The organism is Paenibacillus sp. BAC0078, assembly GCF_054483875.1.
In genome coordinates this window covers 173015-285334 of record NZ_JBTLRW010000003.1, presented here as the reverse complement: position 1 = coordinate 285334, position 112320 = coordinate 173015, and the positions used below count along the sequence as shown (strand labels likewise).

Sequence of the window (112320 nt, the reverse complement as noted above, 5' to 3'; positions counted from 1 at the left end):
TCATTATTGGGGAGAGCAGAACTTGTGCCGGGCTAATGAAATTGTGATCGAAATCGACAAGCATGTCGGCAGCCGCTTCAAGGAAGAATATGCCGAAGAAATGACGGATAGCAACCACCATGACATTGCCGGAACTTCCTCTGCCACTTGTTGCCTGACGTTCAAGCCTAACGCTTAGGAGGATACCATGGACAAGCACAATGATGAATCCAAGCTGGACCGCTCAGAGCGGAAAAAGATCGTTCTGCGTCCGCGCCGGACGGACTATCCCCGCCGTGACCGGACGCTGAACGAAGAGTACGCTGCCGAAGTTACCCCGCTGCCCGCACATGTGCAAAGAACGCATATCAAGGATGCGGAAGACACGCAAGATGAGACCCAAAGTGACAGTCGTACCCTCGGTTATACAGGCCTTGGCTTTGGGGTGGTCTCCTTATTTATTTGGTCGGTCATCTTAGGGCCAATTGCCGCAATACTCGGATATTTCGCTTATGCCAGAGGGCAAAAAACCTCCGGAGCGTGGGCGATCGGGCTTGGCATTGTATCTACACTCAGCTATTTTGTTATGATTCCTTTTGCGCGGTAGCAGCATTTGCAGCCGGAAATATGAAGCAGACACAGGCTTACAGACCTAACTATACGGGTCTGAAGTCTGTTTTTGCGTGTCAGTATATAGCATTTCCCGCGAAAAAATTGTAAAATAAAGGCGCATTTCAAATTTGAAATTGAGATTCTTAACATACAAGACAAACCGGAAAGAAGGAGTGCGCAGCATGGAGATTAATACCGCTGCTGGAAGCGGACTCGGGCAGTTGAAATGGGTTGATTTAAGGACTTCGTCAAACGTCAGGAAGGGTGCTTCGACCACCAGCAAGGAAGTGTCGGGAACATCCGCTTCAGAATTTGCCGCCATGCTGCAGCAGCTTGCTCTGCAGAATGCCAGTGGAAGCAGCGGCAGCGCACTTACCTCAATGGACAACTCTTCACTGAGCGGTCTGCTATGGCAGCAGCTTGGGGGAATGCAGAATGACTACAGTTCAATTTCCGGGGAAATAACGGGAACCAAGCCTACCGATTATGAAGATTTGATTCAAACGGCAAGCGCGAAATACGGAGTTCCGGTTGACCTGATCAAAGCTGTAATCGATACGGAGTCCTCCTTTAATCCGAATGTTGTCTCCTCGGCCGGGGCCAAGGGCTTGATGCAGTTAATGGATGGAACGGCGAACGGATTGGGCGTTTCTAATCCCTTCGATCCGGCGCAGAACATTGATGGCGGTGTGCGTTATCTGTCCTATCAATTACAGCGGTATGGCGGGCAGGAGAAAATGGCGCTGGCGGCTTATAATGCCGGTCCGGGGCGGGTGAACAAGCTTGGAGTAAACAATGACATGGAGCTGATGGCCAATTTGTCGCAGCTTCCGCTTGAAACTCAATCCTATATCGCCAAAATAGAACGCGCCCGCGCGCAATACGCGGTATAATAAAAGGATCAAACGGGTTAACCTTAAACCACCGGGGTGGGAGAGGGCCGTTTGATCCTTTTTCAAATGATAAGGATGGAATTGTTTCACTTCATCACAAGTGGAAATGTAAAGGAGACCGCCGATATATGCTTTACTGGGATTATGCCGCCGCAGCGCCGCCTTACGATGAGGTGGTGCAGACCGTGGAACAAATCATGAGGCTGCATTATGCCAACCCCTCTTCTCTTCACCGTGCAGGCGTAGAAGCGGAGAGGCTGATCAGACGCGCACGGGAAGTATGCGCCGCTGCGCTTGGAGTGCAGTCACAGGAAATTCTGTTTACTTCGGGAGCTACCGAGAGCAACAATCTGGCGATTAAAGGGGCGGCTTTGGAGCTTCAGTCGAGGGGAAGGCATATCATAACTACCGAATTGGAGCATCCCTCAGTGTATGAGAGCTGTCTGCAGCTGCAAAAGCTGGGCTGGGAGATTACCTTTGTCCCACCGGAGAGCAGCGGTGTTGTTGATCCTGCGCGTATTGCCGCCGCCGTCCGCCAGGATACTGTGCTTGTCAGCGTCATGCATGTCAATAATGAAATCGGCACCGTGCAGCCATTGGAAGAGATTGGGCAGCGGATTAAAGCTGTTAACCGCAGGACGCTGTTTCACGTCGATGGTGTGCAGGGCTACGGTAAGCTGGAAACGCGGCTGAAGGAATGGCAGGCCGATCTATACAGCCTGTCGCCGCACAAAATCCGTGGGCCGCGCGGTACGGGAATACTATATGTCAGGGAAGGCGTTACGCTGTTTCCGCTGATAACCGGAGGTTCCCATGAAAATGGCCTGCGCGCCGGAACGGAGAATGTGCCGGCGATTGTCGGTTCGGCCAAAGCTGTGCGGATGAGCGGTGAACAGCGGCTCGCGCTGAACGAACGCCTGATTCCACTGCGGAACAGGCTCCTGTGTTTTATATCCGGGATACCTGAGCTGATTCTGAACAGCAGAGAGGACGGAGCGCCGCATATCGTTCATTTCTCCTATCCGGGGATGAAGGGAGAGGTTCTGGCCCGCAAGCTGGAGGAGCTGGGAATGACCGTGTCGACCCGTTCGGCCTGTTCCTCGCGCCTTGCCGAACCAAGCCGGATTCTGCTGTCGATGGGCAGAGATGTCTCGGCAGCGCTCGGCGGCATCCGCATCAGCCTGGGGGACCGTCACACGGAGGCCGATGTTGTCCAGCTTGAACAGGCGCTGCTGACTGCTGTACAGTCATTGAAGAAAGCTCAAGGAGGCATGAAGTAACAGATGAGAGAGATAGATACACAAGCAAAAGCTGACGGACGCAGTATTGAATATGCGGACATGCTTTTGCTGCGCTTTGGAGAATTTACTTTAAAAGGGAAAAATCGCTCCCGCTTTGAAAAAACCGTGTTCCGCCATGTGAAGGAGATGGTCAAGCCTTATCCCAAGGCAAATCTGAGCAAGGAATTCGGCCGGATCTATGTAGAGCTGAACGGTGAACCGGCGGAAGAACTGATAACGGCGCTGAAAAACGTGTTCGGCATTGCTTCAATAAGTCCGGTCAAGGTTGCGCGGTCTGAATTCGAAGACATTCTGACGGTCAGCCGCACCTTTCTGGAGATTATCGCTCCGGCTGCAGGGACCAGCTTTAAGGTCAATGCCCGCCGGGTGTGGAAGGGATTTCCGTATGGCTCGCTTGAAATGAACAAGCTGATTTCTACTCCGCTTCTTCAGGGTTATCCCGGTTTGCTCGTGGATGTGAGGTCCCCGCAGCTCGAAATGAAGATTGAGATCCGCGAAGAACATACGTATATTTTCTGCGAAAATATTGCCGGTGTCGGCGGTTTCCCGCTGGGCACTAACGGCAAAGCGATGCTGCTGCTGTCCGGCGGGATTGACAGTCCTGTTGCCGGCTGGTCTTCTATGCGCCGGGGGCTGGAAGTAGAATGTGTTCACTTCTACAGCTATCCTTATACCAGCGAGCTGGCAAGGCAGAAGGTCGTGGATCTGACGCGGGTACTGTCGCGTTATGCAGGGGTCATTAAGCTGCATCTTGTCCCGTTTACGGAGGTGCAGACCTCTTTTACCGGCATCGGTCAGGATAATCTGATTATTACGCTGATGCGGCGGGCTATGCTGAGGATTGCCACAAGACTGGCGGAGCAGGAAGGCGCGCTGGCACTCGTTACAGGAGAAAGCCTCGGGCAAGTGGCCAGCCAGACGCTTTCCAGCATGAATGTCATTGGCCGTGCCACAGCACTCCCGCTGCTGCGTCCGCTGATTATGATGGATAAGAGTGAAATCGTGGAGCTGTCCCAAACGATCGGCACTTACGAGCTGTCGATTCTGCCTTATGAGGATTGCTGTACACTGTTTGTCCCGAAATCTCCAACGACGAACCCGAATCTGCGAATCGTGGATAAAATCGAAGCCACACTTCCAGGTTACTCTGCGCTGCTGGATGCGGCGGTCGCCGGGACCGAAACGGTCACCATTACGCCTTACGGAAATGAGAAGCCCAGCGATGTAGTCACTTCCGAAGCCGGACTGCAGGAAGAGTGGTTTTAGTCAAAATAGTGGCTGTGCGCAGCTTTTCTGTCACTACGGACCCGCTTCCAATGGCCAGCCGCAAGAATTCCAGCAATAATCAGAATGATGAAAAGAATGTGCAGCAGCGGATGCTCCCGTACAAAAGGCTCAATTCGCTGTTCTCCTGCAATCATGCTGGAGGCTGTAAATCCAAGCACACCTGCACCGATATAAATAATCCAGGAATATCTGTTAATCAGCTTAATAAAAAGCGTGCTGCCCCAGATGACAATCGGCACGCTGATCAGTAGGCCCAGTACAACAAGGACAATATTGTGATTGGCTGCCCCGGCAATGGCGATAACATTATCAAGGCCCATAGCTGCATCGGCGACAATGATTGTCCGGACTGCGGACCACAGTGTCCCTCCAGCTTTTATATCAGGACCGTTACTCTCTCCCGCCAGCAGCTTGTAGGCGATCAGAATAAGCAGCAATCCGCCAAAAAGCAGCAGCCAGGGAACCTTAAGCAGCCATACGACCAGAATGGTAGCGATAATCCGCAGCACGACGGCTCCGCCCGTACCCAGCAAAATTGCTTTTTTCTGTGTACCGCCCTGTAAATTCCGGGCAGCGAGGCCAATGACAATTGCATTATCGCCGGCCAGGATCAGATCCAGAAAGACGATGTTCAGCAGCGACAATATGAAATCCAGAACGGATGTGCTCAAGTGGGGGTCACTCCTAAAGTTTTGTATGCTAAAGGTGTGGAGACAAGGCGGCTGTGTCTGCATAGTTTTGTATACGCTGGAAAAGCGCTGGACATTCGTCCCCGCGGAAAAAAGCCCGCAGAGTAAGCATAGCTTGTCGCCCTTGGACATACATGTAATTACATGTACTTCGGGGAGGCTAAAAACAATGGATTCCTTATTGCTGCTTGGTGAAATATTGATGATCAATCTTGTGCTGAGCGGGGATAACGCAATGGTGATTGCGATGGCCAGCAAGAATCTGCCGGAGAACCACCGCAAGCTGGCGGTATGGTGGGGAGCCGCGGGAGCTGTTGCGCTGCGCTGCCTGCTGACTTTTGCTGCGGTGCTGCTGCTCAAAATTCCCTATATTGAAGCAGGCGGGGGAATGCTGCTGCTATGGATTGCGTTCAAGCTGCTGCTGGAGAAAGAGGAAGATGTCAGGGTGGAGGAAAGCTCCACCGTCTGGAGGTCGATCCGTACCATTCTGCTTGCCGACTTCATTATGAGCCTGGACAATGTGCTGGCGATTGCAGGAGTAGCCAAAGGGGATCTTGCGCTGATTGTGATCGGTATCGCCTTAAGCATTCCGATTGTGGTCTGGGGAAGCGGGATTATCGTAGGCTGGCTGCACCGTTTTCCGGTACTGATCTACATCGGGGCATTTATCCTCGCGCATACCGCTGGCGAATTGCTGCTGCAGGATGCCAAGTTCGGTCCGGTGATTTCCTTTTTGCTGCCATCGCTTCATTCCACATTACCGCTCTTACTTGGCATCGCAGTTGTGGTATCCGGTGCAATTAAGCGCAGACCCGTATCGTTAAAGTAGAAATCTGGCAATACTAGAGGCTGAGACAGAGCTGAATAAGCTTTGGCGCGGCCTCTTTGGCATTTCTGCCAAAAGCATGAAGAATGCTGGTGATGGTGTTTTATTCTTTTTTCAGATAAAATATAAATGGAATCCTGTCATAAAAGATGAGAACTTTGAAGGGATGGGTGAAAAATGTCTTCCAAAAACGACATGAAACTGGGTGTGTTTATCGCCGCCGCCGGCATCGTAATTCTATTCGGAAAGCTGGGGGTGTTCGGATTCCTCGGGCGTGCCCTGTGGCCACTCGTGATTCTGATACCAGGCCTGTTCCTGCATGTGCTTTTCTTCAGCCGCCGTGCTTCGGCATCTGTGCTGCTGCCCGCTGGAATTCTGACCGTTTACGGCTTGCTGCTGGGATTATGCAATGCGTGGGGCTGGGGGCTGATGAGACATCTGTGGCCGCTGCTGCTGCTGGGCATTGCTGTCGGACTGTATGAGTATTCGCTCTATTCTCCGGGCAGAAACGGCGGACTTACGACTACAGCCGTCATTCTTGGACTGTTAAGCATTATACTGCTGGTCTTTAGTCTTCTGGGTACCGGAGCGCTCTACCTAATTGGTGCGGTTCTAGTCGCAGCAGGCGCTTGGCTGATGTTCGGCCGGGGCAAACCGGGAGGCCGCAAGAAGTGGAATGGAGGCTGGTAAGCGTTTTTTTCATAAAAAGACTTGCTTTTCATAGTGCTTTCACTATAATATTAAGGATATGTTGAAGCGTCGGCTTTCTGCCTGGCGCTTCTTTTGTGAGACTGCTGCGACACGCTATAAATTTGAACATTTTTAATTTGATAAATGAGAGGATTTGGATACAAATCATGCATTCAAGAAAAGATATCCGCAACATTGCGATCATTGCCCACGTTGACCATGGCAAAACAACACTCGTCGATCAGCTTCTGCAGCAATCAGGTATTTTCAGCGCTCACGAGCATCTTCAAGAACGCGCTATGGACTCGAATGACCTGGAGCGGGAACGCGGAATAACTATCCTAGCCAAAAATACAGCTATTACCTATAAAGAGTTCCTGATCAACATCGTAGATACACCGGGACACGCCGACTTCGGCGGTGAAGTAGAACGTATCATGAAGATGGTTGACGGCGTACTGCTCGTTGTCGATGCTTATGAAGGCTGCATGCCGCAGACAAAATTCGTTCTGCGCAAAGCGCTGGAGCAGCACCTGACACCAATCGTAGTCGTGAACAAGATTGACCGCCCGGCTGCACGTCCGAAGGAAGTTATTGATGAAGTGCTGGACCTGTTCATTGAGCTTGAAGCCAGCGATGATCAATTGGAATTCCCGGTTGTCTATGCTTCCGCACTTAACGGTACATCCAGCATGGACCCTGAGAAGCAAGACGACAACATGCTTGCACTGTATGAGACCATTACCGAACACATTCCGGCTCCAACTGAAAAAGTGGATGAGCCGCTGCAATTCCTTGTAACCTTGATGGACTACAACGAATATCTGGGCCGTATTGCTATCGGACGCGTAAACCGCGGCGTTATCAAGCAAGGCCAATCCGTTACAGTCATCATGCGCGACGGCAAGAGCAAAACTGCGCGCATTGAGAAGCTGTTCGGCTTCCAGGGCCTCAAACGTGTGGAAACCGAAGAAGCGGGTGCAGGCGACATCGTGGCCATCGCCGGCATCAAGGATATCAACATCGGTGAGACAATTGCCGACCCGGCTAACCCTGAAGCGCTGCCTGTACTGAAGATTGACGAACCGACCATGCAAATGACGTTCCTTGTGAACAATAGTCCGTTTGCCGGTAAAGAAGGAAAATGGGTGACTTCCCGCAAGCTGCGTGAGCGCCTCTTCAAAGAGCTGGAAACAGATGTAAGTTTGCGTGTGCTTGAAACCGACAGCCCTGATGCTTTTATCGTGTCCGGACGCGGTGAGCTGCACCTCGGGATTCTGATTGAGAATATGCGTCGTGAAGGCTACGAGATGCAGGTATCCAAGCCTGAGGTTATCGTGAAGGAAATCGACGGTGTCAGAATGGAGCCGCTTGAGCGTCTGATGATTGATATTCCGGAAGAAAGCATGGGCGCCGTAATGGAGAGCCTGGGAACACGCAAAGCGGAAATGGTCAACATGATCAATCACGGTACCGGACAGGTTCGTCTGGAATTCCTGATTCCTGCACGCGGGCTGATTGGTTACAACACGTACTTCTTGACGCTGACACGCGGCTATGGGGTAATGAACCATGCATTCGACAGCTACGCTCCACTGATCGGCGGCCAGGTTGGTGGACGCCATCAAGGCGTGCTTGTATCCAGTGAGACCGGAAACACTACTCTTTACGGCATGATGGGCGTAGAGGACCGTGGTATTCTGTTCCTAGAGCCTGGGACTGAAATCTACGAAGGGATGATCGTAGGCGAGCATACCCGCGACAACGACATCATCGTCAACATTTGCAAGGAAAAAGCTCTGACCAACGTCCGCTCCGCTACAAAGGATGAAACGGTGAAGATGAAGACACCTCGCCTGTTCTCTTTGGAAGGCGCGCTTGAGTACCTGAACGATGATGAATATTGCGAGATTACTCCTAAATCTGTCCGTTTGCGTAAAAAGATCCTGAATAAGGGCGAACGCGAACGTGTAGAAAAGCAGCGCAAAGCGGCGCAAGCCAGCCAAGCCTAAGCTGTTTATCCTTCTTCTTGAAGCCGCCGGCCAGTCCGGCGGCTTTTGTGCGCTTTTCAAGAGGTCCTTAAAATTCTAAGGATTATTAGCGGAAAAACCTGCGGCGGATGATATAATGTAAGCGAACTTATTCCCGGGAGGAGTGACGAGCTGTGCAGAGCTGGTTCGCTGAGCATCCTATTGTCGCTTACATTGTTATTTTTATCTTGCTGACCTATGTGTACAACCGTGTTTTCCGCGTTAATCAGAAGCTCACCATCGGCAAGGAAATCGTGCTGTATATTATGATGGCGCTGGGTTCGGGCATGCTGCTCATTTTTCAGCACGACAAGCTGCCGATCATCCAGTGTCTGCTTGTGGCTGTAGGGCTGATGCTGCTTGTGCGGGTCCGTTATATGGTGGAAGCGCGGCAGAAGCGAAAGGCGGCGGCAGCAGCTAAAAGACAGTAAACGCAACTTTTAGCACGAACTTCCGTCTAATTTAATACGTAGCAATATAATTCCAGTAGATATGAAAAGGACTTTATTACATTATGAGTACAAGTAAGGGCAGTTTGCCTCCAAGATCCAGCGGGAACCAAAGAAACGGCAGACCGCAGCCAAGCAGCGCGGCCAGACCCGCGCAGAACAAGAAGAAAGTTAAGAAACGTGGAACTTTTGCCAGAACAGGAAGGACGCTGCTTGTGATCCTTCTGATAGTTATACTTGCAGTGCTTGGTTACGCAGGTTATTTGTATTGGAAGTTTGATAAAGGCAGCTTTGGTATCGACCGGCCGGTTCCGGCGGGACATTCGGCTGCAGAGAGACCGATCACGATGCTGCTGCTGGGAACAGACAACCGGCCGAAGCATCCTTCGAATCTGACGGATGTCATTATGGTCGCAGCGCTTAACCCGAGTACCCAGTCCGCTACAGTGGTCTCGCTTCCCCGGGATACCTATGTGGAGCTTAGCGGTTATAAGAAGACTAAGATTAACGAGTTCTACGCTCGGTTCAAGGGCAAGGAGAAGAAGTCGGGTATACTTGCCGAGGATGAAATGAAGACAATGATGGGCAAATATCTCGGAGTCGACATTGATTATGCTACCGTGCTTGATTTCCAAGGCTTCCGTGATGTAGTCGATGAGCTAGGTGGAGTGGACGTCAATATTAGTGAGAATATGTGTTATACGGATAGTGTGGATGGCACGGATATCAACCTGAAAAAGGGTCCGGCACAACTGAACGGCGACGATGCACTTGATTATGTTCGTTACCGCAAGTCCAACTGCAGCCCGAAGACGAAGGCTTCGGATGACTTTGACCGCAATAAACGCCAGAACGAGGTGCTGAATTCATTAGTCGGACAAATGCAGTCATTGGGCGGGGTACTCAAGATTGGCAAAGTGCTTGATGCTGTGGACGACAACATGAAGACCGATATCGAGAATGAGCAGATTAAGAGCATGATATCCACCTATTGGAAAATATCCAAGGCGAATATTGAATTTAAACCGGTGACCGGAACTTGGCGCAGTCCATATGTATATATTAACAATGAAGAGCTTGACGCGGCAAAGAAAAGCCTGCAGAACCGGATTGCCGGGGCTGCATCTCAAAATTGAATGCAAGTTCGGGCATGTGCTATAATATAATTAATTGAACGCACACAAGCATCATAGGGGGCCTGAATTTATGTCCGAAGCCGTTGCTCAGCTCAATGAAAGCCTGCTATCTATGCTGCAGACAGAGACTTTTGTTCTTCTAAGCACTGTTGATGCGGAAACTGGTGGACCTACATCCACCGCTATTTCCTGGCTCTATGCAGTGAGCCCGTCCATTGTGCGTCTGGCGGTGGACCATCGCTCTAGGCTTGTGAACAACATGAAGGTTAATCCGCTAGTGACGATCACGGTTTTTGGCGAGGGTACCGTACATGCCATTAACGGCCGCGCTGTCGTGAGGCAGGACCCGCTGTCTGATGTCCCGTTTAAGATGTGCTGTTTTGATATTGAAATTGAAGCGGTCCGCAATGCGCTGTTCTATGGCGCACAGCTGGAATCTGCCCCAAAATATGCGAAGGTATACGATGCACGTGCGGCTGACAAGCTGGACGGACAAGTGTTTGCCGCCATGCAAAAAGCCCAGTGATATTCTCACTAGGCTTTTTTTTGAAATTTACTTCCCTTGCGGTCTGACGTCCTTAGGGAGCTGTGGTATGATCCGGCCGATAATATCGGCCATCTCGGCGGCGAATCCGGAAACCGGGCGTCCCTTGCTGATATGACGGCCCATCTCGGCAAGCCTGCTGTTAAGGTCCATGTCAGCGGTGACGAGTGCCCTTACACCTCTCGGGTCCTTCCGGATAGCTTGAGCTACGGAATATTTAATGGTTCCGACACGCGAGCGGGTCAGTGATCCATCAACATCTATGCCGACTACAGCCATGTTGTTCATTACGACACAGTGGGCGCCGTTTACGCCCGGTACTCTTTTGGCCAGCTGTTCAAAATGATTCTTCAGTGCAATATCGCTCTCACCTGAAGTGTTGTAAGCTTGACCAGGCATCGCTGTGGGGTTCAGTGTAGCTGCCCCTGCAGTCGTTAGTGGCCGTACCCCGCGGTTCCCCTGGTTACTTAGAGCTTTCGCCGATTGTTTATCCTGAGGAGAGGGTGATGTTCCTTTATTAGCGATACCGCAGCTTGTCAGCAGCAGCAGTACCAGCAACAGACACATTGATTTTCTCATATGTGCTTACTCCTTTCAGCCAAAGATCAGTTTTTTACTATATCTTGCCCCCGCTGAAAAGAGTTATGTATGACCAATCAAACCAGGCGCTGTGGAGGGGATAACATGAAAAAGATATTTGTACTAGACACCAACGTGCTACTGCACGATCCCAATTCGATCTTTGCTTTCAAGGAGCATGAGGTTGTCATTCCCGCTGTAGTGCTGGAAGAAATCGACTCCAAGAAGCGTAATGCCGATGAAATCGGCCGCAACGCCCGCACCGTGTCGCGCTTATTAGACGGACTCCGTGAACTGGGCCACCTGCATAGCGGTGTGGAGCTGGAGCATGGAGGTACGCTGAAGGTGGAGCTTAATCACCGCAGCTTCGTCAAGGTACAGGAAATGTTCGGCGAAGTGTCCAACGACAACCGGATATTGGCTGTGGCGCTCAATTATCTCCATGAGGAGAATGAAAAGGCTGAACCCAGACCTGTGGTACTCGTAAGTAAAGATGTGCTTGTCCGAATCAAGGCGGATGTGCTTGGCATTACACCGGAGGATTATTTGTCCGACCGTACTGGTGACCTGAACGAGCTGTACTCCGGCTGCCAGTCACTGATGGTCCATCCTTCGCTGATCGACGAATATTATAGCCACCGTTCCTTGTCAGTCAAACAATTAGCCTTATCGTACTCGCTGTATCCGAATGAATTCATTATTCTGAAGGATGAGATCGGCACCGGCAAGTCGGCCCTGCTCAGAGTGAACAGCGATGCCTCCCGTCTGGAGCCGCTCTATCTCGGGAATGATGCAGTGTGGGGAATCAGTGCCCGCAATGCCCAGCAGCGGATGGCGCTCGAATTGCTGCTGAATGATGACATTCCGCTGGTGACCATCACCGGCAAGGCGGGAACAGGGAAAACGCTGCTGGCCCTGGCTGCGGGACTGTTCAAGGTAGAAGATGAGCATAAATATAAAAAGCTGCTGATCGCCCGCCCGGTGGTGCCGATGGGCAAGGATATCGGGTATTTGCCTGGTGAGAAGGACGAGAAGCTTCGTCCGTGGATGCAGCCGATTTATGATAATCTGGAGTTCCTGTTCGATACCAAGAAGGCTGGAGACATTGATAAAATACTCATGGGCCTGGGCAGCATTCAGGTCGAGGCGCTCACCTATATTCGCGGGCGTTCCATTCCATCGCAATTCATCATCATTGATGAGGCGCAGAATCTTTCCCGCCATGAGGTGAAGACTATCGTCTCCAGAGCCGGTGAAGGCAGCAAAGTTATTCTGATGGGCGATCCGGAGCAGATTGACCATCCTTATCTCGACGCTGCGAGCAACGGGCTTAGCTATATCGTTGAGAAGTTCAAGCAGCAGGGCATCAGCGGACACATTACTCTGGAAAAGGGCGAGCGTTCGCATCTGGCCCAACTGGCCGCTGACCTGCTGTAGCTGCAGGCTTTGCTTTACCAGTTCCGCCCACTGTGTGCTAGAGTAAAGGCTGGTGTGATTGCACTATGTGCAATAGAATAAGGGGAAATGGCTTCCAAAACGCATTCTGCTGTATTTCATGCAACTGATTTTAAGGAAATCCACCGTTATGGGCAGAATTCGATAAATCTATTGTACAGAGTACAATAGAACGTGAAATGGGACAGAATATTGCAAATGTGAATGTACGAAGTACAACAGAATTGTTAACGACCATATACCAGCTAATAAGGTATATATGGTTTGTAGGCAATCTGATTTACAGCAAACAGCCGGGAGATCATTCCCGGCTGTTTGCTTTTGCCGCCCCCAAGGAACGGCGAGGGTAAGGAATGTGCATAAAGAGAGCAGTTAGCGGAGAGAACGGAATTATTCTGGAGAAGCGGAAGAATAATCCGCACGCGCAGCGTCCTGGCTCTCGAGCAAGGTTTTTGCCGCCCCGAGGAACGGCGAGGGGAAGAATGTGCATAAAGAGAGCGGTTAGCGGAGAGAGCGGAATTGTTCTGGAGAAGCGGCAGCGTTCGCCTTTGTCCCCGGATTTCCACCGCTATAATCAATTACAATAAATCCGGGGACAACAGCGATCGGAAGAATAATCCGCACGCGCAGCGTCCTGGCTCTCAAACAAATTTTTTACCCATCGCCATTCACACCTATATAATAGAAAGAGAACGTTTTCACTACCAGCAGACAACCGGAGATGCATCTGTTAAAATGGGGGAGACGAGTCAAGGCGGGAGGAGAAGGAACGTGCTGAGAAGGAGAAACTACTGGCTGCTGTTTGCTATTTTATTGCTGTCGCTGACAAGCCTATCCCCCAGCATGGAGCTGGATACCCGCGACGATTCCCATCCGCTAAGGCAGCCGCTGAATCAATCGGAGCGGCCTGCTTCCGGCGATAAGGACAGTGTCAAAAAGCTGAGTATCCGGGTGTCTCTGAGCAATGAGGAATTTAAGGAGCTGGAACGGATCAGCAATAACTACAGCCTGTCCACGGGAGTTCAGGTCATTCTGAGCAATGTGGACAGCGGGGATGCCGATGAGAAGCTGAAGCAGGATCTGACGATTGGGGATAGCCCGGATATTGTGATGATCGACGGCCGCAGCATCACTGATCTGGCGACCCGGGGATATTTGCTGCCGGTAGATATTTATCAGAGTCTTCCCGGCAGTACGCCGCTAACTACGTTAATTCCTCAGATGCAATGGAACGGATATGACTGGGGAGTTCCGCTTGATATTGATCCTTATGTGCTGGTGTACTCACCTCAGCGGCTCAGCGAGCTGGGCTTGACAGAGGTTCCAAGAAGTATGGAGCAGTGGAATGAGTTATTGAAGCGCATCCTTGAGCAGCAGGGCAAGGAACGTTATCTGCTGGCAATGGATAGCAGCAATCCTTACGGTTATTCCGCAGTACTGGAGAGTATGGGGGGCAACCTGCTTAACATTAATTCGGCTCTGCTGGAATGGACACAAAATGCAAGCAGCTATTTTTATCTGACAAGCCGCTATAATACAAGCATCTGGGATATGCTTCAGGATGGAAAGGTTGCGGTTGCGGCACTACCGCTTTCGGAGTGGCAGCAGCACGGGAATTCTTCCCTGGCTGCTGAAGCGCCGGTGGCCGCCGGCAGTAAAATAGGGTATCAAGCGCTGTACAGCCGCTTTTTCGCTCTTCCGGCGCAATCTGCCGATCCTGAGGCTGCCGTGAAATGGCTTGCTTATGTAACCTCAAGCACGGCACAGCTGGATTGGCTGGAGAATACAGGGCGGTTGCCCGCCCTTGATGAGCTTTACCGCTCCGGTCTGCCCGAGCGAACGCAGCTTCCTTTTGACGCCAAATTGCTGCTTACTGAGGAAACTGCCATAAGCAAGGAGACAGCGGGAGGCTGGTCGGAGCTTACGGCGGCAGTTACCTTACTGCTTACAGGGAAAGTTAATGCTGCCGGATATGCCGCAGCTTTAGCTCAGGCTTCAAAATGAGAGCGCAAGCTTCACATGCAGCACACCCGCTGCGCTGCTCACATCGGTGGCACGCAGGAAAGAGATGATTTTCTCCGGATAAAAGCCTAGGTCGAAATCTTCCTCAAGCGCCTTACGGGTAGTGTCCGGCAGCGCCAGTCCATTAAATACAACTTCATCGACATGGAACATCAGAGCGTTGACCGGATCATTTTGAATCGTATAATGGCCGGTCAGCGTCAATGACAACCCCCCGCTTTTTCCTGTTGCGGTAATCTCATTATCATTGAAATGGAACGCAAAGTCCTTGAACAATGAATTCTGCTCCACCAGGAACTCATTCAGATCCTCTTCCTTTAGCGCCAGATTGTAAGTCATTCCTTTACGCGTCAGCATCCCGTCATGACTCTGAACGAACTGCGGCAAATTCTTCATGGCCGACGACAAAGCTTTGAAATACGTTCTAACCTCATGGATGCCGATATTTTCCCAATACTTCGTAAATTCCTCTAGTAAAGCACTCATTCGTTCGGGATCACTGCTGCCCTGAATGCCGCCTTCGATCTCCGCGTTAAGCGCTGTGACCCGTGCCTTCTGTTCCTCCAGAGCCGTTTTGAGCTCCGCCAGCTCCTGTGAACTGCGCTGAGCCGCAGCTAATGTTGCTTTCAGCTTCTTATATTCCTTCTCATATTGAGACAGAATGTCACGGTCCCGCCCGATCACAATTTCATAATAATCATATAAGGCCAACAGTCTGCCAATACTTTTAGCGGAGAGAACAGCCGTCAGCAATCCGTCCCTGTCGCCCATATAATAAGAACGCACAATGGCGCCGGCACGCTCCCGTTGATCGGCTATTGCTGTTTTTTGGGATGCTGCCTGTTTCTCAAGCGAAGACACCTTTGCTTCAAGCGTCTGCTGCTCAGCGCTTATACGGGTTATCTCCTGTTCAATTTCAGCCGAGGATAACGTCTGCTCCATCAGCTTGCGTGTCTCCTCATTATCAGGCATAGCTGGGGGAGCGGCGTTAAGCTCCGTAACGGGATCAGCAGAGAGAAAGTCAGGGGGCGTCAGAGGCAGTATTGTGAAGCATACAAGGAAGATCAGAACGGCAGAAAATCGGCATCTATTATTGCGGAAAAGCACCACACCACCACCTTAGAAGGAATAGACAGGTATGTACTAATAATATGTTTACCTTTGTTAAAATATCATACCTGCATTCCTTGGGGAAGACCTGCAAAAACGCAAAACAAAAAAACGGAGGCCTTCCTTAATGTAAGGAACAGCATCCGTCTCAAATATAAATGGCTTTAAAGCGGCAGCCCCATCTCAAAAATCGTCCAGTAGCTGAAGCCGGTAAAGGTCAGAAGCATATATCCCCAGAAGAGCAGGACGTAAGTCTTTTCGGTAAATTTCATATACCCCAGAATGACGAAAAAAGCGGTTTGCAAAAAGAAGAGCAGGGCCATCTCCGTCAGATCCCCGGCAAAAGCCATCAGTCCGATCACAAGCGTAAAAAAACCCAGCACACGAAACATGCGGTCCAAGAGAACATCCCCCTTCCAGTATGGTTCCGGCAATACCTTCTTTGACATTAATTATACCTTCCGGAGCTAACCCTGTAAACGAATTCATCGAAAAAAAAGCTGAAATTATTGGGAAAATATGATTTTTATTATTGACATGCAAGCTTGGAATACAAAAAGAGAAATTATAGCACTCAGCAAGTATGAGGTTCCGTCAAAATGGAAATACAATTTAGTATCAAATAGATTCTATGAACTCTAATAGAGGCATAGAAATGGAGTAAGCAGCTTTTATCCTATTCACTATCCGGCGGAGCTGCCGGTTATGAAGATGGTTATTTCATGATGTTGTTAGGAGGGTTTGGCTTTATGACAGCCGTTAGACAGGATGCTTGGAGCGCGGAAGATGATTTGATACTAGCAGAAATAACACTGCGTCATATCCGGGAGGGCAGCACACAGCTCGCAGCTTTTGAAGAGGTGGGTGAAAAAATCGGCAGGACCTCGGCAGCATGCGGATTTCGCTGGAACAGCTGCGTTCGCAAAAGCTACGAAGATGCAATCGGCATCGCCAAAGGCCAGCGCCAGAAGCGGAGCTATCTGAAAAAGCAGCCGGCCAGCAGAGGTGCGCAGGTAGCCGGCTTGATTCTCGGAGACATTGAAGAGGAATACGGGCGCAGCGAGGGGCTAGGCGAAAATTCATTGTCTATTGATGCGGTGATCCGCTTCTTAAGACAATGGAAAGGAAGTTTTCAGGAAGCTGGCCGTCAGCTCAAGATGCTCGAAAGGGATTTGCGCGAGAAAGAGGATGAGCTGACCGAGCTTCGGGCGGAGAATGAAAGATTATCCAAAGAGGTTAACCTTGCCCAGAGTGACTACCGTGTTGTGAACGACGATTACAAGGCTTTAATTCAGATTATGGACCGTGCCCGGAGGCTCGCTTTTCTCAATGAAGAGGATGAAGAAATGAAGACGAGGTTCAAAATGGACGCGAACGGCAATCTGGAACGAATCGAATAGATTCACATGTTTTGTGAAACCCGCATGCAGTGGCTCCTGCCCCGTTTGCGGGTTTTTTGCATACATACTCAATGCTCATCTTTGCGATGCTATTTTGCTTTTGCCGGAAGGAGGATATAATTAGAAAAATTGCTGTGAAACGGCAGGTGCAGGAATGAAGATAGACATAATCGGCGCGGGCTCACTGGGTCTGCTGCTGGCGGGAAAACTGATTGATGCTGGAACGGAAGTCAGGCTATGGTGCCGGAGTGAAGAACAGAGCAGAGAACTTACCGAAGAAGGCTTAACTGTTAGCTACGAAGACGGGAGAAAAGCCATTCGGCTTAAGGGCACCCGCTTTCAGGCAGCACCCATAAGCAAATTCGCTGAAACCGTACTTCGTGAGCCTGGCGACTGGGTGGCGATAACGGTTAAACAGAACGTTTTTCATCGGGTTTTGCCGGAGATTCTTGTTCCTCTAAGGAACAGCAAGCTTAATGCGGTTTGCTTTCAAAATGGCAACGGCCATTTGGAGCTGCTTCAGGGGCTGCTGCCTGAGGCTTCAATCTGGGCGGCGGTAACCACCGAGGCTGCAAAAAGGAAAACATTAACAGAGGTTATCCATGCAGGTAAAGGGGAAATATGTATAGGGAAACGAACAGCCCCCAGACAGGATTCGCATAAAAATGCTCAAAATGAGAAGAATACCGCTGCAATTAGTTTGATTGAGGCCCTTACAGCAGCAGGATTCTACGCGTTGATGTCGAAAGAAGTGGATACCATGATTTACCGGAAGCTGCTGATCAATGCTGTGATCAATCCGCTGACGGCGATTTGGCGTATTCGGAACGGTGAGCTGCCGGCTTCTGAAGAGCGTATTCAGTTAATGAAAGAGCTGTATACAGAAGCTATTCGCGTATATGATGCCTGCGGCATTGCTTATGATGCCGATGCATGGGAGGGCATTCTTGAAGTTTGCCGGGCAACCTCGGGCAATATCTCGTCAATGCTTGCCGATGTGCTTGCTGCAAGAGCAACGGAAATTCGCTGGATTAACGGCAGCATTGTAGCGATGGCAGAGAGCGCTGGAATCACGGTCCCTTTACACCGCTGGATTTGCCGGTTGGTAGAAGGCATGAATGTGAAGGAGAGGTGAGGCTGTTTGGAATTTCTGTGGAATTCTTTCACGCTGTTAAGCGTTATTCCGGTTATTCCTTTTTTGATCGTATATTTCATAGGGATAGGCCTCAAACAAGAAAAGAAGAAGACATTTTTATTGGCTATGGACGTGACAACCTTGTTTTTATTTCTATCCGTATCGGCCTTATTCAATAACATTTTCAAATCGGGGTTTGGGTTTTATCTTATACTACTTATTGTATTAATATGCGCTGGACTGATTGGAGGCGCCCAAAATCGCTTAAAGGGAAAAGTGGATGGCAAGCGTCTGCTTCGGGCAGTCTGGAGACTTTCCTTCTTGTTCATGGGCATTGGATATGTTCTGTTCATGGCCGTTGGCCTTATTAAGTACATATCACAAGCGATGTAATGTTCCGTTGCTCCGGTAAAGCGTCAATGTCACAAAATTTTTAAGTTTTAAAAAAAAAGGGTTTTCAGAAAATATTGCTGTAGATTTTTTTGACCACTGGTTGTATAATCATAAACCATATACCACATTCTATTTAGGGGGAACTGCTAGATGAAGAAGAGTAAAAGTCTATTGCTCATGATTGCATTAGTTCTCGTTATCGGCACAGTGCTTGCTGGCTGCGGCGGAAACAACAATGCAAACAAAGGCAACGAAGCCGCAGCAACTAATGCGGGCAATGCAGGCACGAACACTGGCAATGCTGCAACTGGCGACGAGAAATTGGCCGCTGACCAATCGCTTAAAGTTAACCTGAGTGCAGAACCACCTACATTCGACCCTGCACAAGCTCAAGACAGCCAAGCAAACACTGTCCTGAAAACTATGTATGAAGGCTTGACTCGTACGAATGATGAAACTGGCCAAGCTGAACCGGGTATTGCTGAGAAGTGGGATATTTCCGCTGACGGTCTGGTATATACGTTCCACCTGCGTGATGCCAAGTGGAGCAACGGCGATCCAGTAGAAGCTGCTGACTTCGTTCGTGCATGGCAACGCGTGCTTGATCCTGCAACAGATCCTGCAGCACCTTATGCTTATCAATTGTACTACCTCAAGAATGGTGAAGAATACAACACTAAGAAAGTTACAGATTTCAGTCAAGTAGGCGTAAAAGCTGTTGATGCAAAAACTCTCGAAGTTACGCTGAAATCGCCAACACCTTACTTCCTGGGACTGCTTTCCTTCTATACCTACTACCCTGTACACAAATCCGTTGAGGGTAATGCTAAATGGGCAACAAGCAAAGACACTATGATTACAGACGGACCATACACATTGACTGAATGGACTACGGGTCAAGCCATCCAAGTAACTAAAAACGACAAGTACTGGGATGCAGCTTCCATTAAATTGAGCAAAATCGACTTCTCCCTTGTTAACAGCGGTGCAACTGAATTGCTGAGCTACAAGAACGGTGAATTGGATCGCGCAGGCGCTCCGAATGGTGAAATTCCTTCCGAGCAGCTTCCTATTGTTAAAAAAGAGCTTCCTAATGAGTTCGTTTCTAAAGGTATTGCTGCAACTTATTTCTATGAATTCAACACAACTGAAAAACCTTTCAGCAATGTTAAGATCCGTAAAGCACTTGCAATGGCAATTAACCGCCAAGCCCTGATCGATAACGTTACCTTGGGCGGACAGCTTCCTGCCTTTGGCTTCGTGCCACCAGGTATTGCTGGTGCTGACGGTGAATATCGTAATTCTGTTAAAGACAGCGGCTACTTCACAGAAGATGTTGCACAAGCAAAAACATTGCTTGCCGAAGGTCTGAAAGAAGAAGGTCTGACTGCTCTTCCTCCAGTAGAACTGTCTTACAACACAAGTGAAAACCACAAGAAAGTCGCTCTTGCGATTGCTGATATGTGGAAAAACAACCTTGGTATTACTGTAAACACTGTGAACCAAGAGTGGGCTGTATTTATCGACAACCGTCAAAACCAGAACTTCCAAGTTGCACGTGCCGGCTGGACAGCGGACTACAATGATCCAATGACCTTCCTGGATATGTTTGTAACAGGTGGAGGTAACAATGATGCTGGTTACGCCAACCCTGCGTATGACAAGCTGATCACTGATGCGAAAGCAAGCTCTGATCTGGCTAAACGCCAAGAAGACTTTGCAGCAGCAGAAAAAATGCTGGTTCAAGACGATATGGTTATTATGCCGATCTACTACTACACTAACAACTCCCTGACTAAAGAGTACCTCAAAGGTGTAACTCTTGACTTCAGTGGTGCAGTTGACTATACTCGCGCTTACCTGCTTGAGCACTAAGATACAATCTCCAGCAGCTAAATTGAATAGTTAGCCATCTGAAGTTAGCACTACACTTCGGGATATATATGTGGAATTCCATATATATCCCTTTTTTTTGCATTTCCGGCTTTTTGTTAATGATTGTTCTGGTTTACAAAAATAGAAAATGGACAAAAGCCCGATTTTTTCATAAAATCAAATTATGTGTCTAAAAAAATGTCGAAGGAGGTGTTGATGGGGATGGTTCGTTATATTGCTAATAAGTTTTTCTACATGCTCGTATCGCTGTTTGTGCTAATATCAGCGACTTTTTTTCTGATGAAAGCTATTCCGGGGGACCCGTTTACTTCTGAAAAGAAAGTTCCGCCGGAAATTAAAGCGCGTTTATATGAGCAATATGGTTTGGACAAGCCGCTCTATCATCAGTATTTTAAGTATTTGGGTGAAGTTGCCCAGGGTGATTTGGGTGTGTCGATGAAACGTCTGAATCAGGATGTAACACATTTGATTGGACAGACCTTTTCAGCGTCCTTGAAGCTGGGAGTTGTCGCAATTATTGTGTCGGTTATTGTCGGGGTCATTCTCGGCATGCTGGCGGCACTATACCACCGCAAATTTATTGATAGCGCTGCAATGGTGCTGGCGGTGCTGGGGATTGCGGTTCCGAGCTTTGTTGTCGCGTCTTTGCTCCAATATGTATTTGCCTACAAATTCAGCATATTTCCGGTCTCGGGCTTTAAGGGGCCAATGTATTATTTCCTTCCGGTAGCGGCGCTCTCGGCCCAGCCGATAGCCTTTATAGCCCGTTTGACCCGTTCCAGCATGCTGGAGGTTTTGCATGCCGATTACATTAAGACGGCTAAGGCTAAAGGCCTAAGCTGGTTCGCAATTTTGAGCCGCCATGTTCTCCGTAACGGGATTCTGCCGGTTGTAACTTACATGGGACCAATGACCGCTAACATTGTAACCGGTTCTGTAGTTATTGAGCAGATTTTTGGTATCGGCGGTATCGGTAAGCAGTTTGTGGAAGCCATCGGTGTCCGTGATTATACTGTGATTATGGGGATTACTATTTTCTACGGTATTCTACTCATGGTGGCCCGCTTCATTACTGACATTGCATACGTATTTGTGGATCCGCGGATCAAACTAACTGGAGGAAAGGAGGGCTAAAGATTGGCAACTGACAAAAACATGGTATCGCTGGATGCGGACCTGAAACCGGAAGATTTCCAGAAAATCGGTATTGATGAGAAGCAGGCGGAGGTTATTCAACGTGAAAGTCTTTCAGCCTGGAAGGATTCCTGGCAGCGGCTGCGTCAAAATAAAATGGCCATGACGGCATTGATTATTCTTGGCTTGATCGTTCTGGCTTCGCTGATTGGTCCATTGTTTTCGAAATTTAATTACTACTCTAACGATTTGCTCAGCACCAATAAGCCTCCTTCATCTGAACATTGGTTTGGTACCGATGATCTGGGCCGTGATATCTTTGTCCGTACATGGTATGGAGCACGTATCTCACTGATCGTTGGTTTGGCAGCAGCGGCAATCGACTTGTTCATTGGCGTTATCTATGGCGGTATTATGGGCTTCTTTGGCGGCCGTGTAGATAATATCATGAATAAAATTTCTGAAATTTTGTATTCCATTCCTTATCTGCTGGTTGTTATTTTGCTGCTGGTAGTAATGGAACCAAGTTTAGGAACGATCATATTGGCGCTGACCATTACAGGCTGGATTACCATGTCCTGGATTGTGCGCGGTGAAATTATGCAGCTTAAGAACCGTGAGTTCGTTCTGGCCTCGCGTTCAATGGGTGCTGGCTCAGGCAGACTGCTGTTCCGTCATCTGCTGCCAAATGCGGTGGGTCCAATTATCGTAACGATTACGCTATCTGTTCCAAACGCCATTTTTGCCGAAGCATTCTTAAGCTTCTTGGGTCTTGGGGTACAAGCTCCTATCGCTTCCCTGGGCTCGATGATTAATGATTCACTGACTGGCTGGCTTTATTATCCGTGGCGCTTCCTGTTCCCGGCTATTTTGATAAGCTTGACCATGCTTTCCTTTAACATTTTTGGTGACGGTCTTCGCGATGCACTGGATCCTAAACTGAAAAAATAGCATAGGAGGTGAATATTGATGGAACCCATTCTGCAAGTCAAGGATCTGCATGTTTCTTTTTTTGTAAAAGGCGGAGAAGTACAGGCTGTTCGCGGTATGAATTTCGAAGTAGGCAAAGGTGAGACGGTCGCAATCGTCGGTGAATCCGGCAGCGGCAAAAGTGTTACGGCACAATCTATTATGCGGCTTATTCCTACGCCTCCTTCCAAAGTGAAACAGGGCGAGATTATTTTTCAAGGACAGAATCTGCTGAACAAAAGCATGAAGCAAATGGAAAGTATTCGCGGCAAAGATATTGGCATGATATTTCAAGACCCGATGACTTCTTTGAACCCAACGATCAAGGTGGGCAAACAGATAACCGAAGTTTTGATCAAACATCAGAATATGTCAGCGGCCGAAGCGAAAAAGCAAGGTATCGAGATGTTGAAATTGGTCGGTATCAAAAATGCTGAAGCTCGCTTTAACCAATATCCCCACGAATTCTCCGGCGGGATGCGCCAACGTGTAATGATCGCTATTGCACTTGCCTGCCGCCCGGCTCTGCTCATTGCAGATGAGCCGACAACAGCGCTTGACGTAACGATTCAGGCGCAAATCATGGAAGTAATGAAAGAGATGCAGCACAAGCTGGGGACCTCCATCATTCTGATCACACATGATCTCGGAGTCGTTGCCGGGATGTGTGACCGGGTCATCGTCATGTATGCTGGTGAAGTGGTGGAAACAGGTACAAGATGGGAAATCTTCAGAAATCCGCAGCATCCGTACACTAAGGGCTTGCTGCGGTCGATGCCGCGTCTGGACCAAAAGAAGGGTGAGCCGCTGATTCCAATCATCGGAACTCCCCCGGATCTGATCAAACCGCCGGTCGGCTGTCCGTTCACAGCGCGTTGCAGCGAAGCGATGCATGTCTGCGAACAAATCGATCCCGGTGCAACAGAATTCAGTGAGACGCATATGGCGCGCTGCTGGAATCTGCATTCGATGGCCAAGGAGGTGCAGTACGTTTGAGTAAGAACCTGATTGAAGTAGAAGGTCTTAAGAAGTATTTTAATGTAGGCAAGGGGAAAGTTCTTAAGGCTGTTGATAATATTAATTTCACAATTCGCGAAGGCGAAACCCTGGGGATGGTAGGGGAATCCGGTTGTGGTAAGACTACTGCCGGCCGGACAGTCCTTCGTCTTTACGAACCGACTGCCGGAAGCGTGAAATACAATGGTACGGACATCTACAAATTGTCTTCGGGCAAAATGAAGGCTATGCGCCGTGATATGCAAATGATATTCCAGGACCCTTATGCATCGCTTAATCCGCGGTTCACGGTTTCGGATATTATCGGCGAAGCGCTGGACATTCATGGAATGGCCGGAAGCCGTGCAGAACGTAAAAAACGGATTGAAGAGCTGCTGGATATGGTTGGACTTAACCATGACCATGCAACCCGTTATCCGCATGAATTCTCCGGCGGACAACGCCAGCGTATCGGGATCGCCCGCGCGCTTGCAGTCAATCCCAAGTTCATCGTTTGCGATGAACCGATCTCAGCACTGGACGTATCTATCCAGGCACAGGTAGTCAACCTGCTTAAGGAGCTGCAGGACCGGCTCGGACTTACTTATCTTTTTATTGCGCATGACTTGTCCATGGTTAAGCATATCAGTGACCGCGTAGCGGTTATGTACCTGGGCAAAATGGTTGAGCTGGCGGAAAGCGAAGAGCTGTATGCCAACCCGATCCACCCTTACACCAAATCGCTGCTGTCGGCTATTCCAGTTCCCGATCCGGAAGTTGAAGTCAACAAGAAGCGTATTCATCTGCATGATGAGTTGGGTTCTCCAATCTTTGCTGCAGGCGAAAAAACCAATGACAGTGATTTTGAATTGGTTGAAGTGTCCAAGGGACATTTTGTTTCGAGAAATTATGCCTAAAGCGAGCCTTTCGGTGTAATAGCAAAATACAATTTAGCGCAATAAATACTATCGTAGGCGGGAGCATTCAGCTCTCGCCTATTATGCGTCAGCAGATGAATGTACAATGAATTTTATTGGGGACTGTTTGCGAAAGGTACAACATCTTTGACGCCGCCCCTAACTTTGGATACAATCATAAAGAGTTTATTGGCTCAAGTGATTACATACAGCAGTTATTGTAGAACAGGAGGCAGTTGTTCATGAATGTAGTACCGGAACCTCTCCCGGGCGGATCAGCGCTTGCCCGCGACTATATACATCATTATGAAAAGGTAGGACATTTGTACGGTGGAGATTTCCGTAATGAAGAGAGCAGAGCGGCACGCGCGGAATGGCTGGACAGCAGTGAAGGTCTGAGGGCCGACCGTGCCAAGCTTGCAGCATGCCTTCGGAAATACAATCTGCAGCACAATCCTGATGCCGCAGTGATGGATTCCCTGGCGCTGCTGGAGCAGCAGGGGACTTTGGTTGTGACCGGCGGGCAGCAGAGCGGCCTGTTCACGGGTCCGCTTTTTGTCATATACAAAGCAATTACAACGATTCAGGCGGCGAAAGAGGCAGCGGCGGAGCTGGGTCGGCCAGTGGTCCCGCTGTTTTGGATTGCCGGTGAGGATCATGACTGGGATGAGGTTAATCACACATACGTATTGAACCGAGCCGGAGAAATTACGAGGCTGAAGCTGGATAAAATGGAAGGCCCCCGCTCCTCCGTCAGCGACATAAAGGTGGATGAAGCCAGTTGGGTTCAAGTCACCGAGCAACTGGACGGACTGCTGCAGGAGAGTGAATTCAAACCGCAGATTATGGAGTTTATCCGCGAATCCTCGGGTAACGCCGGCAGCATGAGTGATGCTTTTGCCAAGCTGATGGGCTCGCTGTTCGGCAGATTTGGACTCATTCTGCTGGATTCTGCAGATCCTGAGCTGCGCAAGCTGGAAGCTCCGCTGTTTGCATCGTTGATTGCAAATAATGATAAGCTGGAGGCCGCTTATCAAACGGCAGCCGCAAATATCACTGGCGACGGTTATGAGCTGCAGGCTGCAGTGGTCCCTGGCGGTGCCAATCTTTTCTATATTCATGAGGGTATACGCCTGCTGCTCCATAAGGAAGCCGGTCGCTTTACCGACCGCAAGGGCACGATTTCCTTTTCCAAGGAAGAATTGCTGGGGCTGCTGGAGAGCCACCCCGAGCGGTTTAGCAATAATGTGCTGACGCGTCCGCTTATGCAGGATTATCTGCTTCCGGTTCTGGCGACTGTGCTGGGACAGGGGGAGATGGCCTATTGGGCGATTCCGCATTTGGCGTTTGAGGTGATGGGTGAACGGATGCCGCTGATTATACCGCGCATGTCGTTTACGGTCGTGGAAGGCACATTGCACAAGCATATGGACAAGTACCAGCTTTCTTTTGGCGATGTCCGTGAAGGATTGGATCAGAGAAGACAAGAATGGCTTGCCGCCCAGGATGAGCTGGAGCTGGGACGCCGGTTCGAAGAGACTAAAGCAGCTTTCTCCGCAATGTATAAGCCGCTGATTGAACAGCTTGGAACGATTCAAGCGGGACTGCTTAAGCTGGGCAGCAATAATAAAGATAAAATCCTGGATCAGATAACCTTTCTTCAAGCTAAAGCCCAGGATGCGATGGAGAAGCAGAATGAAGCTGCGCTCCGCCAGTGGGAGCGGATTGAGCTGTCGCTGATGCCGCTGGGTAAACTGCAGGAAAGAGTGTACAATATCATGTATTATCTAAATCGTTACGGTCCCGCCTGGTTGGATGAGCTGATGAATATCCCCGCAGATTACAGCGGAACACACCGTATCATTTATATGTAATAAAACTTAAGCTTATGCTTTCGAAGCGAGTTTTGCTGCATAGTAAATTCAAAGAAGCGGATATTCCGCAAAACTTTTAGGAGGTATCATTATGAGTTCATTATCGAAGGAAAACAGTATTGTTGCAGATATGTCGCTGGCTCCGGAAGGGCATCTGAAAATCGACTGGGTTCGCCAGCATATGCCGGTGCTGAACCGTATCCGTGAGCAGTTTGAGGCAGAGCAGCCTTTCAAAGGCTTGAAGGTATCCATTACGCTTCATCTGGAAGCAAAGACAGCTTATCTGGCGAAGGTTGTGCAGGCGGGCGGCGCAGAAGTCACGATTACAGGCTCCAATCCGCTGTCTACGCAGGATGATGTTTGTGCGGCGCTGGTGGAGGACGGCATTACAGTGTTTGCCAAATACAACCCTACACCTGAAGAATTCAAAGCGCTCAATATCAAGGCACTGGAAAGCAAACCGGACCTGATTATTGATGACGGCGGCGATTTCGCCACGCTGCTGCATTCCGAACGGCCTGATCTGATGGAGAATATCCGCGGCGGTGCAGAAGAAACGACTACAGGCATTATCCGGCTAAAAGCACTGCAGAAGCAGGGCATTCTCAAGTTCCCGATGGTAGCCGTTAATGATGCCTACTGCAAGTATCTGTTTGACAACCGCTATGGTACAGGCCAATCGGCGTGGGACGGCATCGTCCGCACGACTAACCTTATTGTGGCTGGCAAGACAGTGGTCGTAGTTGGTTACGGCTGGTGCGGCAAAGGGGTGGCTATGCGGGCAAAAGGGCTTGGAGCCAATGTCATTGTCACTGAGGTGGATGCGATCAAGGCAGTGGAAGCCCATATGGACGGGTTCCATGTGATGCCGATGCTGGAAGCAGCGAAGCTAGGTGATTTCTTCGTTACAGTGACAGGCAACCGTTACGTGATCCGCGGTGAGCATTACGATGTGATGAAGGATGGAGCGATTCTGTGCAACGCCGGCCATTTCGACGTTGAAGTGAATAAGCCTGAATTGTCCGAACGGGCGGTATCCCAGCGCACTGTGCGCAAGAACATCGAGGAGTACAAGCTGAAGGACGGACGCAAGCTGTATCTGCTGGCAGAAGGACGTCTTGTAAACCTGGGTGCGGCTGACGGCCATCCGGCAGAGATCATGGACACAACCTTTGCGCTGCAGGCGCTCTCCCTGAAATACGTGAATGACAATTACAAAAACATCGGAGTAAAGGTTGAAAATGTTCCTTATGAGCTGGATGAGCAGGTAGCGCGCTATAAGCTGGAGAGTCTCGGGATTGCTATTGACAGCCTGACTCCAGAGCAGGTTCAATATTTGGACAGCTGGAATCTGAACGCATAATCTATAGAACTGAAGCAAGGTGTCCGGCCATGTGAATGGTTCGGGCACCTTGCTTTTTTGCGGCTTGACATTTATGAAAAATTACTTTGCTCTAAAAAAAGGTTTTTGATTTTTCATGGCGAATCTATTATGCTTAGGTGGTGTAAAGTGGGGTAAAGTGGGGAATTGGGAGCTAGAGGTGGGGACAAATCATGTTTATGGGTGAGTACCAGCATAGCATTGATGACAAGGGACGTATCATTATCCCTGCCAAGTTCCGGGAAATGCTCGGAGCCTCCTTCGTAGCGACCCGTGGCCTCGACACCTGCTTATTTGTTTATCCCATGGAAGAATGGGGAATCATGGAACAAAAGCTTAAAAGCCTTTCACTGATGAAATCGGATGCCCGTGCCTTCAGCCGCTTTTTTTTCTCGGGAGCGACCGAATGTGTATGGGACAAGCAAGGCAGGGTGAATCTGCCGGGGAATTTGCGGCAATATGCCAAGCTGGACAAGGACTGTGTAATTCTGGGCGTTTCGAACCGGGTGGAGATCTGGAACAAGGAGCTATGGGAGCAGTACTTCGAACAGTCAGAGGAAACGTTCAATGAGATTGCCGAGAAACTGGTGGATTTCAATTTCGATCTATAACAACACAATATCAATTCGAATACTGCCCTGGAGGGATGCAGCTTGTTTCACCACATCACGGTGCTTAAGGAAGAAGCGACAGAAGGGCTGCACATCAAGAAGGATGGCATATATGTCGACTGCACGCTTGGAGGAGCCGGACACAGTTCGCTGATTGCCTCTAAGCTTAGCGGCCAAGGCCGGTTGATCTGTCTGGATCAGGATGACTGGGCCCTGGACAATGCAAAAGAGAGACTCGCTGAATACGGCGACAAGGTGGTTCTGGTTAAGACAAACTTCCGGGAGCTTGAGCAGGTGCTGAAGGAAATCCCTTTTGTTCCGCAAAAGGACGGCGTTCCCCAAGTGGATGGAGTCCTGTACGATCTGGGCGTATCCTCGCCTCAGTTCGATGAGGGCGAACGGGGATTCAGCTATAACCACGATGCTCCGCTCGATATGCGGATGGACCAGTCCGCGAAGCTGACCGCAGCAGAAATTGTGAATACCTGGCCGGAGCAGGAGATTGCCCGTGTGCTTTTCCAATATGGAGAAGAGAAATTCTCCCGGCGGATTGCCCGCAAAATTGTTGAGCGCAGAGAAGTGCACCCCGTGGAGAGCACAGGGGAATTGGCAGAGCTGATCAAGGAAGGCATTCCGGCTGCAGCGCGCAGAACGGGAGGACATCCGGCTAAACGGAGCTTCCAAGGGCTGCGCATTGCGGTTAACGACGAGCTTGGCGCTTTTGAGGAAGGGCTGCATGCGGCAGTACGCTGCCTGGCACCCGGAGGAAGAGTGTCGGTTATTACTTTTCACTCGCTGGAGGACCGGATTTGCAAACAGATTTTCAGCAGCTATTTAAGCAAATGCACCTGCCCGCCTGACTTTCCGTTTTGCGTTTGCGGTGCAGAAGGCACCTTAAAGCTGATTAACCGCAAGCCGCTAGTGCCTTCCGAAGAAGAGCTGGAGCTTAACCCGCGCGCCCGTTCAGCGAAGCTGCGCATCGCAGAAAAATTGTAAATAACGATAAAGGAGAGTCAGAGATGGCCTATACCCGCGGCAATTTAGCAGTTCAACCCAAAAGAAAAGAAGAGGCGGACAGGCTTTACCGCGAGAAGACGAAAGTAGTTACCAGACGCATGGTGCTTCCGCTGAAGGAGAAGCTGCTCTATATGCTGACACTTGGCGTATTTGTGCTGGTGGCTGCCACCCTGATTTGGCGTTACGTGCATATTTACGATTTGAACCTGCAGGCGCAGAAGCTGGACAGTAATATTGCCAAGACGAAGAAGCAGATCGCTACCTATCAGATGGAGAAGCAGAATCTCGAACAGACAGTAGCTGAACGTGCTAGTGAAATGGGATTTAAAACACCTGATGAAGGCTCGACCATTCATGTTCCACTGAGCAATACAGCCACAGGCGGAGGCAATTAGTCGGCGATTGGCAGCAATCGTAATAATAATGTTTGTGAGGTTTGCGTATGGTGAAAAGAATAAAACTTCGCACGCTGTTTATAGGAGGGTGTATTACCCTCTTTTTTCTTGTTTTAATTGCCCGGGTATTCTGGATTCAGATTCTGCATGGCGAGTACTATCAGGGAGAAGCGGCCAAGCAGTGGGCACATACATCAATCATTAAGGCTGTACGCGGTGAAATCGAGGACCGTAACGGAAATGTTCTGGCTAGTGATGTGCCTGCGTATACCGTTGTTGTTGACCCTGAAGTTATTGCTGAGCGGGGGATCGGTGAAGAGGTCATCGAGGGACTGAATAAGCTGCTGGGCAAGCCCGTGGACGAGCTGAAGAAATTGATAGAGGCTAAGGATGATAAAGGCAAATACCTCAAGAACCGTGAGATCCGCAATGAGGGCTGGAAGATAAGCAAAGAACTCGCGGATAAGGTAGATGCTTTCAACAAGGAGCTTGCGAAAGAGCATAAGATTCAGGAAACCGGTGTGGGACTTGTCACAGAACAGAAGCGTTATTATCCTAAGGATACACTTGCAGCGCATATTTTGGGCTATACCGACAGAGACGGCAAAGCGATTATGGGGCTGGAGAAGTATTTTGATAAGCAGCTCAAAGGGACGGACGGCGAGCTTCTCTATCAGAGCGATGGCAAAGGGATCAAGCTTCCGGATTCCAACGATACGTACCAGCCTGTGGTCAATGGAAACAATTTCAAGCTGACGATTGACAGTACAATTCAATATTATATTGAGAGGGCAATGAAAACAGCTTATGACAAATACAAGCCCAAAAGCATGAGTGTCATTGCCGCCGATCCGAATACGATGGAAATTCTCGGCATGGCGAATATGCCTACCTTCAACCCGAATGAATACTGGGATACAAAGGATGCGGGAGGGTTTTACAACCATGCGATCAAGTCCAGGTATGAACCGGGGTCAACCTTCAAGATTGTGACACTGGCGGGAGCAGTGCAGGAGAAGCTCTTTAATCCTGATGCTACCTTCCAGTCCGGCCAAATTTACATCAAGGGGTACAAGAAGCCGCTTCACGATATCAATAGAGTAGGCTGGGGGAAGATTTCGTTCCTTGAAGGTGTGAAGCGCTCCAGTAACGTAGCCTTCGTTAAGCTTGGCTATGAGATGCTTGGTCAGGATAGACTGAAACAGTACATCAACGAGTTTGGCTTCAATGAGAAAACTGGAATCGACCTGCCGGGTGAAACCATCGGTATCGTCAACCCTGATCCGAACATTGCTTCGGAAAATGCCACGCTCGCCTATGGTCACGGCAAGGTGCTCGTTACTCCGATTCAGCAGCTTACGGCGGTGTCGGCCATTGCCAACGGCGGCAAGCTGATGGTTCCACATGTGGTCAAGGAAATTACCGACCCGAACACCGGCAAGACAACGGTTACCCAGCCCGAGGTGGTACGCCAGGTAATCTCGAAGGAGAGCGCCCGGGAAACGGGTGGCTATCTGGAGCAGGTTGTTGCCGATCAGGTCAAGGGGACCGGACGCCATGCTTACATTGAAGGCTACCGTGTGGCAGGCAAGACTGGTACGGCGATCAAGGTCCAAGGCAAGGATTATGACCGGAACAAGGTGCTTGCTTCTTTTATCGGCTATGCTCCGGTCAATGATCCGAAGATTGCAGTTATTGTAATCATTGACGAGCCGCAAGACGGAGAAGGCGGCGGTGCTGCCGCTGCACCAATTTTTAAAGAGATTGTGTCGCAGGCTCTGCCTTATATGGGAGTACCCAAAGTGGTTCCAGATTCTAAAGACAGCAGTGACAAAACAGTCAAAAGCACGGTGTCCGAGCAGCGCTCTGCACCTGATCTGACCGGTAAAACGATGCAGGCGGCCAGACAACTGCTGATAGATCAAGGCTATGATTTCGAGGCGGTCGGCGAGGGAACAACGGTTGTCAGCCAATACCCTGAGAAGGGGACCCTGCTGGCATCAGGGCAGCGTATCTATCTGCTGGGCCAGCAGGGCGATAAACCCGTTATTCCTGATTTGCGCGGGCAGTCCCTGCGTGATGCGCTGGAAATTCTCAGTCTGCTTAAGGTAGGCATTGCCATTGAGGGTGAAGGTTATGTGTCCCAGCAAACACAAGGCATCAAGAATGGAAAAACCTTGGTAACCCTGGCGCTTAAACCGCTCAATGAATATGGCGAGAACATTCCTGTCCCACCAGCTGCGGAAGACACTAATAAAGACACGAAGGCAGAATAGCGTATAAGCTCAGGCTTGTTCTAACCCCTGTTTGTCCCGAATAGTCATGAAGATAAGAGCTCATGTCTATGAAGCGAAAGCGGGGGGAGAACGGAATGAAGGTTTCGAAGGTCGTAACTCGGCGGAGAATGCTGTGGACGCTGCTGGGACTTGCCGTATTGTTCGGCTCTCTGGCCGTGCGTCTTGCCTATGTGCAGTTATCCCAAGGCGAGAAGCTGAGCGCCAAGGCGGAAAATCTGTGGCGCCGTAATATTCCTTATACCGCCAAACGCGGTGAAATCTTGGACCGGGAAGGGACGGCACTGGCCTACAATATCAGCTCCCCTACCGTTTACGCGGTTCCCGTGCAGGTGAAGGAGAAGCAAAAGACAGCACAGACGCTGGCTCCGCTGCTCGGTATGAGCGAGACGAAGCTGGTGGCTTTGCTGTCTAAAAGTGAGTCATCGGTGAAGCTGCAGCCCGGCGGCCGCAAAATTACGATGGAGCTGGCCGCGAGCATCCGTGATTTGCAGCTGCCGGGCATCGTTGTGGCTGAGGATAACAAACGGTTTTATCCCTATGGCGATTTGGCGGCACATATCCTTGGCTTCACAGGCATAGATAATCAGGGAATTACCGGGGTGGAGAATATTTACGACAAGCTGCTGCAAGGCAGCGCGGGCAATATCTCCTATTTGTCCGATGCCGGGGGCAGGCTGATGCCCGGGTCATCCGAGAAATATTCGGCTCCTAAGGACGGTCTCAATCTGCAACTGACGATAGATAAGCAGATTCAGTCGATTATGGAACGCGAGCTGGATCAGGCGATGGTGAAATATCAGGCCCAGGGCAGCTGGGCGATTGCAATGAATCCGAAGAACGGCGAAATCCTGGCCATGGCAAGCAGACCGGGGTATGAGCCTGGAGCCTACAAGGAATATGACGCTCAGGTCTATAACCGTAACCTGCCGATCTGGATGACCTATGAACCGGGTTCCACGTTCAAAATCATAACCTTGGCTGCTGCGCTGCAGGAGGGCAAGGTAGACTTGCAGAATGACCACTTTTATGATCCCGGTTATATTGAGGTTGCCGGGGCTAAGCTGCGCTGCTGGAAAAAAGGCGGCCACGGCAGCCAGAGCTTTCTTCAGGTGGTAGAGAACTCCTGCAACCCCGGCTTTGTCGCACTTGGACAGCGTTTGGGCAAGGATACCTTGTTTAAATACATCCGTGATTTCGGTTTCGGCGCCAAAACCGGCATTGATCTGAACGGCGAAGCAAGCGGAATCTTGTTCAAGCCGGCGCAGGTGGGACCGGTAGAGCTGGCGACCACAGCCTTCGGTCAAGGGGTGTCGGTCACGCCGATTCAGCAGATTGCTGCTGTATCGGCAGCCATTAACGGCGGCAAGCTCTATACGCCGCATGTCGCCAAGGCATGGATTAATCCCGATACCGGCAAGATCGTATCGGAGCCACAGCCGGAAATGGTGCGGCAGGTCATCTCGGAAGAAACCTCGAAGAAGGTGCGCGCTGCCCTTGAGAGCGTAGTTGCCAAAGGAACCGGCCGGCCGGCATTTATTGACGGCTACCGTGTGGGAGGCAAGACAGGGACGGCACAAAAAGTAATTAACGGCCGCTATTCAGCTACCGAGCATATCGTATCTTTTATAGGTTTTGCGCCTGCTGATGATCCACAAATTGTCGTATACACGGCAGTGGATAATCCTATGGGGATTCAGTTCGGGGGGGTAGTGGCAGCTCCAATCGTACAAAATATTCTGGAAGACTCCCTGCATTATTTGAAGGTCCCTGAGCGCAAGGATCAGCTTCCCAAAACCTATAAATATGGCGAAACTCCAATTGTGACGGTTCCCGACCTTACGGGGGCAACGGTCCAGGATATTTACGAGGATCTGAACATGAACTTTACGCTCGCCCGTTCAGGAACTGGCAATACAGTAATCAATCAGGCGCCAAAAGCGGGTGCCAGAGTCGAGCAGGGCTCGACGATCAGGATCTATATGGGTGCTGACAGTGAAAAATAAGGTATAAGGCTGTGTTTCTTATCCGAAAATGCAGAGTGAGGGATTGCTATGAAAGTTAATGAATTATCATCTTGTCTTGCAGCTTCGCGTCTCTATGGGGATGGAGAGACGGAAATTACCAATATTCAGGTGGATTCGCGCCGTGTTGAGCCGGGTAACTTATTCATCTGTCTGCCGGGTTTTACCGTGGATGGACATGAATTTGCGCCGCAGGCCGCCGCGAATGGCGCCTCCGCCATTGTCTGTGAGCGGAAGCTTGAGATTGATCTGCCACAGATTGTGGTGGATGACAGCCGGTTTGCGATGTCGGTGTTGTCGGGCGCTTTTTTTGGCTCGCCGAGCAGCAGATTGCGAATGATTGGAATTACCGGCACGAATGGCAAAACGACGACCACTTATCTCATTGAGCGGATTATGCAGGATCATAATGTGAAGACAGGGCTGATCGGGACGATTCAGATGCGCTATGACGGTCAGAGCTATCCGATGTCAGGCACGACGCAGGAATCGCTTGAGCTGCAGCGCACACTTAGTGATATGGTCTCGAAGGGAGTGCAGTGCTGTGTGATGGAGGTCTCCTCCCACGCGCTCCGGCAAGGACGGGTAAAGGGAACGGACTACCGTATAGCGATATTTACGAATTTGACCCAGGATCATTTGGATTATCATCATACAATGGAGGAGTACCGTGCGGCTAAAGGGCTGTTCTTTTCCCGGCTCGGCAATGTGATTTCGCCATGGAAGGAAGAACGCAAATATGCCGTATTGAATGCGGATGACGAGGCAAGCGCCTATTTTGCCGCACAGACTGCGGCGGAGGTCATTACATACGGCATCGACAGCGGCGCCAATGTCCGGGCCTCGCAAATTTCCATCACCTCCAAAGGAACTTTTTTCCATGTGGATACGTTTAAGGGAGAGGCTGACATTTCTCTGCGTATGGTCGGAAAGTTCAATGTGTACAATGCGCTTGCCGCGATCACGGCTGCTCTGCTGGAGGATGTGCCGCTTGCGGATATCAAGGCCAGCCTGGAGTCGGTTGCCGGCGTACCCGGACGTGTGGAATCCGTGGATGAAGGCCAGGATTTCGCGGTTATCGTAGACTATGCCCACACACCGGACGGATTGGAGAATGTGCTGAAGGCGGTTTGTGAATTTGCGGCAGGCAAGGTGCTTACAGTCTTTGGCTGCGGCGGAGACAGAGACACTACCAAACGTCCTCTAATGGGAAAAATTGCTGCGAAGTACAGCGATCATGTATTTGTAACCTCTGACAATCCCCGGACCGAAGATCCGCTGCTCATTCTGCGGGATATCGAAGCCGGGCTGCAGGCGGATGGGGTGGCGCAGGACCGCTATGAAATGATTGTGGACCGGCGGGAAGCTATCACAAAAGCTATTGAAATGGCAAGCCCCAGCGATGTAGTATTGATTGCGGGGAAAGGTCATGAGACCTATCAGCTGATTGGCGGAGTGGTTCATGATTTCGATGACCGCGTCATCGCCAAAGAAGTTATAAGGGGCCGAAGCTATTGATTATAAGAACGCTGCGAAACATCGCTGACATGTGCGGAGGAGAGCTGATCTCTGCTGTGGATATGGATACGGAGATTGCGGGGGTCGTTACCGACTCCCGCAAAATCACGCCTGCCTGCCTGTTCGTTCCGCTGATCGGGGAACATTTCGACGGGCACGATTATGGTGCCGCGTCTTTGGCGGCAGGAGCCGCCGCCACCTTGTGGCAGCGGGATAAAGAGGGAGCGCCTGAAGGCGGCGGAGTCATCCTGGTAGATGACACACTGACCGCGCTGCAGAGGCTGGCTTCAGCCTATTTAAGCCAGATTGCGCCACAGGTTGTTGCCGTCACAGGCAGCAACGGCAAGACAACAACCAAGGACATAATTACAGCCCTGCTAGAGGGACAGTATAGAGTCCACAAAACACAGGGCAATTTCAATAATCACATCGGCTTGCCGCTTACAATTCTCTCGATGAGCGAGGAAACCCAGATTGCCGTTCTGGAGATGGGGATGAGCTCGCGGGGGGAGATAGCTCTTCTTGCTTCGTTGGCTCCGCCTGATGTGGCTGTAATTACCAATGTAGGTGAATCACATCTGCTGCAGCTCGGCTCCCGCAAGGAGATTGCCAGAGCGAAGCTGGAAATCGCCGAAGGCCTGAAGCCCGGAGGCCTGCTCATTTATAACGGCGACGAGCCGCTGCTTGCCGAAGTCATTGCAGAGCCTGCGTTCCGCGCTCCAGCAGAAATGAAGTCCTTCCGCTTCGGGTTGTCTCCTGACAACGATGATTATCCGACGGGAATGATGTCGCATACGGGAGGAATGACCTTTACATCCAGCCTTCATCCGAAGCGCGCCTTCTCTCTGCCGCTTCCGGGACAGCATAATGTCGTCAACGCTTTGGCTGCGCTCGCGGTTGCACGTCATTACAGCGTAACAGAGGACAATATCAAGGACGGATTAAGCAAGCTTAAACTGACCGGTATGCGGATTGAAGTGATGCAGGCGGCATCCGGCCTTATTTTGCTGAATGATGCTTATAATGCCAGTCCCACCTCCATGAGAGCAGCAATTGATGTGCTTCAGTCTATGAAATGCGGCGGAAGCCGAATCGCTGTGCTGGGGGACATGCTGGAACTTGGGCCGGATGAAGTGCGTTTCCATGCGGAAATCGGCGGCTATTTGAACCCTGCAGAAACGGATCTGGTGTTTACCTATGGGCCGTTGTCTGCACATATCGCCGAAGCAGCTTTAGAGCGATTCGGACCGGAGCGGGTGTTTGCTTTTTCAGATAAAGGGGAGCTTACTTCTGCCTTGATTGGCAAATGCGGCCCCAAGGATGTTGTATTGTTCAAAGCTTCCAGGGGAATGCGTCTGGAGGAAGTGCTGCACAGCTTAAATGAGCATTCTCGGGCAGATCTAAACTAATGGAGGGGGTGTACCCATGGATTATCAACTACTTTTGCTGACTATTGCCGTATCCTTTATCCTTGCGGTCATTGCCGCTCCGCTCTTCATTCCGCTGCTGCGGAGGATGAAATTCGGACAGCAGGTTCGTGATGACGGACCTCAATCTCACTTGAAAAAAGCCGGAACCCCTACGATGGGCGGAATTATCATCATGGTGGCGTTCACTTTGTCTTTTCTGAAATTTTCTGTAGTGGACTCAGATTTTTATGTTCTCTTGGTAGCTACGCTTGGTTACGGGCTGATCGGCTTCCTGGATGACTATATCAAAATCGTATTCAAACGCTCCCTGGGACTGACGCCGCGGCAGAAGCTGCTGGGCCAGTTGCTGGTCGGGGCAGTAATGTGCGGCCTGCTGATCTCCGCCGGTCACAACACCGGCATAAGCATCCCGGGAACCGGGCTGAGCTTTGACTGGGGCGGCTGGTTTTATTATCCGTTTATTATCGTCATGATGATGGCTGTAACAAATGCGGTTAATTTTACCGATGGAGTAGATGGGCTGCTGTCAGGTGTCAGCGCGATTGCACTGGCTGCTTTTGCTGTGGTGGCTATGCAGGCTACCTCTATTGCGGCTGGAGTCTGCGCGGCTGCGATGATCGGGGCGGTGCTTGGTTTTCTGGTCTTTAATGCTCATCCGGCCAAGGTGTTCATGGGTGATTTCGGCTCCTTCGGCATCGGCGGCGCGATCGGGGCTATTGCCATCGTGACCAAAAGCGAGCTGCTGTTTATCGTGATCGGCGGGGTATTTGTCATTGAAATGCTGTCTGTTGTTTTGCAGGTGACCTCTTTCAAGACACGCGGCAAACGCATATTCAGAATGAGCCCGATCCATCATCATTTTGAGCTTGGCGGCTGGTCGGAATGGCGGGTTGTCGTCTCCTTCTGGGCGGTGAGCCTGGTCCTGGCGGCTGTTGGACTATATATCAGCAAGGGGTTGTAAAGAATGAAACATCCAGATGAGTACCGTGGTGAAGAGGTGGTGGTCCTGGGGCTTGCCAAAAGCGGCGTCCAGGTGGCCAAGGTGCTGCATGAGCGCGGCGCAAACGTAAAGGTCAATGATAAAAAGGAAAGAGATCAAAGTCCCGAAGCTTCCGAACTGGAGTCTTTGGGAATTTCTGTTATATGCGGCGGGCATCCCGAGGGGCTGATTCATGAGGGGGTCAGCCTTATGGTCAAAAATCCCGGCATTCCCTATTCGGCAGCACCTGTAGTGCGGGCGCTGGAGCTGGGCATCGAAGTTGTGACCGAGGTAGAAGTGGCGTACCGTCTCTGCGCGGCACCGATGATCGGGATTACCGGCTCCAACGGAAAGACGACGACGACGACCTGGGTAGGCCGCATGCTGGAGGCTGCCGGAATGAACCCTATTGTTGCCGGCAACATTGGCACACCGCTCTGTCAGGCCGCACAGGAGGCCCACGAGGACAATTGGATGGTCGTTGAGCTCAGCAGCTTCCAGCTTAAGGGGACGGAGACGTTCCGCCCCAAGGTGGGCTGTCTGCTGAACGTGGCCGAAACCCATCTGGATTATCATGGCGGAATGGAGGATTATGTAGCCTCCAAAGCCAAGCTGTTCGCCAATCAGGAGCCGAGCGATACGGCGGTGCTGAACTGGGATGATCCGGTCTGCCGGGAGCTGGTGCCTTATATTAAGGCCGGGATTCTGCCTTTCTCGATGACCGAGGAGCTGGTTCAGGGGATATTTGTCCGTCCGGCCTTTGTGCCGGGTACCGATGATGACCTGAAGCGGGTTATCATTTACCGTGATTACACAGAGAGTGAGACGGAAATAGCCACAGTCGATTCCATCGGCCTGCCGGGACGTTTCAATGTGGAGAATGCGCTGGCTGCCTGCGGCATTGCTATCGCCGCCGGGGCTGACCCGGCAGTGCTGGGCGGAGTGCTGGCTTCCTTCCGGGGGGTGGAGCACCGGCTTGAATATGTGGCTGATCATTCAGGAGCCGCCTATTATAACAATTCCAAGGCTACCAATTCCAAAGCAACGGCCATGGCGCTGACCTCCTTCCGGGCACCGGTTGTGCTGATTGCCGGAGGCTTAGACCGTGGCTCCGACTATATGGAGCTTGTGCCTGTCCTTGGCGGCGTCAAAGCGCTGGTGGCTCTGGGTCAAACGAAGGACAAGCTTGTTAAAGTCGCGCAGTTGGCAGGAGTAAAGCGGATTATCTCCGTCGATACTGGGGAGAGCGCCGCCGCCGTGCTGCAGGAGGCTGTGCGGGAGGCTTCCGCCTTGGCGGAAGCGGGAGATATTGTTCTTCTCTCTCCTGCATGTGCCAGCTGGGATATGTTTACATCCTATGAGGAGCGCGGGCGTATTTTTAAAGAGGCGGTGCATAACCTTTAAGTAGGGGGGTGGATAAGCCCCTACTACGGATGCAAGAGGTGTGCTCCTGATGAATAAATCCCGTCATGCGCCCGATATCTGGATACTGGTGGCTATACTCTCCCTGCTGGCCATCGGTATGGTGATGGTATACAGCGCCGGGTCCGTTTTGGGCTTCCGCAATTATGGAGATTCGTTTTATTTTGTCAAAAGGCAACTATTGTTCGCAGGGCTCGGGCTGGGAGCCATGTTCGTCACCGCGAACACCGACTATCTGGTGCTGAAGAAATTCGCCAGACCGGCCCTGATCGTCTGCTTCATACTGCTCGTTCTGGTGCTGATTCCAGGAATCGGCGTTGTACGCGGCGGAGCGCGAAGCTGGCTGGGGATCAGCTCTTTCGGAATTCAGCCCTCCGAGTTCATGAAGATGGGAATGATTCTTTTTCTGGCTAACTGGCTTGGAAAAGACGATTATGACATCTCCACCTTCACACGCGGGCTGCTTCCTCCGCTGGCGCTGATCGGCTCCGCATTTGCGCTGATTATGCTCCAGCCGGATCTCGGCACAGGCACCGTAATGTTTGGTGCTGCCTTGATGATGGTTTTTACAGCGGGGGCACGGATGAAGCATTTGCTTTCTCTGGGCGCGCTGGGAGTCGTTGGCTTCGCCGGCTTGGTCGCTGCAGCGCCTTACCGGCTTAAGCGGATTACGGCATTCCTCGATCCCTGGTCTGATCCGCTGGGGGCGGGCTATCAGATTATCCAGTCGCTATATGCGATTGGTCCCGGCGGGCTTGGCGGGCTGGGGCTTGGCATGAGCCGGCAAAAGTACAGCTACGTGCCTGAGCCGCAGACCGATTTTATTTTTTCCATCTTGGCAGAGGAGCTGGGGTTCATCGGCGGGCTGATTGTGCTGGTCCTGTTTCTGATTCTGATCTGGCGCGGCATGAAGGTGGCGATGAGCCTGCCTGACCGTTTTGGCAGCTACTTGGCGGTCGGGATTGTCTGTATGGTGGCTGTTCAGGTTATCATCAACATCGGCGTTGTCATCGGTCTCATGCCGGTCACCGGCATTACGCTTCCGCTGATCAGCTACGGGGGCTCATCGCTGACACTGATGCTCACCGCACTTGGAATATTGCTTAATTTATCCCGTTATGCGAGGTGAAAGACGACATGCGTATCGTATTAAGCGGCGGCGGTACAGGCGGACATATCTATCCCGCCGTAGCCGTCGCCAGGCAGCTTGAAGCTGAAGAGGAAGACTCGTCCTTTTTGTATATTGGAGGGAAGCGGGGACTGGAGAGCAAGCTGGTACCCCAAGAGAATCTCCCGTTCAAATCAATAGATATTACCGGCTTCCGCCGCAAGATTTCAATGGACAATGTGAAGACCGTGATGCGTTTTCTGAAGGGGGTTAAAGCCTCTAAGGAGATGCTCCGGGAGTTTAAGCCGGATGTCGTGATTGGCACCGGAGGATACGTATGCGGCCCTGTAGTGTATGCGGCCTCCAAGCTGGGCATTCCCACGCTCATTCATGAGCAGAATGCAATTCCGGGGCTGACGAACCGTTTTCTCAGCCGTTATGCCGACACGGTTGCCGTAAGCTTCGAAGGAACGGAATCGGCTTTTCCCGGAGGGAAAAATGTGATCTATACCGGGAATCCCCGGGCGACCACTGTAACCACCGCCAATCCGCAGCGCGGCTTCGCTTCCCTGGGCATTCCTGAGGGCAGTACGGTTGTGCTTATGGTTGGCGGCAGCGGCGGAGCAAGAGCGATTAACCAAGCAATGATCGAAATGGCCCCGCTTGTAGGTAAGGGGAATGGTGTCCACTATGTGTATGTAACCGGTGAGTCCTATTTCGAAGAAACCCGCAAGGCTCTGCGCCAGAAGCTGGGCGGCGTGCCGAACTGGCTGCACCTTCTCCCGTATGTTCACAATATGCCCGAGGTGCTGGCTTGTACCTCCCTTATCGTGAACCGGGCAGGCGCTTCTTTTCTGGCTGAGATTACAGCGCTGGGAATTCCCTCTGTCCTCATTCCGTCCCCTAATGTGACGAACAATCACCAGGAGGCGAATGCCAGACAACTGGAGCGGGAAGGCGCGGCCGCAGTGCTGCTTGAGAAGGACTTGACCGGCCAGTCTCTTATGGAGGCGGTTCAGAAGATTATCAGTGCGGAGTCTGTACGCTCTCAAATGTCGGAAGCCTCCCGGCGTCTTGGCAAAAGAGACGCCGCTGCGCTGGTAGTCAGCGAGCTGCGCAGACTGGCGGCCCAGAAGAAGCGGTCTTAACCACTTCTTCTGGCGCGGCTGTGGCCAGATATGAATATTTTTGCACATGGCTGCTGAAGGCTGTAGCTGGTTGCCCGGCCTTCATTGTCACACACCTGAGACTACGAACATAGGATAATCCTATAATCGTGACAATCACCCAGAGCACTTTCGGACTGTGAAATGCGGGGCGGGAAAGCTCTCACAGACATTTCGCTAATCCCCGTATGGAAAGTGCCCGGTGGTGGGTGAGCGGTAATCTCGGAGGTGATACATTGGACAAATTGGTGATTGAGGGTGGAAATCCCCTGTCAGGCACCATACGTATCCATGGAGCAAAAAATGCGGCACTGCCGATTCTGGCGGCTAGCCTGCTGGCCGAAGGAGTTCACTCACTGCATAATGTGCCGGAGCTGCTGGACATCGAAACCATGCTGAATATTCTGGAACGGCTGGGGTGCAGGGGAGTGCATGCTGAAGGGACAGTAACGTTAGATACTTCGGCTGCCTTTACCTCCCATGTTCCTGAGGATTTGATGCGGCAGATGAGATCCTCCATTTTTCTGATGGGACCGTTGTTGTCCAGGTTTGGAGAGGTGACGATTTACCAGCCTGGAGGCTGTGCAATCGGGGAACGCAAAATTGACCTGCATTTGCAGGGGCTGAGGCTGCTTGGCGCGGAAATCGAGGAATCGGGCGGGCAGATTTCCTGCCGGGCCGCAAGGCTGATCGGCAACGACATTCATCTCGATTATCCCAGCGTAGGAGCAACGGAGAATATCATGATGGCCGCTGTCATGGCGGAAGGCACGACTACGATATCCGGAGCGGCCAGAGAACCGGAAATCCAGGATTTGCAAAACTATCTGAACCAAATGGGGGCTCAGATCATCGGTGCGGGTACCGATACCATTACGATTCAAGGCGTCAAGAAGCTCTCCCCCTGTACGTACGAGGTCATTCCCGACCGGATTGTTGCCGGAACAGTAATGATCGCCGCTGCAGCTACACGGGGAAGTGTGACTTTGACCCATACCAATGCCGGGCATTTATCCTCGCTCATTCATGTGCTCAGGCGGGCTGGTGTTCAAATCACAGTTTGCAATGATATAATTAATATTAGCTGCATGGGGCGTCCCCGTGCGGTGGAGAGGATTGTAACCTCTCCCTACCCGTCTTTTCCCACTGATCTGCAATCTCAGATTATGGTTCTGCTGTCGCTGGCCGATGGATTCAGCGTTATCAAAGAAACGGTATTTGAGGGCCGCTTCAAGCATGTGGAGGAGATGGCACGGATGGGTGCCGATATCTCCATAGACCTTAACCGTGCGTTTATCCGCGGGGTGCAAAGGCTGTACGGTGCCACGGTGGAAGCTACCGACCTGCGGGCGGGGGCTGCCCTGGTGATCGCCGGTCTCGCGGCTCAAGGCACTACGGTTGTTGAGCAGGCACATCATATTGACCGCGGATATGACGGCATTGAGAAGCTGTTCCAGAAGCTTGGCGCACACATCACTCGCAAAATACCTGTGCCGGGTCCGTTAGATTTGGCCAACTAAAGCTCCCTGTCTCCTTCGGCTTGTTGTGAGGGAAGGAGACAGGGCCTTATTACGGAGATATGAGAATGCCTAAAACCCGTTTACCTCTTCTTAAAGAGGACAAGCCACCCAAGAAAGTGAGCCGCAAAATCACAATCATCCTGCTGCTGCTGTTCATTGCGCTGCTGGCCGTGATATTTTTTCGCTCGTCCGTCAGCCGCATTACTGAAATCCATTTCCAAGGGGGCAAATATACCACCCGGGAGGAGCTGCTGTCTCAGAGCGGCCTTACGATTGGAGGACAGTTTTTTGCCGTTTCCAAGACTTCTGTGAAGGACTCTCTGAAGAAGCTTAAGACGATACAGGATGTAAGCGTGCAGAAGAAATTTCCCGGAGTTGTGACCATAAGCATTGATGAGTATCCTGCGGTCGCTTACGAATTGGACCAGGGAGGTACGCTTAAGGCGATTTTATCCAGTGGAGCTGCTGTATCCGTAAATGAGACCGGAATTGCCGTGGAGAAGCCTATCTTGACCAATTGGAAAGATTCCGACCCGTACAAGGCCAAGCTGTGCCAGGCGCTCGCCGATATTCCCAATGAGCTTACGAGTGACATCTCTGAAATTGTGCCGTCGCCGACGTTGTCTTTTCCAGACCGGATTAAGCTGTACACACGTTCGCATTTTGAAGTCATAACAGCAATATCCCTGCTTAAGGATAAGGTGGAATATTTGAATAAGGTCATAGAGACGGAAGAGCCCGGGCTGATCAAGATGCTTGAAGCGGATTCGTATGTTCCTTTTCAAGCCGCACCGGCTGCTAATGAAGAGAATGCGGACACACTAGAGTAAATAGTCCCTACTATTAGGACCAAAAAAATGCTACAATCGGATTTACGGGCAATAAGCACTATCCCTCTTTTTTCTCCGGATTTTTTGAAGTGAAGGTATAAATTTGGATATCATTTCTTTATTATATATATTTTTCTTGCTAAAAACGCTTATTTTACAGATTCTAGTAAGCATCTATGTATATGCGGAATGCTTGTCATATTATTCCACTCAAAAAATTTGTAGAAAAAAGAGGGAAAGGATTAGGTATGTTGAATATGTACAGAGACGTTTCCCGGGACCGGGAACAAGGGATTTTATTACATTTTTATTTTGATTATAACAGGAGGTGCCATAGAGCTTGAGCAACAATGACATCATTGTTAGTTTGGACATCGGTACATCCAAAGTTCGGGCAATTATTGGGGAAGTTACCAATGGAACCTTTAATATTATTGGCGTTGGATCTGCCGATTCGGAAGGAATCCGCAAAGGTGCGATCGTAGATATCGACCAGACCGTACAATCTATCAAGAGTGCTGTGGATCATGCGGAGCAAATGGTCGGGATTCAAATATCCGAGGTCTATGTCGGCATATCCGGTAATCATATCGGCCTGCAGTCCAGTCATGGTGTTGTAGCCGTCCAGAATGAGGACCGTGAGATCGGCGAGGATGATATCGACCGCGTAATTAAGGCTGCGGAAGTCATTGCACTGCCTCCTGAACGTGAAGTGATCGATGTTGTCGCCAAACAATATATCGTCGACGGTCTTCAAGGCATCCAGGATCCTCGCGGAATGATAGGTGTTCGTCTTGAGGTTGAAGCGACGATCATTACCGGAGCCAAAACGCCAATACATAATCTACTTCGCTGTGTAGAGAAATCAGGGCTGAAAGTTAAAGATCTTGTGCTGATGTCTCTTGGAGCCGGTGGATTGGCGCTTTCCAAAGATGAGAAATCCATGGGCGCTGTGCTGGTGGATATCGGTGCAGGTTCAACGACGATAGCCGTATATGAAGAGGGTTCCCTTAGTGCAACCTCCACGATCCCGATCGGAGGAGAATTTGTTACCAATGATATTGCATACGGACTTCGTACACTTACTGATCAGGCGGAGAAGGTAAAGCTGAAATATGGCTGCGCCTGGATAGACGACGCCGCTTCTGACGTAGTGTTCAAGGTTCTGCGTATCGGCAGCAATGTAGAAAAGGAATTCAATCAGGAAGATTTGGCAGCGATTATTGAGCCGCGGGTACAGGAGATTTTTCACCTGATCCGTCAGGAAGTGAAGCGGCTTGGCTACACTGAGCTTCCCGGAGGTTATATCCTTACGGGCGGCACGGTATCCATGCCAGGCGTCCTGAAGGCGGCTCAGACCGAACTGGCTGCCTCTGTGCGCATTGCTGTGCCGGATTATATCGGTGTCCGGGATCCCGGATTTACCGGTGGTGTTGGCATTCTGCACAATGTCGTCCGCAGGTTCCGCGGGCGGAGCAATGGCGGCGGAAGCGGCAACAAGAAGACGGTCAACCGAAACAAGCAGAACGCCGTACCAAGCCAGGATACTGCGAAGAAGCCCGGTTTGGTAGAACGTCTAAAGAATATGTTCAGCGAGTTCATATAAGTGTAAGTCCAGATATACTTGGACCGGCCATCCAAGCACTATTCTAGGGGGAGATGGAACAATATGTTGGAATTTGATTTTGAAATGGAGAGCTTGGCTCAAATAAAAGTCATCGGCGTGGGCGGCGGCGGAAGCAATGCTGTTAACCGGATGATTGAAAATGGCGTTCAGGGTGTTGAATTCATCACAGTTAATACAGATGCCCAAGCGCTGCATCTGGCCAAATCGGAGCATAAGCTGCAAATCGGGGACAAGCTGACCCGGGGACTAGGCGCTGGTGCCAATCCTGAGGTGGGCAAGAAAGCGGCCGAAGAATCCCGTGATCTGATTTCCAATACGCTCAAGGGCGCAGATATGGTATTTGTGACTGCGGGCATGGGTGGCGGTACGGGTACAGGCGCTGCGCCTGTTATTGCTGAAATCGCCAGAGAATGCGGGGCGCTGACCGTTGGAGTTGTCACCCGCCCGTTTACCTTTGAAGGAAGAAAACGCTCTAGCCAGGCAGATCTTGGCATTGAAGCATTGAAAGAGAAGGTAGATACCTTAATTGTTATTCCCAATGACCGCCTGCTTGAAATTGTTGATAAGAAGACACCGATGCTGGAAGCCTTCCGCGAAGCGGACAACGTGCTCCGGCAAGCAGTGCAAGGGATCTCTGATCTTATTGCCGTTCCGGGCCTGATCAACCTTGACTTTGCCGATGTGAAGACGATTATGACAGAACGCGGTTCGGCACTGATGGGCATCGGAGTTGCCACCGGTGAGAACCGTGCTTCGGAAGCGGCACGCAAAGCCATTATGAGCCCACTGCTCGAAACTTCTATTGAAGGTGCGCGCGGCATAATCATGAACATTACTGGCGGCTCGAACCTCTCCTTGTATGAAGTCAACGAAGCTGCTGAAATTGTGAACTTCGCTTCTGATCCTGAAGTCAACATGATTTTCGGGGCTATGATTGAGGAGAGTATGAAGGATGAAATTAAAGTTACGGTGATCGCCACCGGCTTTGAGCATAAGACATCCCCTATTGCGCCTAACAGACGTCCGGCGGCGAGCAGTGAGCCTGCAGCAGCGGACAAGAATGCCAATTTGCGTCCTTTCGGCAATCAGACCACCTCTGATCAGCTAGATATTCCGACATTCCTGCGCAACCGGACACGCGGCAACAACGATTAGCCCTAATTTTATACGAACTTACGGAAGCACCGTATCTGCCATAGCGAACAGCTATGCGGGTACGGTGTTTTTTTGATTTACAGGCTGTTATAATACGGATAACGGGAGTGAATATGATGGAATTGCTGGACCCCCGGGTGGATTTTGTGTTTAAAAGAATATTTGCAAGCGAGAATAACAAAGACGTGCTGCTCGCCTTTTTGAACCGAGTGTTTATGGATGCCGGGGATTCGCCGCTGGAAGAAGTGGTGCTGCTCAATCCCTATACGGATAAGGATGATCCTCTGGATAAGCAATCTATTTTTGACATATGGGCTAAGACAGTAGATGGAAAGCTGATTAATATTGAAATGCAGCTCTTCAACAAATATGATATGGAAAAGCGGACCTTGTATTACTGGAGCAAGCGGTATTCAGGCCAACTGCAGACCGGCGGCAGATACTCTGAACTCAAAAAATGTGTGACGATTAATATTTTGAATTATAAGGTGCTGCCGAATGAACACACCCACAGCGTTTTTCATCTGCGTGAGGATGGCAGCGGAGCACCGCTCAACGACGACATAGAGATTCATTTTCTGGAACTGCCCAAGCTGACTCAGTCTGCTGTCCCCGGTGAAGGCGGTCTGATCAACTGGCTGCTTTTTTTGAAAGGGAACGATAATTCGAATTGGGAGGTGCTCAGGATGAACGAACCGGCTTTGAGAAAGGCGATGGAAACGCTGGAGTTTTTGAGTCAGGATTCGGAAGCCCGGCGTAAATATGAAGACCGCCAGAAGTTCCTGCATGACGAAGCATCGCAACGGGACGGTGCGCAAAGAGAAGGTTTTGCTAAAGGATTGCAAGAAGGGATTAAGGAAGGGATTAAAGAAGGGATTAAAGAAGGGATTAAAGAAGGTAAAAAGGAAGGTTTAGAATTAGGGAAAGTGGAAGGCTTAAGAGAAGGAAAATTGGAAGTTGCAAGGAACCTGCTGGCTATGGGGCTGGACCGCTCAGCTATACAGACAGCAACAGGGCTGACGGATGAGGAAATGAAATCCATCTATTAAAAATCAATAGGCTTGTTCGAAGCCAGTCTCTTGGGAGGCTGGCTTTTTTGTGTACAGCATGTACAACCTTCGCGTCATAACTCGACAAAAAAAACTCAGGAATACCCCCCAAGTTTAGACAGACTTTGGATGCGGGTCTTTCTATACTAATCATATCGTCCAAAAAGAGAGCCTGATCTTCGGTCTTTCGCATACTATCCGTTTGCAGGCAGGTGAGTGCAATGGTTGTTTATATTGACTTGATTTTCGCTGCCAATCTGCTGATCGACGGAATTCTTTTATGGCTGACGGGCTGGCTGGTCAAGCTTAAAGTCTCTTGGTGGCGGCTCTCTCTCTCCGCGCTGGTTGGCGCACTTTATGTGGTGATGATGTTTGTGCCGGAGCTTTCCTTCCTGTACACCTTCCTCATCAAGTTTGGATTGTCGGTGGTGATGCTGTGGATTGCTTTTGGATTCAGGAGTCTGCAAAGCTACCTTCGGGTGTTGGGGGCTTTTTATATTATTAATTTTGCAGCAGCGGGCGGGATTGTCGGGATTCACTATTTGCTGCAGAGCTCCGGCGAAATCTGGAACGGTATTCTGTTCACCTCTTCGGGAGGCCAAGCTTACCGTCTGAAAATCGGCTTCTGGTTCGTGCTTGCGGTCCTGCCGCTGGTGCTGCTCTGCTTCAAGCTCGTCCAGTCCTCAAGGAACAGGAGAGAGCGGCTTGAGACGTACATCGGCGAAGTGTGCGTTGAGATTGACGGGGTGAGTGTGACCTGCCCCGGCCTGCTGGACACCGGCAATCGTCTGAACGATCCTCTGACCCGGATACCGGTGATGGTGATGGAGGCGTCACTTTGGGAGGGGCATCTGCCGGCCTCATGGAAAGGGAAAATGACTCAAATGAGCGCCGATAAGCTTCTGCTGGAAACGGACGGGCAGTCTTTTGCCTGGCAGGACAGAATGCGGCTTGTACCCTATAGGGGGGTTAACCGCGGGGCAGCATTTATGCTGGCGCTGAAGCCTGATCTGGTGACGATAAAGCTGGGTGAAGAGAGTTTTTATATTCAGAGGGTTCTTATCGGGCTGGATGGCGGGACACTGTCGGGAGAAGGAGCGTACCGGGCGATCATCCATCCTGACCTGACTCAAAAAGAGTCCGCTGCAGAGGCGGCGGTGCCTTCCTGAGCATCGCTTATGCCGCAAGCTGCTTCTGAAATGGGAATATGGGATCGAGCAACTAACTCAGGGTAACTGTGCACTTCTTGGAGGAGGAACAATAATGGTCAAATGGAAGATTGCGCTGCAACTGCAATATTACCGCATGCTGTTTCTGCTGGGGCTGAAGAGCCAGGAAATCTATTATATCGGCGGCAGTGAGGCGTTGCCACCCCCGCTGACGCGGGAAGAAGAAGAGTACCTGCTGCAGCGGCTATCGAGCGGCGATGCGGCAGTCCGGGCCATGCTGATTGAACGCAACCTGCGGCTGGTGGTCTATATCGCCCGTAAATTCGAGAATACCGGCATCAACATTGAAGATCTGGTTTCGATCGGGGCGATTGGTCTAATCAAGGCGGTTAATACCTTTGACCCGGAGAAAAAAATCAAGCTGGCGACCTACGCCTCGCGCTGCATCGAAAATGAGATTTTGATGTACCTGCGGCGCAACAGCAAAACCCGGAGCGAGGTCTCCTTTGATGAGCCGCTGAACATTGATTGGGACGGCAATGAGCTGCTGCTCTCGGATGTCCTGGGGACGGAGAATGACACCATCTACCGGAACATTGAAGAGCAGGTAGACCGCAAGCTGCTGCAGAAGGCGCTGGAGAAGCTCAGCGAGCGGGAACGGCTGATTATGGAGCTGCGTTTTGGGCTGCGCGGGGGCGAAGAAAAGACGCAAAAGGACGTAGCCGATCTGCTCGGCATCTCCCAATCCTACATCTCGCGTCTGGAGAAAAGAATTATCAAGCGGCTCCGCAAAGAGTTCAACAAGATGGTGTAAGCTTATGAAGCTAAGGAATAAAATGCCCGGCCGGGGAGATAATGTACAGTAATGTTTCTCCTTGGGAGGTAAATCATCATGACCCGAAACAAAGTCGAGATTTGCGGTGTGGACACCGCCAAGCTGCCCGTTCTGACCAACGTGGAAATGCGGGAACTGTTCACTTCGCTGCAGCAGCAGGGCGAGCGATCCGCCAGAGAGAAATTGGTAAACGGTAACCTTAGACTCGTTCTTAGCGTTATTCAAAGGTTCAATAATCGGGGAGAGTTCGTTGACGATCTGTTCCAGGTAGGCTGCATTGGTCTGATGAAAGCCATTGATAACTTTGATCTATCGCAAAATGTGAAATTCTCTACCTACGCAGTGCCGATGATCATCGGTGAAATCCGCAGATACCTGCGTGACAACAACCCGATCCGGGTGTCGCGTTCACTGCGCGATATTGCCTACAAAGCGCTTCAGGTACGTGACAGCCTGACGAATCAGAATTCACGGGAGCCGACGATATTTGAAATTTCCGAAGCGCTCGGTGTTCCCAAAGAAGATGTAGTATTTGCGCTCGATGCTATCCAGGACCCGGTTTCCCTGTTCGAGCCGATTTACCACGACGGTGGCGATCCGATTTATGTGATGGACCAGATCAGCGATGACAAAAACAAGGATGTGTCGTGGATCGAGGAAATTGCATTGCGTGAAGCTATGCAGAGGCTGGGCCAGCGGGAGAAACGGATTTTGTCGATGAGGTTTTTTGAAGGGAAAACCCAAATGGAGGTAGCGGATGAAATCGGCATTTCCCAGGCCCAGGTGTCACGGCTTGAGAAATCGGCTATCCAGCAAATGCAGAAGCATGTTAAGTCTTAAATAAACCTAGCGGAAAGTAACAGGGGTATTCCGGGAGCGGCGTTGCTGCACGGGATGCCCCTTTGTGCGGGGGGATCCAATCCAGATTGGCATGTTGCCAAGCCCCGGGAACATATATTGGACTATACGTCTGATTGTACAGGGGTGGCGAGGTGAACGAGGATTCCTTGGGAAGCGGCAAAAAAATGAAAATCTCCGATTTTCAGACGAAGGATGTGATCAATATTGTCGACGGGAAGCGGCTCGGGCAAGTCAGTGATCTGGAGCTGGATCTTCGCCGCGGCGTCATTGATGCAATCATTGTCCCGGGTTTCACGCGCTTCATGGGGCTGTTCGGAGGCGGTACCGATCTGATTATTCCGTGGCGGAATATTGTGAAGATCGGCGCCGATGTCGTTCTTGTGAGGATCGAAGAGCCGAGGATGTCTCAAGGGCAGGAAGAACGGGAAACGATGTATCTGGAGCGGGGAGACCGCAGTGAACGGCGCACTTATTGAGGGGTGCGTCTTTTTTCTGGATTGTGGGGATGTATTAAATCATGGAGTCGTGGCGCAAAGGGAAGGAATCTTGTGGTACACTTAGGCGGAGGTGAAGATATGGAACCGTTTATGCAAAAGGGCGGAACGCCCGCGCTGCTTCATCTGGAGCCTTGGCGTACGAAGCATTCAGCAATCACGGCTGGGTTCACAGGCAGGCAGGGCGGTATAGGCAAGGCGCCTTATGACAGCTTTAATTGTGCCCTTCATGTTGGGGATCAGCCGGAGGCTGTACTCGGGAACCGTTCATTGCTTGCCGAGAGCCTTGGCTTTACGTTGCAGGACTGGACCTGCGGAGAGCAAACACATGGAAAAGATATAGCAGTGGTTAAAGCGGAAGACCGCGGCCGCGGCAGCCTGGACAGAGCATCTGCTTTTCAAGCTACGGATGGTCTGCTTACGAGTGTGCCGGGAGTGCTGCTGACCTCCTTTTATGCCGACTGTGTCCCTCTATATTTCTACGATCCGCATCAGCAGGTGGTTGGCTTGGCTCATGCAGGCTGGAAGGGAACCGTGGCGGAGATTGCTGCTGCGATGGTGTCCAGAATGGAATCGGTGTACGGCAGCCGCCCTCAGGATATTCTTGCGGGTATCGGTCCCTCCATTGGCGACTGCTGCTACGAGGTGGATGATTATGTGATGAATCACGTCCGCCGCCTTGAGGTGGAACTGGCAGGGATTGCTTACGGGGCTGGACAGAGCTTATACAGAAATTCGGAAGCAGACGCAGGCAAAAGCATGCTGAACTTGAAAGAAATGAATCGACGCATTATGATTAAAGCAGGAATATTGCCGACTCATATCGAATGTACATCATGGTGTACAAGCTGTAATCACGATTTGTTCTTTTCTTACCGGAAGGATAACGGAGTTACAGGGAGAATGACGAGCTGGATCGGAATAAAGGAGAGTTGAAACTTGGCGACACTACAGGAAAGAATAGCCGGGGTAGAGGAACGTGTAGCACGGGCCTGTGCGGCAAGCGGCAGGGATGTGGCGGACGTCAAGGTTATCGCAGTGACAAAATATGTGTCTCTGGAAACAGTATCCGCTGTGCTGGACGCCGGTCTTGAGGATATTGCGGAAAGCCGCTGGCAGGATGCCGAACACAAATGGAACGCCCTGGGGCATAAGGGAACCTGGCATTTCATCGGACATTTGCAGACCAATAAGGTTAAGGATGTTATCGGTAAATTTCAATATATACACTCGCTTGACCGCTTGTCTCTGGCCCGGGAATTGCATAAAAAGGCTGAGGCTTTGGGACTTACCGTAAACGTTTTTCTCCAGGTGAATATTTCAGGGGAAGATACAAAGTTTGGATTGCCGCCTGAAGCGGTACCGGGGTTTCTGCGTGAAATCTCAGGCCTAGACCGCATTAAGGTGGTTGGACTTATGACGATGGCGCCTTATGAAGCTGAACCAGAGGAGACCCGCCCGGTATTCCGGGGGCTCCGTGAGCTGCGCGATGAGCTCAATCTGCTAGCTTTGACACCTGAGCCTATACAAGAGCTGTCGATGGGAATGTCGAATGATTTTGAAGTGGCGATACAGGAAGGAGCCACCCAGGTGCGCCTGGGTACGGTATTAGTAGGTCATGAGGAGGGAGCCTGATGGGCGTGATGAACCGGTTTATGAGTTTTTTGGGCTTGCAGGAGGAAGAGGAAATTGTAGAGCGGGAACAAATTTCCCGCGATGAAGAAGAATACGAGCCCGCCCCTGTAGAAACCCGCAAAAATCAGCGGGCTAACGTCGTCAGTATCCATTCGCAAAAAAATGTGAAGGTCGTGCTGTATGAGCCCCGTTCATACGAGGAGGCACAGGAAATTGCCGATCATCTGAGATCCCACCGTACGGTGGTCATCAACCTGCAGCGGGTGCGTAATGATCAGGCGATGCGCATTATTGATTTTCTCAGCGGAACTGTTTATGCCCTGGGCGGAGGAATCTCCAAAATTGGGGGCAATATATTTATGTGCACACCGGATACGGTTGAAATCCAAGGTTCCATTACGGAAATTCTGAGTGACGATCAAGACTATAACAGAATGAGGTGAATGGGCTTTGTCCCAAATAAATCTAATTATTGAACTTCTATACAACATCTACTTTGTTATGATTATTCTGTACGTTCTTATGTCTTGGTTGCCGAATGTTCGTGACAGCTTTATCGGAGAATTGCTGGGCAAGCTGGTGGAACCCTACCTGACTCCGTTTCGGCGGTTCATTCCGTCACTGTTCGGAACGATTGATGTCTCTCCAATCATTGCGCTGTTCGTGCTTGAGTTCGCTAAGAACGGATTGAAGTATCTACTTTGGTATATTTTAGGCAGCTAAGATGAAGAATGAAATTTACGGACATTTTCACCCCGATGAGCGGCAATTTGTAGATAAGGCCTGGGAATGGGTTACCCATGCAGGTCAGTATCATGAGACGAAGCTGACTGAATTTCTGGACCCCCGGCAGTGCTACATACTGCAGACGCTTGTGAACCGGCATCCTGACGTATCGGTAAGATGGGAAGGCGGTTCTGAAGAGGCTGAGCGAAAGCGGGCGCTGGTGGCCCCTGATTATCGCGAGCTCGCGGGTGAGGATATGGAGCTGAAGGTTCTGGCCATTTCCTCGGGAGAACAGAAATTTTTGGATCTGGAGCATGGCGATTATATGGGCGCTATTCTTGGACTAGGTATTAAAAGAGGAAAAATCGGCGACATCCATGTGCTGGAGGACGGTTGTCATGTTGTTGTGGCAGCGGATATTGCCGATTATTTGGCTATGAATTTAACCGGTGTGCACCGGATTAACGTCAGTACGGAAATTTTGCCGCTGTCAGCTCTACGCAGAAGCAGTGTCAAATTGGAGACGATGGAGCTGACAGTCGCTTCCCTGCGGCTGGATGGCATCGCTGCGGATGTTACCCGGCTCAGCCGGAGTAAAATTCTTGCACCTATCAAAGCGGGAAGAGTCCGCATCAACTGGAAAGTGGAAGAGGACCCTTCCTGCGGGCTTAAAGACGGTGATATGATCTCCATCCAAGGTTTTGGACGGTTTAAGGTTTTGGAGATCGGCGGTTTGACGAAAAAAGGCCGCTACCGTGTCCGGATCGGCAAATTTGTCTGAAAGGCATGCAGGAATCCGGCTTTGCTTGTCGAAATTGATTATCTCTAGGGAAGCAAACATTTTGTATGCTGTACGCCGATATTTGTAGAAGAGGCGGACCCTGAAGCGGCAGCCGAATGAAATCTTGCCATTCGCCGTATACTTGAACTATATGGATGTGCGGACGGCGCAGCCGTTTTTACTTGATACAGTCTTTCTTCTATGTCTGCGGGACAGATAAGAGTTCAGGGGCATAAGAGGTCCGAAATTTCTAGGAGGTGCACAGCATGCCATTAACACCGCTCGATATACATAACAAGGAGTTCTCCCGGAGAATCCGCGGTTATGATGAAGACGAGGTCAACGAATTTCTGGATCAGGTCATCAAGGATTATGAGAGTGTCATCCGTGAGAACAAAGAGCTGCATAACCAGCTATTGTCCATGCAGGAGCGTCTCGATCATTTTGTGAATATCGAAGAGAGCCTGTCTAAGACGATCCTCGTTGCTCAGGAAGCTGCAGATGATGTAAAGAATAACTCCAAAAAAGAATCACAGCTGATCATCAAGGAAGCCGAGAAGAATGCAGACCGGATCATTAACGAAGCCTTGTCCAAATCCCGCAAGGTAGCGATTGAGACGGAGGAGCTGCGCAAGCAGGCTTCGATCTACCGTACCCGGTTCCGGACCCTGCTGGAAGCACAACTGGAGCTGCTGTCCACAGATGACTGGAATGCTTTGGAGAGCCGTGAAGTGAGTGAGAACGCGCTTTAAAAGGTTGTAATGGGTACATCCTGTTTTGCCGGGATACTCATGTTGCACACCTCCTCCAATATTGACTTTTCACCCAAAAACGTCTATAACTAGATCATATCTGTATCGTTATATTTATTCGATGACGGGACAAGTACGATAAGGTAACGTTCTCCAGAGAGTCGGTGATTGCTGCGAGCCGATGGTTCAAGCCTTGTTCGGAAGATCTTCCCCTAGAAGCGAAGCTGAAGCGTAGAATACGTGTGTAAGCCTGGCCGTCTGCCGGACGTTATCCCGGACCCGCGTGGTAATCTGTGCGCGGAACTGAGATTGTGCTGAATACACTCCCCCTGAGGATGTGCATGAGGTGCAGAATTAGGGTGGTATCGCGAGCGTCGTCTCGCCCCTTTGGGGGTGGGGGGACGCCTTTTTGTGTGTGGGCATCCCCCTAAATCCCCCTTCTAAGGGGGACCCCAAGGGCTGGCCGCCCTCTGGACACCCGCAACAAGGGATTATCGCGGAAAGATGGGCGTTTGCGGAAGGGAAAGGATTTGTTCGGCGGGGGAGCGGCCCTTCTTAGGCTCCCCTGGCGGGGACGCCTGCGGGGCCTTACATGCACAAGGGCAAAGGGCACAAAGGCAAAGTGCAAGGCCCAGGCCCAGAGCTGCCCTAACGGGTTCGCGGGCCGGGTTCCAAAGGCAAAGCAAGAGCAGCGGCGGGCTTCGCCCCACGCCGCAAGGCCCCCGGCCCAGTGCTGCCCTGACGGGTTCGCGGGCCGGGGGGCCTGAGGTGGAGCGTGCCGCTTGCGGCGATAAGCGGGCATTACAACCAAACAAGATCAAAAACCGCCTCTCCCCGGAACATAGACAACTTTCCGGGTGTCCAGAGGGCGGAGCCCTTGGGGCCCTCCCTTGGCTAAGGGAGGGTTTGGGAGGGATCGAAATTACTGCGGAAATTACCATGGAAGGATTGACCATCACTATGCAAAAAGTAGATGTCAGAGAAAAAGCGCGGGCGAGAGACGTCCGCATTCTGAAGAAATGGAGCGACGAAAATACGTTCCGCAAATCTATGGAGAACCGCGCAGGCCGTCCGAACTACGTGTTCTATGAAGGGCCGCCTACCGCAAATGGCGTACCGCATATCGGACACGTGCTGGGCCGCGTAATCAAGGACTTTGTCGGCCGTTATCAGACGATGAAGGGCTACCGCGTTGTACGCAAAGCGGGCTGGGATACACACGGCCTGCCGGTAGAGCTGGGCGTACAGAAGAAGCTGGGGATCTCCGGGAAGCAGGAGATTGAGGAATATGGTGTTGAGAAGTTCATCAAGGAGTGCAAGGACAGCGTATTTGGGTATGAGAAGCAGTGGCGCGAGTTCACGGAAGCCATCGGCTACTGGACCGATCTGGATAATCCGTATGTTACCCTGGACAACACCTACATTGAAAGTGTATGGAACATCCTGGCTACGGTGCATGAGAAAGGGCTTCTGTACCGCGGACACCGCGTAAGCCCGTATTGCCCGAGCTGCCAGACTACCCTGAGCTCGCACGAAGTGGCGCAGGGCTACAAGACGGTCAAGGATCTTAGTGCAACGGCCAAGTTCAAGCTGAATGGCAGCGGCGACTATGTGCTGGCCTGGACCACCACGCCTTGGACCCTTCCGGCGCATATGGCGCTGGCGATGAACCCGGATATGGAATATATCCGCGCCCAGCAGGAAGACGGCGTGTATGTACTCGCGAAGAACCTCGTGGATGATGTGCTGAAGGGCGAGTATACGATCCTGTCCACACATAAAGGTACGGATTTTATCGGCCAAAGCTACACTCCGCCGTTCGGCTACATCAAGGCGGAGAAACACAATGTAATCGTCGGTGCGTCCTTTGTTACGGATTCCAGCGGTACCGGGATCGTGCATATGGCTCCGGCGCATGGTGAAGATGACTACAAGAGCTGCCGCGAGAACGGCATCAGCTTCGTGAATGTGGTGGATGCCTCCGGTAAATATACCGATGTGGTTTCGGATTTTGCCGGACGGTTCGTGAAGGAGTGCGATCTGGATATCGTGAAGGTGCTCTCCGAGAAAGGGCTGCTGTACAACAAGGAGAAATACGAGCACAGCTACCCGTTCTGCTGGCGCTGCGATACTCCGCTGCTCTACTATGCAACAGACAGCTGGTTCATTAAAACAACAGCCATCAAGGATGAGCTGATTGCCAACAATAATAGCGTGGACTGGTATCCTGAGCATGTGCGTGAAGGCCGCTTCGGCAAGTTCCTGGAGGAGCTGGTGGACTGGAATATCAGCCGTAACCGCTACTGGGGGACTCCGCTGAATATCTGGGTTTGCCAGGACACGGGCAAGGAATTTGCGCCGCACAGCATCGCGGAGCTTCGTTCAATGGCGATTGGCGAAGTCGCCGAGGATATCGAGCTGCATAAGCCGTATGTGGACAACATCAAGCTGCGCAGCCCGTTCAGTGAAGGCGGAGTGATGGTGCGAACCTCCGAGGTCATTGACGTCTGGTTCGATAGCGGCTCGATGCCGTTCGCGCAAAGCCATTATCCGTTTGAGAATGAAGATACGTTCGAGGATCAGTATCCGGCGGATATGATCTGCGAAGGGATCGACCAGACCCGCGGCTGGTTCTACAGCCTGCTTGCCGTATCGACGCTGTTCAAGGGCAAAGCGCCTTACAAAGCGGTTATCGCGCACGGCCACATCTTCGATGAGAACGGCCAAAAAATGTCCAAATCTAAAGGCAATGTCATCGATCCTTGGGAAATCATGAACGAATACGGCACTGACGCCTTCCGCTGGGCGATCCTGTCCGACAGCGCGCCTTGGAACAACAAACGCTTTTCACGCGGCCTGGTCGGTGAGACCAAATCCAAGGTTGTGGATACGCTGGTCAACACGCATGCGTTCCTGACGCTGTATGCCGGCATCGACGGCTATGATCCTGCGGATCATCCGTTCAAGGTATCCAAGCACAAGCTGGACCGCTGGATTCTGTCCCGCCTGAACAGTCTGATCCTTGTGGTCGATAAGGGCCTGTCCGTCAATGATTTTGTCAATACGTCCAAAGCGGTTGAGAATTTCGTGGATGAGCTGAGCAACTGGTATATCCGCCGTTCGCGCGACCGGTTCTGGGGCAGCGGCCTTGGGGAAGAGAAGCTTGACGCTTACCGTACATTGACGCATGTGCTTTTGACTACAGCTACACTGCTGGCTCCATTTATGCCGATGCTGTCCGAGGATATCTTTACGAACCTGGGCGGCGGAGAAAGCGTGCATCTGGCTGACTATCCGTCCGCTGACGAGAGCCTGATCGACCTTGAACTGGAACAGGACATGGAGAGCGCGCGACAAATCGTTGAGCTGGCCCGCAACGTCCGCAACGAATCGGGCATCAAGACGCGTCAGCCGTTGTCTGAGCTGATTGTGTCGATCGACCGCAGCTTCCATGTGGCTGATTATGAAGAGATCATCAAGGATGAGATCAATGTCAAAGAGATTGTGGTGGAGAACAGCGACAGCGGGTTTGTTGATTTTACACTCAAGCTGAACCTCAAGGTAGCCGGTAAAAAATACGGCAAAAACGTTGGCTTCCTGCAAGGCTTCCTGAAAGGGCTGGACAGCGACGCTACCCGTAAAACGGTACAGGATGGCGTTATTTCCATTGTTTCACCTGAAGGGGAAGAGCTGCAAATCACCGCCGAGGAGCTGCTTGTGGAGAAACAGGCCAAATCGGGCTTTGCTGCGGCATCCGGCTACGGGCTTACTGTGGCGCTGAATACCGAAATCACGCCTGAGCTGGTGCAGGAAGGCTGGGTCCGCGAGGTCGTGCGGGCGGTTCAGGATTACCGCAAACGTCTGGATCTGCCAATCGAAAAGCGGGTTGCGCTGACTCTGAAGGTAGACGATGAGCTGAAGGCTGCGGTAACGGCGTTTGAACATGTGCTTCGCGAGAATGTGCTGGTGACTACGGTTGATTTTGACGGGGAGCAAACCTTTGAGTCGGTGGATGCCGGCGGCAAAACCATCGGAATTCATATCGGAGTCTAAACCTCTGTATTACCTGTCCCTAAATGGCATATACTAAGTATGCGTTCAGCGCAAATAGTATATAAACTTCCGTTTTGCTGATAAAAATGCCGCTGTTGATCATTCGACTACAGTTCGCAGGCATACTAGCGGCAAAGGAAAAGGTTCTATGGGTTAGAGGCAAAATGACGAGCCCGGTGCTTAAAGAGAGTCTTCTCTCTTTTGACCGGGCTCGTTTACTTTGTGGAACTATAGAGTGACGCTAGGGAGGAGTCAGACACCATGGAGGGACGGAAAGAGGACAAGATGAGCACTTGGAAAACCGGGAGAATCTCGATTCGGACAGCAGGGGCAGGCAGCGGCATGGATAGGATTGGGGAGATTAGGCGGGAGGTTCATTCCTCAGAGTCGGTTCAGCATAAGCAGCAACGCTCAGAGAGTCGGAATGCAGCCAGCAATGTTCATTCTCCGGCGGATTCCGGTGGGGGAAACCGTGATCTGCAAGACATGCCGCAGGAAGAGAAGCTGAACGCCGTCTACCGGCTGACCAGGGGACTGGTGCAGCAAATGGAGAAGGCCAGGATTGCCGAGTATACAGAGCTGCTCAATTCTCCCTTGCGGCTGATTTGGCTGAATATTTTGTCAGGCGTCGCGCGTGGACTGGGGATTGCGCTGGGCTTTACTTTTTTTGCGGCGACGATTATTTATGTGCTTCAGGTGCTTGGCGCGTTAAATCTGCCGATCATCGGCGATTACATTGCAGACATTGTGCGGATTGTACAGCATCAGCTTGAGCTGAAGACCTTTTGACGGGAGATCAACAACAAAGAGGAGCAGCACCGGCTACTCCCTTTCTCTTTTACTCAGCGGGTCCAGCAGATGGCTGCCTTCCTCACTGTCCATATAATGGCGGTAGCTTGATCCCTTGATAACTGTCACATGGTTTCCGGCGATATCGGTGGCAATGAAGTTCTCCCAAGGCTCCACGAAGCCTTCGTTTTCGTCAGCTTCAATCTCCATATCATTATATGAAGAAATGTCACTGTCCTCGGCCATGGCGGGGGAATTCGAGCTGCCCCAGCTTTCAACAATTTGCCAGGCGTCTTCGCCGTCAAAGCCATTTTGATCCTCACGCTCGTCCAGGCTGGTGCGTCCAAAGGGCGGAGACAGCAGCTCTTCTTCAACCGGACGCGTGAAATGCGCGTTTTGGCGGGGGTTATGCTCTTTGCAAAAACGGGTAGCCGGGACTGCCGACAGACGTTCGAAGGAAATCGCTTCACCGCAAACGGCACAGCTTCCGTAGGTTCCTTTTTCCATGGCGGACAACGCGGCGTCAATATTATCCAGCTCATGTTCATCCCGCTCCAGCAGGGAGATATCTATTGAGCGGTTGTACAGCTCCGTGGCGGCATCGCCGGGATGATTGTCGATTTCGGACAGCTCTCCGGTTGAATCGCGCATGGCATCCTGCAATCCGTAGTGCTCATTGTTCCGCAGTCTGTGGCTGATTTCCTGCTGCTGCCGCAGCAGTTCTGTATGCAGCCCGGAGAGCTGCTGTTGTGTCAGATGGCTCATAGGAGGTCGCTCCTTTCTATTGCTTAAGGCAGGCTTTTCACCGGCGTAGACCGGCTTCCTTCTCTGATAGCTTGACCGGGGAAGCCCATTTTTAGCGCTGGAAAATAGTCCTATGACCGGATGCATTGTATGCGCGCGCAATAGACGGCTTCTTGAGGCCTGTGCTACAATATACAAGTCTTTATACAGAATTCGCACCGCCCTCAGCGGGAAAAATAAGAACGGAGTGACAACTTCTGTGGTGTACTATCTGATAGCGCTAATCGTATTTTTGATCGACCAGGGTACCAAGTATTTGATTGCTACCCGGCTGGAGATCGCAGAACAGATTCCGGTTATCAAGGATTTCTTCATTATCACCTCCCACCGCAACCAAGGAGCCGCTTTTGGGATTCTTCAGGGACAGCAGTGGTTCTTTTTCCTGATCACCGTTATAGTTGTTGCTGGTATCGTCTGGTACCTCAATAAGGCGAAAGCTACCCGGAAGCTGCTGCCTACCGCACTCGCACTCGTGCTGGGCGGAGCTGTAGGCAATTTTCTGGACCGGATGCTGAACGGCGAAGTGGTTGACTTCCTGATGTTCAATTTCGGCAGCTACACCTTCCCGATCTTTAATGTCGCCGATTCCTGCATTGTCATTGGGGTGGCGCTGATTATTCTCGATACACTGCGTGATGTGAAGGGCGGAGAGGAAATTACCGAAGTTAAGGAATCCAAGGAAGTCAAAGAAGGGAATGAATGAGTTTGAACAAGGACGTCAATGAGCAGGCGGCATCCATTGCCTCCGATGAAGAAAGGGACGTCACCGAATGGACGGTTGCCGGGGAGAATGCCCGGGAGCGGATTGATAAATACATTACGGAGTCTTGGGAAGAGGAGATTTCGCGCTCCCAGGTGCAGCAGTGGATCAGCGGTGGTCATGTTACGGTCAACGGAGGTCCGGTAAAAGCCAACTATAAGCTGGCGGAAGGCGATATGGTCGCTGTTACTGTTCCTGAAGCCGAGGTAACCGATTTGATTGCGGAGGATATTCCGCTTGAAGTGGCATATGAAGACAGCGATGTTATCGTGGTGAACAAACCCCGCGGCATGGTTGTGCATCCGGCAGCCGGTCACCCTTCCGGCACTTTAGTCAACGCGCTGATGTATCACTGCAAGGACCTGTCCGGCATTAACGGCGAGATCCGTCCCGGCATTGTGCACCGCATCGACAAGGATACCTCAGGGCTGATTATGGCGGCCAAAAATGATCTGAGCCACGCTTCGCTCGCAGCCCAGCTCAAGGAGCATAGTGTAACACGCCGATACATAGCGGTTGTGCACGGCAATCTGTCCCATGATCAGGGAACGGTGGATGCACCTATCGGCCGTGATCCGCATGACCGCAAGCTGTATACGGTAACGGAGAAGAACAGTAAACGTTCCGTGACCCATTTTACCGTATTGGAACGTTTTGGAGATTGCACATTGCTGGAGCTGCAGCTCGAAACCGGACGCACCCATCAGATCCGTGTGCATATGAAGTTTATCGGTCATCCGCTCGTTGGCGATCCGGTCTATGGACGCAGCAAGGGAATCACGATGAACGGACAAGCTTTGCACGCCGCTGTACTGGGATTTGTGCATCCTTCCACCGGTGAGTATATGGAGTACAGTGCGCCAATTCCGGCGGATATGGAAGAAGTGCTGTTCATGCTGCGCAGCAGATAAATACAAATTAAGTGATTATAAATCTATGGTTTTGAAGGCAGCTTTGCTTCATATTTAGATTATGAGAATAATACAAACCAGGAGATGAAATGAAGATTATGAGTATTGAACAATATCAGGATACTTTTATTCAGACTAATTTTGCGGACCGCATCGGCGGTGCGAACTATGGCAAAGACACAGCCATCTACAAATTTGAGAAAATCAAACGCGCCAAAGCATCGGCGAAGCAGGATTTCCCGAATATTGAGCTGATTGATATGGGCGTCGGCGAACCGGATGAAATGGCGGATGCAGGCATTGTTGCGAAGCTTGCTGAAGAAGCTGCCAAGGAAGAAAACCGCGGATATTCCGACAACGGGATTCCTGAATTTAAAGTTGCCGCTGCAGCTTATTTGAAGGAAGTATTCCGTGTGGAAGGCATCGACCCTGTTACTGAGGTTGTGCACTCTATCGGTTCGAAGCCGGCACTGGCGATGCTGCCATCCTGCTTCATCAACCCGGGCGATATCACAATCATGACAGTTCCGGGTTATCCGGTGCTGGGCACCCACACCAAATATCTGGGTGGACAAGTGTACTCAGTGGAGCTCAAGAAGGAAAATAACTTCCTGCCTGACCTGAGCTCTATTCCTGAGGACGTTGCCCATAAGGCCAAGCTGCTCTACCTGAACTATCCGAACAATCCGACAGGCGCAAGCGCAACTCCTGAATTTTTCAGCGAGGTTGTCGCCTGGGCGAAGAAATATAATGTAGTAGTCATTCACGATGCTCCATATTCCGCCTTGACATATGACGGCTTGAAGCCTCTCAGCTTCCTGTCTGTGCCTGGTGCGAAGGATGTCGGCGTAGAACTGCATTCCCTGTCCAAATCGTACAACATGACGGGCTGGAGAATCGGGTTCGTAGCCGGTAATCCGCTCGTTGTCAAAGCGTTCAGCGATGTGAAGGACAACAATGACTCCGGTCAATTCATCGCTATTCAAAAGGCAGCAGCCTACGGCCTCGCCCATCCAGAGATCACCGAAGCGATTGCCGACAAGTATTCCCGCCGCCACAACATGCTGGTGGATGCATTGAACAGCCTGGGCTTCCATGCTGAGAAGCCTAAGGGTTCTTTCTTCCTCTACGTAGCTGCACCGAAAGGTGTTAAGGGCGGACGCCGCTTTGAATCCGGTGAGGACTTCTCGCAATACCTTATCCGCGAGAAGCTGATCTCCACCGTGCCTTGGGATGATGCCGGCGCATTCGTCCGTTTCTCCGTCACCTTCATCGCCAAGGGCGAAGAGGAAGAGAAGCGTGTCATTTCCGAAATCAAGCGCCGCCTGAGCGACGTTGAATTTGAATTTTAATTTATTTTGTTCCTGTAAGCTGCCGTGGAGAAATCTGCGGCAGCTTTTTTTGCTTCTATCCCTTGAACTAAAAATTAAATGTTATGGTGCAAGCAGTGGAGGAGAATTTTGGAACTGGAGGAGCGAACGCGTTCGCCTTTGTCTGCGGATTTCCACCGTGAAGAGCGGTATAAATAATAGAAATCTGCAGACAACAGCGACCGGAAGTCCAAACATTCCCCGCAGCTGCGGCCGTCACCATACCAAACTGTGTTTTTTGTTCCTTCCCCCATTTGACACCTGCCGCAACATCTGTCATAATTCTTGTAATTGAATATGCGCCTTTAATTCAGTCCCGTGAGGCTGGCAAGGTAACGTGAATCGAGGTTCGCGAATTTAGAGAGGAATCCGTATGTGTACGGAGGGTCTTTCTCTGCGCGCGGACACGCCATCTTTTTGAATCTGCGGATTTCACTCCTTGCCTGCTTTGGGCAAGGAGTTTTTTGTTTTCTGGGAACTTGAACAGGCGATCAAGCAGGAGGATGGCAGGGATTATGGTTACTGAGAAAAATGTCATTATGGACGAAACGGCAATCCGCCGGGCGCTGTCACGCATTGCTCATGAGATTTTGGAGAAGAACAAAGGTATTGAGAATTGCCTGTTGGTGGGCATCCGCACACGCGGGATATATTTGGCGCAGCGGATTGCGGAACGTATCAAGGAAATTGAAGGAGTCGAAATTCCTTACGGCGAGCTGGACATCACGCATTACCGCGATGACCGTGAGGGCGGCGACAACCGCGAAGCTATGGACCTTGCGGTGGTGAACAGCAATCTGACGCTGCCAGCTAACTGCGGAGGCATTCACGACAAAAAAGTGATTTTGTTCGATGATGTGCTCTACACCGGCCGCACGATCCGCGCTGCGATGGATGCGCTGATGGATTGCGGACGGCCGCGGATGATTCAGCTGGCTGTACTGGCGGACCGTGGACACCGGGAGCTTCCCATCCGGCCCGACTATATCGGCAAGAACGTACCTACCTCCAGGCATGAGCAGATTGAAGTGGCGCTGACTGAGTTCGATGGCAAGGACGAGGTATACATTATTTCCAACCGGGAGGAACGATAACATGATGACAGCAACCAAGGTGAAGGAACGCAGTCTACTGGGAATAAAGGATCTGGACCGGACGGAGATTCTGCAGCTTTTGAACAGAACGGCATACTGGGACAATCAGGCCGAGAAGCTGACACCGGTGCTGAGAACGCATTTTGTGGCGAATATGTTTTTTGAGAACAGCACGCGTACCCGGTTTTCCTTTGAAATGGCTGAGAAACGGCTTGGCGTTCAAGTGCTTAACTTCACGGCTGCTGCTTCCAGTGTTGAAAAAGGCGAGTCGATCTACGACACCGTACGCACGCTGGAGTCGATGGGAATCGACGCCGGAGTGGTGCGGTTGAAGCCTGCGGGTGTGCTGCAGCAGCTTGCAGAGAAGGTATCCATTCCGTTGATCAATGCGGGAGACGGCAACAACGAGCATCCGACGCAGGCGCTGCTGGATCTGTATACGATGAGCAAAAATTTTGGAGAGTTTAAGGGCCTAAAGGTTTCAATCATCGGAGATATTATGCATAGCCGGGTAGCCCGTTCCAACCTGTGGGGACTAACGAAAATGGGTGCTCACGTGCAGTTCTGTGCCCCGGACAGCATGAAGGCTCCTGAGCTTGCCGAATTCGCACCTTACGTTAGCATGGAGGAAGCGCTGAAAGCGGATGTGGTCATGATGCTGCGCGTACAGCTTGAACGTCATGCTACAGGGATTCTGCAGTCGGCGGAAGAATACCGCAAGCAGTATGGACTTACCGAAGAGCGCGCCGCGAAGCTGGACAAGAATACGATCATCATGCACCCTGCCCCGGTGAACCGGAACGTCGAAATTGACGATGCAGTGGTGGAAAGCGACAAATCGCGGATTTTTCCTCAGATGGCGAATGGAGTGCCGGTACGCATGGCTGTAATGGAAAGAGCGATCCACTAAAAAACCTGACAACTTCCGCTTTAATAAATATACACAAAGATGAATTTTTATTATATAATAACTACAGAGCCCGCGGCTGTGGCCTGCGGGTAGAAGGAGAATCAGAACCGTGATCATCAAGAACGCCAGTGTACTGAATGAGAAAGGCGTGCTGGAGCGCAAAAATATCGTAGTGCAGGATGGGATTATCTCAGCAATCGAGAGCGAAATCGAGGCTGTAGACGGAGCAGGAGAGATCATTGAAGCTGATGGCAAGCTGCTGATTCCCGGACTGATTGATATGCACGTGCATCTGCGCGAGCCTGGCTTTGAGCATAAGGAAACGGTGGAGACCGGGGCCCGTTCGGCTGCCAAGGGCGGCTTTACGACAATTGCTTGTATGCCGAACACGCGGCCGGTAACGGATAGCCCGGAGATTGTGCAGTTCGTGAAGGATAAAGCGCGTGAAGCCGGACTGGTGAAGGTACTGCCTTATGCAGCGATTACCAAGAATGAGCTTGGACGCGAGCTGACTGATTTTGCCGCCTTGAAGGAGGCTGGTGCAATCGGGTTCACGGATGATGGGGTAGGCGTGCAAAGCGCCCAGATGATGAAGGATGCGATGAAGATCGCCGCAGGGATGGATATGCCGGTAATTGCCCACTGCGAAGACAACTCGCTGGTTGAGGGCTGTGCGGTAGCCGAAGGCACTTTTGCCGACAAGCATGGTCTGAAGGGAATCCCAAATGAATCGGAAGCGATTCATGTCGGCCGCGATATTCTGCTTGCTGAAGCAACCGGCGTTCACTACCATGTCTGCCATGTCAGCACAGAGCAATCTGTCCGGCTGATCCGTCAGGCGAAGGAAATCGGCATCAAGGTAACCGCTGAGGTATGCCCGCATCATCTGCTGCTCTCGGAGGAAGACATTCCCGGCATGGATGCCAATTGGAAAATGAACCCGCCGCTGCGCTCGCGCCGCGATGTAGAGGCCTGCATCGCCGGTCTGCTGGACGGCACGCTTGATATCATCGTTACTGACCATGCGCCGCACAGTGAAGAAGAGAAGGCCAAAGGCATGCAGCTTGCACCGTTTGGCATCGTTGGCTTTGAGACGGCATTCCCGCTGCTGTACACAGCTTTTGTGGCAACAGGCAAATGGGACCTGTCACTGCTGGTACAGCGCATGACGGCTGATCCGGCCCGGGTTTTCCGGCTGAATACGGGCAGCCTTACGGTTGGTGCACCAGCGGACTTGACACTGATTGATCTGACGACAGAGAAGGAAGTAGATCCTGCTTCGTTTGCCAGCAAAGGGCGCAACACTCCTTTTGCCGGATGGAAGCTTAAAGGCTGGCCGGTTAAGACATGGGTAGACGGCAGAGCCGTATGGACTGAAGAATAACTGACGGACTGGTGGAGCGGAGTTGCCGGCTGTATGGGGCAGGTAGAACATACAGCGGCATTTTCGCGCGCACACTCCGGCAGACATGGAAGACATAAGAATCAGACTACAGAAACAAGAAGGAGTGGAAGGGAATGCAGGCAAGATTGCTGCTACAGGACGGTACGCTGTTTACAGGCACCGCATTTGGCGCGGAAGGCGAAAAGACGGGCGAGGTTGTTTTTAACACAGGGATTACAGGTTATCAGGAGGTGCTGTCAGACCCTTCCTACTGCGGCCAGATCGTCACAATGACTTATCCGCTGATCGGAAACTACGGCATTACCCGGGATGACTTTGAATCGGTTCGTCCCTTTGTGCACGGCTTTGTCGTACGCCGCCATGAGGCGGTTCCCAGCAACTGGCGCGCTGAATACAGTGTGGACGACTTGCTGAAGGAATACGGCATTCCCGGAATCAGCGAGATTGATACACGGATGCTGACCCGCATTATCCGCCACTACGGCACTATGAAGGCAATCCTGACCACTTCTAACAAACGTGTGGAAGAGCTGATGGAGATGATGGGCGACACTTCAATTGAAGAGCTGCGCAACCAGGTTGCCCGCACTTCTACCACTACAACCTACAGCAGCCCGGGCACCAAGGAACGGATCGTGCTTGTCGATTACGGCGCAAAGACGGGTATCCTGCGCGAACTGAACAACCGTGGCTGTGATGTCGTTGTCGTGCCGCATGATGTAACAGCCGATGAGATCCGTCGCCTGAACCCGGATGGCATTCAGCTCTCCAACGGCCCTGGGGACCCCAAGGATGTGCCGTATGCGGTGAAGACGATCTCCGAGCTGCTCGGTGAATATCCGATCTTCGGGATCTGCCTGGGCCATCAATTGTTTGCACTGGCTTGCGGTGCAGATACAGAAAAGCTTAAATTCGGCCATCGCGGCGGCAACCATCCGGTGAAGGAGCTGGAGAGCGGACGCTGCTTCATTACCTCACAGAACCACGGCTACACGGTCAACGAGGACTCTGTGAAGAGCACCGAGCTTGAAGTTACGCACATCAACAACAATGACAAGACCATAGAAGGCTTGAAGCATACCCGCTATCCCGCATTTTCCGTGCAGTACCATCCGGAAGCGGCGCCGGGACCGCATGACAGCAGTTATTTATTCGACCGTTTCCTGCAAATGATCGCTGATCATAAAGCCAATAGACCTGCCGTCACAAGACAGGCACAGCTTGCGGCTAACGCCAGAATCACGGCCCCAACCATTACACCGCAGCTTGAAGCCGTGAAAGGAGCTCTATAACATGCCAAAGAACGATAAGCTTAAAAAGATCCTCGTCATCGGCTCCGGCCCGATTGTCATCGGCCAAGCCGCCGAGTTCGACTATGCCGGAACACAGGCCTGCCAGGCCCTCAAAGAAGAAGGCGTAGAGGTTGTGCTGATCAACAGCAACCCGGCCACAATTATGACCGATACCAATATGGCCGACAAGGTATACATCGAGCCGATTACTCTTGAATTCGTTACCGGAATTATCCGTCAGGAGCGTCCGGACGGCTTGCTGCCGACCCTGGGCGGACAGACCGGCCTGAATATGGCTGTGGAGCTGGCGCGCGCAGGCGTACTGGAGCAGGAGAATGTGAAGCTGCTGGGTACACAGCTAGAGTCCATTGAGAAGGCGGAGGACCGCGATCTGTTCCGCGAACTGATGCGTGAGCTGGATCAGCCTGTACCAGAGAGCACGATTATCACAAGTGTGGAAGAAGCTATGGACTTCGCAGCCGGAATCGGCTATCCGCTGATCGTGCGGCCTGCTTACACGCTGGGCGGAACCGGCGGCGGGATTTGCGATAACGAAGATGAGCTGCGCGAAACCGTCAAAGCGGGTATCCGCTACAGCCCAATTGGCCAATGTCTGGTGGAGAAGAGCATCGCCGGCATGAAGGAAGTTGAATATGAGGTTATGCGCGATGCGAACGATAACTGCATCGTGGTCTGCAACATGGAGAACTTCGATCCGGTCGGCGTGCACACAGGCGACAGTATCGTTGTAGCGCCAAGCCAGACCTTGTCCGACCGTGAATATCAAATGCTGCGCAGCGCTTCGCTGAAGATTATCCGTGCGCTGAATATCGAAGGCGGCTGCAACGTGCAGTTCGCGCTGGACCCGCAGAGCTATCAATATTATGTCATTGAAGTGAACCCGCGTGTCAGCCGCTCCTCGGCATTGGCATCCAAGGCGACCGGCTACCCGATTGCCAAGATGGCGGCCAAAATCGCCCTCGGCTATACGCTGGATGAAATCGTCAATCCGGTGACCGGCCAGACCTATGCCTGCTTCGAGCCGACCCTCGACTATATCGTCAGCAAAATTCCGCGCTGGCCGTTCGACAAGTTCATCTATGCGAACCGCAAGCTGGGCACGCAGATGAAAGCGACCGGTGAGGTAATGGCGATTGGCCGTACCTTTGAAGAGTCGATTCACAAGGCCATTCGTTCTTTGGAAATCGGTCTTCACCGTTTCCGTCTTCCGGGTGCGGAGAAGCTGGAGGACAGCGTGCTGCGCACAAGACTGGCGAAGGCAGACGATGAGCGCCTGTTCCTGATCGCCGAGGCGTTCCGCCGTGGCTATGATCTGCAGGAAATTCAGGATATCACAAGTGTGGACTGGTGGTTCCTCTCCAAGATCGAGGGGCTGGTGAACTTTGAAGAGGTGCTTCGCAGTGAAGAAACGCTGTCGGCGGAAACACTCTATCAAGCGAAGCGCAAGGGCTTCACCGACCGGGCGATTGCTGAGATTCGCGCAGAGGGCCGTTCCGGCCTTAAGCAGACACAGGAATCCGACGTTCGTGAGCTGCGTCTGCAGCAAGGGCTGACTCCTGTTTTCAAAATGGTAGATACCTGCGCAGCCGAGTTCGAAGCATCCACACCGTACTACTACTCGACTTATGAGACGGAGAATGAGGTTATTCATTCCGACAAACAAAAAGTAGTCGTGCTCGGCTCCGGTCCGATTCGCATCGGCCAGGGGATTGAATTTGACTACTCTACAGTGCATGCGGTATGGGCAATCCAAAAAGCCGGCTATGAAGCCGTAATTATCAATAACAATCCAGAGACGGTGTCTACGGATTTCAATACCTCGGACCGGTTGTATTTTGAGCCGCTGTTCTTCGAGGATGTTATGAACGTAATCGCCCAGGAGAAGCCAATCGGCGTTATCGTGCAGTTCGGCGGACAGACGGCAATTAATCTTGCTGCACCGCTGGCTGCTGCGGGTGTGAATATTCTGGGAACCAGCCTGGACAGCATCGACGAAGCTGAGGACCGCAAGAAGTTCGAAGCGCTGCTGGCCCGTCTGGATATCGCTCAACCGAAGGGCAAGACAGTCATCAACATCGACGAGGCGGTAGAAACTGCGCAAGCTCTCGGTTATCCGGTTCTGGTCCGTCCTTCCTACGTGCTGGGCGGCCGCGCAATGGAAATTGTCTACAACGATGCGGAGCTGTTGAGTTATATGGCTGAAGCGGTGAAGGTCAATCCGGAGCATCCGGTCCTGATCGACCGTTATATGCTCGGTAAAGAGGTTGAGGTTGATGCCATCTGTGACGGTGAGACGGTTGTAATCCCGGGCATTATGGAGCATGTAGAGCGCGCAGGGGTCCACTCCGGCGACTCCATCGCCGTATACCCGCCGCAGTATCTGAATGAAGATCTGAAGCAGAAGATTACCGACATCACCATCAAGATCGCCAAAGAACTGAAGACCATCGGGCTGGTGAATATCCAGTTTGTTATCTATCAAAATGAAGTGTATGTTATCGAGGTTAATCCGCGTTCCTCGCGTACGGTTCCTTTCCTGAGCAAGGTAACAGGCATTCCAATGGCTAATCTTGCAACCAAGGTCATTCTCGGCGGCAAGCTGAAGGAAGACGGGTATACAGAAGGCCTCTGGCCGGAGAGCGAGTATGTGTCGGTAAAAGTGCCGGTGTTCTCTTTTGCCAAGCTGCGCAGAGTAGAGCCTACGCTCGGACCGGAAATGAAATCGACCGGCGAGGTTATGGGCCGCGACAAGCTGTACGCCAAAGCTCTGTATAAAGGCTTGATTGGCGCAGGAATGAAAATTCCGGCAACTGGAGCCATCATCGTTACGGTAGCGGACAAAGACAAGGCGGAAGCGGTAGAGCTGATGAAAGGCTTCCACGCCATGGGCTACAAAATCATTGCCACCGGCGGCACAGCGCTTGCCCTCGAACAGGCGGGACTGAACGTGATGAACGTCAACAAACTGGATGAAGGAGAGCCGACCATCCTCGATCTGATTCGCGGAGGGCAAGCCAACTTCGTCTTCAATACCTTGACCAAAGGCAAAACGCCGGAGCGCGACGGCTTCCGCATCCGCCGGGAAGCAGTGGAGAACGGCGTCGTATGTATGACATCGCTTGATACCGTGACCGCGCTGCTGAGAATGCTGCAGACGATCAACTTCTCGTCACAGTCGATGCCTGCCTTTGTCGGACAATAATCTATCGAAGCATAGCCCGGCCTGTACAGGCGGGATAACGGGAACGGTTTGCGTTAGCGCAGACCGTTCCGCTATGCCCGGGGCCTTAGAATACTTTATTTTTTATCAACAAGCCGTGCGGTGTGCCGCATGGGTTAGGAGCGGGTAGTACTATGGCAAAAGAAGAGGATCAGCAAGTCGGGAAGCATAAGGAAATGGCAGGACGCCTGATGGTCGCCCTTGATGTGCCGGATGTAGCCCAGGCTAGACTTTTGATCGAGAAGCTGGAAGGTATTCCTTGTTATATGAAGGTTGGCATGCAGCTTTTCTATGCGGCTGGACCTGACTTTATCAGAGAGCTGAAGGCGCGCGGCTATTCCGTATTTCTCGATGTCAAAATGCATGATATCCCCAACACCGTGCGCGGCGGAGCGGAGAGCCTGACGCTGCTGGGAGTGGATATGTTCAACGTTCACGCTGCTGGAGGCAAAACAATGATGGCGGCGGCGCTGGAAGGCGCAGCGAAGGCAGTCAGCCTGCATCCGTCGCTGCAGCTTCCGCTCATTATCGCGGTAACCCAGCTTACGAGCACCAGCCAGGAAATGATGAACACCGAGATTGGCATTTCCGGCGCAGTCACGGATACCGTTGTGCGCTACGCCAAGCTCGCGGCTGAGGCCGGCCTGCACGGCGTGGTAGCTTCGCCGCAGGAAGCAGCGGTGATTGCCGCTGCTTGCGGACCGGAATTCCGCACAGTAACACCGGGAATTCGTCCGGCAGGCGCTTCGCTGGATGACCAGTCCCGCGTAATGACCCCAGGACAAGCCATCCGTCAGGGCAGCCACTTCCTGGTTGTCGGACGTCCGATTACAGCGGCGGCGGACCCGCACCAGGCCGCACTTACCATTATTGAGGAGATGAGCCAAGCATGAGCCCATTATTGAATAAAAGTGAACAAGTTGCCCGTTACCTGCTGAAGATCGGTGCGGTGGCGCTGCGCCCGCAGGACCCTTTTACCTGGACCTCCGGCATTAAATCGCCAATCTACTGTGATAACCGCCTGACGCTGTCCTTCCCGGAAGTGCGCGGCTATATTGCCGATGCTTTCGTCGAGACGATTGCCAGCACCTACCCGGAAGCTGAAGTGATTGCAGGCACGGCTACCGCTGGCATTCCGCATGCAGCCTGGGTGGCTGACAAGCTGAACCTGCCGATGGCCTATATCCGTGACAAGGCCAAAGGCCACGGCAAACAGAACCAGATTGAAGGCTTGATCAAGCCAGGCCAAAAGGTCATCGTGATCGAAGACCTGATCTCCACGGGCGGTAGCTCCATTAAAGCTGCTCAGGCCGTTCAGGAAGCGGGAGGCATTCCGCTGGTCGTGCTGGCTATTTTCAGCTATGAGCTGGACCGTGCCACTGAAGCCTTCGCCGCTGCCGGTGTACCGCTGCAGACTCTCTCCAACTACACAACCCTGATTGATGTCGCGCTCGCCCAAGGCACCATTGCTGATTCAGATGTGGAGCTGCTGCAAGCGTGGCGCAAAGATCCTGCATCCTTTGGTGTATAAGATCAAAGAATAAGCACTCTTCAAATCCTCACCTCGGTGGGGATTTTTTTGATAATATACGGAAGATTGTCCCTGACTCCCACCTCAATATCTCACTCCCTCTCCCCCCATCCTATGAAGAAATCGTAGTGTATCTTTAAACTGCCTGTAACTTCCCCGCCCGCACAAATCTTTATAATGCTAAATATAGGAAAGGTTCATTTCCGTTAAGGGAGAGAACGAATTTTGCCGGGAGGGGATTTTTACATGAATAGTAAGGGAAACAGGGCGGCAGCTAAACGCTGGCTTTCACTTGGCATCTGTACGGCACTTGTGCTGCCGCTGACATCTGCAGGGGGGATTAGTGTCGCCGCCGAGGGCTCCAAGGTCTCTGAAGGCCAGCGGGTGCTGCGTATCGGAAGCTTGTGGAGCGGGGAGGACGATAATTATTTCCGCCAGCAGTTTACCGATCTCTATGAGCTGCAGCATCCCGAGGTCAAACTGGAGTTCGTTACGGCCATTGATACAGATAAGCTTCGCTTCGACTCCCAAAATCTCCAGGCGGGTCAGGATAATCTGGCCAGTATGCGGGCTATCATGGGTGGTGATAAGCCGGTGGATGTGGTTATCGGCGACAGTACGCTGCTTAAGAGACTGGCCGACGGTAATCTGGTAGAGCCGCTCCAGCCATTGATTGATCGGGATCATTACGATCTCAGCAATATGGCTCCAACGGTGCTGGAGGGTATACGTGATTTGGGCAGAGGGAATCTGTATGCGCTGGGGCCAGCCTTTACATCAAGTGCACTGTATTACAATAAAAAGATATTCGATGCTGCCGGAGTGGCATACCCTGAGAACGGGATGACCTGGGAGAAATTGTTCTCGGTCGCGTCAAAGGTCACCAAGGGTCCCGGAGACGTCAAAGACCGCATCTACGGATTAGCCATGAACCGCTTCTCGGGTGATCCCTTCTGGGATATGCAGAGCTACCTTTCTCCGCTTCAGCTTGCGATGTATGATAACAAAGGCGAGAAAATGACCGTTAATACTCCTGCCTGGAGCAAGGCATGGACCGACTACAGCAATCTTGTGAAGAAACAGATCATTCCGGGCTTGCATGAGACGATCTATCCGAATGAGGATACTCCTATCGCCAGTGACCTGTTTCTGAACAGTAGAGTTGCAATGGTAGTTGCCGATTACAGTTATATCTATGAGATTACGGCAGCCAAAAGGAATGCATCCCTCATTAAAAATTTTCAGCCTGTAGACTGGGGCATCGTTACAGTGCCTACCTTTGCTGAAAAGCCCGGAGTTGCTATGGGAACCTCGCTTAGCAGCTTGATGGCGATCAATACAATGGCGCAGAACAAAGAGGATGCCTGGGATCTGATCAAATTCATCAACAGTAACGAGGTTGCCAAAATCAAAGCCCATATTCATTACGAGCTGACTGCGCGCATGGATTATAATGTATCTCCGGAAAAGGGGATTAATCTTGCCCCATTCTTCAGCCAGAAGCCGCTGCCGGCAAATGATCCGGCGATGGACAGTCTGCAGGCGCGTCTGCCCGGAATCACCCAGATTAACGATGCCGGGCTGATATTATTCACTGAGGTGTATCGAGGCAAACGAACTGTCGCCAGTGCGCTTCAAGCCTGGGAGAAGCAGGGCAATCTCATGCTGAAGACGCTGCAGAAGGACCCTAATAAGTATTTTGATCTTTATAAGAGCTGGCCTGAGAAAAACGAGACGAAAAAATAGCACACCCATAAATTACACAGCCGCCGCCGGATTCCGGCGGCTTATTTTTGCGAAACTGGGCATGATATCTTTATAACCAGAGGGACCTTAATTTTGCGAAAAAGGAGAAGAAGGCATCATGAATTGGATATACTTCGCAAAGCTGTTCAGGACGAGGTTTCAAGCAGGCTGCCTGGCCAAAAGACTGGAGCAGGACGGCTGGATATACGGTTATCATGACCCCCGTTTTGTGGAAATTTATCGTTCGCGCAAGGGCCGCTATGGGGTACGCTTTCTGCCCTGATCACATTAACCAAAATCATCCTTGACTTTAACCCCGGATATGATGTATATTATCTATTGTCGCTGTTTGAATATGATTACTGACGCGGGGTGGAGCAGCCCGGTAGCTCGTCGGGCTCATAACCCGAAGGCCGCAGGTTCAAATCCTGCCCCCGCAACCAATTTATTTTCCAGACAGCCATTGTATATACGGAATCCTAGATCCGGGCCCTTAGCTCAGTTGGTTAGAGCGGTCGGCTCATAACCGATTGGTCACAGGTTCGAGTCCTGTAGGGCCCACTTCACTAAACCCCTTGCCTAGCAAGGGGTTTTTACTTTTTTGAAGTCTTATATTTCGACAAAGGTATTAATCTCATCACATGAATAATATCATCGTAAGGTATATATCTAACAGCCAGCCCATTCCGCAGCTTAACTTTAGTTTCCATAGAACTGTCCTCTGGAATCCCCATTACTATTTCCCCATCTTTTGTATGTACGCTTACCATTTGATTCTTTGCAAGCCCTATTTTTAGTTCTTTTAGCATAATCTACACTCCTTGATAAATAAAGATCCCGGATTTGTTTATTGAAATATGAGACCTATTAACTATATCGGATGAATGTACGCAAAGGCAAAATAATTTAATATAAGAAGGCTATATTTCCTTATCCACCGCCCATTAAGTGAGCAAGCCAAGGCTTTTGATAAAAGCTATGAATGCGGAGATGGTGCTCGGAAGGGCGGAAGCGGTCAGGGAGGGGGGCATTCCCTGTCACCTTTATCCTTTGGAGTGGCAGACGAGGCCCGTGATTTTTGTAATATGCTCCTTAAATGAGGTGCTTTGCAAGTAGCCCGAGGCAAAGGTCTGTATTGGAGCATATGAATACTCGAAACCTAACGGCCCACTTCACTAAACCCCGCTAGCGGGCAGGGTTGCCGGGTACTTTGGATTAAAGAAACTGGTAGGTTAGGAACGAACCGTAATGCGGAAGAAAGAAGAACATCGGAAAGCCGGATGAGGGAAAACCTCATGTCCGGTTTGATGAAGGGGGAGCTGGAAAAGTAAAGGGAACTTTTGTGGTAGTATTTTGTACGGGATTCATTTCTTCTCATGGCAAATTGTTGGTAAAACCACGTGATGGTAAAAGCTTTGACAAACAGTAAAGGGAGTTATAAAATAACTATATAAAAGAAAGTAAATATAAAAACAAAAGTTAAGATAGCAAACAATATCATCTTTACAGGAGGGGAATTGTTATGCAACATTCCAATGCGGTTAAACGGGATATTAGTGAAGTCAGAGAGGTTACACTATCTCAGGTGAGTTCTATCCATGCAGCCGGGCCGGTAATTGAACCGGGAGCCTGGGAGAAGAACGATCCTTTTTTATTGATGATGGAGGATCAGTTCCAGAAGGGGGCTTTTGACATCCATCCGCACCGTGGAATGGAGACGGTTACGTATGTGATTACCGGACAGATTGAACATTATGACACCCATAGCGGTGAAGGCGGCGTGCTTGGACCCGGGGATGTACAGTGGATGACTGCGGGGAGCGGCGTTGAGCATAACGAGGTCCCATCAGAGGGAGTTACGGCGCATTCACTGCAGCTATGGGTCAATTTGCCGAAGGTGCATAAAATGACACAGCCGCGCTATCAGAATTTAAAAAGTGAAGATATGCCTGTACGGAGAGAAGAAGGGGCAACAGTTAAGGTGTTTTCCGGCTCCTCCCGAGGCGTGACCGCTCTAACTCTAAATTATATTCCGGTTACGATGGCAGAAATGCACATTGAAGCAGGATATACAGTTACACAGGATTTACCCGGCAGTTACAATGGATTTATTTATGTTCTTGAAGGCAAGGGGACATTTGGCCGCAACAACATCGAGGCTTCCAAAGGACAGGTCCTATGGCTTGGTGAAGGAGGCAGCGGTGAGAGTGAAATTGACATTACTGCCACCCAACCGCTGTGGATTATACTATACGCTGGTGAACCCATTCACGAACCTGTAGTCGCCAGAGGTCCATTCGTAATGAACACCGAGAGAGAAATTACGGAAGCCTTCAGTGAGTATCGGCGGGGCACCTTTTTGAAATAAAAATCGGGATGCCCTGCAGAACGCTCTTCGGTTTCTTGGCTGGGGGAGCGTTTTGGAACGGAGGGAATGACTTGTTTTTTGACCAGACGAATTATGGGGTTAAGCTGGATTGGGGGGCTACGGGAGCACGTATGGCTTCGCAGCGGGGGGATATTGTAATTATCGTGGATGTACTCAGCTTTTCTTCCACAGTGGTGACTGCGACCCAGCATCAAGCTAGAATATTTCCGTTCCCGCCGCCGATTAATGAGGAAGCCAAGGCTTTTGCCAAAGCTAAACATGCGGAGATCGTATGGGGAAGAGCGGAGGCGGTCAGAGAGGGTGGGCATTCCCTGTCACCTTTATCCTTTGGAGCGGCAGACCAGGCTCGTAATTTTGTACTATGTTCGGTAAATGGGGCGCTCTGCACATCCGTAGCTTCTCAGGTTCCTGCCCTTCTGATAGGCTGCCTGCTGAATGCCTCAGCTGTAGCCCGGATTGCTAATCAGTTCAGCCAGGAGCAGAACAAAGACATTACCGTGATCGCCTGCGGGGAGAAATGGACCGATGTCAACCTGCAGGAAAATAATCTGCGGCCCAGTATTGAAGATTATTTAGCGGCAGGTATGATTCTTTCACAGCTGCATGGAAGCAAGTCGCCCGAGGCGGAGGTCTGTATTGGAGCGTATGAATACTCGAAACCTAACCTGCAAGAGCTAATCTGGGAGTCTGCCAGTGGGCGTGAGCTTCGTGAGCGAGGGTATGAACAGGATGTAAGGTATTGCTGTCAAATGGACACAAGCAACACAGTGCCTCATCTGCAAGAGCAATGCTTTGTAGATGCTTCCAGTTTACGTAAATCGGCCTTTTGATTATTCACCTCAATCTGGATGGGCCGGGGTTATATTCCTTTATATGAAACTTTTTGGGTTTGTTTGCGTATTTCAGGAATAGCTGTGTAACCGCCGACTCTAGCTTGGGAGAGGAAGATCGCGTATGTCAGAGCAAGATGAGAAAATTCGTGAACTGGAACGCCGTATTGCTACATTAGAGAATTACTCCAAGCCTTCATATCCCGCTAAAAAATGGGTCTGGGCAACGCTAGGGATTCTACTGGGATTGTTTCTATTGATGTTTCTGATTGGCGTGATCCAGTTCATAAGTGCATAGTCTTGAAGGAAGATTTAGCTTATCTTCAGCGAAATTTCATGAGAACTTAAGCTAATGGGATTATATTAAATGCATATCCCCTTAAATATACATTTTGACCCTGCCGGATGCCGGCGGGGTCGCTTTTTGTGCTGAAGTAAAATAAAACTGCTCTTCTTATGCAATCATGCTAATCATCTTCAACGGGCTCCTGCAGCAAAATGGAAAAGGTCTGGGTTTCGTGATCCACTTCAATGGTTGCAATGCCAACAAAATCAGGGATTTCGGGGTGTACTGCGTCCACGCTGTAATCCGGGTGGGTCAATAATAGCTGGATAACTTGGCTGGCGTCCATACTGCTCCCCCTTACGGATAAGTTCACCTTAAGCCTAGAACTGCTTATTTCATGACGTGTATGCCTGTATTATTTCCGTGGCGTTTAGCGATTATGTCTGTGGATTAATTTTCTATCTTCATTTCTTTCCATAACGGCAATTAATTGTCCCTGGAACACGCGCCGCTGGATCTGGTCGATGCGCTGCAAAGCCAGCTCGCAAGGAACCTGAAAAGCTGCTGCGAGCGCATTGACAGCATCTTCACGAAGCTCAGGCAGAGTCATGGTGGAGATCATTGAGAAGGGCATTGCCGCATAAAGAATAAAACGCTCGGCTTCATCCTCCTGGTCTTGTTTGAAATGCTCGGGCATTAACGTATGACTCCCGGCGTGGCGCAGCAGGTGGCAGAGCTCATGCAGGAATTCGAGGCGCTGCAGCTCAGCGGGAAGACGGCTGTCGAGGAACATGCTATACATGCCGGCAGAAGCCTCGATACACTTGCTCCTCACATCCAGATAATGAACCCAGATATTCAGGCGTTCAGAGATGTGCTTAATGGATATTTGTGCCGGGTGCCGGATGTCGAGTCGCTCATACAGATCCTCTGTCCACTTCTCCAGTGTGGTCATTTGATAATAGGAGTACATATTATTCACCTCAATATAAGATCATGTGTTCGTATTTATGGGCAAAAGAAAAGCCCAAAGGGCTTAGCGGTTACGAGAACCTGTGTTCTTATATCTCTAATCATAAAGCAATTAAACCTTAATATCAAGTGTTTTTCCTAAGTTTGGATGCGTGCTCTGCCCAAGCATTTGCGTCATATTCTGAGCTTGGACTTCAGCCTGATCTTTGGCGATGCTAAATACCTGCAGCCCGACAGCCTGTTGCAACGATGCCTGGCCTAACGAAACGGATAAAGCGGCGATATCCATCCTGCACCTCCTAAAAGTTTTGTGAGCATAGCCTCCAGAAATCTCTTCGTACAAAACTCGCTTCGGAAGCATTCGCTAAGTTTTGTGAGCCTCTGTCTTACTTAGTGCTGTGAAAGTCTTTCCATAATGTATATCGACAGCACTTCTTCGATTTATTAGGTGAAAGGTATTTCTTTACCGATTGGCCCATACGGCATATTGGCCTTTTACATATTCTGTGCTGTAGTCATTATTACTGAGGAGGAATTCAATAATGGGAGCAGAGTATGGTTGCGGTTGCGGGAATGTCGGTGGAGTGAATCAAGGTCCTCCAGTAGCTACGCCTTATGTAAGCCCGTTTACTTCGACAAGCGCGATTCTTGTTTTGTTCATTTTGCTGGTAATTATCACTAGTGCCTGTATTTTCTAATTATGCTGTTAATGAATGCTGCCCTGTCAGGCTTCATGCCGGATGGGGCTATTTCTTTTTTTTGCGGGATGTAGGTCCGATTTGGCGTTTGGTTCGACCTGTGTGCGCGTCAGTTTCAATAATATATAATTCCTTGATTGTTCCTGAAAGTGCGAACCATTCCTTCAAGGCTTCCGCCTCAGACATGGGGCCGTATAGCCTTTTCCCCCGGTAACAGATATAGAACACCCTGGCTCTCCGAATTTGGGATAATATACCACCCCCATTTTACGCCTTCTTAGCGTATTATTGCATAAAGAACATTTGTTCGCATATAATACATACAAATGTTCCTGTTTCATCGAAAGGATGGGGCTAAAGTGAGCACAAAAGAGATGGAAAAGCTGATCGGTCAGGTTATTGAAATCATTTACGAGGACAAGGCCGGCAAGATTACGCAGCGCAGAATAGAGGTGCATGGGCATAAAGGTGGGCTGCTCCGGGCCACTTGTCTAAGCACAGGAGGACCACGGGTTTTTCGGGCGGACAGCATTTTGGCCTGGAAACAGGTCAAGGTGAGCCATGCTGGATGATACGGCGCGCAAGCTGCTGCGGATTATGTGTCATTTCAGCAATCATTACCGGAGGATGCCGAGTTTGACAGAGCTATTGCGGCTTAGCGGGCGGACGAGAGCAGGAGTAATAGCTGGCTGCCGGGAGCTGGTTCGGGAGGAGTACATCCAGTGGCTGCCAACGTTGCCTGTGGAGACTGCTGTAATACTGCTTGCCTGGGAAAAACACGAGCCACAGCCACATCTCTCCGGTAACAGCGGCGGTCATTGGAGAGATTAGTTGAGTCCCCGGACGTGCGGACAAATTAAATTCACTCCGGGGCCGGACTTGGTCTTGTAGCCTATTTGAACATGAACTCTACCCGCGTTCCGTCGGGCAGCTCCTCAAGCTGATTGCCAACCCAGCTTCCTGCGCCGCGGTTATCGCTTGGCGTTATGAATTCAATGTCGGCTCCTGCACCGCCTTCCTCACACATGGCCATCGGCCATTCGTCGCGGTCGTAGCCTTTTTTGGTCGGCACCCCTTTTAGCGATTCCTTGCGGTTCTCCTCGGCCTCTTTCCGGTCGATGGTGCAGACTGCGGATTCTCCGCTGCGGATTGCGTCCTGGATGTGTTTGGCGGTCTCTGGATAGCGGTCGCTTGGAAAGTCAAGCTGAACCACGTCAGAGCTTCCTGTGGACGGCTGCCCGGTAGGTGACGGTCCTTTCTCTTCGAACCAGTAAGTGGCTGCCAAGAGCAGTGCGGCGATGATGAGACTTGGGATAACTTTTTGTGCTTTCACTCTGCTCCTCCTAATTTTTGGTGTAGCCTATGCTTCAGTGAGCGTAGATTTAACCAGTATAGCTCAAAAATAGCCCATTAAGAAGCGCTATGTCAGATAACTGACCATTACATACATAGTCTAAGTAGCGGCTTCTTTTTCGTACTGAATATTTATTACAATTGTATGACTGTTCGCCGTGCTATTGTCCCGAATATCCCCATACTATGAAGAAAATAATTATGGGGTGGTGAGTACATGGAACAGCGCATCCTGCGCGATTTGCTTGACTCCGCATCACGTCTGGTAGGCGATGTGCAGTGGCAGACGGCATTCCGGAATGTGCAGATGGCTCCGGCAGATGCTGCGCTTGCGCCTGCGGCATTGAAGCTGCTGAAGACGTTGTACCGCCTGCAGGGACAAGGCATCATCAGCGGGCAGCATGATTATCTGGAGAGCCCGGATGATTTTAGCGGCCAGTTGAAAACGGTCAGCGGCCAATATGCCGCGCTTCACGGCTATGAACTGGGCGCAATAGAGAATCAGACGGCGGCTCAGATTGACAGCCAACGGCAGGCCGTGGTGGACAGCGCAATCCGCTGGCATAAGGCGGGAGGCATTGTGACGATGAGCTACCATGAGAGTTTACCGGGCACAGCCCCGTTGTGGTCGAACGTCCAGATGAGCCTTAGCGAAGCGGATTTTGCCAAATATATTACACCCGGCACTGCCCAGTATAACGCGCTGATCTCGGACTTGGACAAAGCCGCCGTATATTTGAAAAAACTGAGCGATGCAGGTGTGCCGGTGCTCTGGCGTCCGTATCATGAGATGAACGGCGGCTGGTTCTGGTGGGGCCAAAAAAGCTCGTACAGCCGGCTGTGGAGACTGATGCTCGAGCGGTTCACTGTCTATCACCAGCTGCACAATCTGCTGTGGGTATGGAGTCCCAATGCCAAAAATGAGTGGTGCGATGAGCCGGCAGGCTATTATCCGGGCAGCGGGAGCGTGGATGTGCTGGCGCTGGATATTTATGACGCAGATTTCAAAGCCAGCCACCATAACGGCCTATGGAAGCTCGGGTGCGGGAAGCTGATCGCCATCGGGGAAAATGCAGAGCTTCCAGCTCCGACCGTGCTGGCCAAAACTCAGAATAAATGGTCTTACCAGATGAGCTGGGGCAAGCTGCTGTTTGAGAAGAACAGCAATGCGGTGATCAAAGCATATATGAATGATTCCTTTGTGTTCACCAGAGATGAATATAAGCTAAAGGCGGCGCAGTATGCCTCTTTGCCTGATGCCGCACCCATGCCGGGCCTGTTCGGGCAATATTACAACAATGCTTCGCTTAGCGGCACACCGGCGCTTACACGCACTGACGAAAATATTAACTTCATTTGGAAGCAGGCGGCTCCTGATCCCGCTATCTCCGCAGACTTATTCTCGGTGCGCTGGAGTGGCAGGCTGAGTGCAGCCTATACTGAGGGCTATACGATTTATACCTCTTCGGATGATGGCATCCGGGTATGGATTGATGATGTGCTGGTGATTGACAGCTGGATCAAGCAGAGCGGACAGGAACGGAAGGGCAGTGTGAATCTGATCGCCGGTAAGCTGCATGAGCTGAAGGTGGAGTATTACGAGAACCAGGGGGATGCGCGGGCGGTACTGATGTGGGAAAGCCCCAGCCAGGTCAAAAGCGTAATTCCGGCCGGGGCGTTTTTTCTTCCCTGAAAAGGGAAGTCCAGCATAACGCTAAATCTGCTCGCGGTAGCTGATATTGTTGGCGATTTTCTCATCGCGCACCGCTTTGCGCAGGATGTCCTTCACCGTCTGAGCCTTGCGGATTTTGCGGAAAAGAAGCTGCGGCGACGAAGCGTCATCCGAGAATACTGTCAGTGTTCCAATGCCAAGGATGCGGTCCGGTATGGACTGCTCCACGGAAAAATCATTCACCCGCAGCAGCTCGATTTCCTCGATGTCCTTCCCGATCAGCCCGGACTTAACCATAATCCGCTGGCTGGTGATGGTATACGTAGTTGTATTCAGGCGTACGATGCCTTTGAGACGATCGGAGATGCCCGCCGGCTTACCCTGCCACAGCTCAACTTCAGGGCCGGAGCCAGAGCCGGAGCCAGAGCCGGGGGCTGCTCCTGCCCTAGTAGGGTGTGCCGGGGCTGCGGCAGCATCTCCGGTGTTTGCGCCGCATTCTCCGCAAAATTTGGCGCCTTGCTTGTATTCCGCACCACAGTTTGTGCAATAAGGCATAAGGAATCTTCCTCTCTTATTTCAGGCTGAAATCATTATATCTCTTGTTGAATACGCTTAAACGCAGAAATATGTTTCATTTGAGCTCTTTTTACATAATTTTTATTTGCACTTTGCTTATCCCGCCATTATTCTGTTAAATGGAGGGATATTAATTATGAGAAAAGCTTTACTGGCAGCGTTACTAATGGCGTTTGTGGTTCTCAGCGCCTGCGGCAATAATAGTTCGGCGCCTGCTACCCATGAACAGGTACAGGAGACCGTACAGAACTTCTACAATGAGATGACGAAATTCGATGAAATGGGCAAATCTTCATTGGAGGCGTTCAACACGACCTTAACCTCGTATTCGACAGGAAAAGCGACGGACAAGGAGATGGAGAAGGCTGTAGATGAGTTCCAGGACACAGCTTCCGACCTTGCCGGTGATGTCAAGGATGTGAAGATTTCCAATAATCTGCCCGAGAACATCCAAAAGCTGTTAAGTGATTCGATCATCGCTTTCCAGAGCGCCTATTCGATTAAGGAGAAAGCTTCGAAAAGCGCTGTTTCTCCCGATGTTACCGCAGAAGAGTTCAACGATATGAACAAGCAGGCAGATGTGGCAATGCTGTACGGCATCTCCAAGCTGAACGAAGCGAGAGTCGCGGCGGGGCTGATCGAAGCGGAGAGCAGTACGGACGCACAGACACTGAGCGGTACGGGAACTGTCACGGGAGCCGCCACAGACACTAAGGCGAACAAAGAATCCACAACCAATACCAAGTCCGACACAAGGACTACGGTAACTGACGTGAAGTAAGAATACAATAAGAGTTAGCCATTTTCTATCCTGGTCATGGGACAGGCCGGCAAAAAGGCGCTGCACAGCATAAACTGTGAGCGTCTTTTTGTTGTCTTTTGGAGTGCTGCAGCCCCGGCATAGTCTGCTTGTCCGATTTTTGCTGCCATATATTTAGGATTGCCTAACCATCAGTATTGCGTATATAATACAAACATATGTTCGTTGATGGAATAGAAGGAGGAACGGCAATGGGCAAGAAGCTGGAAGGAAACGGCCAGTGGGTGAGCAGCCGGATGAGTGAGGAACGGGAGAGCCTGCGCCGCATCAAGCCGATACTGGATAAGGAGAAGCTCGAGGAGATTGAGTGTACGCTGGCTTTATCGCTGCGGAGCCATGTCCGGGTAACGGTGGTTCTGTTCGATTCTGCTGAGAATACACTGCAAAGCGGCTTTGTGACTTCCATTCACACCCACTCGCGTGAATTCAAGCTGCAGTGGGCGGAGGAATGGAAATGGATTAACGTGGATGACATTGTCGAGGCTTACATCGTGTGAAGCAGAACGGCTGCGGCAATATAATCATCATTCTCCATAGGAGGTAGTGGTTGTTTTCTCATATGCTATTAAGGTAACCGCCTTATTACCGTTCATCCGGGCAAGTTCTGCTTCGGCCTGGCGGATGATTTCCACTGCGTCCTCCTGATCGCCAAACGCTGCCACTTTGTAGCTGTCGCTGTGAATGTCCATTGGGTCTTCCCACCTTTCGCAATTATATTGGCCTTTTTATGCGGAAATCATCCAGAAATTCGGCAATATGTGGTATGATTTGGATAACGCTGCGAGAGGAGTGGAAGCTTATGATGATAGATCCAAGGCCCCCTCTGGACGGGGCAATGGAAGAAGCCATGAAGCTGAAGCATCAGGAAAAGGAGCAAAAGCTGCTGAACAAGGAGATGCCGCGTTTTTTTAGAGAAGTGGCCGATTTGTTGATTGCGGTTGCGATCATTGGGCTGATCATCTATTCGACCAGATGGTGGTAAACGTCCACCTTATAATATGTAAGCTGCTAAGGCCTCGGAGTGCTCGGGGTCTTTTCTTTTGGCAAATAAGGGAACAGCGTACAAGCAATTGGGGAAGCAAGGCATTAACTATACCAGGAGGTGATGAGATGCTGACTTTAGATCAGGTGACACAAAAATCGGCAACCCGGCTCGTCGGTCTTCATCCTGTCCTGCTGGCGGCCGCGAATGTCTTGATTGAGCGAAGCTACGCCAGGGGGATTCCAATCGTCATTACCGCAGGTATGCGGAGCTTTGCCGAACAGAATGCGCTGTACGCACAGGGAAGAACGAAGAAGGGCGATATTGTAACTAACGCGCGGGGAGGCAGCAGCTACCATAATTACGGCCTGGCGATTGATTTTGCGCTGCTGCTGCCGGACGGCCAAAGCGTCTCCTGGGATATGAAAAGGGACGGGGACGGCGATAAGCTGGCAGATTGGCAGGAGGTGGTGCAGGAAGCGAAAAAGCTGGGGCTCGAATGGGGCGGCGACTGGACTTCTTTTCAGGATTATTCGCATTTGCAGATGGCTTTTGGACTGACCACCGCCCAGTTAAAAGCAGGCCAGCGTCCAAGCGCTGAGCAGGTGAAGATGGCCATGAGCCGGATCAACGGAGGTGACGATCAAGTGAATAAGGATGTGGAAATTACGGTCAACCTGAACGGGGCGAAGCTCACAGTTGGGGTACTGGATAATGGAACCACCTATGTCCCGGTACGGGCATTGGCAGAAGCGCTTGGCGCCAAGGTGGCTTATGATCCTGTGAGCAAGACGGTGAATGTGGTGACTCAATAAATTTGTCTGCATAGTAAATGCACCGCAGGGGAAAATTATCAGCGAAAAATACAAAAAGGAGGCATACCATCTTGAACAAGCTGATCACCAGCCTTACCTGCGGTACAATACTGTCCATGAGTCTGCTCGGAGTAGGAAATGCATCAACGGTTACCGGAGACGGTACCCATATGATGAACCAGCAAGGCAATACCATGATGAATCAGACCACAGGAACCATGCACAGAAATGAAACCATCGTGCAGGACAGAGTCCGCTATGGAGATAACACCACCGTCTCTCCACTGTCCAACACTACGCCTACCGGAAGATACCGCACAACCAGCACGACCGTCCCTACAACTACAACGAGAACCGGCTCTAACTGGGGCTGGCTCGGTCTGATCGGCCTACTCGGCCTGGCCGGCATGAGAAGCAGAAGCGGCGAACGCGACCGCCAATAGGAGGCCCGCAAACGGCCCAATCAGCACCAGCTGATCGGGCCATTTTTTTGTAATCAAAAACATAATGGAAATTTTGATTGCGCATCCACAAGATACATGATATGATATTACTTGTCGCGTTAACTACGCACATACATGCCGGGGTGGCGGAATAGGCAGACGCACAGGACTTAAAATCCTGCGGTAGGTAACTACCGTACGGGTTCGACCCCCGTCCTCGGCATCCATTAAACTAGGAAATCCCTTGATACATAAGGGGTTTTCTTTTTTTATAGTTTGAATTGATTTAAAGGGAATGAGTGCCTTTTTCAGCTTTGGGGACGGATTGGGGACGAACTTTAGGATCAAATACATCGAGGTGTGCCGTTGTTTTGCGACTCAACTTTTTGGTGACATGAGCGTAAGTGTCTGTGGTCACCTGGGATGTCGAGTGTCGCAACCGATGTTGTATCTCTTTAATGGATGCGCCCCGGCCTAGCAAATAGGTTGCATTTGTATGACGCAGCCCGTGTAGGGATACGTTTCGGAATCCGTTCCGCTTACACCATATTGTCCACTGTTGGGATGGTGATGTATGGTAATAGGGTTTTCCCGTTCCTGAATGGAAGACAAAGTTCTGATCCCCGCCTTTCCATTTCCCTTGTGCTTTTGCTTCAAAGCGTAATTTGCGCATGGCTTTAATATGAACCGCTAATTGCTCCATATACCATTGCGGCATATCTACATAATCATCGGACGCATCGTTTTTGGTGTCTGTGATTTCGGCCTGTCCATTCTCGGTAAGCGAGATGTTCTCGTCGATACGCAACCGGTTATTTACAAAGTCGCAATCGTCTTCGTCCAAAGCGATTAACTCTCCACGTCTGAAACCTCCAATTATTGCTCCAAGAAAATAAAGTCTCCAGTGTGTGTCACTTTTGATTAATGTATCAATGACTTCTGTAGCTTCCTCTTCTTCGAAAAAGTTCTTTCTGTCTTTCCGGGCCTTTTTATCTTCCTTGCTGATCTGTGGGCGCTGGATGCCCTCCAATGGATTTTTACTTAAGACCCCCCATTCTACAGCTCGTTTGAATATACTCATAGTCACATCATAAATATATTGAATCGTGCGAGAACTGATGGTGTCTTTACCACCGCGCTTGTCGATCCGCGCACCAGGTTTCCGCAAGTCATTGAATAACGTCACTAATCTCATTGTTGTGATCTCATCGAGTTGCAAATGTCCTATAACCGGCAAAACATGATGATCTATTTTGGAGCAATGAGACAAGTATGTCGTACGCTTCAGTCTTGGTTCGGCGTCCTTAGGCTTCCATTCATTTTCATAAAATCCTTTGAATGTAAGTTTAGAAGGTGCAATGTAACTGCCACTCAATACCTCTTGTTTAAACTTCGCGAGTTCGTCATCCAAATAATCTTTTAGTTTCTTTGTTGTTTTGAGAAGTGCCTTGTCCTCTACAGTAATTGTCTTTCGCGGGCGGTTTCTACTGCCGTCACTATGTAACCCTAAGTCAATAGTTAGTCTCCACGTATTTTCTCCACGTTTTTCAATACTTCCTTTTGCCACTTCATTCCCTCCATTTCGAACTGGTGTTCTGTTTTTTTATATGGTAAACAGCCTTGCGGCTGGAAAACGCAAAGTTACATTTTTAAATTATGCAGTTGTTTAGGCACGCCACAGCGTAATAAGTAAGCCTCTTCGGTTTCTTCTAGTTCACGCTCTGTTGAGTGGGTTAAGAGTTTCACAGCGAATATATTGGCCTGTCGTTCATATTTTCCCATGTTAAAGAAAGTATGTTCATCAATCCAGAATTGACTAAATCCTGAATGGAGTCGATCATGTCCGAGTTCATGGGCACACACTACACGTTGCCATTCCTCGGACAGGCCATTATGAATTACAATAAATCTCCTTCGCAACCTTCTGTAGTAAAACCCCCTAGTGCCTGTATCAAACTCTGCGTGTCGGATAATTATGTTAAGTCCTTGGGCTATGACAAAAGGATCGTTTGTTTTAAATCTGCGAACGAGCTTGTGAATGATGTCATCCAAAGCGGTCACCTACTCTTCGTCTTTGGGGGCTACCTTTTTCTTACGTCCATAAGTTTCCTTATTTAGTTCTTTAGCTTCCCAAAGCAGCCCAGTCAAAATGTCCATAGCTCTTTGACGATTTTCATCTGTAATTGGTACTCCGTCAAACAAAACGGGCTGATCTTCTTCAAGAATCTTCTTAATGTCTGCTAGATCTTTAGCAGTAGCCCATTCTGGAGCATTGTGAGTAGTGTCTTCATTCTCAGTGAAGTGGTCAAGCGGCTTTTTAAAATAATTGGCAATTATTTTAATCAAGTCGATCTTAGGACTTTTTGTTGTTCCATTCAGAATCTTAGTGAGTGTTGTATAAGGTATGCCTGTGTCTTTAGAGACTCTGTAGGCGGTTAGGTTATTTGAATCCATCAATTCTTTAACTTTATCCGATAGCATTAAAATCACGACCTCCGATAGTATAACCTAAAAACGATATATCCTAATACGGTTATAATAAAACAAAAACAGGAGATATGTCAAGATTAAGAGAGGATATTAGAGAAAACTTATTATATTGTAACCTAAACCGGAGATTAATGAGTTTTACTATAACCTAAAACGGAGATATAGTTTGTTAAGGAGGTGAAAACAACATGGGAATGACAATCGGGAATAACGTTCAAAAGTTCCTTGACGAAAGAGGGTGGACGCCGTACAGGCTGGGAAAGGAAAGCGGTGTTTCAATGACTGTAATATATGGCTTGAAAGAAAAAAAACAGGGGCCAAATGCTGAAACTCTTGTAAAACTTGCAAATGCTCTAAATGTAACAGTTGATGAATTGGTAAGAAAAAAAGAATGACTATAGTATACCATACCTTAACAGGAAGGAAATGTGATATGGATAATTCTTTAGTTACTCTTGAGAATGCAATTCGTTCAATAATATCCGAGCATGTAACTATTGCAGAAAACCGCCTCAGGGCAGAGTTTGCTGGAGTGATAGATAAAACTCTTGACGTAGCAGAGACAGCAGCCCACATAGGGGTTTCCGAAAAACTTATATACCGCATGTGTCAAGAAGGAAGTATTCCACATGAACGTTATGGAACATTTGGTTCCAGAAGGCAAGTAATCAAGTTCCGGCTCTCTGATTTAGAAGCATGGAGAGCTGAACAGCGGGCTGCGAATTACAAGAAGGGAAGTTAAAGCGGTGGAAGAAGATCTACAAACAGCTTATGAAGCTCTATCAAGAGTAGTAGTAGCAGGATTAGCTTCTGGAGATAAAGTCGCTTTGAGAGAAGCTGGGCTTGCAAGGGCTAAGGTGTTGGAGCTTAAGAACATGCTTCAGCAGCGTGAGGCTAAGCCACACAGAGTAACGCTTAACCGTATTGAGAATTATTGTTTGCCAAGTTTGTAGCGAAGGGAGGATAACCCATTGGATTTAATAAATAATCAAACTGGTCAGTTGGGTGAAGGGGAAGTGATCCATATAAAAAGCCCCGTTTCAGTGAACGGAGCGATTAAAACAAAGGATTGTTTTTCTGAGATTGTTACGGAAGTGATTTCTTTGTTGGGCAGCAAAGGGCTAACTTTTGAAACGGCTATGTTTATTCTCGACAAATCAAAAGAAGCTCTTCCCAAGTGTACTTTGCTTCAGCAAGAATATACGCCTTAATTCCGATTCATCGGTACTCCAAAGATTTGAGGCATGGCAATGTGTTCATCGACAGAGTTTTCTACGGATTTTACGGAAGTTGAAAAATAGAAAGTATCTTTGTCATTACCTAGTCCAAGCGTAAAACAATCATTTGAAAGAATGAAATTAACGACTTCAAGTTGAGAATTGATTCTTTCTGGAATGTTTGCTTCATTACTTGCAAGATCATCAACTTCAAAATTAAATTTAAATCCATTCTCGTCAATTGATTTCTTGTAACCTTTTAATACAGTATCGGAATTTAGTTCCAGGCGTGTTCCATCAAGAAAATTAATAATGACCATTTCAAAACTCCTTTCTAGTAAATTGGTGGATATGGACAATTCCCATTTTATCACAGAGAGGAAGAAAAATTAGGAAGGAGAATCAAATTGTTCATTGATATCAGCAAGATCAAAGTAGCAGACCGTATCCGGCAAGATTTTAGTGGCATCGAAGAACTGGCCCAGGACATCGCAGAGAACGGCTTAATCAATCCCATAGTCGTAACTCCAGATTATCAATTAATCGCCGGAGAACGGCGGCTACGGGCTAACAGACACTTGGGAAGAGAACAGGTTGAGGTCAGTATCATGGAGGTGCGCGACTATACGCATCAACTCCAGTTGGAAATCAGCGAGAATGAGCATCGGAAGGATTTCACCTATTCGGAACGGATGGCCTTTGCCAAGAAAGTCGAAGAGTTGGAACGGATAAAAGCGAAAGAGCGCATGTCTTCATCCGAGAAGGAAAGTTTTCCTGGGGAAGGCAAAGGTCAGGTTCGGGATATCGTAGCTGAGAAATCAGGGTTTGGGTCTGGGCGGAATTACGATAAGGCAAAATTCATCGCTGAAAATGCCACTACCGAAATCATTGAGCAACTCGATGCCGGGATGATCAGCACTCACAAGGCATTCGTTGAAACCCGAGAACGCATGGAACTGGCCGAACGGGAGGCGGCGGAGGCAAACGCCAGGGCCGAAGCGGCAGAGGAAGAAAAAGAAATGCTGCGCAAACAGTTCAAGGACTCTATACCCGCCGATCAGTTGGATGAGGCGGTCAGCGCCGCCATAGAGCGACGACAAGAAGAACACGAGGCATTTATTGCTCAAAAGGATAAAGAAGCTCAGGCGGCGCTTAAAGCTCGTGACGCGAAGTGGAAAAAAGAAATTGAAGCCGAATCTCAAAAGGTTATCGACCTCAATGCTGGGTACAAAAGAATTCAGGAAGAGTTGGAGGCTTTAAAACTTCAGCAGCCAGAAGACTTTGATGAACAGCAACGCGCGGCTCAATTAAAGAGATTGCGTTATGAAGCTGACTCAAACACAGTTCAGCTAAGTATCCACGTGAAGCAGTTTCTTCAAAAGGCAGCTGTAACAACTCTTAATCTTGGGTCGGTTGCTTCGGCATCAAACAGTGAAAAGAAGCGTTTTAATGAAAGCCTGGATATGCTCCAAACTTTTATTGATCAAATGCGACCAGCAGTAAACGGCAGAAAGGTGGTTGAGGTAGATGTCATTAGTTAATCAAGGAAACATGTTGGCAATGCTGGAGAATCAATTGAAACAATTAGATGCACAGGGAACGACTAATAGGATGATGCTGGAAGAAATGAAATCAATGCATGAAAACATGACTGAAATGAAACTTGATATGAACGAAAAATTTGAAGGATGTCAAATCATGGTTCAAGAGGTTCGCGACAGCATCACACTTATTGATGCCGAATGTGACCAGATGCAGACAGCGGTCAGAACGAGATCCATCGAGCTCGCAAAACATCGTTTTAAAGACTCAGACCTGAAGTTTAATGAGGTTGTCGGTAAATATCGGCGGAAGATCTGGAGCAAGTTGAAAGAGCATTTCAGTGTTGCGAAATACAGCCATATCCGCCGGATAGATTTTGATGATGCCATAGATTTTGTTAAGAACTTTCAGCCGGAGGATTACATGTGATGTCGGACAAAAGGCTTGAGCAGCGCCGGCAGGCGTGGAAACGGGTCACTGAATTGCGTTCTTTTGTAAGTCGCGGCCTATGCGATGATGAAGTTTCGTCAGAGATAATAGAGTTGGATGCTTTCTTGAGAACGAAGGAAGGGTGAAGAGAATGCAAAGCTTTGACGTTCCTGTAATTTGTCCGGGAGAGCAATTCGAGATGTCTCAGGAGGGTGAAACCTACTTTGATGCAGTGGCAACTCTGCACGACAGTCTGAGTGATGGCACTTTACGCGTGGATTTTGTCAGAATGGATCTAAGCCCAGAGCAAGCATCGGTTATTGATGCACTTGATCGGAAAAGAAGGCTTGAGGTTAAAATTAGATCCTTACGACAGTATATTCTTGTTGTCGGCGATGTTCCAAAGTTGACAGAGCAACCCAGGCAACAATTGAAGGATGAAACTAGGGATTTAGAACGATTGATTGAAGGGATTGAAATAAAAATGACCACGTTGAGGGACGCGGCCATTAAAGCACTTGCATAAATTATCAGTTAAATCGTATCACAGCTTTTTTACTCGGTCAACAGGTTCGGCAGGAGAGGTGAGGTGATTGGCGAACCCGCAGCCAGAAGATGGCTATGTCAAATTAGCCAATGAAATATGGAATGAAATCATTCGCCGTGATTTTTCAAAGCGCCAGAAGGATATTATCCTCTTTATCTGGCGCTTATCATACGGCTGTCGAAAAAAGACAGCGATTATTCCTAAACTCAAGGATTTCGAAATGTGCGGGATAGGTTATCAAAACATTCGCAAAGAATTGGATCATCTATCCAGTAGCAAAGTGATTTCTTGGATGAAAGATTCCAACGTGTTTGCTGTAAATAAAGATTATGAACAATGGCAGATCACTCCAGTTAAGGGGTGGAGCGAAGAAAGATTCAAGGAATTGATAAGCGTGAATCTGGTTGAAAGAAGGATTTTTACTTCTCAAAATGAGAAGCCGAAGAGAGAACAGAATACTGGGAAATTACTATATGCTTCTCAAAATAAGAAGTACCTACTTCTCAAAATGAGAAGTGATAGCTTCTCAAAACGAGAAGTTTCAGGTGTTTCAAACCCTTGCGGCTGTAAGGCGAAACGGGTCTCTAAAGACATTATTAAAAACATTATTAAAAACAGTAGTTGTTGTTTAGGGGAGGACACAGAAATGAATCAAGGACTTCAAGACGAATTCGAACCAGATAGCCAGGATGCCGTTCCTGCCGGGGATGCCGACTCCAACCGGAAAGCTGCTGAATTAGATTATCGGAGACAAGTTGCAGACTTGTATCTCAAGCGCCGCGCAAAAGGAATTGATCTTACTCCCAAGGACGAACTCTTTTTGGATGAGCTCATAACAGATGGAGTGCCGATCTCCATTGCCCTTGAGGGGATAAATCAGGCTTTCGACAAATTCAAGAAGAAGCACAAAAAAGACGAGATAAAGAGCCTTAGTTATTGCGAAGGTATCATCTACGGATTACTGGTAACGCAGGCCGAGGAAAAGGCTGTAGAGCAGGAGCAGCCAGCCGAAGAGGAGCAAGTATCTGACGAACCGGAAATCAGCCAAGATGAATATCTAAAAAAGCTTGAGCAATTAAAAGCCAAGCGTGGAGTTGAGGTGTAGGTGAAAAATTTAGGCGAGGAACTAAAGAGTTTGATACCCAAAGGCTTCGCCGAACGACAAAAGGAAGTGGCGAGGAAGCTGGAAGAACACTCAGAAGTGCGGCGGCTAAAGGAAAATTTTCCTGACCGAACTGAAAACCTGACGCAACCGACAAATTACGGTTCGATCTCGCGTCACATTTCGATCTTTGATAACTGCAAGGCATGTAAAGGTTTATCTGCTTGTCAGAATGACCATAAGGGCCATAGCAGCGTTGTTGAAGAAGATCCCAAGAATGATAAGGGGCTAATTTTCAGGCTCCAGAAATGCCCTTTGCTCGTGGCTCAGGAGAAACGCCAGAAGATCACCGAGAAGATCAAAAGCCATTTCATACCCGAGCACATCCTGAATGCGACTTTTGAAGATATCGAACCGGACTCACACAGAGTAGCAACAATCGTAAAATGCATGGAGTTCTGCGAGAATTTTAAACCCGGAAAAAGCAAACGAGGATTATACCTCTACGGTCAGTTTGGAGTAGGAAAAAGTCGAATAGCCGGGGCGATTGCTCAGGAATTGGCTTCGCGGGGAGTGGATGTTGTAATGGTCTATGTACCTGACTTTATGGCCGAGGCTAAAGATGCCATCAGTTCTAAGACGGAAACGGTTTTATCTAAGTTGGAAGCCCTACAAAACGCAACAGTGCTTATCTTGGACGATATCGGCGCGGAGTCACTGACCATATGGACGAGAGAAGAGATACTCGGTCCCATCCTTCAACGCCGCATGGAGAGTTTGGTTACAATCTATACGTCTAATCTATCCATGAAAGAGTTGAGGCAGCACTTGCTAACCGTCAAGGATGCTAAAACTTTGGAGCCACGTCAAAACGAAAAGAAGGTCGAACGAATACTTGAACGGATTGAACCATCTGTTGAAGTGTTATATGTAGGCGGCAGGAACCGCCGTAGGGAGGGTTTTAACACATGAAGATAGTTGTAGACAGTTCTTTGCTTTCGGAGGCTCTGGCAGACGCAGACAAGGCCGTATCAAGCAAACCTGTTATAGAGATATTGTCCGGCATTCTTATCCAGACCACTGATGAAGGCATAAACGTCACTGGAGCCAGTGAGAGAGCAACAATTCAATCCTATATCCCTGATGATCAAGTTGAAATTATTCGTGCCGGGTCGGTGGTTCTTCCCAAGATTGCCCTTGAGCTCATCGGAAAACTGAGCGGAGAAATTGAAATAGATGTCGATAAATTTTTCGAAATAACGATTCTCAACAAAAATGAGGAGATAGTTATTTCTGGCTTCGATCCAGAGGAATTTCCTAAACCACCGGAAATAAATTGGGGGGAGACTTCTGAGATTTCAGGAAAAGAGTTAAAGGAACTTATCAAGAAAACAGCCTTTTCTGCAGCTACGGAGGTAAATGTTCCTGAAATCACTGGAGTGAATATTACACTAAAGGATGATTCAATTAATTTTATGGCAACTGATCGGAGAAGGGTGGCTTCAATCCAGCGCTCCTTGCAAGTAAGAGACTCTGGCAGTGCCATTGTAGAAGCCCGGGGGCTTGTTGAGTTGGAAAAGATCATCTTGGATAAAGATGAGGTTCAATTCGGTTTTTCGAAACTGCAGTCTGGAGACGTATATGTAGTTTTTGTAAAGACTGAACGCTTCACCTTCTATTCTCGCGTTCTTGAGGGGCGCTACCCTGATGTTGAAAGAATGCTGGCGCAGGTAGTAGGTTTGTCAACCATAAAGGTGAACAAAAAAGAGTTTGCAAAATCGCTTGATCTTATTTTTATCTTAGCCAAAGAAGAAAAAATGAATCAAGTTCGATTGGCAGCAAGTGCAACGGAATTAACCATCAGGGGCAATGGAAAAGGAATGGGGAAGGCAAAACGTGATGTTTACCCACTTTCTCTGGAGGGGGACCCCTTCAGTATTTCCTTGAATGCAAAATACATCATTGATCTTCTTAAAGCAATTGACTCAGACGTTCTATCTATAGAGTACACGGGTAAAATGACATCAGTTATTTTTCAGGGAGACGATTCCGAAGGAAGCAAGTTTGTTGTTCAACCATACCGCACCGAAGCTTAAAAGCTTCGCGCCGTCTCAGAAAAGGTCATAACCACACCTAAATCCTATTATATGCATCGAAATACAGGAAAAGAAAGGTTGAGTAGAAATGAGTAAGAATGTCACCCTTAAGGGCGTTGATATTGAAAGATATCTGGATGAACAAGAAAAGAGCGAGTTGTCCCGAATCATCTGGAAAATAGAGCAGTTGAAGGCTGTTGAAAATGATCCAAACCAACTGCAGGCCGAAGTGATTGATGACGTTCTTTATTTTTCTGCTGGTAAGGAGTGACTACAGTGCTATCAAATCCAATTGAGAACGAAGTAACCATAGCCGTATTATTTGGAGGTATCGGAGGGTTTTCAACCGGATCAAAGCGAGCGTGCATTGAATATGGAGGAAAGTTGTTTAAAACAAAATTACTTTGTTCCATTGATTATGATCCGGTGGCGTGCCTTAACCACGATAAGATCACAGGAGGAAATGAAGCTGTTGTCATGGACCTCTTCACCCGAGAACAATATATTGACTGGCATGGACATGAGCCACCAGAAGAGTGGAGAGAAGCTGAGCCGTGGGATTTATGGTTAGCGTTCGGTTGTCAGGTTCCGTACTACTTGTTTACCAGCCCACCATGTAAAGGATTGAGCGCCTTGCTTCCTAACAAGTCAGCAGAAAGCAAGAAATACCAAGCGCTGAATCGGTTAACTATACGCGGTATTGAATTATCCATCCGAGCTTGTCTTGAATACGGAGGTAAAATACCGGCGTTCATCCACTTAGAGAACGTGCCGCGAATCCTGACAAGAGGTAAAAGTCTGTTAAAGCAGATTAGGAAGCTGCTGGAGAAATACGGATACAAGGTGGACATGAGGGCTAATCACAATCTTGGCGAAGTAGGAGGGCTTGGACAGAACAGACTACGGTTTCAGATTCTCTCACGGGATGAATCTCAAGTCCCTAATTTCGTGTATTTACCAGCCAAGAAGCCGCTGAAAACGATTGGTGATGTCATTTATCCGCTTCCGATGCCAGGGGATACAGTAAATGGTGGTCCTAATAATCGACTCCCCAGGCTGACAAGAGGATCATGGGAAAAGCTAGCGGCTATTCCCATGGGCGGTGACTGGCGGGACCTCAATAAATTTGAGCATTGGAAATACAGACTACAGCACGAACCGCGCCGGGGAGCTTGGGGTGTTAGTGATTGGAATAAACCAAGCGGTACTGTCACGGGAGGTGCTGGCGTTGGCAGAAGCAATGGTGTTCAAGCGGTTGCCGATCCGCGCACTGCAATTAATGGAGGAGCAAAAGCAAACCTCTACCGTATGCAGCACTACGATAATCCTGCCGACTGTATCACAGGAGCTGTGGGACCAAGTAACGGAGCTTCGTGTGTAGCAGACCCTAAACTTACTGAGCGTGAGAGCAGGCACCCAGGAGTATACCGTATGGTAAGGATTGATGAGCCTTCACCTTGCGTAACAGGTACGAGATTTGGCAGTGGGGCTGTTGCGGTTGGTGATTCAATCTCCTTAGGAAAGATGGATGGGAGTTTGGTCGGTGATACGTCCATTAACGAAAGACCAGGAAGATACACGGACCAGTTCCGGATGCAAGATATGGATAATCCTGCTGCTACTATTACAGGAGTTACTGATATTCAAAACGGCGCGCCTTTGGTTTCCGATATTCGCATTGGATGCACACCAAGATCAGGTTCTTATGGAGTGCAAGATTGGAACAAACCCGGGAAAACGGTGACAGGTTCTGGAGACATTCACTCTGGAGCTTCAGCAGTAGCTGACCCGAGATTCCCTGAATACAACGAACGCTGCATCATGATCATAATTGCGCCAGATGGAACGTGGCACAGACCGCTAACCACTTTTGAAAATGCCATGATTCAATCCTTCCCAAGATACTTGCCAGATGGCAGGCCATTTCAACTTGAGGGATGCTCCGATGCTAAAGCCAGAGAATACATTGGCAATGCATATCCCCCAGACGCAGCGGAAGAGGCAGTGAAGGTAATTCTTTTGGCTGCAGCAAAGGCAGAAGCAGGCATTACCTTTGAATTTGCTTGGGACGAGATATGGGTACAGCCAGATCAAACAGAAGAAAAAGTGTTAGTTCATTAATTAAAGGCGGGAATAAACATGGAGGAACTAAAAAAGCTGAAGCTAGGCGAAACCGAGACAGTCAAAGGAGAATACGGAACTTATAAAAGATATTACCTATCTGAAGAAGAATTGCAGAAATATCGTGACATGCCCAAAGATACATTCTGGGATCATCACAGCAAACCACACGTTGCACCAGCAGGAAAAACAAAAGGAGCATAGAGGATTTATTCCTCTTGCTCCCTTAAAAACAACTTTTCAATTGGAACTCCTAATGCTTCTGAAATAGCAAATAAGTGATTTGCTTCATGTCGGGTATTTTTATCAAATCTGCTGATTGATCCCTGAGGTACACCGGACTTCTCAGATAATTGCATTTGAGTAAGACCAAGTTGCTTTAATAAAGGCATTAGGTTGGGCTTAACATTGCTCATAATATCACCTCTCGCATTGATTATACGATAGCGAATATTTTATAGCAAGATGTATTGACTCTATATTCGATATCGTATATTATTGAGTTACAGAAAAATATACGAAATGCGATAACGGATATCATGCCTCAAGGTAAATTTTCCTTAGGCAGAAAAGGAGCTAATTTATGACCAGTAAAAAACTTGATCTTGCAGAACTGGAGGATCAACCACAAGAAATCAGAGAAGCAATTGCCTTTTATGCAGCACATACCATATTGCCTATTCGTTTCACAGTAGCCGAGCGCGAACGTCATTATGAAGTCTTGGAACAGGCTGGATACTTGGAACGGATCTCCTGATTTCCGCAGCGGAACCGGATGATCCTAGAATTAAAATTGATACATAGGAGGTGTTAAAGAGCAATGGCTCATCAAACATTCTGGAAACCTGAAAAAACTGTCAAGGAAAAGAAAACCTACAATAGTTTGCGTTCAAACAAGCCTAAATCAGCCAAGAAGGAAGTTCCAGAATGGAAGAAAGATATCCTTGCTCATCACCAAAAAGGACAAAGTTCAAAAGACCGTTGCGATTTCCCAAGGGAAGTTCTCACCGAACTCATTGCTGAGGCAGGCGGGATATGTCAATGCTGTAAGTCAGCACCGGATACCACCACCCATCACATCCAGCCTCGCGGGCGGAAGGGAAGAGGCGTAAAAGCGAATGGTTTACGTTTATGCGCCATATGCCACGATAAAATCCAAACGAACGAAGAATTGCTTCAATATTGGATTTCATTACAAAGAGAAAAATACGGCGATTATTTTTGGTATGACGCACTGGATTGGGAGGAACACAATCGTAAACTAGCAATCCAGCAGCAAAGGGAACATGAGAAACAGGAACGCCAGAACCAAATTAAACCGGTTGTTGACCTACTTAGCACGGCGGCAGGCCGGAGTCTTAAGGCCAAGGAGTTGCGGTTGCTGCAGTCCTTTGAAGAAAAGGATATGGCAGTATTTGCAACGCTAATGGCGGATGTATTCGGCAGACCACTGGAAGAACCGAAGGTTTATAACTATGGTGAACACTTCGATGATTAAGGAGGAGCCATGAGAAAGATAGAAACCACAAGAATAAGAGATACCCACCCTCAGCTCGGTACAAAAGAAGAATGCTACAAGAAACACTATAAGATGGTCCATAAAGTGGCAAACAGATATCAACATCTTAGATTCTACGGCGTAGACATGGATGATCTAATTAGCGAGGGAACTATAGGATTACTCAACGCTTATGACCGTTTTGATCCAACAAAAACCAAAGCTCAAAAGTTTTCAACCTTCGCCTTCCCATATGTCAAAGGGTACATCTTGAGATATCTGGAAGGCGGAGTCCAACTGATCCATATCCCATATCACTCGGGGTTAAGACCAAAAACTATAACCCGAATAGATAGAAAAATAGAATCGAAAGATGGTTCCAAACTGGAGCTATCCGAAATGATTCCTATTCCAGAGGATGAAACTCAATTTGATGTTGATTGCTTCATCAGTTCTTTATCTCCAGGGGACCAGACAATAGTAACAATGCTAATGGATGGTTACACATATCGAACGATCGGAAAACAGATAGGTGTATCTGCGAACACGGTCAGGAAATACAAAAAGAGGATAGCGGGGAAGTATGCTCAGGTTGCTCAGTAATCGGTTTTCATAATTCGTATAACAACGGATTAAAGCGAAAGGAGAAGTGAGCATGAAAGCTATATCCCGAAAACAGCAAGCAATCATCGACTTTATTGATAAATACTCTTTTGAGTACCAATATCCACCCGCCATACGCGAGATTGCTGAAGCAATGGGTCATAAATCATTACAAACAACCCATGGTTATATTGAACGATTGGAAGAAAAGAAAATTTTGCGCTGGAATAGATTTCAGAAAAGAACAATAGTGCTCACTCGAAAAGGGATGGATCAGGTAACTAAGAAACCAATCACTATGGGGCTGTTATAGCCCCCAGGGAGGAAACAGACATCCCCTCCACCCATTAATCAGGGCATAGCCCTTATAAGGAGAGATAAACCTTGCCCGTGGTAAATCTGCTTGGCTGATTGTTATGTATCAAAGAACGCTCTAATGAGCGCCCTTTAAATCTCTATTTATGATTTTTACGATGCTCCTCACAGATAACAATCGCTTTTTGACCAGGGCGCAGTTTTACGACAATTACTTTTTTTCGGCTCGGGATCGACATAGTAGTTGCCTCCTTCTTGTTTGACATACGACAGATTATGATCCTCAAAACAATATGGAGTGGACGTAACTACTACGAATTAAATAATGGGGCGGGTTAACCACCATCTACCCTATACCCTATAAAGGAGGCATAACCAGTATGAACGAGACTCTCAATATTTATAAGATTTCATATCCAGACTACTTCGACGAATATCCGGATTATTCAGTCCTCAAAACTGCCAAATCTAGCGGAGCCGCCAAGTATGATGCATATCTGAGTTTCAGTGATAGCGACCCAGATATGACATTCTTCGACTATCTCAAAATCGTGAAGGTTCGCAAAATTGGGCAATCGGTGCCTGCGGCGAAAGAATCGCCTTTCCCGGCATCAGACCGAATCAACGTGGTGAACGAACTTATTAGAGAAATCGGCAGACGTGGGCGCAGGTTCCTTTATTCGGATAAACATGACCGATATGCGCAATTCTACTGGGCCGGTGGCTGGTTGTGGCTTACGGACGATTACACGGGCACACCATTAGTTATGCACGAATCATTCCCCGATAATCATTACCATTTCAGCCATGGAGGAACACTGTGGGGCCTTGTTTGCGACTTCCGGGATTATATCAATGGCGATGATGACGCCAACCACAACAACGGCTACGGCGGCCTGTACTGTCAACACTGGGGATACCCTGAAGAGGATATGCAAGCCATCCGGCAGGTAGCGGTGGAGCTGGGATATCTGAAACCAAGAGAGGCGGCGACGGCATGAAGGCCATTACGATATTACAGCCCTGGGCGACACTGATCGCCACCGGGGAAAAGAAGTTTGAAACTCGCAGTTGGCCCACAAAATATCGCGGCGAGTTGGCAATACACGCCGGAAAGAAAGTGGACCTGGACGCCTGCCGGGAGCCAGAGATCAGTGCAGCGCTTGCTCGGCATGGATACACAGCATATAACCTACCGACCGGGGCGGTTGTGGCAACTGCTCGTTTGGCCGATTGCCTGAAATCTGTAGACACCTGGACGGATGGGTATGAGCTTGAGGGGCGGCGGCTTATCTATTCTCCCGAATATGAATTTGGTGATTTCACTCCGGGGCGTTATGCCTGGGAACTGGCGGGCGTTAAGCAATTGCCGGAGCCGGTCCCGGCAAAAGGTAAACTGTCATTCTGGAATTGGGAAGGAGCACAGCAGTCATGAGTGAAGCAGGAAAAGTTTCCTTACCCATGACACCAGAACGGAAAGAAGAAATCAAAAGGGATTATGAGAATACAAAGAGTGCAATCAGAAATCACATTGTACCTGGACATATAAAGAGAATAGTGGTCAATACGGGCGAATTGCTGGCTGCTCTAGAAGAGGCAGAGCAACAACTGAAGGAAATGACAAATAACGCCGTGGGATGGAAAGAGCAATATATCGCTGAGTGGGCAAAAAGGTCAATGCTTGAACGAGAGTTAGCAGAGGCACAACAGACCATAGCCCGGAAACGCACCGTAATCAGGGAGGCCATGATTGAACTTAATGGAGCGCTAAACTTTACGGTTGCAGCGCCAAACGATGATACAAGAATACTGAAACGAATAATTGACCGGGCATTTATCGCTTTAAATAACGGTCTTGAGGAAGGGGAGACACAGCCATGACACAGGTACAGCTAACAGACCAGGAGCTTAACCGGGCGCTGGCGGAGTTGCTGGGGTACGCCAGCGAAAAACATGGTAATGGATACCGCCTCATATCACCTGATGGAACAAAAGTAACGAAGACCGCATGGGTAGATGAAGACTACGCATGGGATACTCGACATTTCTGCACTGACCCAACTGCCTCTCTAGAGGTACAGGCAAAGGCAATAGAAGTAAATGCAGATGAATATGTGCAAAATCTTGCAATCGTCAAATGGGGAGAACCAGACGAAGATGTGGAAGATACTGCTGTTTGGAACAAAACCATGCGATACTCGATTGCTGAATTGCTCACCGCCAGCCCTAGGGAGAGGGCCGAGGCGGCATATATCACGCTACAGGGGGCGAAATAAAAATAGAGCCGCAGAAGCGACTCAGTTCTCTTTCAAGCTTTCTGTAACCAATTCCACTTTTTTAGCAATATCGGCATTCTGTGGCAAGTTGGTAAACTCACGAAAAGCTTCTTGAAGCAGTATGCTCTTCTCTTTTTTACTAACAAATGACCATGTATTCAGCAAATCAATAAAATCATCATCAAATCTAAAACTACTGGTTGTCTTGGATTTCGCCATAAATATTGTTACACCTCCAGATTTAAATATTACATTAATAAAAATGACATGTAAACAGATCATTAAGGGAGTAGGAGTATCCCTCCTCTCCCACTAAGGGAGGAACAAACAATGCCAAAGTTCAGAATTTACGGAAGAGTAATTGCAACGAAATACATCGGAGAGTTTGAGGCAGAGTCAAAGGAACAAGCGGAAGAAATGGCGTGGAAAAGTGATGAGGCTTATGTATCTCTCTGTCATCAATGCTCAGGAGAAGCTGAGGACCCCGAGATTCATGAACTTGAAATCGAAGAGGTAGGGGAGGAAGCCCAATGACACAAACACCGTCGAGGGACTGGCAAAAGGATATGGAGATGTGCAAGGCAGCAACACAAGGTCCTTATGGATACGAATCATCCAGATTTGCCAGCTTATACGGTCCGTATGATGATTATTCGATTATAACTCCGTCAGGTGAATTCGGTGAGGCTGAAGCGAAACTTTGCTCGGAAGCTTATGAAGCCCTTCCCTACTGGCTCCAAGAAGCCAAGAAGTGGCGCGAACGCTATGAACAACGCCCAACATTTGAACTGCTGGAAGCAGCCCAATCCCTGTATGAGCATCATAACGCCCGTGCAGACGAAGCTGAGAAAGAAGTCCAGGTCTACAAACAATCCTACGAAGCCACGCTGAGATATTACGAAGCCGAGAAAGCCCGTGCAGACGCAGCAGAGGCCCGGGTGCAACGCCTGAAAGAGGAAATAGAGTACGAGATACAAGTGCTTGAGCTTCGTGGATCAAACGGACGGGCAAAGGATCTAAAAGAGCTTTTATCCACCCTATACCCAGATACCCCAGCACCCAAGGAGGGCGAATAGAATGGGATACGGAATCAAGATGTACCACAGGTACAGACCGGAATCCTTCATTGGAACTTTAAGATATAAACCTTCGCTTAACGACATTATTGAGATTGATGGGGAGTTTTACGAAGTATTAATAGTGCAGTCCAAGCCTAGAATCTGTTACGCAACGTATGCTTCAAACCTGGATATTTTCAGAGTTACTGGTGTCTATCCGGCGTAGTACAAAAATTGAGGTTGAGGAAGGAGATAACCAATGACACTCAAAAAAGGCGACTGGATTAAATTTCAGGCTGGCGGGGTTGGGCTGATCACTCGTATGGCAAAGGATAGAAGTTGGGCGGATGTTGATTGCGGACGTTGGTCGAAGAGAGTGCCTGATCCAGATAAGCACCTTAAACCACTAGCAGAACAGGAGGCTACCCAATGACACTCACAAGGGAAGAGATACTGAGTAAAACGCCGGGGCCGAAACTGGATGAACTGGTTTCACATGAGATTCTTGCTTATGACATCTATAGAGATTTCCCGGTAAACGCAATTTATACGGGTGATACTGCAACATCATTCAGAGTATTCCAGCCCTCCATATACATGAGCCATACCTGGGAAGTCGTAAATTATATTCAAACAGAATATTCGGTGATCGTTCAACGTGAAGGCGATGCAGTAAACGTAGACGGCATGTGGGAAGTGGAAATAAGTGGGTACCGTCCATCGGTAAAAGCACGGACAGCGCAGGAGGCCATCTGTAAGGCTGCTCTATTAGCAGTACTGAACTTATAACGGCCGTCAGGCCTCCGATTCGACCGCACTACTTAGCGACAGCGGAGGCCGAAACAGGCCTGTACTTAACTTATAAGGGGGCAGAGACACATGGAAAGACAACCATCAGTATTTATCGAACCGGCAACATTAGAGGACTATTTGGAATTTTGCAAGATGAAAGAAGAGGACGGGGAGAGATTTGTAACACTTCCCATCCACCAGATCAGTTCACTTATCACCGCTTATTTAAATCTATTGCGCAAGCAGGGCAAGTAATTTAGGGGGCAGAGACCCCAAAGGGAGAGGATAACATGCGTGATATTGAGTTTCGCGGCAAACGGATTGATAACGGAGAATGGGTGTACGGATCGTATCAGGTAGGAAAGGAAGGGCAGCCACACGTTATATCTTGGTGGTTTGTTCACCAGCATGAAGGAGATGTTTCGGATTGTGTTGATGTGGCAGAAGTAATTCCTGAAACGGTTGGTCAATACACCGGATTTAAGGACAAAAACGACAAGAAGATATTTGATGGGGATATCCTGCACTGGAACAGGGGATTCGATATGTATTCGGCAGTAGAGTACCAAGACGGATCTTTCTGGTCAGGAGAAACGCTGCTGGCTGATTCCCTGGAAGAAGTAGTGGTCGGGAATATCCATGATAACGCTGATTTAATAGCAGAGGTATAAGGGGGAGAAGAGGATATGAGCAACAAACAGATCGTGGTTAAGTGTATAAATGAATTTGTTGAATACTGCCAAGGAAAAGTTTCCTGCGAAGTTATGGAGGGCGAGGAACTTGTCGCGACCATTCATGAAGAAGCTGAAGAATATTTTGCTAAAGATTCAAAAGGCAGAGAAGTATTTGTGGGTGACCTAGATGAAAAGGGTGAGCTAATTCTGCAAGAAGCGTTTGAATTGGTCGTTTATCCACCATTCGGGAGCTACGCTGCCCATCAGCCTAACTATGAAGGGTTCAAAAAGCTCGGAAAACTGGACGATTACGTTTATCAGTCGCTGGCTCACATGGGGAATGCGTCACATCACTTATCCTGGGGACTTACTGTACTGGACCATACAGCCGTGCCAGCAGAGTTGAGAGAGGAAATTCGTCAGGCAGGCATAGTAATTCACAAACTGCAAGAGAAGCTTAGAGAGCACAAAAGGTAACTCCTTGGCCGTCAGGCCATCGAAATGCGACCGAAATACTCAGGCGGAGCCGGCGGCCGGATAGGTTTAGGGTTATCTGGCTCCCCATAAAGAAAGGAACAACAAACCATGCCAATACTTTTAATCATACTAGCCATATGGATTGCTGGAATAACAGGATTCTTCTGCGGCTACAAACAGGCTCAGGTTAATGCAGGGAGGAGCAAACACTAATGATCAATTAGATAAAGTATGACCCGGAGAATCCACCAGAACAAAGAAAGATGTATCTCATGAGTGAAGGTGGGGATATCGGACTTGGATATTTGGAAGATAACAAAGCATTCGGCCTGAGCTGGTGGGACGCTAACGACGGATTATGGAAAGGCATCACTCACTACGCCCATATCAACCTACCAGGGGAGGTAATCAAAGATGGAGACTAAACCAGGAGATATCTATTCAGCACAGATCATGACCATCAAAACCAAGAAAGGCATCCCAACAGTAATATCAATGGATGGCCGTATCTATAACCTACAATCATCATATCAACACAAGGAAGTGAAGAAGAATGCCGCAAAGCGACATTAGTGATTACACCTTAATCGACGAAGACTTTGAAGAATTTCAGCGCCGTGGTATGGAAGCCTACGGCATAACCGAAGCGCAATTATCCGTAGTAACTCCGTATGAAATCCACTCTATACTAATTGTAAATATGTAAGATAAACGCAAGGAGGTAATACCCATGATCGAGTTATTACCGGCACCAGAGAGTGACTTCAACCCCAAGGACGATATCGTAGAGATTTCACGTATCTACCAGGTACAGTTTTTTAACAATCCCGACCAAGAGGATATCCGTAAAACCATCTGGCTTCTGAATAATTACAGAACAATAAAGAGTTTGGTAGGAGACTATGAATTTGCTCTTAAGCGGAGGTTGGAAAACGGATTAACTGAATACGATATGGCCGGAGTGGAAGGGGCTGTAAAACGACTCAGTACAAACGACCACATTTCCAATCTACCTGCAAACGTCCTTATAGCCAAAGAGACACGACATCTCAACTATCTACTCTATAAACAAATAACAGAAGCCGTTGAACATGCCGCAAACAATGTAATCAACCCGCATGAAAATATGATCGTAAAGCTTTTGTTCACAGGAGAGAGAAAATATCGGTATAAAGACGCTGTTGAGTACATGCGTCACGGTATTAAGAAAGAAGTTTACGGGATCGAAGCAACAACCTTTGCAGAAAAACGCCGTAGAGTTATTGCTTCATTGGCAAACACATTACTGTTTAACGGCACATTGGACTATGTTACCATTGATTATGGACTTGGACGAAACAAAGAAGGTGAAATCGGACTTCGAATGATCAATAAATCTGATGTGTGATTGGAGGACGGAAAATGAATGAAGCAATTTTATATGATCTTCCTTCTGAAATAAGCAATGAATTAATTAAGATATCCAAAGCAAACCAGATAAATATCCGATATGTTCGACATTTTTATTTGATGACGGGTGAAATAGAAGAAACAAAAAGGGTTATTGATGCTATTTCCCATGTCATTGGCTGTGGAACAATTAGTGTTGAAGCAATTGAGAGTGTGTATCAAAGGTACATTATGGGTGAAAGGTCCAAAGAATCTCAACATGCTTTGGAAAAACTATTATGACCCTATATTACTAACTTAGCCGCGAAGGGTAGATACCTGGAGCGGTATTTTTTTGCCCAACAAAATAGTAAGGTGGAATTTCCGTAGCGTAGCAGCACAACTCCCAAAATATAATAAAGATACCGAGGCGAGAGCTTCCGTACTACTCCATATCTGGTTGCGGTAACTGTGACGGGACATCACACCGCAGCTCATACCCCTCACCTCCTGGGCAACCGTGATCTCAGCGGCTAAAGATATGGATCGGGAGCGTAAACCGGTTACGCAAATGAATACCGGACTAACCTATTTGAGACAGCGTACAGAGGGGAATACCCCGAAGCAGTAAAGGTGCGCATGAAGGCCCATTCCGGGCATGGCGGATTAGCGGTAGCCGCATATTATAAATTACCGCCTAATAATGTTGTTAATAATAGGCGGACTGGCGTACTCCTTATGAGAGTCTCACTAATCCGCCTTTTGATTCCTCATACGTTTGTATTTCGTTCAGCACAACTGTATATTTGATGCATAAAGGCGGAAAGGTTGTGCAGCATGGACGTAAAGCTTGAACTGGATAAAATAAGAAAATTTCTTGATAAAAAAGAAGAAATACTTGCCGTGCCAACCAAGGGCGGAGATTTTGCCACAATAAGTGGAGATGAAATAATTGATTTAAAGGTTCATAAAAATGGCGCGATCATTGCGGTCACAAACTTTGGCGAGTATTTTATTATTCCTTCGTACAATAATTTGGACGAGGTAACTGAATATTCGCCGTTCCCAGATTTCCTCAAACGTATTTCGGAACATGAATTAGCAAATATCCATCAAGTAAGTGATGTTGATTACGAAAATAAAAGGATTACATTAATCGGAGGAGGTCAAAAATCAGTTGACGAAAAATATTGGATGGATTTTATAGATAGTTATGAGAAGCGTTTGTTGCATTGACGCTTACTAAGAGTAGTGTTTAACAAAATATCATTACTTAGGAGCGCCTAATGAGGCGCTTTTTTATTTGCTCAGGAAAACTTTCCTTGAGAGGAGGAAGAGTTAATGAGGAAAGTTCAACCAATACGCGATGAGCGAGTCATAGAAGGAATGAAGGACTATTTTTATAATCGCAGCATGCGCAATTATTTATTCTTTTGTATGGGAATATACAGTGGACTGCGAGTATCTGACTTGCTTAAGCTTCAGGTTATGCAAACAAAGGGTACGCATATCAGCATGGTGGAGCAAAAAAACAAACATGCTAAGATGTTTATCATTCACCCTAGCATAAGATCGGATCTGGATGATTTCACAGTTGGCATGCATCAAAAGGATTACCTATTCGCCAGCCGTCAAATTAAAACGATTAGCCGTATGCGTAACCGTCCAATAGATCGTACAACAGCCTACCGAATCCTGAGTGATGCAGCTCGCGAATTCAAGCTGAAAGATATAGGGGTTCACTCTCTGAGAAAAACATGGGCATACAGGCTTTATATGGACAATCCAGAGAACCTAGCGTTACTAATGGATATGTTCGGACACAGCGATCCAAGGGAGACTTTGGACTATATTGGACTGACCCAGGACATGATGGACAAGGCAATCTTGAATTTAAGATAAATCGAGTGCAACATAAAGTGTCCTTTGCTGCACTCGACCTTATCACGAAGAAAATATTATATGAAGGAACTCATTTTTTTGTGGTTGAAACGAGTGCAACAGAATTACCTTTATGTTTCACTCATTTTACATTATTTAGTGGATAGACGACCGGAAGAGAGCCTTTCGATACGATGTAGGCTTATTTTTATTCGTAACGTTTGACCAAAACTGACTTTAAACGTGAAAACCGACTCAATTATATAAGGGGAGAGGATTTTTTTGAGCGGAAGACCTAATCCGAACAGGAAAAAAGCTTTCAAATTGTGGAAAGACAGCGGAGCGGAAATGAAGCCGAAAGATATCGCTGAAAAGTTAGGGGTTAGTCCTGAGTCAGTGCGAAAATGGAAATCTCTTGATCAGTGGGAACAAAAATTGAACAGCAAACCGGGAGCGCCGCGAGGCAACAAAAATGCAAAGGGAAATCGCGGAGGAAAAGGGGGACCGGCGGGAAATCAAAAGGCGGTAACGCATGGATTATTCCGTAAATTTGAGCCACAGGACCCTGAATACCTTGAAATTTTGGAAATGGCCCAAGAGATAGAACCGGTCGATATGATTTGGTACAACATCACAAAGGGATTCCAAAAAATCATATGGGCTCAGCGAATTTTCTTCATTCAAGATAAGGATGATATGACCAAGGAATTGAAGAAATCGAAACTGACCACGAACGACAAAATGGACATTGAAGAAACAGAATGGGAAATTCAATTCGCTTGGGACAAGTACGCAGCCGCAATTAAAGCGGAAGCAGTAATCATGCGTGAATTGAGAGGCGCGATCAAGCAGTTTCTTGCAATAGCAGACGAAGCTGATGAACGCCGGTTAAAACTCAATCAAATGCAGGCACAGGTAGATAAAACAAGGCTGGAGATCGAAGAACTAAATAACAGAGAAAAGGATCAACCGACAGAAATCAACGTGAGAAGGTGGACGAATGAGCCAAGCGTTAAACCTTGATCCCTTCGCCGGATGGACGCCACACGCTAAACAAATAGAAGTTATGGAGAGTGTTGCCCGTAATAACGTCCTCAATTGCGGACGGCGCGGCGGCAAGACGAATGTCGGAGCGCGTAAGTTCTTCGATAACATTCTGGCCGATATTGAACGTGGCAAGGGATTACCGTACAAGCCGCCTAAGAACCTCAAGAAGATGAAGAAGCCCAAGCCTAAGCTTGAATACTGGTGCGTGTCACCGACTTATGCGATGTCTGAAATACAGCAAGAAGAGCTATCCGATGTACTCCCTGAAGAAATGATTGAATCGTGGGACCTATCCAAGAACCGAGTCTGGTTAAAGGGATGGGTCCTTATTCAATTCAAATCAGCCGATAATCCTAAGTCGCTCGTTGGTAAAGGTCTTGATGGCGTGTGGCTGGACGAAGCAAGCAAGATGAAAGCCGAAACATGGACAGGTTACTTGTCTTATGCACTGGCTGATAAAGGCGGCTGGAGCGTATGGACGACCACGCCTGAAGGCATAAACTGGTTTGCGGATGATATTGTCCTAAGAGGCCAGTTCATTGATGCCGGTCTCGAAGAAGAGCAATATCTCAATGATCCAGAGTGGCGTAACTTCTACTGGACATCACTCGACAATCCTATCCCTGAGCTACAGCGAAACATTCAGCGAATGATTGAGACCTACCCTGAACGATATGTTGACCGTGAGATAAGGGCTAAATTCAACGTCTTCCACGGGCAGGTGTATGACGAATTCAAACGGACAACCCATGTTGTGGACATGCGATGCCTGGATGAAAGCATTCACTTGTACGAAGTGACCTATCCAGACGGCAGCACAAAGGATATTGCCTTCACTAGATTTATCGGAGGCATGGACCACGGTTGGAATGACCCGGCTGTCTTACTTGCCATAGGCTGCGTTGGTGAGGATTATTACATTGTTGAAGAAGCATATGCCCAACATGTTAATGTGCTCGTCGTGGACGATAACGGGGAATTAGAAGACTGTCTTGTTAAGCGTTATAAGGAAATGAATGATAGATATCGCTTTGATGAAATATGGGCTGACCCATCGGAGCCGGAATACATCAGCACGTATAAGAAGTATGATCTGCCTGTGAAAGAAGCTGATAACACCATTGGTCCAGGTATCCGTGAAGTATCTACACTTTACAAGGTAAAGGCCGGGACTGGTCGCCCTAATATATATGTAAATCGTGAGTGCAAGAACGAAATCAAGGAAACAGAGAACTACAAGTGGAAGGAAAAGGCAGGACAGCACACCGAAGAACCGGAGGATAAGAATAACCATACCCAGGATTCTAAACGATATGCGATATATAATGATCGCGAAGGGGATTCAGGGTTTGCGTTTGGATAAGTATCTGAAAAAAATAGCGCAAATATAATTGGGAAATAGTAGAATAAGGAAGATACAAGATAGTTAGTGATGTGGAGGGTTCAATAATATGATTAATGATATTGAAGAATTTAAAAACAAAGTAGTGACTTTTCATATAACAAAGATATATGAACCACCTGAGGGTGATGAACCTCTACGTGTTACTGTAAGTCAATTTCCAATGAAAGAAGAAATACATTGTTCCATGTGTGGGGATGCCAGGAAAAATGAAATACAGCCTTTGAGTTTGAACAATAATTTTAACGATAGATATTTTGAACAGTTACAAATTTCGTTAAGACAGAAGAAACAGTATTATCAACGAAGTTTCATTGAAACTGTATACACTATGCTGTTTCCGTCATTTTGGAAATGCCGTTGTCTTCAATGTGATTCAATTAGTTATATAGTGCTTTATAAAGGTCCCAGATCGTTTGAACTCCTAATACTTCCGAGTAGTGAAGGAGGAATAACGACTCCTAATACCCCGAAAAACGTTTCTTTCTATTTAGATCAAGCCAATAGAGCGCATATTATGGGTGCTAGTAGTGCTGCTATGGCAATGT

Annotated in this window: 130 protein-coding genes and 3 tRNA genes (2 of these 133 only partly in view); 115 read left to right on the top strand and 18 right to left on the bottom strand. The window is 49.4% G+C overall.

Going from position 1 to position 112320, the window contains the following annotated elements; translation table 11 throughout:
* From ACX1DY_RS08205 to thiI, 5 genes are all read left to right on the top strand, one after another.
* Window positions 1–178: the 3' portion of a DUF1540 domain-containing protein gene (locus tag ACX1DY_RS08205; protein ID WP_458963694.1), read on the top strand. Its footprint begins 44 nt before the window's first position; only the last 178 of its 222 coding nucleotides appear in the window; its start codon lies off the left edge, out of view; the stop codon is at window positions 176–178.
* 9 nt (window positions 179–187) lie between these two features.
* A complete protein-coding gene (locus ACX1DY_RS08200; protein WP_458963693.1) occupies window positions 188–586 on the top strand; it encodes a hypothetical protein in 399 nt (132 codons plus the stop codon).
* A gap of 187 nt (window positions 587–773) precedes the next feature.
* Window positions 774–1484 (top strand): lytic transglycosylase domain-containing protein, encoded by a 711-nt coding sequence (locus ACX1DY_RS08195; RefSeq protein ID WP_458963692.1) that lies wholly within the window; start codon window positions 774–776, stop codon window positions 1482–1484.
* Window positions 1485–1612: 128 nt separating this feature from the next.
* Complete coding sequence (locus ACX1DY_RS08190) at window positions 1613–2764, top strand: cysteine desulfurase family protein (RefSeq protein WP_458963691.1); 1152 nt, start codon at window positions 1613–1615, stop codon at window positions 2762–2764.
* Window positions 2765–2767: 3 nt separating this feature from the next.
* On the top strand, window positions 2768–4051 hold the full coding sequence (gene thiI, locus ACX1DY_RS08185) for a tRNA uracil 4-sulfurtransferase ThiI (RefSeq protein ID WP_458963690.1): 1284 nt from the start codon (window positions 2768–2770) through the stop codon (window positions 4049–4051).
* On the opposite strand, the gene ACX1DY_RS08180 is transcribed toward thiI, so the two are convergent.
* Window positions 4048–4743 (bottom strand): TerC family protein, encoded by a 696-nt coding sequence (locus ACX1DY_RS08180; RefSeq protein WP_458963689.1) that lies wholly within the window; start codon window positions 4741–4743, stop codon window positions 4048–4050. The two genes, thiI and ACX1DY_RS08180, sit on opposite strands and share 4 nt — an antisense overlap.
* Before the next feature lie 187 nt (window positions 4744–4930).
* On the opposite strand from ACX1DY_RS08180, the gene ACX1DY_RS08175 reads away from it, so the two are divergent.
* The 6 genes from ACX1DY_RS08175 (at window position 4931) to ACX1DY_RS08150 (ending at window position 10418) form a co-directional block, all read left to right on the top strand.
* The gene (locus ACX1DY_RS08175; protein ID WP_458963688.1) at window positions 4931–5590 is read left to right on the top strand and encodes a TerC family protein; all 660 of its coding nucleotides are present in this window, start codon (window positions 4931–4933) and stop codon (window positions 5588–5590) included.
* A gap of 174 nt (window positions 5591–5764) precedes the next feature.
* Window positions 5765–6277, top strand: a complete 513-nt coding sequence (locus tag ACX1DY_RS08170) for a hypothetical protein (RefSeq protein ID WP_458963687.1) — start codon at window positions 5765–5767, stop codon at window positions 6275–6277.
* A 167-nt stretch (window positions 6278–6444) separates the two neighbouring features.
* Entirely contained in the window at window positions 6445–8289 is a 1845-nt protein-coding gene (typA, locus tag ACX1DY_RS08165; protein ID WP_458963686.1) for a translational GTPase TypA, read from the top strand.
* Window positions 8290–8441: 152 nt separating this feature from the next.
* Window positions 8442–8738: a YlaH-like family protein gene (locus ACX1DY_RS08160; protein ID WP_458963685.1), complete on the top strand. Its 297-nt coding sequence runs from the start codon at window positions 8442–8444 to the stop codon at window positions 8736–8738.
* A gap of 83 nt (window positions 8739–8821) precedes the next feature.
* The gene (locus ACX1DY_RS08155; RefSeq protein WP_458963684.1) at window positions 8822–9892 is read left to right on the top strand and encodes an LCP family protein; all 1071 of its coding nucleotides are present in this window, start codon (window positions 8822–8824) and stop codon (window positions 9890–9892) included.
* 70 nt (window positions 9893–9962) lie between these two features.
* On the top strand, window positions 9963–10418 hold the full coding sequence (locus tag ACX1DY_RS08150; protein WP_458963683.1) for a pyridoxamine 5'-phosphate oxidase family protein: 456 nt from the start codon (window positions 9963–9965) through the stop codon (window positions 10416–10418).
* Window positions 10419–10445: 27 nt separating this feature from the next.
* Here the strand turns inward: ACX1DY_RS08150 and ACX1DY_RS08145 are convergent, their stop codons facing one another.
* Window positions 10446–11015, bottom strand: coding sequence for a YhcN/YlaJ family sporulation lipoprotein (locus ACX1DY_RS08145; RefSeq protein ID WP_458963682.1), 570 nt, complete (start codon window positions 11013–11015; stop codon window positions 10446–10448).
* Between the two features lie 105 nt (window positions 11016–11120).
* On the opposite strand from ACX1DY_RS08145, the gene ACX1DY_RS08140 reads away from it, so the two are divergent.
* Both ACX1DY_RS08140 and ACX1DY_RS08135 read left to right on the top strand, forming a co-directional pair.
* Complete coding sequence (locus ACX1DY_RS08140) at window positions 11121–12452, top strand: PhoH family protein (RefSeq protein ID WP_458963681.1); 1332 nt, start codon at window positions 11121–11123, stop codon at window positions 12450–12452.
* Between the two features lie 789 nt (window positions 12453–13241).
* Window positions 13242–14474 carry a sugar ABC transporter substrate-binding protein gene (locus tag ACX1DY_RS08135; RefSeq protein ID WP_458963680.1) on the top strand — a complete coding sequence of 411 codons (1233 nt, stop codon included), beginning with the start codon at window positions 13242–13244 and terminating at the stop codon, window positions 14472–14474.
* Here ACX1DY_RS08135 and ACX1DY_RS08130 read toward each other — a convergent pair.
* Window positions 14466–15434 carry a coiled-coil domain-containing protein gene (locus ACX1DY_RS08130; RefSeq protein WP_458963679.1) on the bottom strand — a complete coding sequence of 323 codons (969 nt, stop codon included), beginning with the start codon at window positions 15432–15434 and terminating at the stop codon, window positions 14466–14468. The genes ACX1DY_RS08135 and ACX1DY_RS08130 overlap by 9 nt on opposite strands.
* 332 nt (window positions 15435–15766) lie before the next feature.
* Window positions 15767–16003, bottom strand: coding sequence for a DUF2626 family protein (locus tag ACX1DY_RS08125; RefSeq protein ID WP_458963921.1), 237 nt, complete (start codon window positions 16001–16003; stop codon window positions 15767–15769).
* Between the two features lie 348 nt (window positions 16004–16351).
* On the opposite strand from ACX1DY_RS08125, the gene ACX1DY_RS08120 reads away from it, so the two are divergent.
* From ACX1DY_RS08120 to ACX1DY_RS07935, 38 genes are all read left to right on the top strand, one after another.
* Window positions 16352–17002: an RsfA family transcriptional regulator gene (locus ACX1DY_RS08120; RefSeq protein ID WP_458963678.1), complete on the top strand. Its 651-nt coding sequence runs from the start codon at window positions 16352–16354 to the stop codon at window positions 17000–17002.
* Window positions 17003–17156: 154 nt separating this feature from the next.
* Window positions 17157–18137, top strand: coding sequence for a ketopantoate reductase family protein (locus tag ACX1DY_RS08115; RefSeq protein WP_458963677.1), 981 nt, complete (start codon window positions 17157–17159; stop codon window positions 18135–18137).
* A gap of 6 nt (window positions 18138–18143) precedes the next feature.
* Entirely contained in the window at window positions 18144–18530 is a 387-nt protein-coding gene (locus ACX1DY_RS08110) for a DUF3397 domain-containing protein (protein ID WP_458963676.1), read from the top strand.
* A gap of 150 nt (window positions 18531–18680) precedes the next feature.
* Window positions 18681–20405 (top strand): peptide ABC transporter substrate-binding protein, encoded by a 1725-nt coding sequence (locus tag ACX1DY_RS08105; protein ID WP_458963675.1) that lies wholly within the window; start codon window positions 18681–18683, stop codon window positions 20403–20405.
* A 222-nt stretch (window positions 20406–20627) separates the two neighbouring features.
* Window positions 20628–21560, top strand: coding sequence for an ABC transporter permease (locus ACX1DY_RS08100; protein WP_458963674.1), 933 nt, complete (start codon window positions 20628–20630; stop codon window positions 21558–21560).
* Window positions 21561–21581: 21 nt separating this feature from the next.
* Complete coding sequence (locus tag ACX1DY_RS08095; RefSeq protein ID WP_458963920.1) at window positions 21582–22511, top strand: ABC transporter permease; 930 nt, start codon at window positions 21582–21584, stop codon at window positions 22509–22511.
* Window positions 22512–22529: 18 nt separating this feature from the next.
* The gene (locus ACX1DY_RS08090) at window positions 22530–23525 is read left to right on the top strand and encodes an ABC transporter ATP-binding protein (RefSeq protein ID WP_458963673.1); all 996 of its coding nucleotides are present in this window, start codon (window positions 22530–22532) and stop codon (window positions 23523–23525) included.
* Window positions 23522–24442, top strand: a complete 921-nt coding sequence (locus ACX1DY_RS08085) for an ABC transporter ATP-binding protein (protein ID WP_458963672.1) — start codon at window positions 23522–23524, stop codon at window positions 24440–24442. Before ACX1DY_RS08090 ends, ACX1DY_RS08085 begins: the two co-directional genes overlap by 4 nt.
* Window positions 24443–24684: 242 nt before the next feature.
* Entirely contained in the window at window positions 24685–26316 is a 1632-nt protein-coding gene (gene bshC, locus ACX1DY_RS08080; RefSeq protein ID WP_458963671.1) for a bacillithiol biosynthesis cysteine-adding enzyme BshC, read from the top strand.
* 91 nt (window positions 26317–26407) lie between these two features.
* Window positions 26408–27679, top strand: a complete 1272-nt coding sequence (locus ACX1DY_RS08075) for an adenosylhomocysteinase (RefSeq protein WP_458963670.1) — start codon at window positions 26408–26410, stop codon at window positions 27677–27679.
* Window positions 27680–27870: 191 nt separating this feature from the next.
* Window positions 27871–28308 (top strand): division/cell wall cluster transcriptional repressor MraZ, encoded by a 438-nt coding sequence (mraZ, locus tag ACX1DY_RS08070; RefSeq protein WP_019909307.1) that lies wholly within the window; start codon window positions 27871–27873, stop codon window positions 28306–28308.
* 42 nt (window positions 28309–28350) lie between these two features.
* Window positions 28351–29304: a 16S rRNA (cytosine(1402)-N(4))-methyltransferase RsmH gene (rsmH, locus tag ACX1DY_RS08065; protein ID WP_458963669.1), complete on the top strand. Its 954-nt coding sequence runs from the start codon at window positions 28351–28353 to the stop codon at window positions 29302–29304.
* Between the two features lie 23 nt (window positions 29305–29327).
* Window positions 29328–29720 (top strand): cell division protein FtsL, encoded by a 393-nt coding sequence (locus tag ACX1DY_RS08060; protein ID WP_458963668.1) that lies wholly within the window; start codon window positions 29328–29330, stop codon window positions 29718–29720.
* Window positions 29721–29767: 47 nt separating this feature from the next.
* Window positions 29768–31996, top strand: coding sequence for a penicillin-binding transpeptidase domain-containing protein (locus ACX1DY_RS08055; protein ID WP_458963667.1), 2229 nt, complete (start codon window positions 29768–29770; stop codon window positions 31994–31996).
* 95 nt (window positions 31997–32091) lie between these two features.
* Complete coding sequence (locus ACX1DY_RS08050; RefSeq protein WP_458963919.1) at window positions 32092–34020, top strand: stage V sporulation protein D; 1929 nt, start codon at window positions 32092–32094, stop codon at window positions 34018–34020.
* Window positions 34021–34068: 48 nt separating this feature from the next.
* Window positions 34069–35556, top strand: a complete 1488-nt coding sequence (locus ACX1DY_RS08045; protein ID WP_458963666.1) for a UDP-N-acetylmuramoyl-L-alanyl-D-glutamate--2,6-diaminopimelate ligase — start codon at window positions 34069–34071, stop codon at window positions 35554–35556.
* Window positions 35553–36965 (top strand): UDP-N-acetylmuramoyl-tripeptide--D-alanyl-D-alanine ligase, encoded by a 1413-nt coding sequence (locus ACX1DY_RS08040; protein ID WP_458963665.1) that lies wholly within the window; start codon window positions 35553–35555, stop codon window positions 36963–36965. The genes ACX1DY_RS08045 and ACX1DY_RS08040 overlap by 4 nt, the downstream gene beginning before the upstream one ends.
* A 16-nt stretch (window positions 36966–36981) precedes the next feature.
* A complete protein-coding gene (gene mraY, locus ACX1DY_RS08035) occupies window positions 36982–37947 on the top strand; it encodes a phospho-N-acetylmuramoyl-pentapeptide-transferase (RefSeq protein WP_458963664.1) in 966 nt (321 codons plus the stop codon).
* A gap of 3 nt (window positions 37948–37950) precedes the next feature.
* Window positions 37951–39369 (top strand): UDP-N-acetylmuramoyl-L-alanine--D-glutamate ligase, encoded by a 1419-nt coding sequence (murD, locus tag ACX1DY_RS08030; protein ID WP_458963663.1) that lies wholly within the window; start codon window positions 37951–37953, stop codon window positions 39367–39369.
* 49 nt (window positions 39370–39418) lie between these two features.
* Window positions 39419–40516, top strand: coding sequence for a stage V sporulation protein E (spoVE, locus tag ACX1DY_RS08025; protein ID WP_458963662.1), 1098 nt, complete (start codon window positions 39419–39421; stop codon window positions 40514–40516).
* Window positions 40517–40524: 8 nt separating this feature from the next.
* Entirely contained in the window at window positions 40525–41643 is a 1119-nt protein-coding gene (murG, locus tag ACX1DY_RS08020; protein ID WP_458963661.1) for an undecaprenyldiphospho-muramoylpentapeptide beta-N-acetylglucosaminyltransferase, read from the top strand.
* Window positions 41644–41897: 254 nt separating this feature from the next.
* Window positions 41898–43181, top strand: a complete 1284-nt coding sequence (gene murA, locus ACX1DY_RS08015; RefSeq protein WP_458963660.1) for a UDP-N-acetylglucosamine 1-carboxyvinyltransferase — start codon at window positions 41898–41900, stop codon at window positions 43179–43181.
* A 65-nt stretch (window positions 43182–43246) separates the two neighbouring features.
* A complete protein-coding gene (locus ACX1DY_RS08010) occupies window positions 43247–44011 on the top strand; it encodes a cell division protein FtsQ/DivIB (protein WP_458963659.1) in 765 nt (254 codons plus the stop codon).
* Window positions 44012–44351: 340 nt separating this feature from the next.
* Window positions 44352–45617, top strand: coding sequence for a cell division protein FtsA (ftsA, locus tag ACX1DY_RS08005; RefSeq protein WP_458963658.1), 1266 nt, complete (start codon window positions 44352–44354; stop codon window positions 45615–45617).
* A 63-nt stretch (window positions 45618–45680) separates the two neighbouring features.
* A complete protein-coding gene (gene ftsZ, locus ACX1DY_RS08000; protein ID WP_458963657.1) occupies window positions 45681–46793 on the top strand; it encodes a cell division protein FtsZ in 1113 nt (370 codons plus the stop codon).
* A 113-nt stretch (window positions 46794–46906) separates the two neighbouring features.
* Complete coding sequence (locus tag ACX1DY_RS07995) at window positions 46907–47842, top strand: Rpn family recombination-promoting nuclease/putative transposase (protein ID WP_458963656.1); 936 nt, start codon at window positions 46907–46909, stop codon at window positions 47840–47842.
* Window positions 47843–48063: 221 nt separating this feature from the next.
* The gene (gene spoIIGA, locus ACX1DY_RS07990; RefSeq protein ID WP_458963655.1) at window positions 48064–49011 is read left to right on the top strand and encodes a sigma-E processing peptidase SpoIIGA; all 948 of its coding nucleotides are present in this window, start codon (window positions 48064–48066) and stop codon (window positions 49009–49011) included.
* A 91-nt stretch (window positions 49012–49102) separates the two neighbouring features.
* Complete coding sequence (gene sigE / locus ACX1DY_RS07985; protein ID WP_028530613.1) at window positions 49103–49825, top strand: RNA polymerase sporulation sigma factor SigE; 723 nt, start codon at window positions 49103–49105, stop codon at window positions 49823–49825.
* Between the two features lie 78 nt (window positions 49826–49903).
* Window positions 49904–50686: an RNA polymerase sporulation sigma factor SigG gene (gene sigG, locus ACX1DY_RS07980; protein ID WP_019909334.1), complete on the top strand. Its 783-nt coding sequence runs from the start codon at window positions 49904–49906 to the stop codon at window positions 50684–50686.
* A gap of 185 nt (window positions 50687–50871) precedes the next feature.
* Window positions 50872–51183: a YlmC/YmxH family sporulation protein gene (locus ACX1DY_RS07975; RefSeq protein ID WP_458963918.1), complete on the top strand. Its 312-nt coding sequence runs from the start codon at window positions 50872–50874 to the stop codon at window positions 51181–51183.
* A 99-nt stretch (window positions 51184–51282) separates the two neighbouring features.
* Window positions 51283–52137, top strand: coding sequence for a peptidoglycan editing factor PgeF (pgeF, locus tag ACX1DY_RS07970; protein WP_458963654.1), 855 nt, complete (start codon window positions 51283–51285; stop codon window positions 52135–52137).
* Window positions 52138–52140: 3 nt separating this feature from the next.
* Window positions 52141–52836, top strand: coding sequence for a YggS family pyridoxal phosphate-dependent enzyme (locus ACX1DY_RS07965; RefSeq protein ID WP_458963653.1), 696 nt, complete (start codon window positions 52141–52143; stop codon window positions 52834–52836).
* Window positions 52836–53279 (top strand): cell division protein SepF, encoded by a 444-nt coding sequence (locus ACX1DY_RS07960; protein WP_019909340.1) that lies wholly within the window; start codon window positions 52836–52838, stop codon window positions 53277–53279. Before ACX1DY_RS07965 ends, ACX1DY_RS07960 begins: the two co-directional genes overlap by 1 nt.
* Before the next feature lie 7 nt (window positions 53280–53286).
* Window positions 53287–53559: a YggT family protein gene (locus tag ACX1DY_RS07955; protein WP_458963652.1), complete on the top strand. Its 273-nt coding sequence runs from the start codon at window positions 53287–53289 to the stop codon at window positions 53557–53559.
* 1 nt (window position 53560) lies between these two features.
* Window positions 53561–54343, top strand: a complete 783-nt coding sequence (locus tag ACX1DY_RS07950) for a YlmH family RNA-binding protein (RefSeq protein ID WP_458963651.1) — start codon at window positions 53561–53563, stop codon at window positions 54341–54343.
* A gap of 266 nt (window positions 54344–54609) precedes the next feature.
* Entirely contained in the window at window positions 54610–55095 is a 486-nt protein-coding gene (locus ACX1DY_RS07945) for a DivIVA domain-containing protein (RefSeq protein WP_019909345.1), read from the top strand.
* A gap of 960 nt (window positions 55096–56055) precedes the next feature.
* The gene (gene ileS, locus ACX1DY_RS07940; protein WP_458963917.1) at window positions 56056–59148 is read left to right on the top strand and encodes an isoleucine--tRNA ligase; all 3093 of its coding nucleotides are present in this window, start codon (window positions 56056–56058) and stop codon (window positions 59146–59148) included.
* Window positions 59149–59634: 486 nt separating this feature from the next.
* Window positions 59635–59937 (top strand): DUF5665 domain-containing protein, encoded by a 303-nt coding sequence (locus ACX1DY_RS07935; protein ID WP_051128246.1) that lies wholly within the window; start codon window positions 59635–59637, stop codon window positions 59935–59937.
* A gap of 33 nt (window positions 59938–59970) precedes the next feature.
* On the opposite strand, the gene ACX1DY_RS07930 is transcribed toward ACX1DY_RS07935, so the two are convergent.
* The gene (locus ACX1DY_RS07930; RefSeq protein WP_458963650.1) at window positions 59971–60702 is read right to left on the bottom strand and encodes a TraR/DksA C4-type zinc finger protein; all 732 of its coding nucleotides are present in this window, start codon (window positions 60700–60702) and stop codon (window positions 59971–59973) included.
* Between the two features lie 238 nt (window positions 60703–60940).
* Between ACX1DY_RS07930 and lspA the strand changes: the two genes are divergently transcribed.
* The 14 genes from lspA (at window position 60941) to ACX1DY_RS07860 (ending at window position 75562) form a co-directional block, all read left to right on the top strand.
* A complete protein-coding gene (gene lspA, locus ACX1DY_RS07925) occupies window positions 60941–61444 on the top strand; it encodes a signal peptidase II (RefSeq protein WP_458963916.1) in 504 nt (167 codons plus the stop codon).
* The gene (locus tag ACX1DY_RS07920; protein WP_458963649.1) at window positions 61441–62412 is read left to right on the top strand and encodes an RluA family pseudouridine synthase; all 972 of its coding nucleotides are present in this window, start codon (window positions 61441–61443) and stop codon (window positions 62410–62412) included. Before lspA ends, ACX1DY_RS07920 begins: the two co-directional genes overlap by 4 nt.
* A gap of 98 nt (window positions 62413–62510) precedes the next feature.
* Entirely contained in the window at window positions 62511–63764 is a 1254-nt protein-coding gene (locus tag ACX1DY_RS07915; RefSeq protein ID WP_458963648.1) for an LL-diaminopimelate aminotransferase, read from the top strand.
* A 533-nt stretch (window positions 63765–64297) separates the two neighbouring features.
* Window positions 64298–64876: a bifunctional pyr operon transcriptional regulator/uracil phosphoribosyltransferase PyrR gene (pyrR, locus tag ACX1DY_RS07910; protein ID WP_458963647.1), complete on the top strand. Its 579-nt coding sequence runs from the start codon at window positions 64298–64300 to the stop codon at window positions 64874–64876.
* Between the two features lies 1 nt (window position 64877).
* The gene (locus ACX1DY_RS07905) at window positions 64878–65786 is read left to right on the top strand and encodes an aspartate carbamoyltransferase catalytic subunit (RefSeq protein WP_458963646.1); all 909 of its coding nucleotides are present in this window, start codon (window positions 64878–64880) and stop codon (window positions 65784–65786) included.
* 109 nt (window positions 65787–65895) lie between these two features.
* Entirely contained in the window at window positions 65896–67170 is a 1275-nt protein-coding gene (locus tag ACX1DY_RS07900) for a dihydroorotase (protein WP_458963645.1), read from the top strand.
* Window positions 67171–67304: 134 nt separating this feature from the next.
* Window positions 67305–68483 carry a glutamine-hydrolyzing carbamoyl-phosphate synthase small subunit gene (gene carA / locus ACX1DY_RS07895; protein WP_458963644.1) on the top strand — a complete coding sequence of 393 codons (1179 nt, stop codon included), beginning with the start codon at window positions 67305–67307 and terminating at the stop codon, window positions 68481–68483.
* Window position 68484: 1 nt separating this feature from the next.
* Window positions 68485–71706, top strand: coding sequence for a carbamoyl-phosphate synthase large subunit (carB, locus tag ACX1DY_RS07890; RefSeq protein WP_458963643.1), 3222 nt, complete (start codon window positions 68485–68487; stop codon window positions 71704–71706).
* 152 nt (window positions 71707–71858) lie between these two features.
* Complete coding sequence (pyrF, locus tag ACX1DY_RS07885) at window positions 71859–72617, top strand: orotidine-5'-phosphate decarboxylase (RefSeq protein ID WP_458963642.1); 759 nt, start codon at window positions 71859–71861, stop codon at window positions 72615–72617.
* Window positions 72614–73255, top strand: a complete 642-nt coding sequence (gene pyrE, locus ACX1DY_RS07880; protein WP_458963641.1) for an orotate phosphoribosyltransferase — start codon at window positions 72614–72616, stop codon at window positions 73253–73255. The genes pyrF and pyrE overlap by 4 nt, the downstream gene beginning before the upstream one ends.
* A gap of 246 nt (window positions 73256–73501) precedes the next feature.
* Window positions 73502–75001: an ABC transporter substrate-binding protein gene (locus ACX1DY_RS07875; protein WP_458963640.1), complete on the top strand. Its 1500-nt coding sequence runs from the start codon at window positions 73502–73504 to the stop codon at window positions 74999–75001.
* A gap of 118 nt (window positions 75002–75119) precedes the next feature.
* Window positions 75120–75284, top strand: coding sequence for a hypothetical protein (locus tag ACX1DY_RS07870; RefSeq protein ID WP_019909365.1), 165 nt, complete (start codon window positions 75120–75122; stop codon window positions 75282–75284).
* Between the two features lie 83 nt (window positions 75285–75367).
* Window positions 75368–75444 (top strand) — tRNA-Met (locus ACX1DY_RS07865).
* Window positions 75445–75488: 44 nt separating this feature from the next.
* Window positions 75489–75562 (top strand) — tRNA-Ile (locus ACX1DY_RS07860).
* Window positions 75563–75594: 32 nt separating this feature from the next.
* Here the strand turns inward: ACX1DY_RS07860 and ACX1DY_RS07855 are convergent.
* Window positions 75595–75810, bottom strand: a complete 216-nt coding sequence (locus ACX1DY_RS07855) for a hypothetical protein (RefSeq protein WP_458963639.1) — start codon at window positions 75808–75810, stop codon at window positions 75595–75597.
* A 713-nt stretch (window positions 75811–76523) separates the two neighbouring features.
* Between ACX1DY_RS07855 and ACX1DY_RS07850 the strand changes: the two genes are divergently transcribed.
* From ACX1DY_RS07850 to ACX1DY_RS07840, 3 genes are all read left to right on the top strand, one after another.
* Window positions 76524–77369 carry a pirin family protein gene (locus ACX1DY_RS07850; RefSeq protein ID WP_458963638.1) on the top strand — a complete coding sequence of 282 codons (846 nt, stop codon included), beginning with the start codon at window positions 76524–76526 and terminating at the stop codon, window positions 77367–77369.
* Window positions 77370–77440: 71 nt separating this feature from the next.
* Window positions 77441–78220: a 2-phosphosulfolactate phosphatase gene (locus tag ACX1DY_RS07845; RefSeq protein WP_458963637.1), complete on the top strand. Its 780-nt coding sequence runs from the start codon at window positions 77441–77443 to the stop codon at window positions 78218–78220.
* A 124-nt stretch (window positions 78221–78344) separates the two neighbouring features.
* Window positions 78345–78518 carry a hypothetical protein gene (locus ACX1DY_RS07840; RefSeq protein ID WP_458963636.1) on the top strand — a complete coding sequence of 58 codons (174 nt, stop codon included), beginning with the start codon at window positions 78345–78347 and terminating at the stop codon, window positions 78516–78518.
* Between the two features lie 169 nt (window positions 78519–78687).
* Here ACX1DY_RS07840 and ACX1DY_RS07835 read toward each other — a convergent pair whose 3' ends face one another.
* From ACX1DY_RS07835 to ACX1DY_RS07825, 3 genes are all read right to left on the bottom strand, one after another.
* Entirely contained in the window at window positions 78688–78852 is a 165-nt protein-coding gene (locus ACX1DY_RS07835; RefSeq protein WP_458963635.1) for a hypothetical protein, read from the bottom strand.
* Between the two features lie 84 nt (window positions 78853–78936).
* Window positions 78937–79479, bottom strand: a complete 543-nt coding sequence (locus ACX1DY_RS07830; RefSeq protein ID WP_458963634.1) for an ImmA/IrrE family metallo-endopeptidase — start codon at window positions 79477–79479, stop codon at window positions 78937–78939.
* Between the two features lie 111 nt (window positions 79480–79590).
* Window positions 79591–79767, bottom strand: coding sequence for a YjfB family protein (locus ACX1DY_RS07825; RefSeq protein ID WP_458963633.1), 177 nt, complete (start codon window positions 79765–79767; stop codon window positions 79591–79593).
* 253 nt (window positions 79768–80020) lie between these two features.
* Between ACX1DY_RS07825 and ACX1DY_RS07820 the strand changes: the two genes are divergently transcribed.
* The 3 genes from ACX1DY_RS07820 to ACX1DY_RS07810 all read left to right on the top strand — a co-directional run bounded on the left by ACX1DY_RS07820 (window position 80021) and on the right by ACX1DY_RS07810 (window position 81007).
* Window positions 80021–80176, top strand: a complete 156-nt coding sequence (locus ACX1DY_RS07820; protein ID WP_156830071.1) for a hypothetical protein — start codon at window positions 80021–80023, stop codon at window positions 80174–80176.
* A gap of 374 nt (window positions 80177–80550) precedes the next feature.
* Complete coding sequence (locus ACX1DY_RS07815) at window positions 80551–80748, top strand: hypothetical protein (RefSeq protein ID WP_458963915.1); 198 nt, start codon at window positions 80551–80553, stop codon at window positions 80746–80748.
* Between the two features lie 64 nt (window positions 80749–80812).
* Window positions 80813–81007, top strand: a complete 195-nt coding sequence (locus tag ACX1DY_RS07810; protein WP_458963632.1) for a hypothetical protein — start codon at window positions 80813–80815, stop codon at window positions 81005–81007.
* Window positions 81008–81068: 61 nt separating this feature from the next.
* On the opposite strand, the gene ACX1DY_RS07805 is transcribed toward ACX1DY_RS07810, so the two are convergent.
* Entirely contained in the window at window positions 81069–81509 is a 441-nt protein-coding gene (locus ACX1DY_RS07805) for a NucA/NucB deoxyribonuclease domain-containing protein (protein ID WP_458963631.1), read from the bottom strand.
* Between the two features lie 237 nt (window positions 81510–81746).
* Here ACX1DY_RS07805 and ACX1DY_RS07800 point away from each other — a divergent pair, with 237 nt between their 5' ends.
* Window positions 81747–83222, top strand: a complete 1476-nt coding sequence (locus ACX1DY_RS07800; RefSeq protein ID WP_458963630.1) for a glycosyl hydrolase — start codon at window positions 81747–81749, stop codon at window positions 83220–83222.
* Between the two features lie 21 nt (window positions 83223–83243).
* Here the strand turns inward: ACX1DY_RS07800 and ACX1DY_RS07795 are convergent, their stop codons facing one another.
* Window positions 83244–83756, bottom strand: coding sequence for a zinc ribbon domain-containing protein (locus ACX1DY_RS07795; protein ID WP_458963629.1), 513 nt, complete (start codon window positions 83754–83756; stop codon window positions 83244–83246).
* A 157-nt stretch (window positions 83757–83913) separates the two neighbouring features.
* Between ACX1DY_RS07795 and ACX1DY_RS07790 the strand changes: the two genes are divergently transcribed.
* Together ACX1DY_RS07790 and ACX1DY_RS07785 are read left to right on the top strand one after the other, a co-directional pair.
* Complete coding sequence (locus ACX1DY_RS07790; RefSeq protein WP_458963628.1) at window positions 83914–84558, top strand: hypothetical protein; 645 nt, start codon at window positions 83914–83916, stop codon at window positions 84556–84558.
* 230 nt (window positions 84559–84788) lie between these two features.
* Window positions 84789–85094 (top strand): YolD-like family protein, encoded by a 306-nt coding sequence (locus tag ACX1DY_RS07785; protein WP_458963627.1) that lies wholly within the window; start codon window positions 84789–84791, stop codon window positions 85092–85094.
* A gap of 27 nt (window positions 85095–85121) precedes the next feature.
* Here ACX1DY_RS07785 and ACX1DY_RS07780 read toward each other — a convergent pair whose 3' ends face one another.
* Window positions 85122–85286 carry a hypothetical protein gene (locus ACX1DY_RS07780; RefSeq protein WP_458963626.1) on the bottom strand — a complete coding sequence of 55 codons (165 nt, stop codon included), beginning with the start codon at window positions 85284–85286 and terminating at the stop codon, window positions 85122–85124.
* Window positions 85287–85396: 110 nt separating this feature from the next.
* Here ACX1DY_RS07780 and ACX1DY_RS07775 point away from each other — a divergent pair, with 110 nt between their 5' ends.
* From ACX1DY_RS07775 to ACX1DY_RS07760, 4 genes are all read left to right on the top strand, one after another.
* Window positions 85397–85579 (top strand): hypothetical protein, encoded by a 183-nt coding sequence (locus tag ACX1DY_RS07775; protein WP_458963625.1) that lies wholly within the window; start codon window positions 85397–85399, stop codon window positions 85577–85579.
* Window positions 85580–85707: 128 nt separating this feature from the next.
* A complete protein-coding gene (locus tag ACX1DY_RS07770) occupies window positions 85708–86394 on the top strand; it encodes a M15 family metallopeptidase (RefSeq protein ID WP_458963624.1) in 687 nt (228 codons plus the stop codon).
* A 71-nt stretch (window positions 86395–86465) separates the two neighbouring features.
* Complete coding sequence (locus ACX1DY_RS07765) at window positions 86466–86837, top strand: WGxxGxxG family protein (protein WP_458963623.1); 372 nt, start codon at window positions 86466–86468, stop codon at window positions 86835–86837.
* A gap of 137 nt (window positions 86838–86974) precedes the next feature.
* A tRNA-Leu gene (locus ACX1DY_RS07760) sits at window positions 86975–87060 on the top strand.
* A gap of 63 nt (window positions 87061–87123) precedes the next feature.
* On the opposite strand, the gene ACX1DY_RS07755 is transcribed toward ACX1DY_RS07760, so the two are convergent.
* The 3 genes from ACX1DY_RS07755 to ACX1DY_RS07745 all read right to left on the bottom strand — a co-directional run bounded on the left by ACX1DY_RS07755 (window position 87124) and on the right by ACX1DY_RS07745 (window position 89318).
* Window positions 87124–88404 carry a tyrosine-type recombinase/integrase gene (locus ACX1DY_RS07755; RefSeq protein WP_458963622.1) on the bottom strand — a complete coding sequence of 427 codons (1281 nt, stop codon included), beginning with the start codon at window positions 88402–88404 and terminating at the stop codon, window positions 87124–87126.
* A 74-nt stretch (window positions 88405–88478) separates the two neighbouring features.
* The gene (locus ACX1DY_RS07750; RefSeq protein ID WP_458963621.1) at window positions 88479–88889 is read right to left on the bottom strand and encodes an ImmA/IrrE family metallo-endopeptidase; all 411 of its coding nucleotides are present in this window, start codon (window positions 88887–88889) and stop codon (window positions 88479–88481) included.
* A 9-nt stretch (window positions 88890–88898) separates the two neighbouring features.
* Window positions 88899–89318: a helix-turn-helix domain-containing protein gene (locus tag ACX1DY_RS07745; RefSeq protein WP_458963620.1), complete on the bottom strand. Its 420-nt coding sequence runs from the start codon at window positions 89316–89318 to the stop codon at window positions 88899–88901.
* A gap of 197 nt (window positions 89319–89515) precedes the next feature.
* Between ACX1DY_RS07745 and ACX1DY_RS07740 the strand changes: the two genes are divergently transcribed.
* The 4 genes from ACX1DY_RS07740 to ACX1DY_RS07725 are packed head-to-tail and all read left to right on the top strand — an operon-like array spanning window position 89516 to window position 90538.
* On the top strand, window positions 89516–89722 hold the full coding sequence (locus ACX1DY_RS07740; protein ID WP_458963619.1) for a helix-turn-helix domain-containing protein: 207 nt from the start codon (window positions 89516–89518) through the stop codon (window positions 89720–89722).
* 38 nt (window positions 89723–89760) lie between these two features.
* Window positions 89761–90069 carry a helix-turn-helix transcriptional regulator gene (locus ACX1DY_RS07735; protein ID WP_458963618.1) on the top strand — a complete coding sequence of 103 codons (309 nt, stop codon included), beginning with the start codon at window positions 89761–89763 and terminating at the stop codon, window positions 90067–90069.
* Between the two features lie 4 nt (window positions 90070–90073).
* Window positions 90074–90280, top strand: coding sequence for a hypothetical protein (locus tag ACX1DY_RS07730; protein ID WP_458963617.1), 207 nt, complete (start codon window positions 90074–90076; stop codon window positions 90278–90280).
* 18 nt (window positions 90281–90298) lie between these two features.
* The gene (locus tag ACX1DY_RS07725) at window positions 90299–90538 is read left to right on the top strand and encodes a hypothetical protein (RefSeq protein ID WP_458963616.1); all 240 of its coding nucleotides are present in this window, start codon (window positions 90299–90301) and stop codon (window positions 90536–90538) included.
* Here ACX1DY_RS07725 and ACX1DY_RS07720 read toward each other — a convergent pair.
* Window positions 90535–90864, bottom strand: a complete 330-nt coding sequence (locus ACX1DY_RS07720) for a hypothetical protein (RefSeq protein ID WP_458963615.1) — start codon at window positions 90862–90864, stop codon at window positions 90535–90537. The two genes, ACX1DY_RS07725 and ACX1DY_RS07720, sit on opposite strands and share 4 nt — an antisense overlap.
* Before the next feature lie 87 nt (window positions 90865–90951).
* Between ACX1DY_RS07720 and ACX1DY_RS07715 the strand changes: the two genes are divergently transcribed.
* The 9 genes from ACX1DY_RS07715 (at window position 90952) to ACX1DY_RS07675 (ending at window position 98585) form a co-directional block, all read left to right on the top strand.
* Window positions 90952–92085, top strand: a complete 1134-nt coding sequence (locus tag ACX1DY_RS07715) for a ParB N-terminal domain-containing protein (protein WP_458963614.1) — start codon at window positions 90952–90954, stop codon at window positions 92083–92085.
* Entirely contained in the window at window positions 92072–92515 is a 444-nt protein-coding gene (locus ACX1DY_RS07710) for an ORF6C domain-containing protein (protein ID WP_458963613.1), read from the top strand. The genes ACX1DY_RS07715 and ACX1DY_RS07710 overlap by 14 nt, the downstream gene beginning before the upstream one ends.
* A 151-nt stretch (window positions 92516–92666) precedes the next feature.
* The gene (locus ACX1DY_RS07705; RefSeq protein WP_458963612.1) at window positions 92667–93041 is read left to right on the top strand and encodes a hypothetical protein; all 375 of its coding nucleotides are present in this window, start codon (window positions 92667–92669) and stop codon (window positions 93039–93041) included.
* 67 nt (window positions 93042–93108) lie between these two features.
* On the top strand, window positions 93109–94167 hold the full coding sequence (locus ACX1DY_RS07700) for a replication protein (RefSeq protein WP_458963611.1): 1059 nt from the start codon (window positions 93109–93111) through the stop codon (window positions 94165–94167).
* The gene (locus tag ACX1DY_RS07695; protein ID WP_458963610.1) at window positions 94168–95136 is read left to right on the top strand and encodes an ATP-binding protein; all 969 of its coding nucleotides are present in this window, start codon (window positions 94168–94170) and stop codon (window positions 95134–95136) included.
* Window positions 95133–96260 (top strand): DNA polymerase III subunit beta, encoded by a 1128-nt coding sequence (gene dnaN / locus ACX1DY_RS07690; protein WP_458963609.1) that lies wholly within the window; start codon window positions 95133–95135, stop codon window positions 96258–96260. The genes ACX1DY_RS07695 and dnaN overlap by 4 nt, the downstream gene beginning before the upstream one ends.
* An 88-nt stretch (window positions 96261–96348) precedes the next feature.
* On the top strand, window positions 96349–96531 hold the full coding sequence (locus tag ACX1DY_RS07685; RefSeq protein WP_458963608.1) for a hypothetical protein: 183 nt from the start codon (window positions 96349–96351) through the stop codon (window positions 96529–96531).
* Window positions 96532–96536: 5 nt separating this feature from the next.
* Window positions 96537–98381 carry a DNA cytosine methyltransferase gene (locus ACX1DY_RS07680; protein ID WP_458963607.1) on the top strand — a complete coding sequence of 615 codons (1845 nt, stop codon included), beginning with the start codon at window positions 96537–96539 and terminating at the stop codon, window positions 98379–98381.
* An 18-nt stretch (window positions 98382–98399) separates the two neighbouring features.
* A complete protein-coding gene (locus ACX1DY_RS07675; RefSeq protein ID WP_458963606.1) occupies window positions 98400–98585 on the top strand; it encodes a hypothetical protein in 186 nt (61 codons plus the stop codon).
* A 5-nt stretch (window positions 98586–98590) separates the two neighbouring features.
* Here ACX1DY_RS07675 and ACX1DY_RS07670 read toward each other — a convergent pair whose 3' ends face one another.
* Window positions 98591–98797, bottom strand: coding sequence for a helix-turn-helix domain-containing protein (locus tag ACX1DY_RS07670; RefSeq protein WP_458963605.1), 207 nt, complete (start codon window positions 98795–98797; stop codon window positions 98591–98593).
* Window positions 98798–98964: 167 nt separating this feature from the next.
* On the opposite strand from ACX1DY_RS07670, the gene ACX1DY_RS07665 reads away from it, so the two are divergent.
* The 8 genes from ACX1DY_RS07665 to ACX1DY_RS07630 all read left to right on the top strand — a co-directional run bounded on the left by ACX1DY_RS07665 (window position 98965) and on the right by ACX1DY_RS07630 (window position 103073).
* Window positions 98965–99138, top strand: a complete 174-nt coding sequence (locus ACX1DY_RS07665; protein WP_458963604.1) for a hypothetical protein — start codon at window positions 98965–98967, stop codon at window positions 99136–99138.
* A gap of 63 nt (window positions 99139–99201) precedes the next feature.
* Window positions 99202–99879, top strand: a complete 678-nt coding sequence (locus ACX1DY_RS07660; RefSeq protein ID WP_458963603.1) for an HNH endonuclease — start codon at window positions 99202–99204, stop codon at window positions 99877–99879.
* 9 nt (window positions 99880–99888) lie between these two features.
* A complete protein-coding gene (locus ACX1DY_RS07655) occupies window positions 99889–100482 on the top strand; it encodes a sigma-70 family RNA polymerase sigma factor (RefSeq protein ID WP_458963602.1) in 594 nt (197 codons plus the stop codon).
* Between the two features lie 52 nt (window positions 100483–100534).
* Complete coding sequence (locus ACX1DY_RS07650; protein WP_458963601.1) at window positions 100535–100795, top strand: LexA family protein; 261 nt, start codon at window positions 100535–100537, stop codon at window positions 100793–100795.
* Window positions 100796–101177: 382 nt separating this feature from the next.
* On the top strand, window positions 101178–101798 hold the full coding sequence (locus ACX1DY_RS07645; RefSeq protein ID WP_458963600.1) for a hypothetical protein: 621 nt from the start codon (window positions 101178–101180) through the stop codon (window positions 101796–101798).
* Entirely contained in the window at window positions 101795–102232 is a 438-nt protein-coding gene (locus ACX1DY_RS07640; RefSeq protein WP_458963599.1) for an ASCH domain-containing protein, read from the top strand. Before ACX1DY_RS07645 ends, ACX1DY_RS07640 begins: the two co-directional genes overlap by 4 nt.
* Entirely contained in the window at window positions 102229–102678 is a 450-nt protein-coding gene (locus tag ACX1DY_RS07635; protein ID WP_458963598.1) for a hypothetical protein, read from the top strand. The genes ACX1DY_RS07640 and ACX1DY_RS07635 overlap by 4 nt, the downstream gene beginning before the upstream one ends.
* On the top strand, window positions 102675–103073 hold the full coding sequence (locus ACX1DY_RS07630; protein WP_458963597.1) for a hypothetical protein: 399 nt from the start codon (window positions 102675–102677) through the stop codon (window positions 103071–103073). Before ACX1DY_RS07635 ends, ACX1DY_RS07630 begins: the two co-directional genes overlap by 4 nt.
* Window positions 103074–103094: 21 nt before the next feature.
* On the opposite strand, the gene ACX1DY_RS07625 is transcribed toward ACX1DY_RS07630, so the two are convergent.
* A complete protein-coding gene (locus ACX1DY_RS07625; protein ID WP_458963596.1) occupies window positions 103095–103292 on the bottom strand; it encodes a hypothetical protein in 198 nt (65 codons plus the stop codon).
* A gap of 111 nt (window positions 103293–103403) precedes the next feature.
* On the opposite strand from ACX1DY_RS07625, the gene ACX1DY_RS07620 reads away from it, so the two are divergent.
* From ACX1DY_RS07620 to ACX1DY_RS07545, 16 genes are all read left to right on the top strand, one after another.
* On the top strand, window positions 103404–103607 hold the full coding sequence (locus tag ACX1DY_RS07620) for a hypothetical protein (RefSeq protein WP_458963595.1): 204 nt from the start codon (window positions 103404–103406) through the stop codon (window positions 103605–103607).
* Window positions 103604–104149 carry a hypothetical protein gene (locus ACX1DY_RS07615; RefSeq protein WP_458963594.1) on the top strand — a complete coding sequence of 182 codons (546 nt, stop codon included), beginning with the start codon at window positions 103604–103606 and terminating at the stop codon, window positions 104147–104149. Before ACX1DY_RS07620 ends, ACX1DY_RS07615 begins: the two co-directional genes overlap by 4 nt.
* A 1-nt stretch (window position 104150) precedes the next feature.
* On the top strand, window positions 104151–104357 hold the full coding sequence (locus tag ACX1DY_RS07610) for a hypothetical protein (protein WP_458963593.1): 207 nt from the start codon (window positions 104151–104153) through the stop codon (window positions 104355–104357).
* Window positions 104358–104390: 33 nt separating this feature from the next.
* Window positions 104391–104564, top strand: coding sequence for a hypothetical protein (locus ACX1DY_RS07605; RefSeq protein WP_458963592.1), 174 nt, complete (start codon window positions 104391–104393; stop codon window positions 104562–104564).
* Window positions 104561–104920, top strand: coding sequence for a BC1872 family protein (locus ACX1DY_RS07600; protein ID WP_458963591.1), 360 nt, complete (start codon window positions 104561–104563; stop codon window positions 104918–104920). The genes ACX1DY_RS07605 and ACX1DY_RS07600 overlap by 4 nt, the downstream gene beginning before the upstream one ends.
* Before the next feature lie 90 nt (window positions 104921–105010).
* Window positions 105011–105178, top strand: a complete 168-nt coding sequence (locus tag ACX1DY_RS07595) for a hypothetical protein (RefSeq protein ID WP_458963590.1) — start codon at window positions 105011–105013, stop codon at window positions 105176–105178.
* Between the two features lie 35 nt (window positions 105179–105213).
* Window positions 105214–105594: a YopX family protein gene (locus ACX1DY_RS07590; protein WP_458963589.1), complete on the top strand. Its 381-nt coding sequence runs from the start codon at window positions 105214–105216 to the stop codon at window positions 105592–105594.
* Between the two features lie 15 nt (window positions 105595–105609).
* On the top strand, window positions 105610–106074 hold the full coding sequence (locus ACX1DY_RS07585; protein WP_458963588.1) for a hypothetical protein: 465 nt from the start codon (window positions 105610–105612) through the stop codon (window positions 106072–106074).
* 414 nt (window positions 106075–106488) lie between these two features.
* Window positions 106489–106647 carry a hypothetical protein gene (locus ACX1DY_RS07580; RefSeq protein WP_458963587.1) on the top strand — a complete coding sequence of 53 codons (159 nt, stop codon included), beginning with the start codon at window positions 106489–106491 and terminating at the stop codon, window positions 106645–106647.
* A 157-nt stretch (window positions 106648–106804) separates the two neighbouring features.
* A complete protein-coding gene (locus ACX1DY_RS07575) occupies window positions 106805–107461 on the top strand; it encodes a hypothetical protein (RefSeq protein WP_458963586.1) in 657 nt (218 codons plus the stop codon).
* A 14-nt stretch (window positions 107462–107475) separates the two neighbouring features.
* Entirely contained in the window at window positions 107476–107745 is a 270-nt protein-coding gene (locus tag ACX1DY_RS07570; protein ID WP_458963585.1) for a hypothetical protein, read from the top strand.
* Between the two features lie 534 nt (window positions 107746–108279).
* Window positions 108280–108678: a hypothetical protein gene (locus ACX1DY_RS07565; RefSeq protein ID WP_458963584.1), complete on the top strand. Its 399-nt coding sequence runs from the start codon at window positions 108280–108282 to the stop codon at window positions 108676–108678.
* 105 nt (window positions 108679–108783) lie between these two features.
* Window positions 108784–109344, top strand: a complete 561-nt coding sequence (locus tag ACX1DY_RS07560) for a tyrosine-type recombinase/integrase (RefSeq protein ID WP_458963583.1) — start codon at window positions 108784–108786, stop codon at window positions 109342–109344.
* 261 nt (window positions 109345–109605) lie between these two features.
* Window positions 109606–110346, top strand: coding sequence for a phage terminase small subunit (terS, locus tag ACX1DY_RS07555; RefSeq protein WP_458963582.1), 741 nt, complete (start codon window positions 109606–109608; stop codon window positions 110344–110346).
* On the top strand, window positions 110324–111733 hold the full coding sequence (locus tag ACX1DY_RS07550) for a terminase large subunit domain-containing protein (RefSeq protein ID WP_458963581.1): 1410 nt from the start codon (window positions 110324–110326) through the stop codon (window positions 111731–111733). The genes terS and ACX1DY_RS07550 overlap by 23 nt, the downstream gene beginning before the upstream one ends.
* A gap of 88 nt (window positions 111734–111821) precedes the next feature.
* Window positions 111822–112320: the 5' portion of a DUF4145 domain-containing protein gene (locus ACX1DY_RS07545; protein WP_458963580.1), read on the top strand. The gene runs 338 nt beyond the window's last position; 499 of the gene's 837 nt are visible here — the first part of the coding sequence; the start codon lies at window positions 111822–111824; the stop codon falls past the right edge of the window.

Coding starts and splice junctions, on each gene's coding strand:
- ACX1DY_RS08200 (WP_458963693.1), top strand. CDS start 188: ATGGACAAGCACAATGATGAATCCAAGCTGGACCGCTCAGAGCGGAAA.
- ACX1DY_RS08195 (WP_458963692.1), top strand. CDS start 774: ATGGAGATTAATACCGCTGCTGGAAGCGGACTCGGGCAGTTGAAATGG.
- ACX1DY_RS08190 (WP_458963691.1), top strand. CDS start 1,613: ATGCTTTACTGGGATTATGCCGCCGCAGCGCCGCCTTACGATGAGGTG.
- thiI (WP_458963690.1), top strand. CDS start 2,768: ATGAGAGAGATAGATACACAAGCAAAAGCTGACGGACGCAGTATTGAA.
- ACX1DY_RS08175 (WP_458963688.1), top strand. CDS start 4,931: ATGGATTCCTTATTGCTGCTTGGTGAAATATTGATGATCAATCTTGTG.
- ACX1DY_RS08170 (WP_458963687.1), top strand. CDS start 5,765: ATGTCTTCCAAAAACGACATGAAACTGGGTGTGTTTATCGCCGCCGCC.
- typA (WP_458963686.1), top strand. CDS start 6,445: ATGCATTCAAGAAAAGATATCCGCAACATTGCGATCATTGCCCACGTT.
- ACX1DY_RS08155 (WP_458963684.1), top strand. CDS start 8,822: ATGAGTACAAGTAAGGGCAGTTTGCCTCCAAGATCCAGCGGGAACCAA.
- ACX1DY_RS08150 (WP_458963683.1), top strand. CDS start 9,963: ATGTCCGAAGCCGTTGCTCAGCTCAATGAAAGCCTGCTATCTATGCTG.
- ACX1DY_RS08145 (WP_458963682.1), bottom strand. CDS start 11,015: ATGAGAAAATCAATGTGTCTGTTGCTGGTACTGCTGCTGCTGACAAGC.
- ACX1DY_RS08140 (WP_458963681.1), top strand. CDS start 11,121: ATGAAAAAGATATTTGTACTAGACACCAACGTGCTACTGCACGATCCC.
- ACX1DY_RS08130 (WP_458963679.1), bottom strand. CDS start 15,434: ATGGAGCAGACGTTATCCTCGGCTGAAATTGAACAGGAGATAACCCGT.
- ACX1DY_RS08120 (WP_458963678.1), top strand. CDS start 16,352: ATGACAGCCGTTAGACAGGATGCTTGGAGCGCGGAAGATGATTTGATA.
- ACX1DY_RS08115 (WP_458963677.1), top strand. CDS start 17,157: ATGAAGATAGACATAATCGGCGCGGGCTCACTGGGTCTGCTGCTGGCG.
- ACX1DY_RS08105 (WP_458963675.1), top strand. CDS start 18,681: ATGAAGAAGAGTAAAAGTCTATTGCTCATGATTGCATTAGTTCTCGTT.
- ACX1DY_RS08100 (WP_458963674.1), top strand. CDS start 20,628: ATGGTTCGTTATATTGCTAATAAGTTTTTCTACATGCTCGTATCGCTG.
- ACX1DY_RS08095 (WP_458963920.1), top strand. CDS start 21,582: ATGGTATCGCTGGATGCGGACCTGAAACCGGAAGATTTCCAGAAAATC.
- ACX1DY_RS08090 (WP_458963673.1), top strand. CDS start 22,530: ATGGAACCCATTCTGCAAGTCAAGGATCTGCATGTTTCTTTTTTTGTA.
- bshC (WP_458963671.1), top strand. CDS start 24,685: ATGAATGTAGTACCGGAACCTCTCCCGGGCGGATCAGCGCTTGCCCGC.
- ACX1DY_RS08075 (WP_458963670.1), top strand. CDS start 26,408: ATGAGTTCATTATCGAAGGAAAACAGTATTGTTGCAGATATGTCGCTG.
- mraZ (WP_019909307.1), top strand. CDS start 27,871: ATGTTTATGGGTGAGTACCAGCATAGCATTGATGACAAGGGACGTATC.
- ACX1DY_RS08060 (WP_458963668.1), top strand. CDS start 29,328: ATGGCCTATACCCGCGGCAATTTAGCAGTTCAACCCAAAAGAAAAGAA.
- ACX1DY_RS08055 (WP_458963667.1), top strand. CDS start 29,768: ATGGTGAAAAGAATAAAACTTCGCACGCTGTTTATAGGAGGGTGTATT.
- ACX1DY_RS08050 (WP_458963919.1), top strand. CDS start 32,092: ATGAAGGTTTCGAAGGTCGTAACTCGGCGGAGAATGCTGTGGACGCTG.
- ACX1DY_RS08045 (WP_458963666.1), top strand. CDS start 34,069: ATGAAAGTTAATGAATTATCATCTTGTCTTGCAGCTTCGCGTCTCTAT.
- mraY (WP_458963664.1), top strand. CDS start 36,982: ATGGATTATCAACTACTTTTGCTGACTATTGCCGTATCCTTTATCCTT.
- murD (WP_458963663.1), top strand. CDS start 37,951: ATGAAACATCCAGATGAGTACCGTGGTGAAGAGGTGGTGGTCCTGGGG.
- spoVE (WP_458963662.1), top strand. CDS start 39,419: ATGAATAAATCCCGTCATGCGCCCGATATCTGGATACTGGTGGCTATA.
- murG (WP_458963661.1), top strand. CDS start 40,525: ATGCGTATCGTATTAAGCGGCGGCGGTACAGGCGGACATATCTATCCC.
- ACX1DY_RS08010 (WP_458963659.1), top strand. CDS start 43,247: ATGCCTAAAACCCGTTTACCTCTTCTTAAAGAGGACAAGCCACCCAAG.
- ftsZ (WP_458963657.1), top strand. CDS start 45,681: ATGTTGGAATTTGATTTTGAAATGGAGAGCTTGGCTCAAATAAAAGTC.
- ACX1DY_RS07995 (WP_458963656.1), top strand. CDS start 46,907: ATGATGGAATTGCTGGACCCCCGGGTGGATTTTGTGTTTAAAAGAATA.
- spoIIGA (WP_458963655.1), top strand. CDS start 48,064: ATGGTTGTTTATATTGACTTGATTTTCGCTGCCAATCTGCTGATCGAC.
- sigG (WP_019909334.1), top strand. CDS start 49,904: ATGACCCGAAACAAAGTCGAGATTTGCGGTGTGGACACCGCCAAGCTG.
- ACX1DY_RS07975 (WP_458963918.1), top strand. CDS start 50,872: ATGAAAATCTCCGATTTTCAGACGAAGGATGTGATCAATATTGTCGAC.
- pgeF (WP_458963654.1), top strand. CDS start 51,283: ATGGAACCGTTTATGCAAAAGGGCGGAACGCCCGCGCTGCTTCATCTG.
- ACX1DY_RS07960 (WP_019909340.1), top strand. CDS start 52,836: ATGGGCGTGATGAACCGGTTTATGAGTTTTTTGGGCTTGCAGGAGGAA.
- ACX1DY_RS07950 (WP_458963651.1), top strand. CDS start 53,561: ATGAAGAATGAAATTTACGGACATTTTCACCCCGATGAGCGGCAATTT.
- ACX1DY_RS07945 (WP_019909345.1), top strand. CDS start 54,610: ATGCCATTAACACCGCTCGATATACATAACAAGGAGTTCTCCCGGAGA.
- ileS (WP_458963917.1), top strand. CDS start 56,056: ATGCAAAAAGTAGATGTCAGAGAAAAAGCGCGGGCGAGAGACGTCCGC.
- ACX1DY_RS07935 (WP_051128246.1), top strand. CDS start 59,635: ATGCCGCAGGAAGAGAAGCTGAACGCCGTCTACCGGCTGACCAGGGGA.
- ACX1DY_RS07930 (WP_458963650.1), bottom strand. CDS start 60,702: ATGAGCCATCTGACACAACAGCAGCTCTCCGGGCTGCATACAGAACTG.
- ACX1DY_RS07920 (WP_458963649.1), top strand. CDS start 61,441: ATGAGTTTGAACAAGGACGTCAATGAGCAGGCGGCATCCATTGCCTCC.
- ACX1DY_RS07915 (WP_458963648.1), top strand. CDS start 62,511: ATGAGTATTGAACAATATCAGGATACTTTTATTCAGACTAATTTTGCG.
- pyrR (WP_458963647.1), top strand. CDS start 64,298: ATGGTTACTGAGAAAAATGTCATTATGGACGAAACGGCAATCCGCCGG.
- ACX1DY_RS07905 (WP_458963646.1), top strand. CDS start 64,878: ATGATGACAGCAACCAAGGTGAAGGAACGCAGTCTACTGGGAATAAAG.
- carA (WP_458963644.1), top strand. CDS start 67,305: ATGCAGGCAAGATTGCTGCTACAGGACGGTACGCTGTTTACAGGCACC.
- carB (WP_458963643.1), top strand. CDS start 68,485: ATGCCAAAGAACGATAAGCTTAAAAAGATCCTCGTCATCGGCTCCGGC.
- pyrF (WP_458963642.1), top strand. CDS start 71,859: ATGGCAAAAGAAGAGGATCAGCAAGTCGGGAAGCATAAGGAAATGGCA.
- pyrE (WP_458963641.1), top strand. CDS start 72,614: ATGAGCCCATTATTGAATAAAAGTGAACAAGTTGCCCGTTACCTGCTG.
- ACX1DY_RS07875 (WP_458963640.1), top strand. CDS start 73,502: ATGAATAGTAAGGGAAACAGGGCGGCAGCTAAACGCTGGCTTTCACTT.
- ACX1DY_RS07870 (WP_019909365.1), top strand. CDS start 75,120: ATGAATTGGATATACTTCGCAAAGCTGTTCAGGACGAGGTTTCAAGCA.
- ACX1DY_RS07855 (WP_458963639.1), bottom strand. CDS start 75,810: ATGCTAAAAGAACTAAAAATAGGGCTTGCAAAGAATCAAATGGTAAGC.
- ACX1DY_RS07850 (WP_458963638.1), top strand. CDS start 76,524: ATGCAACATTCCAATGCGGTTAAACGGGATATTAGTGAAGTCAGAGAG.
- ACX1DY_RS07840 (WP_458963636.1), top strand. CDS start 78,345: ATGTCAGAGCAAGATGAGAAAATTCGTGAACTGGAACGCCGTATTGCT.
- ACX1DY_RS07835 (WP_458963635.1), bottom strand. CDS start 78,852: ATGGACGCCAGCCAAGTTATCCAGCTATTATTGACCCACCCGGATTAC.
- ACX1DY_RS07830 (WP_458963634.1), bottom strand. CDS start 79,479: ATGTACTCCTATTATCAAATGACCACACTGGAGAAGTGGACAGAGGAT.
- ACX1DY_RS07825 (WP_458963633.1), bottom strand. CDS start 79,767: ATGGATATCGCCGCTTTATCCGTTTCGTTAGGCCAGGCATCGTTGCAA.
- ACX1DY_RS07820 (WP_156830071.1), top strand. CDS start 80,021: ATGGGAGCAGAGTATGGTTGCGGTTGCGGGAATGTCGGTGGAGTGAAT.
- ACX1DY_RS07815 (WP_458963915.1), top strand. CDS start 80,551: ATGGAAAAGCTGATCGGTCAGGTTATTGAAATCATTTACGAGGACAAG.
- ACX1DY_RS07800 (WP_458963630.1), top strand. CDS start 81,747: ATGGAACAGCGCATCCTGCGCGATTTGCTTGACTCCGCATCACGTCTG.
- ACX1DY_RS07795 (WP_458963629.1), bottom strand. CDS start 83,756: ATGCCTTATTGCACAAACTGTGGTGCGGAATACAAGCAAGGCGCCAAA.
- ACX1DY_RS07790 (WP_458963628.1), top strand. CDS start 83,914: ATGAGAAAAGCTTTACTGGCAGCGTTACTAATGGCGTTTGTGGTTCTC.
- ACX1DY_RS07785 (WP_458963627.1), top strand. CDS start 84,789: ATGGGCAAGAAGCTGGAAGGAAACGGCCAGTGGGTGAGCAGCCGGATG.
- ACX1DY_RS07780 (WP_458963626.1), bottom strand. CDS start 85,286: ATGGACATTCACAGCGACAGCTACAAAGTGGCAGCGTTTGGCGATCAG.
- ACX1DY_RS07775 (WP_458963625.1), top strand. CDS start 85,397: ATGATGATAGATCCAAGGCCCCCTCTGGACGGGGCAATGGAAGAAGCC.
- ACX1DY_RS07770 (WP_458963624.1), top strand. CDS start 85,708: ATGCTGACTTTAGATCAGGTGACACAAAAATCGGCAACCCGGCTCGTC.
- ACX1DY_RS07745 (WP_458963620.1), bottom strand. CDS start 89,318: ATGCTATCGGATAAAGTTAAAGAATTGATGGATTCAAATAACCTAACC.
- ACX1DY_RS07740 (WP_458963619.1), top strand. CDS start 89,516: ATGGGAATGACAATCGGGAATAACGTTCAAAAGTTCCTTGACGAAAGA.
- ACX1DY_RS07735 (WP_458963618.1), top strand. CDS start 89,761: ATGGATAATTCTTTAGTTACTCTTGAGAATGCAATTCGTTCAATAATA.
- ACX1DY_RS07720 (WP_458963615.1), bottom strand. CDS start 90,864: ATGGTCATTATTAATTTTCTTGATGGAACACGCCTGGAACTAAATTCC.
- ACX1DY_RS07710 (WP_458963613.1), top strand. CDS start 92,072: ATGTCATTAGTTAATCAAGGAAACATGTTGGCAATGCTGGAGAATCAA.
- ACX1DY_RS07705 (WP_458963612.1), top strand. CDS start 92,667: ATGCAAAGCTTTGACGTTCCTGTAATTTGTCCGGGAGAGCAATTCGAG.
- dnaN (WP_458963609.1), top strand. CDS start 95,133: ATGAAGATAGTTGTAGACAGTTCTTTGCTTTCGGAGGCTCTGGCAGAC.
- ACX1DY_RS07685 (WP_458963608.1), top strand. CDS start 96,349: ATGAGTAAGAATGTCACCCTTAAGGGCGTTGATATTGAAAGATATCTG.
- ACX1DY_RS07675 (WP_458963606.1), top strand. CDS start 98,400: ATGGAGGAACTAAAAAAGCTGAAGCTAGGCGAAACCGAGACAGTCAAA.
- ACX1DY_RS07670 (WP_458963605.1), bottom strand. CDS start 98,797: ATGAGCAATGTTAAGCCCAACCTAATGCCTTTATTAAAGCAACTTGGT.
- ACX1DY_RS07665 (WP_458963604.1), top strand. CDS start 98,965: ATGACCAGTAAAAAACTTGATCTTGCAGAACTGGAGGATCAACCACAA.
- ACX1DY_RS07660 (WP_458963603.1), top strand. CDS start 99,202: ATGGCTCATCAAACATTCTGGAAACCTGAAAAAACTGTCAAGGAAAAG.
- ACX1DY_RS07655 (WP_458963602.1), top strand. CDS start 99,889: ATGAGAAAGATAGAAACCACAAGAATAAGAGATACCCACCCTCAGCTC.
- ACX1DY_RS07650 (WP_458963601.1), top strand. CDS start 100,535: ATGAAAGCTATATCCCGAAAACAGCAAGCAATCATCGACTTTATTGAT.
- ACX1DY_RS07645 (WP_458963600.1), top strand. CDS start 101,178: ATGAACGAGACTCTCAATATTTATAAGATTTCATATCCAGACTACTTC.
- ACX1DY_RS07640 (WP_458963599.1), top strand. CDS start 101,795: ATGAAGGCCATTACGATATTACAGCCCTGGGCGACACTGATCGCCACC.
- ACX1DY_RS07635 (WP_458963598.1), top strand. CDS start 102,229: ATGAGTGAAGCAGGAAAAGTTTCCTTACCCATGACACCAGAACGGAAA.
- ACX1DY_RS07630 (WP_458963597.1), top strand. CDS start 102,675: ATGACACAGGTACAGCTAACAGACCAGGAGCTTAACCGGGCGCTGGCG.
- ACX1DY_RS07625 (WP_458963596.1), bottom strand. CDS start 103,292: ATGGCGAAATCCAAGACAACCAGTAGTTTTAGATTTGATGATGATTTT.
- ACX1DY_RS07620 (WP_458963595.1), top strand. CDS start 103,404: ATGCCAAAGTTCAGAATTTACGGAAGAGTAATTGCAACGAAATACATC.
- ACX1DY_RS07615 (WP_458963594.1), top strand. CDS start 103,604: ATGACACAAACACCGTCGAGGGACTGGCAAAAGGATATGGAGATGTGC.
- ACX1DY_RS07610 (WP_458963593.1), top strand. CDS start 104,151: ATGGGATACGGAATCAAGATGTACCACAGGTACAGACCGGAATCCTTC.
- ACX1DY_RS07605 (WP_458963592.1), top strand. CDS start 104,391: ATGACACTCAAAAAAGGCGACTGGATTAAATTTCAGGCTGGCGGGGTT.
- ACX1DY_RS07600 (WP_458963591.1), top strand. CDS start 104,561: ATGACACTCACAAGGGAAGAGATACTGAGTAAAACGCCGGGGCCGAAA.
- ACX1DY_RS07595 (WP_458963590.1), top strand. CDS start 105,011: ATGGAAAGACAACCATCAGTATTTATCGAACCGGCAACATTAGAGGAC.
- ACX1DY_RS07590 (WP_458963589.1), top strand. CDS start 105,214: ATGCGTGATATTGAGTTTCGCGGCAAACGGATTGATAACGGAGAATGG.
- ACX1DY_RS07585 (WP_458963588.1), top strand. CDS start 105,610: ATGAGCAACAAACAGATCGTGGTTAAGTGTATAAATGAATTTGTTGAA.
- ACX1DY_RS07580 (WP_458963587.1), top strand. CDS start 106,489: ATGGAGACTAAACCAGGAGATATCTATTCAGCACAGATCATGACCATC.
- ACX1DY_RS07575 (WP_458963586.1), top strand. CDS start 106,805: ATGATCGAGTTATTACCGGCACCAGAGAGTGACTTCAACCCCAAGGAC.
- ACX1DY_RS07570 (WP_458963585.1), top strand. CDS start 107,476: ATGAATGAAGCAATTTTATATGATCTTCCTTCTGAAATAAGCAATGAA.
- ACX1DY_RS07565 (WP_458963584.1), top strand. CDS start 108,280: ATGGACGTAAAGCTTGAACTGGATAAAATAAGAAAATTTCTTGATAAA.
- ACX1DY_RS07560 (WP_458963583.1), top strand. CDS start 108,784: ATGAGGAAAGTTCAACCAATACGCGATGAGCGAGTCATAGAAGGAATG.
- ACX1DY_RS07550 (WP_458963581.1), top strand. CDS start 110,324: ATGAGCCAAGCGTTAAACCTTGATCCCTTCGCCGGATGGACGCCACAC.